Consider the following 92,371-nt stretch of genomic DNA (forward strand, 5'->3'; position numbering starts at 1 on the left):
GCATGCCGGCTTCCTCGTCGGCGGTGTAGCAGAGCACGATGTCGCGCGGGGGCACGTAGCCCGTCCGGGCCCAGTCGCGGACCACCGCGAGCATCATCGCGTCGAAGTCCTTCATGTCGATCGCGCCACGACCCCAGAGGTAGCCGTCCTTCTCCTCCCCCGAGAAAGGGTCGACCGACCATTCGCCGGCGTCGGCCGGAACCACGTCGAGGTGGCCGTGCACCAGCAGCGCGCCGCGGCTGCGGTCGGCCCCGGGGATGCGGGCGATCAGGTTGGCCCGCTTGGGCGCCGACTCGTGCAGCTCGACGTCGATGCCGGCCTCGCCGAGCTTGCCGGCGACGTACTCGGCCGCGACGCGCTCACCGACAGTGGTGCGCGGGTCGCCGGTGTTGGTGGTGTCGATGCGCAGCAGGTCGCGGCAGATGCCAACGACCTCGTCGGCGGCGGTGGTCTCCATCCGCCCTTCTTACCAGGAGGATGTGTCAGGTCTTCAGTCAGATCAAAGGCTGGCCGAAGAGGCGGGGTTTATCCGGAGCGCCACCCCGGGTAATGCGGCCGCCGTGTCTTCCTTGAATCTTCCCCCGCTGCCGCCGATGGGCGGCGAGACCACCGGCCGCAACGTGGTCGACGTGATCACCGAGGAGCACCGCGAGCTGCTCGAGCTGTGCGACCGCCTGCTGGCCGCGCCGGCCGACAAGAGACTGGCCGACGTGCTGATCGCCGAGCTGTCCCGCCACCTGAGCGCCGAGGAGCAGTATCTCTACCCCGCCGTGCGGCGGACCGTGCCCGGCGGCGAGGAGCTGACCGAGCGCGAGCTGGCCGAGGACCGCGAGCTGTTGATCACCCTGCAACAACTGCAGAAGAACCTGTCGGCCGAGCGTGTGCGGGAGGTCGCTGCGGCTGTACGCCGTCACGTGGACGCGGACGCGGAGGAGCTCCTGCCCGTGCTCGTGCAGATGGTGCCGATCGAGGACCTGATCCGGGTCGGCAACCGGTTCGAGACGGCCGAGGAGGCGGCGCCGACCCGCCCCCACCCCGGCACACCGTCGACGCCACCATGGAACAAAGTGGTGGATCCGGCCGTGGCCGTTGTGGACAAACTGCGCGATGCCGTCACCCGCCGGACAACGTACGCCAAGGATTTGTAGGCATTACACCGGATTGGTTAACCCATTTGTCACAAGTGCGGGATGTTTCACCGCGCCATAGGGCTAGCCTTCGATGTCTTCTTGGTCCTAACGTCACGTTATGAACCTGGAGCTCCGGCATCTCAAGGTGGTCTGCGCCATCGCGGAGACCGGCAGCGTCACCAAGGCGGCATCGCAGCTCGGGCTGGCCCAGCCGGCCCTGACCGCGCAGCTGCAGCGCATCGAACGCACCCTGGGCGGCCCGCTGTTCGAGCGGGACCGTCGCGGCGCCCGGCCCACGGCGCTGGGCGAGCTCGTGCTCGCCCGGGCCCGGGTGCTGCTGCCGGCGATGAAGGGCCTGCAGGACGAGGCGGCCCGGATGGCCGGCGCGACCGGGGCCGACACCATGAGCCGTTACCGGATCGGCGCGCTGGGCGGCCCGATCATCGGTGGCATGGTGTCCCGGCTGTCGCTGGCCCAGCCCGATGCCCAGATCACCACCCACGCGTCGTACTACGTCGACGACCTGGCCAACATGGTGCTGGCCGGCAAGCTCGACTACGCCCAGGTGGGCGTGTGCGGCGACGCCATCCCGTCCGCCGACTACGGCCTGGTCTGGCAGACCATCGCGGTCGACGGCATCTGCGTGCTGATGCCCGACGACCACCCGGGCGCGAAGGAGGCCGACGTCGATCTGGCCGAGCTGGCCTCGGAGTCGTGGGTGGCCTCGACGGGCGACGGGTGCTTCGGCGACTGTTTCGCCGCGGCCTGCGCGCGGGCCGGGTTCACGCCGCGGCGCATGCTCGAGAGCGACGTGCGCGGCTGCATAGACATGGTCGAGTCGGGGATGGCGCTCGCGCTCTGCCAGGGCACGTTCCGGCCGCCGCGGGGACTGACGTCCCGGCCGTTGCGGGGCGCACCGCTGCGCTGGCGGCTGGTGCTGGGCTGGCATCCCGACTCGCCCGCCTCCCTCGGCGCCGGCAAGCTCATGGAGATGGCGCAGGAGGCCTACCAGGAGGTCGTGGCGCGCAACCCCGACTTCGTCGACTGGATGACCGACCACCCGCACCTGGGCGTGGTCCGCAGCCTGACGGCAGCGCAGGAGAAGTAGAAAAGGGCCCGGCGCGATGCCGGGCCCTTTCCTCGGTGGATCGTCAGGCGTTGACGGGCGAGGCGACCTGGAAGGTCAGCTTGCCGTCGACCGCGTCCACCTTGACCGTCCGGCCGGGCGCCAGGTCGGCGCCGAGCAGCATGGTCGACAGCCGGTTGTCCAGCTCGCGCTGGATGACCCGGCGCAGCGGACGGGCGCCGAACTCGGGCTGGAAGCCCTTCTCGGCCAGCCAGTCGACCGCCGCCGTGGTGATCTCCAGGGTGACGTCCTGGTTGTGCAGCCGGCGCCGCGTCTCGTCGAGCATCAGCTCGGTGATCTGACGGACCTGCTCCTGCTCGAGCTGCCGGAAAACGATGATCTCGTCGATCCGGTTGATGAACTCGGGCCGCAGCTGCTCCTTGAGCCGCCGGTCCAGCCGCTCACGCAGCTCCTCGTCGGGCGAGGGGCCACCGGCTGCACCGAAGCCGACGCTGCGGCGGGTGCCGTTGATCAGGTCGGAGCCGATGTTGCTGGTCATGATCAGCACGGTGTTCTTGAAGCTCACCGTGTGGCCCTGGCTGTCGGTCAGCCGGCCGTCGTCCAGCACCTGCAGCAGGATGTTGAACACGTCCGGGTGGGCCTTCTCGATCTCGTCGAGCAGCACCACGCTGTACGGGCGGCGGCGAACCGCCTCGGTCAGCTGTCCCGCCTCGTCGTAGCCCACGTAGCCGGGAGGCGCCCCGACCAGCCGCGACACGGTGTGCCGCTCCTGGAACTCGCTCATGTCGAGCCGGATCATCCGGTCCGAGTCGCCGAACAGCGCCCCGGCCAGCGAACGGGCCAGCTCGGTCTTGCCGACACCGGTCGGGCCCAGGAACAGGAAGCTGCCCACGGGACGGTCCGGGTCGCCCAGGCCGGCACGCGAGCGGCGCACCGCCTCGGCCACAGCCTCGACCGCGTCGTCCTGGCCGACGACCCGCTCGTGCAGGTGCGTCTCCAGGCGCAGCAGACGCTCGCGCTCCTCCTCGGTGAGCTGCGCGACCGGGATGCCGGTGGCCCGCGACACGACCTCGGCAATGTCCGCCTCGGTCACGTTGGGCACGCCGCCGTCGTCGGCACCGCCCTGCTCGATCTCGGCCTTGAGCTGGTTGATCTCGTCGCGCAGGGCCGAGGCCTTCTCGTAGTTCTCGGCCGCCACCGCCTGGTCACGGTCGCGGGAGAGCTCGTCCAGCCGGCGCTCACGCTCGCGCACGCCGGCGTCGGGCGTCTTGACCCGCAGCCGCACCCGCGCCCCGGCCTGGTCGATCAGGTCGATCGCCTTGTCGGGCAGGAACCGGTCGGTGATGTAGCGGTCGGACAGCTCCGCCGCGGCGTCGAGCGCCTCGTCGGTGATCCGCACCTGGTGGTGCGCCTCGTAGTTGTCGCGCAGGCCGCGCAGGATCGCCACCGTGTCCTCGACCGAGGGCTCGCCCACCAGCACCGGCTGGAAGCGCCGGGCCAGAGCGGCGTCCTTCTCGATGTACTTGCGGTACTCGTCGAGCGTGGTCGCGCCGACCACCCGCAGCTGACCGCGGGCCAGCGCCGGCTTGAGCATGTTGCTCGCGTCCATGCCGCCGCCGTCGCCCCCGCCACCACCGGCGCCGACCAGGGTGTGGATCTCGTCGAGGAAGACGATCAGGCCGTCGCCCTCGTTCTGGATCTCGTCGATGACCTTGCGCAGGCGCTCCTCGAAGTCGCCGCGGTAGCGGGTGCCCGCGACCAGGCCGGCCAGGTCGAGCTGGATGACCCGCTTGCCCTCCAGGGTCAGCGGCACGTCACCGTCCACGATGCGCTGGGCCAGGCCCTCGACGATCGCGGTCTTGCCGACGCCGGCCTCACCGATCAGCACCGGGTTGTTCTTGGTGCGCCGGGACAGGATCTCGACGGCCTGCTCGATCTCGTCGGCGCGGCCGATCACCGGGTCGATCTCGCCGCGGCGGGCGAGCTCGGTGAGGTCCACACCGTACTGCTCGAGGGTGGGGGTGTTGCCGCTTCCGGTGTTGCCGCCACGGCCACCCGGGCCGCCCCGGCCGGGACCCGGCTCCTGCGAGCCCTGCTGCTGCAGCGCCTGCGGGTCGAGCTTGCCGGCGAGCAGGCGTCCGGCCGCGGAGTCGGGGTTGAGGCCGAGCGCCATCAGGATGTGCTCGGGACCGACGTACGACGAGCCCAGCGCCCGCGAGAGCTGCAGGCTGTCGAGCAGCGCGCGCTTCGCGGCGGGGGTCAGCGCGACCTGGGCCGGCAGCTCCTCGCGAACCCCGGCCGGGCGGCCGAGGGCGGCGAGCAGCGACTCGGGATCGGCGCCGGCGCGGCGCACAGTCTGCTTCATCGGCTCCAGCTGGAGCACGGACCACAGCAGGTGGTCGGTGTCCAGATCGGCGATCGGCCGGTCGGGGTCGGCCAGCTCGGCCGCGCGGCGGGCGGCGCCGGAGAGAACCTCACGGGCGTCGCCACTCATGTACTTCGTGATGTCGATGCGCGCCGAACGGCGCGGGTCCGCCGCACCGAAGAAGCGCGCGAAGAAGTCGTCCCACTGGCCGGGACCAGTCGGTCCGATCGGTCCGATGCTCATACGTCTTCTCTTCTCTTCTTTACGTAGCCTTCGTCCGTGGCGAGCTCGTACCCACCTCGCACGCCCCGTATCAGCGCTGTGTGCCGGCCCTCCATTCCCGATTTCCGCGAAAAGTTGACTCGAGTACGCTCAACTTCATGACCGTACCTCTGGTGATCGTCGACGGGGCCAACGTCGTCGGATCGGTGCCCGACGGGTGGTGGCGCGACCGCGCCGGGGCGGCCGTCCGCCTGCGCGACGCCCTGGCGCCGGTGCTCGCCACCGGTCTACCCGATCTTGCCGCCCCGATCGAGATCGCGCTGGTCGTCGAGGGTAAGGCCAGGAATATCGAGCAGTCCGGCAACGGCATCGCGGTCGTCCGGTCCGAGGGCTCGGGCGACGACACGATCGCCGAGCTGGTGCGCGACTCGGCGCCCGGCCGGCGGGTCGTGGTGATCACCGCCGACCGTGGGCTGCGCGACCGGGTCACCGCATTCGGGGCCGAAGTGAGGGGCCCCACAAGCGTCCCGCGCCGCTAGGATGTGAGCGTGATCGCACGCTCGGTGACCCGTTTCTGGGCTCCCGCTGGGAGCTGGATCACCCCCGCGCTGCCGCTGTACGGTGACGATCACGAGCGCCGCGACTTCGCCCCCGCTCGTTCACTCCGCGATCTGCCGCTCTGGGCGCCTCCGCCGCTCTGGCCCCCGTGGGCTTCCGCCCGCGCCGCCTGAACGCCCGCTGCGCCCGCCGCCTTTCCGGGCGGCATCCCGACCGCCCTTTCGGGGCGGCATTCCCGGCTGCCGGCGACGACCCGCCGCAGCCGGTCGGCCTCTCGATCTCCGGAGTGAACCGTCATGTCCGCACCCTCCGTGGAGCGCGCCGGTGCGCGCGCCGTCCTGCGCCAGCCGTACGTGCCTCTCGTCCTCACCGCCAGCCAGATCGGCCGCCTCCCGCTGGGCGCCTCGCCGCTGGCCCTGCTGCTCTTCGCCCGCGAGTCGGTCAGCCTCGTCGTGGCGGCGGCGCTAGTCGCCGTCTTCACCGCCGGGATGGCGATCGGGGCGCCCGTCCTGGCCCGCGCGGTCGACCGACGGCGACAGCCGCCGATTCTCTACGGCTCGGCCGTCGTGTCGGCCGTCGGCTACGTGATCGTCTCGCTCGCTCCCGGCCGCCCGCTGGTGATCGGCCTGGGCGCAGCGCTGGCCGGGCTGGGCACGCCGCCGCTCGAGGCCTGCCTGCGCGCCCTCTGGCCGGCTCTCGTGCCACCGAACACCGTGCACGCCGCGTACGCCCTGGACATCGCCCTGCAAGAGGTCATCTTCGTGGCCGGGCCACTGGTCACCCTGGCCGCCGTGGCCGTCGGCGGACCGTCCGCGGGCCTCTATGCCGCCGCCCTCTTCCAACTGGCCGGCGTGGTCGCTTTCGTGCGCGCCCCGGCCGTACGGCAGTGGCGCGGAACCCGCGCCCACCGCCACTGGCTGGGCCCGCTGCGCGAACGCAGGCTGGCCGTCATGGTCGCCGGCGTGGCCTTCGCGGGCGCCGCCGTCGGCAGCATCCCGGTGGTGCTGACCGGCTACGCCGAGACCGCCGGCGACCGCTCGCTGACCGGCTGGCTGCTGGCCGCCCAGGCCGCCGGCGCTCTGGCCGGCGGCCTGCTCTACACCCGGGCGACCCCCGGCACCCCGCGCCGGCTGCCGGTGCTGGCCGCCCTGTTCGCCGCCGGCTACCTGCCGCTGCTGCTGGTCCCCGGCACCGGGGCCATGACCGCCCTGCTGATCCTCAGCGGCGTCATGCTGCCCCCGCTGCTCACCGCGGTCTTCCTCAACGCCGACCGCCTGGCCCCGCCCGGCACGGCCGTCGAGGCCTTCGCCTGGATCATGACCGCGTTCAGCGTCGGCAGCGCCCTGGGCGCGGCCGCCGCCGGCCCCCTGACCGACGCGGGCGTCCGCACCGGCTTCGCCTTCGCCCCGCTGATCGCCCTGCCGGCCATCGCCGCCATGGCCGCCACCGTCCACATGCGTGCCCGCCCGCGGCCCGCGCCCGGCGACCAGCGCTCGGAGGGGTGAAAAGATCGCTCTTGAGCTGGGCTTACGGTTCCGCTCGGGACCAGTGGGCAGTAACTCTCAGGATTCATTCCTGTTCAGTCAGCGGTCGGATCCCGGACCTGCGGGCCGGCGCTGATCGGTACGGGTATGACCGCTTTCCAATAGGGACGATCGAGCCGTCGAAGCCGGGGCGGCCCGAACAGCCGGAAAAGGGCTGGCAGTAGTCTGGCGTGAAGAGTCGGGTTCCACTTAGCAGGAGGCACAACGGCGGTGGCGAGTGTCGCTGAGGTCAAAGCGGCTGTGGACGCTGCGCTGCAGCAGGTCTCCGAGGGCCAGCAGGCCATCCAGGCCGCCCGCGAGAAACTGGGCGAGGCGCAGCAGAGCCTGGCCGCCGCGCTCGACGGCAGCGGGAACGACGCGGTGAGCACCGCGCACGCCTCGCTGTCGCAGGCCGACCAGTCGCTCGAGGACTGCCTGAGCGCGACGCTGCAGGCGATCGATCAGGCGCAGACCTACACGGCGCAGCTCTGACGAGATGTCACTGATCCAGGACCTCGGCGCCCAGCTCCGCGCGACCTCGGAGGAACTGCCCACCGGTCAGCTCACCGTCGCGCTCGAGAAGCTGCGCAGCGCCACCGAGCTGCTGATGTGGGTGCGCGAGACCTCGGTCGACCCGGTCGGCGTGCCGCAGCTGGGCAACGCCACCGAGCACGCCGAGCGGGCCGCCGCCGCGTTGCGCCTGGCGCAGGATTCGATCGCCCGCTACCTGGCGAGCATCGGCCTGACCGGGGACGCCGCCGCACCGCCCGACCGGGACTGGAAGGCCGGCCTCGAGCAGCCCGACCGGGCCCAGCCGGAGGAGGCGGAGGCCCCTCCCCCGCCCGAGCAGCTGGGTCCGTGGTGGCAGAAGCGCGTCGCCCAGCTGACCGGGGAACCGGCGCCCGAGCAGCGCGACGGCGAGAAGGGCCCGGACACCGCCGAGTTGCTGCGGCGCGTCGCCTCGGGCGTACGAGCCGGCGACCGGGCCCGTCTCGGGCGGGAACTGCACGGGGTGAACGCCTCGACCGGCCTGGCTCTCTCGGCGGTCAGCTCGCCGGTGCTGAGCCGCCTCGCCGCCGACCTGCTCGGCCACGAGCCCCGGCCCGAGGATGTTCCCCGCCTGCGCTCGGCGGCCGAGGGCCGGGTCAAGTCGCTGCTGCCGGGCACCTCCCCGGCCGTCCTGGAAACGTTGATCGCCCGCATCTGCCGGGTCCCCACCCAGGGCGCGCCGAACACCCCGGCGACCCATCCGGCCGACAGCGCGGTCACCGCCGGCGTGCTCACCGGCGTGCTGCTGGCACGCCTCGGACGCGACGCCGGCACGCTCGACGCGTCCGCGCCCGACCCGGTGCGCCGCCCCACCGAGGCTCCCGACCAGCGATGAGGTCCCTGATCACGACTGCCGACGGGCCCCGCCATGCCTGACTCGACCTCGCAGCAGGTGATGGACATCCGAGCCGGGCTGTCGCACGCGCTCGGTGCGGCATCCACCGCCCTCGACGCGGCACGCGCCGGCTACACCCGTGCCGTCGACCGCCTGCGCCGGGTCACCGAGGCGGCCGAGGCGCGCCGGCACAAGGTGGCCGCGGCCCGCGACACGCGCCTGGCCGAGATCGACCAGCAACACAAGACCGACCTCGCGGCATACGCCGAGGCCGCTGCGGCCGCGGCCGACCGAGCGGCACCGGGCGCGGCCGGCGACCCCTGGGACGACTGGCAGCCCACTCCGCTCGACCGGGCGGCCGAGCTGCGGATCGGCCGGCTGCTGCTGCCGCACCCCGAGGACGTGCCGGCCCTGGTGCCGCTGCTCGACCGCGGTCACGTGGTGGTGCGTGGTGACCGTGCGGCCGGCGACGAGGTGGTGGCCGGGCTGCTGCTGCGGGCGCTCGGCACGGCGCCGCCGGGCGGGGTGCAGATCATCGGGTACGACCCCGAGCACCTCGGCGGCGGGCTGGCCCGGTTCGCCTCGCTGGCCCCGGTCAACGTGCTCACCTTCGTCGGGCCGGGCGGGCTGGGCTCGCTGCTCGACGACCTCACCGGCCAGGTGCGCCGGATCAACGAGACGGTGCTGGCGGGCGAGTACACGTCGCTGCGCGAGCTGAACGTCGCCACCCACCGGCGTCCCGAGCCGTGGCGCATCGCCGTGCTGCTCGGTGCCGGGGACCTCAGCCGGGCCGAGCAGGCGCAACTTCAGCGGCTGCTGCGCACCGGCGCGGCCTGCGGCGTCCACCTGGTGATCCAGGGGTTGCCGGTGCCGGCCACCGAGGGCGTCGAGTTCATCACGGCTGCCCCGGGCGACCGGGCCCACATGAGCAGTGCCGGGGCTCTGCCCGTACGGCTGGACGGGGGCCCGCCGCAGCCGGTGGTCGCCGCGACCTGTCGCCGGATCGCCGAGGCCGTCGCCGCCGGCCCCGCGCCGGTGGCCCTCGACAGCCTGTTGCCGCAGGTGGAATGGCAGGAGAACTCGGCCGCCGGGCTGACCGCGCCGCTCGGCGACAGCCCCCTGGGCGTACCCGTGCCGGTGACCTTGTCGGACTATCCGCCGCACGCCCTGATCGCCGGGCCCTCGGGCACGGGCAAGACCAACCTCATCTACGCCTGGATGGGCGCGCTGGCCGCCCGCTACTCCCCCGCCGAACTGGCCTTCTACCTGCTCGACTTCAAGGAGGGCGTGTCGTTCGCCCGGTTCGCGCCGGGCCGCCGCGACCAGACCTGGCTGCCGCACGTGCGGCTGGTCGGCGTCAACGTCAACACCGACCGCGAGTTCGGGCTGGCGCTGCTGCGCTTCCTGGGCGAAGAGCTGCGCCGCCGGGCCGACGCGGCCAAACGGTACGAGGTGACCAACCTGGCCGAGCTGCGCGCCGAGGACCCGGAGGGCTCGTGGCCCCGGATCGTCGCCGTCATCGACGAGTTCCAGGTGCTGCTCTCGGGCCGCGACGCGGTCGAGAAGGAAGCCGTCGACCTGCTCGAAGACCTCGCCCGCCGGGGCCGCTCGCAGGGCATCCACATGATCCTGGCCAGCCAGGACGTGTCCGGCATCGAGGCCCTGTGGGGGCGGCCGGCCCTGGTCGCGCAGTTCTCACTGCGCATCGCGCTGCCCCGGGCCCGCCGGGTGCTGGCCGAGCAGAACACGGCGGCGGAGTCGCTGCCCCGCTATCACGCGGTGGTCAACGCCGACTCGGGCGCGGTCGAGGCCAACCGGGTCGTCCGGGTGCCGGCGGCCGGCGACCGGGAGCGGTGGAACGCGTTGCAGCACCGGCTGTGGCGGCGGCGGCCGGACGACCAGCCGCCGCGGTTGTTCGACGGTGACGTCGTGCCGCGACTGGCCGACAGCCCCGACTTCCGGCGGCTGGCGCCGGCGGAACAGATGCCGGCCCCGGTGGTGCTGCTGGGCGAGACGATCGATGTGGAGGCCCGCTCGGCGCGTACGGTGTTGCGCCGCGCCCCCGGGCGCAACCTGGCCGTGCTGGGCACCCGCACCGAGGAGGCGTGCGCGGTGCTCGCCACGGCCGCGCTGTCGCTGGCCGCGCAGTTCCCGCCCGAGGGCGCCCGCTACTCGATCCTGTGCCTCGACCCCGACGCCCGGCCCGCCGCGGCCGCGCTCTGCGCCCAGCTGCCCGACTGCGGCTGGTACGAGCACGACAACGCCGACTGGGTGCTCGAGGACGCCGCGGCCGAGTCGGAGGCGTCGTGGCCGGCCGACCGTCCGCACTTCCTGCTGATCTATGCGGCCGACGGGCTGCCCGGGGGCAAGAGCGCGGCCGACCAGCTGCGGACGATCCTGCGGCAGGGGCCGGAACGGCGTATCCACGTGCTGGGCTGGTGGCGGGGCGCGGCCCTGCTGCGCGAGGCGCTGGGCGGCCCGGCGTCGCGCACCGACCCGATCGGCTCGTGGGTGGCGCTGGACGTGCACGGCAGCGAGCTGGCCCCGTTCTATCCGGGCACGAACACGCCGACCTGGTATCCACGGCCGTGGCGGGCCCTGCACTTCGACCGCTCGGTGCACCGCGGGGCCGCGGTCATCATTCCGTACGGAGTGACCTGATGAACGAGAGTGGACTGCAACCGGCTGACTTCGCCACCGCCGACTACCGCAGCGTGCTGCGGCGGCTGACCACTCTGGACGACGAGGCGGCCGCCCAGCGGGCCGAGGCCGTCCGCTGGCACGACGGCCGGCTCGCCGCGGCCGACCAGGCGGTCGAGGAGGCGGGGCAGGCCGTCCAGGAGGCGAAGCGAGCCGTCGCGGCCGCCCAGCGCACGGTCGAAGAGGTCGACGCCCGCGCGGCCGGGCTCTGGTCGGAGTACGTGCACAAGGTCGGGCCGGTCGCCGAGCGCTACGGGCGGATGATGCCGCCCGCCTCGATCCCCCGCCAGCGCAGCGACCGGGACGCCGCGGACTACCTCGACGAGGTGGCCACGAAGGTGAAGTACACCGCGCCGGCCCGGCCCATCACCGGCGGCGTGAAGCTGTTGTTCACGGTCTTCGGCTTCCTGGGCGGCGTGGCCGGAGCGATCCTCAACCACGTGCTGCGCCAGGCCGGCGACACCACCAAGGACGGCACCTGGCAGGACGCGCTGCCCGTGCTGGCCCTGCTGGCCCTGCTGGCCTGCCCGGTGCTGGCCGTTGTGGCCGCCAAGCGGGTGGCCGACCGCCGTGGCAGCGGGCTGGACGCCACGACGGTCGCCACCGTGCTGATCACCGGCCTGGTCACGGCCGGCGTGCTGGTCGCCGCCCTGCGCACCGTCTAGCGCGCCGGGACGACCAGGGCCTCGTTGAGCAGACGGCGGGCCAGCACCAGGCGGTCGGCGTCGTCGTCGAGGGGCAGGTCGCCGACCGGTAGCGGCTCGCCGGCCAGCGCGACACGCAGGGCCGGGGCACAGTAGGACGGGAAACGTATCGTGCGGCCGACCAGGCGCAGCACGACGTGTTCGGGGCCGTCGTCAGCCAGACTCCAGCGCAGGCCTTCGCGGACGCGGATCTCGTCGCCGGCGTCGAGGCCGGCCGCGAAGTCGAGCTGGGCCAGCGGGCTGACCGGCTCGGGACGGGCCGACGGCCAGTCGCGGGCACGCAGGCGGGCGGCCACCTCGGCCGGCTCCACGGTGGTCAGCCAGTCGCGCAGGGCCTCGACGGTCTCGGTCAGCTCGGGCTCGATCGCGTCGGGGTCGGCCACGTCCACCGCGTAGGGCAGGGTGGCCCGCAGCCGGGCGTCGTCCGCGGCCAAGGTCAGCAGCTCCTCGACCAGCGCGTAGCGGGTGAGGGCCCGCACCCCGATCGTCAGGTGCAGCGAGCGGGCGCCCAGCGCCTCGGCCGAGTGCAGCCAGCCGCGGGGCAGGTAGAGTGCGTCGCCCGGGGCGAGCACCACGTCCAGGTCGGGCTCGCCCTGCGCGGTCGCCGACACCTCGTCGGCCCGGCCGCCCCACGCCTGCTTCTCGAGCGGGTCGGGAAGGACGGGCGCGTGCAGGCGCCAGCGCTTGGTGCCGTCGACCTGCAGCACGAAGACGTCGTGGGTGTCGTAGTGGGTGCTGAAGCCCTGGCTGCCGGGCGGGGTCAGGTACGCGTTGACCTGCAACGGGCGGCGCAGCTCGGCGCCTAGGCGGCGGCTGTAGTCGATCAGGGGCGGCCAGAGGCGGTGCAGGCCCTGCAGCACGAGGGTCGCGCCCTGGGCGTACAGATGCATGACCTGGTCGTCGAGAACCTGGTCGGTGATCTCGGCGCCCGCCCCGCCACCGCCGGTGAAGCGCTCGGCCGGCAGCACCTTGCCCTGCTGGGCGACCCGCAGGAACGGGGTGCGCAGGCCGCGGCGGCTCAGCAGCTCGTCGACGGCGTCCGGGGAGAGAAGGTCGGCGAAGCCGTCGGACCCGGCCAGCTCGCCGGCGCGGGACAGCAGCGGCGCCTTGCCCCAGTACGCGGCGGCGAACTTGCCGGGCTCCACGGCCACAGCACGGGACAGCGCCGGGCGGTTCCCGCCCGGCGCCTCGTTCGTCGTGCCGGGCATTGTCAGGACGCGGTGCCGTCGGCGCCGCCGTCGGTCCCACCCGGGTTCGCGCCACCGTCAGCCGGGCCCTCGCCCGCGCTGCCGTCCGCTCCGCCGTCGTGGCCCTGCGGGTTCGCGCCGCCGTCGGCCGGGCCCTCGCCCGCGCTGCCGTCGGCGCCGCCGTCGTGCCCACCCGGGTTCGCGCCACCGTCGGCCGGACCCTCGCCGGCGCCGGGGCCCGAGGTCGAGGTGATGTCGTTGTCGCTCAGAGACATGGAAACTCCTTCTTCGGTGGAGGACAGCGACCGCGTGGTACCCGGTGATCAACCGGTCTAACCCGGTGTGACCGGGGTATCCCGGGGGGATGCTGCGGATCGGGACGTCGGGCTGGCAGTACCGCGACTGGCGGCCGGAGCGGGGCGGGGACGACACCGGCTACCTGTATCCGGACGGGCTGCCCCAGCGGCTGTGGCTGGAGCACTACGCCGAACGCTTCGCGACCGTGGAGGTCAACAACGCGTTCTACCGGCTGCCGGAGCGCTCGACCTTCGAGCAGTGGCGGCAGCGCACCCCGGACGACTTCTGTGTGGCGGTGAAGATGAGCCGCTACCTGACCCACATCAAGCGCCTGAAGGAGCCGCAGGAGCCGGTGGCCCGGTTCTTCGAGCGGGCGACCGCGCTCGGCGACAAGCTGGGGCCGGTGCTGCTGCAGCTGCCGCCGAACCTGAAGGCCGACCTGGGCGCGCTCGACGAGACGCTGAGCCTGTTCCCGGCCGGCGTCCGGGTCGCGGTGGAGCCCCGGCACGACACGTGGTGGACCGAGGACTGCCGGCGGCTGCTCGCGAAGCACGGGGCGGCGCTGTGCTGGGCCGACCGGCTGAGCCGGCCCGTCACTCCCCAGTGGGACACCGCCGACTTCGTCTACCTGCGGCTGCACGAGGGGCGGGCGCGACCGTGGCCCCGCTACGGACGGGCTGCGCTCCGGTCGTGGGTGGAGCGTCTGGCCTGCGTACGGGATGCTTTCGTGTTCTTCAACAACGACCCCGGCGGCGCGGCGGTCATCGACGCCGGCGTGCTGGCGGGCGCCGCCGAGCGGCGGGGCCTGGCGATCACCCGGGTGCCCCGCCTTAAGGTGAGACCGTGCGCAACATCGAGCTGAACGGCCGGACGCCCGACCTCGCCGAGATTCACCGGCTCGCCTCGGTCAACTACGGCCACTTCACGTCGATGCAGGTCCGCGACAGGTCCGTCCGCGGCCTGGGGCTGCACTTCGCCCGCCTGGCCGACGCCAACGAGGAGTTCTTCGGCTGGCGGGCCGAGCTCGATGACGAGCACCGGCTGCGCGAGCTGATCCTGCGGGCGCTGGGCGACGCCCGGGACGCCTCGGTACGGGTGTCCTACGTGCCCGGCGCCGACCCGGCCGGCCCGCCCGACGTGGTGGTGGCCGTGTCCGAGCCCGCCTCCGACGAGCCGGCCCCGCCGCTGCGGGTGCGCATCGACCCCGACTTCCGGCGCGAGTGGCCCGAGCACAAGCACTCCGCCACGATGAGCCTGTTCCGCGCGCAGCGGCTGGCCCGGTCGGCCGGCTACGACGACGCGCTGTCGGTCGGCCCCGACCGGCTGGTGCGCGAGGGCACGGTCTGGAACGTCGCGTTCTTCAACGGCGATCAGGTGATCTGGCCGCAGGCGCCCATGCTGCGGGGCGTCACCATGGTGCTGTTGCAGATCGCGCTGACCATGCGGGGCGTGCCGTGGACGATGCGCCCGGTGCCCATGTCGGAACTGCTGGACTTCACCGCGGCGGTCGCCGTCAACTCGCGCAGCGTCCGGCAGGAGATCGCCTCGATCGACGACCTGACCTACTCGGCCGGCGACAAACTGGCCGAGCTGCTGGGCGAGGCCTACGCGTCAGTCCCCTTCGACACCCTCTAGCAGCTCGATCATCTCGGTCGCGTTGCGCTGGGCGTAATCCCGGTAGCAGTTGTTGAAAAGTACGTGCGTCGTGTCGGCGTCGTCGGCCAGCGCGCGCAGGCGCGGCGCCCACTCGGACAGCTCGCGGCGCGAGTACTCGTACCCGAACTTCTCGTGGATGTCCTTGCTCGTCCACTTGTCGCTGTGGCCGTGGAAACGCACCACGGCCAGGCCCGAGGTGGCGGCCAGCACGGGCGGCACCGACGACTTGTGGCCCTGCGGCATGTCGACGCCCACGAAGCTGAGCTTGTGGGCGCGCAGGAAGTCGAGCGTCTCGGTCTGGTTGGCGCCGTCGAACCAGGAGGCGTTGCGGAACTCGAAGACTCCGACGATCGGCTTGCACCGGGCGGCCACCTCGAGCACGTAGTCCTTGTTGGAGCGGCGGATGCCGAACCACGGCGGGAACTGGAAGAGGACCGCGCCGAGCTTCCCGGCCTCGGCGAGCGGGTCGAGCGCCGCCAGGAAACGGCTCCAGACCTCCTCGTACGCCTGCGCGGGCAGGTCGCCGGGGTAGACGTTCTTCTTGTCGGTCTCGGGCCGCAGATCCTTGTAGATCGCCGACACCCGGGTCGGGTGGCCGGTCAGCAGGCTGAACGCCTTGATGTTGAACGTGAAGCCGGCCGGCGTCCGCTCGGCCCAGAGCCTGGTCGTCTGCTCGGCGGGCGGGCCGTAGTACGTCGAGTCGACCTCGACCACCCGGTACTGCCGGGCGTAGTAGGCCAGCCGCTTCTCGGGGTTGTCGGCGCTTGCCGGGTACCAGCCCGAGTCGAGCAGGGTCTTGTCGGTCCAGGACGCCGTGCCCACGTCGATCGTGCCCATGTATTGCACGCTAACCCCGATACGGCGGGTCCGCCGCACACCGGCGGCGGACCCGGACGTCTCGGGGTGGCGGGCGGATCAGCCGGCTCGGCGCTCGCGGTTCTGCTTGCAGTTGACGCACGTGGTGGCGGACGGGAAGATCTCGAGCCGCTCCCACGGGATCGGGTTGTGGCAGGCCTCGCAGTTGCCGTACGAGCCCTCGTCGAGACGCGCCATGGCGTGCTCAGCCTGGGTGCGCCGGTCGAGCAGAGTGCGCAGCAGCGAGGTCGCCGCGTCGCGCTCGGCCGTCTTGGAGCCGCTGTCGGCCTGGTCGTCGCCGGCGGAGTCGCCGATCTCGACCAGCCGGAGCTGCTGGTTCTCGGCCACAGCCGCCTCGTACTCGCTGTTCAGGTCGTTGAACCGGCTGCGCAGGACGGCCCGGATCTGGTCGATCTCCTCCGGCGTACGCCCCTTCGCGGCACTCTTGCCCGTGATGACCGCTTGATTGACGAGCATGCGCTCCCTGCCCTTCCTCTGCCCCTGCCGGTGGTGCCCCCGAAGCCGACGCCAACGCACCGTGGTGCCGCCTGATACCCACCGCCGAAGATCCCAAACGGGGCCTCCGCTGAAAAAGTAACCGGAGCATAACTGTCAGTGGTGGGTTCCGCTACAGACTCGCTTCATGAACGTTCGAGGACCATCGCCGGACGACGTGGATCATCGACGCGCAGGACCACGTCGGCGAACGAGGCGGGCCCGACCTCCTCGGCGTACCGGCTGAAAGCGGGCAGCGTCCAGGCGTCCTCGGCGGGGGTCCGGCGGAGCAGCGCGGCGGCCGACATCTCCAGGTGCACCGTGACGTCGAAGGCAAGCCCGCCACCGAGCAGGAGGGGGCCGCTGACCAGCAGAATCGTGCCCGCCGAAAGCTCGGTGTAGGACTCGCGGGCGGCTCGGTCGGCGGTGGCGTCCCAGAGCCGGGCGAGCACCCGCCCGGAGCCGCCGGGACCGGCCGGATCGAGTACCTCGCGGGCCAGCCCGGCCTCGTCGAACCAACCCTGGTAGTACGAGTCCGGGTCGTTGCGGCCGAACTCCAGGCGCAGTGACGCGGGTCGCAGGAAGTCGGCGGTGTCTATCCGCATGGCGGGACGGCCCCGGGCCCGCAGCGGGCCGACCAGGGCGTCGGCCAGCTCCCCCGGGCCGGCCGCCGGGGCGCCGTCGAAGGCGACCCGGAGGTAACTGTCGGATTCCCGACTTGTCAGCAGATCGGCGAGCTCCTCGACGAGGACGTCGGTGGAGATGGGGCGGACACGCACCCGTCGACGTTACTCGTTGGGCTTGATCACGACGTGGGCGTCGTCGGAGAGGCGGTAGCCGACACCGTAGACGGTGGTGATCAGTGGCGCCGTGCCGCCGAGCTTGAGGCGCAGGCGCCGCACGTGCACGTCGACGGTGCGCTCGCCGGTGTGGTCGTAGCCCCAGACTCCGGTCAGCAGCTGCGCGCGGGTGAAGACACGGCGCGGGCGCTCGGCCAGGAAGAGCAGCAGATCGAACTCGAGGCGGGTCAGCGGCAGCGGCTGACCGTCGACGATCACCTGACGGGTGCCGGTGAGCAGCCGCACCTCGGGACCGGCAGCCAGGTCGGCTTCGCGCGGCGCCAGGTCGCCCGCGGCCGCGTCGCCCGCGAACATCTCGCCCGGCGCGGCGGCAGCCTCCATGGTGACCGTGCCGTGGCTGACCTCGACCAGCTCGCGGACGGCCTCGATGAGCTTGTGGGCCTGCGGCGAGATGGAGTCACCGGTCAGCGGGATGGCGACCGTGACGGTCAGGGCGGGTTCCGACGGGCGACGGGCGGCGGCGGAGCCACGGCCCGGGCCGGTGGCATGTCGGGCGAGCCGTGGTGAAAGCGCACTGGCCGGCATTTAGTTGATCCCCCTGAAAGCTGGCGCACCTGAATAGGCGTGTCGGTAATCGAATACGTCCGATCACCCTCCGTAAAGCCGCGGATGATATTTCCGCCAGCGGAGTTGCGGGGTCAACCCGTCAACCACACTGTGGGAAAATCGTTCCACCGCGGAAAATGCATTCCGGTAACAGATTCTGTCAGACTGATTACGCGTTGCCGAACGCATGGCGCGCTGTTCATATGAGCCGCGGGGAGCGTTTCCGCTGCTCGGGGCCCCTATCACGACGCGATCACGGCGGCATTCTGAGACGAGAGACACACGATTCTTCGTTGCCGGTGCAAAAAGAATCCGGGCGTTCCCGAAGGAACGCCCGGACGACAGTTGCCCTTTGTTACTCGCTCCGGCCGACCAGCCGGCGACCGACGGCGGCGATGAGCCGATCGAGTTCCGAACCGAACGGGTTGTCGTGCACGAGGTACGTCCACGTGGCGCTGGGCCGGACGATCTTGGCGCGGTCGGGCTCCCAGCCCTCGCTGAAGTCGGTCTCCTCGAAGGTCTCGATGGTCCGCTTCTCGATCTCGAGCAGCACCTTCTGGAACGCCGGCACGGCGGCCCGGTGGAACTCGTCGAGCGGGTCGAGCTTGCCCAGCGCACGCAGGTGCACGCCCTCACGCACCTCGGACAGCTCGGCCAGGTGCTCGACCCACAGCCGGTCGAGGTGGAACAGCGCGATGGCCCGGGCCGCGTCGGACAGCACGTCCTCGTCGAGTTCCTTGGCCTTCTCGGGCGACCGCTCCAGCAGCATGATCGCGGCGACCTCGGAGGTGAGGAGACGCTCGCGGCGCTCGGCCATCGCCACCCGCTGCTGCTCGATCACCACGCTGTAGCGCCAGGTGTTGCGGTGGATCTCGTGGTTGACGCCCTCGGCCACCCGCTGAGCGTGCTCGACCGCGTAGTCGACCTGCTCGTCGTGGACGACGCCGTCCATGTCCATCCGCGGCGAGGCGGGCAGGATGTCGCCGGCGTGCCGGGTGACCAGCTCGTCCTCGAGGCTGACGAAGAAGACCGAGCCACCGGGGTCGCCCTGGCGACCGGCCCGGCCGCGCAGCTGGTCGTCGACGCGGCGGCTGTCGTGGCGACCCGCGCCGATGACGTAGAGGCCGCCGAGCTCGACCACCGCGTCCCGGTCGGCCTCGTCACTGCCGCCGAGGCGGATGTCGACGCCGCGGCCGGCCATCTGGGTCGAGACGGTCACCGCGGCCAGCGCGCCGGCCTCGGCGATGATCCGGGCCTCCTCGGCGTCGTTCTTGGCGTTCAGCACGTTCGACGGCACGCCGACCGCGGCCAGCTGCTTGGCCAGCAGCTCGGACGCCTTCACGTCGAGGGTGCCCACGAGCACCGGGCGGCCCTTCTCGTGCGCGATCTTGATTTCCTCGACCAGCGCCTCGTCGCGCGTCTCGTGCGCCGAGTAGATGCGGTCGGGCTCGTCGTCGCGGATGTTCTCGGCGTTCGACGGGATGACCGCGACCTCGAGCTTGAAGTATTCGCGCAGCTGCTCGCCGACGTGGACCGCGGTGGCGGTCATGCCGCAGACCGTCTTGTAGAGCGCGATGTAGGCCTGCACGGTGATCGTGTCGAGGACCTCGCCCTCGGCGGTGGCGGTCAGGCCCTCCTTCGCCTCCACGGCGGCCTGCAGGCCGTCGGGCCAGCGCCGCCGCTGGGCGACCCGGCCGCGCATCTCGTCGATCAGCTCGACCGAGCCGTTGCGCACGATGTAGTCGACGTCGCGCCGCAGCAGGGCCTCGGCGTGCAGGGCCACGTTGACCGCGGACAGCTGCTGCACCTGGTCGTCGGCGTAGAGGTCGATGCCGAGCTGCTCCTCCATCTTCTTGAGCCCGGCCTCGGTGAAGGCCACGCTGCGGCCGTCCTCGGCCACCTCGTAGTCCTTGCCCGCCTTGAGCTCGCGCACCAGCTCGGCCGCGTCGTGCACCGGGTCGGCCTCGGTGGCGATGCTGCCGGCCAGCACCATCGGCACGCGGGCCTCGTCGATCAGGATCGAGTCGGCCTCGTCGACGATCGCCGTGGCCAGCTCGCGCTGCACCCGGTCTTCCACGTCGGTGACCAGCTGGTCGCGCAGGTAGTCGAAGCCGGCCTCGCTGACCGAGACGTACGTGACGTCGGCCAGGTAGGCCTCGCGGCGCTCCTCGTGGGTCGACGTCTCGGTGACCCAGCCGACGCTGAGGCCGAGCAGCTTGTAGACCGGCTGCATCCACTCGGCGTCGCGGCGGGCCAGATAGTCGTTGACGGTCAGGACGTGCACCGGGCCGTTACCCAGGCGGACGTGCCCGTAGGCGGCGACGACCGCGGTGAGCGTCTTGCCCTCACCGGTGGCCATCTCGGCGACCTTGCCCGAGAGCAGGGCCATCGCGCCCAGCAGCTGGACGTCGTACGGCCGCTGCTCGAGGGCCCGCTGGGCCGCCTCCCGACCGACGGCGCAGATCTCGGTGAAGTCGGACGCCTCGCCGGCCGCCGCGGTCAGCGCCTCGTCGTCCAGCTCGCGCAGCGCTTCCTCACGCGCGTCGATGGCCGGCAGACGCTTACTGAACGGCGCGAGGTCGACCGTCGTGCCCGGACGCTGCAAAAACTTGCGGAACCGGCTCTTCAGCCGCTGCGACACACCCATGGCGCGCAACGGTACTTCATTTCCCTGAGTGGTTGGTCACGACTGCCGGGGCTCGACGCGTTTGTGTCGGTGTCCGGCCGGGCACGTTGAGCCGGCAGATCGTGTAGTGAAGGAGGCAGGGTGCCGAGTCAGCTCGTGTGCCGGCCGGAACGGGGCTTCCCGGTGGCCGCGCTGCGCGTCCGCGGCACCCTCGATCAGGTCACCGGGGACGCGCTCCAGCAGGCCGTGCGACTTCGCCTGGCCGAGCAGCCGACGGTGCTGCTGCTCGACGTGGCCGGGCTGCGCATCGGGGACCCGGTGGGGCTGTCCGCGCTGAGCGCGACCGTGTGCGAGGCCCACGAGTGGCCGGACGTGCCGGTCGTGCTGTGCGGCGCCGACCGGCGGACCCTGGCGATGATCACGGACGCGCCCGACTGCGCGGGGCTGCGGTACGCCGACGACTTCGCGGCCGCGGTGGCGTCGGCCCGCGCCGAGACCGTCCCGCCGCGCATCCGGGTGCGGATGCGGCCCGTGCCCGACGCCTGCCGCCAGGTGCGCCACCTGGTCACCCAGGCCTGCGCGGCCTGGCAGCGATCCGGGCTGACCGCGACCGCGACGCTGATCGCCACGGAACTGGTCGCCAACGTCGTGCGGCACGCGCACACCACCATGGACTTCACCCTGCGGCCGCTGCAGGGCGGCCGGCTGGGCATGACCGTGCGGGACCACAGCCGGCGGATGCCCAAGCCCAGCGACGCGGGCCTGTCCGACCCGGGTGGCCGCGGCCTGCGACTCGTGCGCGACCTGACCGACGCCTGGGGTGTGCTGCCGGTGACCGACGGCAAGGTCGTCTGGACCCGGATGTGCGCGGACGCCTTCTGACCCCTGGCGAACCGCCGGCGGCGGCACGCCACCAGGTGGGATAGCGTCTGCCTGTGCAGCCGACCGACCCGGAATTCGAAGCGCTCCTCGCGTATCTCAAAGAGGCGCGTGGCTTCGACTTCACCGGCTACAAGCGGTCGAGCCTCATCCGCCGGGTCAACCGGCGGATGAACCAGGTCGACATCGCCGACTACCAGGAGTACGCGGACTACCTGCAGGTCCACCCGGGCGAGTTCACCGCGCTGTTCAACACCATCCTGATCAACGTCACGGGTTTCTTCCGCGACCCCGAGGCCTGGGAGTACCTGAGCAAGGACGTGCTCGGGCCGATGATCGCGGCCAAGCCGACCGGCTCGCCGATCCGGGTCTGGTGCGCGGGCTGCGCGTCCGGCGAAGAGGCCTACACCCTGGCCATGGCGCTCTCCGAACTGCTCGGTTTCGAGGCCTTCAAGGACCGGGTCAAGATCTACGCCACCGACGTCGACGAGGAACAGCTCAACGAGGCGCGCCAGGCGACGTACGGTGAACGCGAGCTGGAGGCCGTGCCGCTCGAACTCGCCGAGCGCTACTTCGAGCCGTCGAACGGGCGGTTCGCGTTCCGCAAAGACATGCGCCGGTCGGTCATCTTCGGCCGCAACGACCTCGTGCAGGACGCGCCGATCTCCCGCATCGACCTGCTGACCTGCCGCAACACGCTGATGTACCTGAACGCCGAGACCCAGGCCACGATCCTCGGCCGGTTCCACTTCGCGCTGCGCGACGAGGGCGTCCTCTTCCTCGGCAAGGCCGAGATGCTGCTCAGCCACACCCACCTGTTCACGCCGATCGACCTCAAGCGCCGGGTCTTCCGCCGGGTCCCCCGCCTCTACTCCCGCCCCGGCGTGGCCTTCGCCGACACACCGCCGCCCGACGAGCCGCCGACGACCGGGCTCGACGAGCTGCGCAACGAGGCGTTCGCGTCGAGCCCGCTGGCGCAGCTGTCCCTCACCTCCGACGGACTGGTCGCGCTCTCGAACCGGCAGCTCGAGAAGTTGTTCGGGGTGTCGTCGCGCGACATCGGCCGGCCGTTCCGCGACCTCGAGCTGTCGTACCGCCCGGTCGAGCTGCGCCGCTACATCGAACAGGTGCAGCTGGAACGACGGACGATGCGCATCGCCGACATCGACATCCCGCACGGCGGCGACCGGCTCAATGTCGAGGTGCAGATCAGCCCCCTCGTGGGCGGCGACGGCAGCCTGCTCGGTGTCAACATCATCTTCCATGACGTGACCGCGGCCCGGCGGCTCAAGGACGAGCTCGAACAGGCCAACCAGCAACTCGAGGCCGCGTACGAGGAACTGCAGTCGACCAACGAGGAACTCGAGACGACCAACGAGGAACTGCAGTCGACTGTCGAGGAGCTGGAGACGACGAACGAGGAGCTCCAGTCCACCAACGAGGAACTCGAGACGATGAACGAGGAGCTCCAGTCGACCAACGACGAGCTCCAGAGCATCAACGACCAGCTGCGCATCTCGAGCACCCAGCTCGACGAGGCCAACGACTTCCTCGAGACGGTGCTGACCAGCATGGAGGCGGGCGTCGCGGTGGTCGACCCCGACCTGCAAATCCGCATGTGGAACCGCCGGGCCGAAGACCTGTGGGGCCTGCGCGCCGGCGAGGTGATCGGCCAGCACTTCCTCAACCTCGACGTCGGCCTGCCGATCGAACACCTGCAGCCGATCCTGCGGGCCGCGCTCGGTCCCGACGCGAGAGGCTCGGAGCTGCTGGTCGACGCGGTCAACCGGCGCGGGCGCACGATCTCGGTGCGGGTGGCGTGCACGCCGCTGCAGCACCGCGAGGGTGGCGCCCGGTCCGACGGAGCGATCATCGTGATGGAAGCCGGGGTGACCGAGACCGGCGCAGCGGAGCCGGTCTGACCCATCTGTTTGCCGGCTTGGTGAGCGGGTAAGCGGGCCGGGCGCGAGGGAAGCGAAAGGGGCGGTGCGAATGCCCATCACGTACGAGGTCAGTGCCGACAACGGCGGCCTGATCGGCTCCGTCGGCGGTTCGCTGAGCCTGGTCGACGTTCCGTCGCTGCACGTGAACCTGCTCAAATCGCTCGCCGAACAGCCCCCCGCACTGCTGCTGGACCTCACCGCGCTCGACGTCGTCGAGCCGCTGGCGCTCACGGTTTTCAACGCCGTCGCCCGGCAGGCGGCGCGCTGGCCCGGCACCCCCGTTCTGCTCTACGGCCTCGCGCCGCCCACCCGTGAGCTCTTCGCCCAGCCCGTCTTCCACCAGCTGAGCATCGTCGACAGCTTGGACGCCGCGCGGGTGCAGCTGGCCACGATTCCGGAAACCGGCCGGGTGTCGGTCTCCGACGAGCTGCTGCCGGTACGCGGCGCCGCCCGGCACGCCCGCGACCTGGCCACCGACGCCTGCCTGCGCTGGGACCTGCCGGGTCTGGCCGGGCCGGCCAGCCTGATCGCCAACGAGCTGGTCAGCAACGTCGTCGACCACGTGCACACGATGATGACCCTGCGGCTGTCATTGCGGCCGCGCTATCTCACTGTCGCGGTGCGGGACGGCTCTCCGGTGGAGGTGAAGCCGCCGGGAGAGGTGCCGTTGGACGCCCGGCGCGGCCGCGGGCTGTTGCTGGTCGACGCGACCGCGCACGCCTGGGGTTGCCTGCCCTCCGCTGACGGCAAAGTGGTGTGGGCCAGCCTGCGCCGCCCCTGACCCGCCGGGCGGGTCAGTTGTCGAGCAGGCGCGCCAGGCCGGTCACGGACAGGATGCTGGCCACGTAGGGCTGGGCCCGGGTGAGAGTCAGCGGGACCTCGGCCACGGCGGCAGCCGACGCCGCGTCGATCAGGACGGCCACACCGGCCGCATCCAGCAGCGGCACCCCGGACAGGTCGACCACGACCGGGTCGTTCCCGGCCAGGCCGATGGCGTGGCGCAGGCCGATCCGCATGCGCTCGGCGGTGTCCCGGTCGACCTCGCCGCGGACCCGGGCGACCACCACGTCGTCCTCGCGCACCGCCTCGACCACCATGGGGTGACGCTCGAAGCGGCCCTCGGGGCCCTCCCAGCGCGGCGGGGTGTCGCTCAGCATCGCCTCGCGCAGCCAGGACAGCGCCCGGCTGAGCAGGCGCGAAACGTGCATCTGGGAGATGCCCAGCTCGGTGGCGATCTCGGCCTGGGTGCGGTTGCCGTAGAAGCGCATCGCCAGCATGCGGCGCTCCCGGGGCGGCAGGCGAAGCAACAGGTCGCCCACGGTGACCTTGTCGTCGACCAGTTCCAGGTCGCTGTCGAGGCCGCCGATCAGCTCGCCGAACTCGACGGCGCCGTCGCTCCCGCCGACCGGCGCGTTGAGCGACGACGGCGAATAGCCGGCCGACGACTCCTGCGCCTCCAGCACGGCGGCGACGGGGACGCCCAGCCGCCCGGCGATCTCGGCGGCGGTCGGCGTACGCGAGAGGATGCTGGTCAGAACCATGGTGGCGTGCCCGACCTCGAGGCTGAGATCCTGCACCCGCCGCGGCACGTGGACGCCCCACGTCTTGTCGCGGAAGTGGCGCTTGATCTCGCCCGAGATGGTGATGACGGCGTACGCGGTGAAGGAGCCCCGCTCCGGGTCGTAGCGGTCGATCGCCTTGACCAGCCCGAGCCGCGCCACCTGCTCGATGTCCTCGAAGGTCTCGCCGCGCCCGCGGTAGCGCCGGGCCAGCCGCCCGGCGAACGGCAGGCAGAGCCGGGTCAGACCCTCACGCAGCGCGGCGCGCTCGGCCGGGTCGGACTGCAGGGAGCGCTCGGAATAGGCCAGCGCGGCAGCGTCGAGATCCTCGAGCCCGTCGTCTGCGGTCGTCGCGCACGGACGCTGCGCGGCCTGCAAGGCGCCGTGATCGGACATCGGCTCTCCCTTCAGCGACGCCGACCCGGACCTGGGAGAGCGCCACAAGCACCAGGGCGACCCGGGTTCATGACCCTGACCGCCCTTCGCCGACCGTACTGCCCTGTTCGACCGGCGCTCAAACATGTCGGGATGTCATTCTCAAAATTCACCGATCGGGGCGATCCTTGTCGTTGAGCGGCTTGTTGAGCTGGCCCATGTTGGGCGCCTCGAGCTTGGGCCGGGACGGGCGCGGACCGGCTTCAGCGGGACCCGCGTTGGCCGCCTGGGGCGGGGTGGTCTGCTGACCGGCCGCCGGCGGGCGATTCGCCTGGCCCGCACCGGGAGCCTCGAGCGGTGAGCGGCCCGGATTCATCATCGCCGCGCGGGGCGCCGAGTTCTGCTCGGGCGTGGTGGCGCCGAAATGGGCGGAGGCGTTACCCAGGCCGGGGAGTACGGCTGGGGCCTGGGCGGGGCGTCCGGGCAGGCCGGACGGCTCCTCCCCGGCCGGACCGGCCGGGCTGGGATGAGCGGCCGGCGCCTGCCCGGAGTATCCGGGAGCCTGCCCGAGACCGGACGGCTCGTGACCGTCGGCCGCCGATCCGCCTGCAGCCGGGTCGCCGGGTGCGCCCGCCGGCATGCCGGGCGCGGCCTGACCGCCCGGCGCGGTGAAGCCGCCCGGCGCGCCGGGGACTGCGCCGGTCCGCGAGAGGCCGGACGGTTCCTGGCCGGAGGACATGCCGGACAGGCCGGACGCCTCGCTCTCCGGAGCAGGCGGGGCCGGGGCCGGAGCCCCGAGGTGAGCGCCGAGGCCCGAGAGCTCCTCGCCCGCGGGAGCAGCAGGGTGAGTCGTTTCGCGGGCCGCGACGGGCTGCGGCATCGCGGGCTGCGGAACGGGCGGGTCGGCGACCGGTCGCGGCGTCATCGCCTCGGCAACCGGCTCGGGCGTCCTCGGTCCGGCCGCCGGGGTGGGCCGGGGCGGACCGGCGAACGGCCGGGCCGGCGACTGGGGCCGACCGGCGACCTCGGACGGCGGCGTGGCCGGGCCGCCGGGCATGCCGGGCGCTCGTGGGGCGACGGGGCGGGCCGGGACGAACTTGGGGGCGTCGAGCGGCCGGGTCTGGTGCCAGTTCGGCGGGAGGGGCGACGCGGCCGGCTTGCGCTGAGCCGGGGCCTCCTCGGCAACGGGCGCCGCCGGCGTCATCCCGGTGGGGTGAGCGGCGGTGTCCGGCCCGGTGTCCGGCATGCCGCCGACCGGGGGAACCCCAGCCTGCGACCCGGGAGCCCACGCGGCCGGCGGGCTGTCGGCGGAACCGGCAGCAACTACCGGCCCAGCAGCCCACGCACTACCGGCAGAGCCGGCGTCAGTTGTCGCCCCGGGAGCCCCCGCAGCCGACGCGCTTCCACCTGCGCCGGCACCAACCACCGGCCCGGCAGTGGGCGCAGCCGGCGCGCTCGCAGCCGAGCCGACATCAGCCACCGGTCCGGCAGCCGGCGCGGCCGGAGTGTTCCCCGCCGGGCCGGAGTCATCGACCGGCCCGACGGTTCGCGCGCTGCCCGTGGCCGGGGCGTCGTGCTGAAGGGAAGGCGGGCCGGTCTCGGGCAGCTCCTCCGCCGGGCTGGTGCGGAAGCTCATCGCCCGGCGGGGCCCGCTCGGATCCTCGGCGGAGGAGCGCAGCCCGCTCTCCTGGGCCAGGTCCACCGGCGCGGGCACAGCTTCGGGCGGCGTCAAAGACGTCAGGCGATGCTCCGGCGGTATGACGGGCGATCCGTTCTGCGGCAGCAGCGCAGGCAGCGAAACACGGTCGGACGGCTCGGCGGACCCTCGCCCGGGCTGCACCTCGGACACCGAGTCGGGCGTCAGTCGCACTACGGACGGCGGGCCGGGTTCCGACGACATCGCCGCGTCGTCCCCAGGCAGCCGCGTCGACGCTGAGCCCTGGTCGGATGGCAGCGCGACTACGGGCGCGACGAACGAGATGCCGACCGGCGTCTCGTGCCGGGCCTCCCGATAGCCGGAACCGGTCGACGGGCTGTCGTCGTCGGGCGCGGCGCGGCGGGCCACGTACTCGGACCGCGCCGGCTCGTCGTCGGAAGTCATCACGATGGGCGATCCGAACGCAGTGGGCGACCGCGGGCCGGCGGCCGACGCGAACGCGGATCCGGAGGCGTCCGGCGCCTCGAAGACGTCGGCGGAACCGAACGCGGTCACCGGCGCGTAGTCGTCGGCCGAGCCGAACGCGGTCGACGGCCCGTAGTCGTCCGCGGAGCCGAAGGTTGTGGGCGGGCCGAGCGGTGGCAGCGGGGCCGCCTCGCCGTACGGCTCCCCCAGACCACGCCGGGACGCGGCCACCAGTCCGGACTGCTCGGCCAGGCCGGCTGCCACCACGACCTCGGCCGCGGCCTGACCGGCGGCGCAGGGCAGGCGCTCGCCGCAGGCCGGGCACACGGTCAGCCCCTCGCCGGGGCCGTGTCCACCGGCGTGCGCCTCCAGCACCTCGCGCGCCGTACGGGCCAGGATGCTGTCCGGATCCACGAAGGCCCTCGTCGATGCCACGTCAGCCGCCCCCAAACTCCGCTGCGAGGCGAGCGCCTCGCCGACACCGAACCAGTTGACCGCCGATCGGTGGCGATTCGCGCGGTTTTCAGCATTTCGGCGACGCAGGTGGCAAACGAGCAAGATGCTCATCTTCGCCGCCTACCGTGCTCACGTATTCACTCACGGTGCTCGCCATTTGACTCTCCGTACGATATGAGAATCCCTCAGGAGGTGCCCCCATGGATGACCTCGACCTGCATCGTGAGCAGATCCTCCGGCATGTCGGACCCATCATCACCGGTCGCTTCGCCGGCTTCCTGACCTCGTACACCCGGGAAGTTCGCATCGGCCAGCCCCTGGTCATGGCCGTTTTTCTCGCCTCGAGCGTGTTCCACATGCTCGGCGCGGCCCTGCGCATGAAGCCCAGCCGCCGCAGCTTCAAGGAACTCAAGAAGGGCCCCGAGTTCCTGGTGACGCCCGTGCGGCTGCGCGACGACCTGGGCCAGACCTACGAGGTCGAGATGCACGGCCAGCTACCCCAGTCGGCCCTGCGGCGCGGCGACCTCGTGCAGGTCACCACGACCCCGCAGAAGGACCCGGCGCTTCCCGTGCGCCTCGTGCGGGTGGTCAACCTGACCACGATGCAGCCGCTGACCCCGCGCATCCCGACGATGTGGTCGCACCTGGGTCCGGCCCTGCTGCTCCAGGCCGTGCTCGGCATCGTGGTCGTTGCCGCGATCATGGCGTTCTGGATGCGTTAGAGCTCGTCCAGCGGCACCGCGTCGGCGAGGGCCCGCATACCGTCGTCGTTCGGGTGCAGGTGGTCGCCCCCGTCGTACTGCGGGTTCAGCCGCAGCGGCTGGAGCGGGTCCCGCAGCGCGCGGTCGAAATCGGCCACGCCGTCGAAGGCGCCACCGCCCCCGGCGCGGATCCACGCGTTGACGCGCTGGCGCACCCGGTCGGCGGCCGGCGTGTACGAGTGATAACCCTGCCACGGCGTGATCGTGCCCCCCACGACCCGCAGCCCCTCGGCCCGGGCGCGCGCCGCCAGCCCGGCCAGTCCGAGCGCGAGCCGCGCGGGGTCGGTCTGGCGCGGCTCCTGCATGATGTCGTTGATGCCGGCCAGCAGGATCACGGCGCGGGCGCCTGAGCGTTCCAGCACGTCCTCGGCGAAGCGGGCCTGCCCGGAACGGCCGGCCACAGCGGTGATCCGGTAGCGCGGGTAGCGCGCGTCCAGCAGGATCCGGTTGCCGCTGATGCCCGCGTTGGCCACGCCGTAATCCGGGTCGGGGGCTGCCGCCAGCCGGGCCGCCAGCAGGTCGGTCCAGCGCCGGTTGCGGCCCGGGGTGGAGGCGGCGCCGTTCGTGATCGAGTCGCCGAACGCCACGATCGTGCCGGGTGCGCCGGTCACCTCGACCGCGGTCACGTAGAACCAGGCCCAGACGCCCCGGGTGAACGCGGCGGCGGTCTCGTCGCCCGCGTGGTCGGCCGGGCCGGGACTGACCAGCGACCGTTGCTTGGGCTCGGCGTGCAGGGTGGCGGCGGCCGGCCGGCGCGGGGTCCAGACGCTCACGAGCAGGTCGGCGTCGGGCGGGACGGCGAGCGGCAGCGCGTCGCTGAGCACGTCGCCGCCCGGTGGCACGGTCACCTCGCCGCGGCCGCCGAACGCCGCCTCCCGCATCGAGCCCGGAACCGCCGTACCGTCGCTGGGGTCGGCGGAACCGTCGCGGCGGCCGCCGGTGTGGGCCGAGAGCGCCACCGTCACCCGCCCGAAGCGCACCGGCTCGACGCCGAACCGGTTGCTGAGCCGGACGCGCACCCGCGGGCCGCCGATCGTCGTGTGAACCACGTTGCGCACCGTGTGCCCGGGCAGCCTGGCCCGACTCGCCGACGACGGCGCGGCCGACCACGCGGTCGACCAGGACGCCAGGGAGGGCCGCGAGGGAGACGAAGCCGGCGCGGCCTGAGCCGACGCCTGCGGCGACGGCGCACCGGACCGCAGCGGACCGAGCGCCGTCCACGTGACCGTCAGGACCGTGGTCAGCACCGAGGCCACCACGACACCGATCAGCAACCGTCGCACGTTCAAGATCTTGCCCTCCCGAGGGTGCAGATCCGGATGAAATCCGCTGCGGAGGGGTACCGCATCGGACGTGCCCGCCGGTCTCACCCTCCACCGGATCGATGCCGTGGGAGAAGGACAGCGGGTGCGATCTCATGCTTTGGTGTCGCCTGGCGCGGCTGCCTGCCGTGTGTGACTGTGAGGGAAGTGCAGAGAGGTGGTGCGCCGTGGGCGAGGACGTCGATCAGGCCAACTTCACCCGTGAGGACCGCGCCAGGTACCGGCACAAGATCCGCCGCAGCCTGGATGTGTTCGCGGCCATGCTGCGCGAGTCCCGCTTCGATTTCGAGCGGCCGCTGACCGGCATGGAGATCGAGCTCAACCTGGTCGACGAGAACTGCGACCCGGCGATGCGCAATTCCGAGGTGCTGGGCGCGATCGCCGATCCCGACTTCCAGACCGAGCTCGGCCAGTTCAACATCGAGATCAATGTGCCCCCGCGGCGCCTGGCAGGCGACGAGAACGCCGATCTGGAACGTACGCTGCGGGCCAGTCTCAACAACGCCGAGAAGCATTCCCGTACGGTCGGCGCGCACACGGTGATGATCGGGATCCTGCCGACGTTGAAGCGCGAGCACATGACCGACGACGCGCTCTCCGCCAATCCCCGCTACAAGTTGCTGAACGAGCAGATCTTCGCGGCCCGCGGCGAGGACCTCGACATCCGGATCGACGGGGTCGACCGGCTGGCCGTCACCACCGACACGATCGCGCCCGAGTCGGCCTGCACCAGCACCCAGTTCCACCTGCAGGTCAGTCCGGCCCAGTTCGCCGCGTACTGGAACGCGGCCCAGGTCATCGCCGGCATTCAGGTGGCCCTGGGCGCGAACTCGCCCCTGCTGTTCGGCCGGGAGCTGTGGCGCGAGACGCGCATCCCCCTGTTCGAACAGGCCACCGACACCCGGTCGGAGGAGATCCGGGCCCAGGGCGTACGCCCGCGGGTGTGGTTCGGCGAACGCTGGATCACCAGCGTCTTCGACCTGTTCGAGGAGAACGTCCGCTACTTCCCGGCCCTGCTGCCGATCTGCGACGAGTTCGACCCGGCCGAGATCCTGGAACGGGGCGAGGTGCCCGAGCTGAGCGAGCTGCGGCTGCACAACGGCACCGTCTACCGCTGGAACCGGCCGATCTACGACGTCGTCAAGGGCCGTCCGCACCTGCGGGTCGAGAACCGGGTGCTGCCGGCCGGACCGACCGTTGTGGACACGATGGCCAACGCCGCCTTCTACTACGGCCTGATCCGCACCCTGGCCGAGGCCGAGCGTCCGCTGTGGACGCAGATGAGCTTCAGCGCGGCCGAGGAGAACTTCCACACCTGCGCGCGGCACGGCATCGACGCCACGGTGTTCTGGCCCGGTCTGGGCTACATCCAGGTCACCGAGCTGGTGCTGCGCCGCCTGCTGCCGATGGCCCGCCAGGGGCTCGAACGGTGGGGCGTCTCGCAGGGCGAACGCGACCGGTTGCTGGGCATCATCGAGCAGCGCTGCCTGACCCACCGCAACGGCGCCGCCTGGCAGGTGCGGACCCTGCACGCCCTGGAGGCCGACGGCGTCGACCGCCAGGACGCCCTGCACGAGATGCTGCGGCGCTACCTTCCCCTCATGCACGAGAACCTCCCCGTGCACGAGTGGCCCTACCCCGGCTGAGCGTCAGCCGGCACGACGAGTCCTCGCCGTTTCCGCAAGACAACGGCCGTCGATCAGCGACTCGACTTCTGTCACCGCCGCAGCGGCCGGGATCGGCGCCGCCTGCGCCCCGGGCGCCGCCGGGGACGTGCCGATCCTGCCGTTCGCCGGGCCGGTCGACTTCTCCCCGACCGCCGACACGAAGGACGCCAAGTACGCCTCGACGTTCACGCACGCCCAGGAGACCGCTACCCCCGGGCGATATGCGGTGACCCTCGACTCGGGTGTCCGGGCCGACCTCGCGGTCAGCACCCGGCCCGGCGTCGGTGATTTCACATGAGGGTGCACCGGGTCCGCGCGGGGCAGAAGGCGGTCTACGGCACGTTCTCCGGCTGGGACCAGTACCGGGCCCAGATTTAGCTGCTCGGGCTGCTGCGACCGGACGTCGCCGGGGACATGGCGACATCGATGGCCGACTTCGCCGCCCAGAACAACGGCGTCTGGGACAGATGGCTGCACCTGGGCGCGCCGACCCTTGTGATGACCGGCGACCCGGCCGCGCCCACCCTGGCCACCTGGTACGCCATGGGCGTCAGGAACTTCGATGCCCGCGCCGCCTTCGACTCGCTGTACCGGCAGGCGACCGTGCAGAACCCGGACGCCTTGTCGGATGCCGGCTGTCCCGGGTAGTGCACCGGCCAGCGGGCCACCCTCGACACGTACCTGGCCCTGCGATACGCCGCCAACGACATCTGCCACTGCTGGGGCGGAGCGGCCGAGACCCTGGAGAACTCGCTCGCCGACTTCTCGCTGGCGATGTGGGCCCAGCGGCTCGGCGCCTTCGGGGAAAGCCGGGAGCTCCGATCGCGCGGCGGCTACTGGAAGAACACGTACACGGCAACGGAGCCCGACTCACGAAATCCTGGCTCTCCGAATCCTTCACCCTGACCGGCGGCACCCTCGACCTCACCCTGGGCGCCACCCCGAACACCACCTGGGCCACCGCCCCGGCCGACCTGCCGAAGGACCACTGAAGCGGGGCCTGGTTCATCCCTCCGGAGCGGCGGGTCAGAGGCCGGCCAGGAACGTGTCGAGGGCTTTGTTGAAGGCGACCGGCTGCTCGAGGTTGGGGAGGTGGCCGGCGCCTTCGATCACCGCCAGGGCCGAACCGGGGATCAGGGCGTGCATCTGTTCGGCGTCGGCCACGGGGGTGAACTCGTCGTCCCGGCCCACGACGATCAGGGTGGCAACGGTGACCCCGGTCAGCAGATCGCGGTAGTCGGGGCGTTCGGCCCGGCCCCGCAGCGCGGCGGCAGCCCCGGCCGGAGGGGCGCCGAGCATCATCGTCATCACGTGGCCGGCCACGGCCGGCATCGCCTCGACGTTGTAGGGGGCGATCATTTTGGCCAGGTTCTGTTCGGCGTAGCCGGTCATGCCCTCGGCCTCGAGGCGGTCGGCTGTCGCCCGCCGGTGCGACCGGGCCTCGGGAGTGTCGGCCCGGGGGAAGGTGTCGGCCAGCAGCAGGGCCCGGATCCGCGACGGGAACTGGCGGTAGCACTCCATGACGATCTGGCCGCCCATCGACAGGCCGCCCAGCACCACGTCGTCCAGACTCAGGTGGTCGAGCAGGGCGGCGACGTCCCGGGCGAACACGGGCAGGGGCGTGCTGCCCTCGACGACCGTCGTCGTGCCGTAGCCGCGCAGGTCGGCTGTGATCACCCGCCACCCCGAGCCGGTCAGCGCCGCCACCTGCGGGGCCCACATCGAGCGGTCGAACGGATGCCCGTGCACCAGCACCAGGGGCCGGCCCGCGCCGGAGTCGTCGTAGCCGATCGTGATTCCGTTGACCTCCGCTGTGCCCATGGGATCGACGCTAGTGATGGCTCCCGATCAGGGAACGGGCCAATCTCACGTTCGCGGCCCGAGGCGGGCGATCGCCACGGTGATCCCGGCGTGCTTCTGCTTGGGCAGGATCAGCGAGCCGGTCGGGCCGACGGCACGGAGGGCGGCGGCCTCGGCGACACTCGGCGTGCCGACCGCCGCGGCAACGACTCCGCTCGGGTTCGGCACGTTCTGGCCGGCCAGCTCGGCGGCTCGCAGGGCGAGAAGGCGCCAGCCACGGTCAAGAGCCATTTCCTGTACGGCGGGTTCGGTGGCCCGGCGGTCGGCGGTGGCCAGCACGGTCACGTCGGCGACGGTCAGGCCCGCCGCCGACAGGGCCGCGTCCACCGCCACGCACAGATCGGCGGCCGCCACCCCCGCCCGGGCGCCAACCCCGACGACGACCATCAGGCGACGGCATCTACGGGGACGGTCACAACGCGGAGACCAACCGGGACGCGAAGCCTGGGTTACCCGCCCAGTGCAGGTGCAGGTAGGACGCGTGGATCGACGCCGTGGCGAAGCCCTCCGGGTCGGCGCCGCGCCAGGCCCAGGCCGCGCCACCGGCCGGGGAGAGCAACAAGCCCGAACGCGGATGCACGGTCGTCCGGTGGAACTCGTGACCCGTGACCCGGGTGCCGGCGGGGGCCAGCGGGCTGTCCGTCAGCGCCACCGCGTCGCGGTAGCCGAGCGTCAGGGTCGGGGTCATCGCGGCCTCGGCGTCGATCACCCCGCACATCGGGGCGCCGTCCAGGGTGTGGCACAGCCAGAGCAGGCCGGCGCACTCGGCCGCGATCGACCCGCCCGACGCGGCCAGGGCGGCCACCGACTTGCGCAGCGGCTCGTTGGCGCTCAGCTCCGACGCGTACACCTCGGGAAAGCCCCCGCCGACCACGAGACCGCGCGTGCCCTCGGGCAACGCTTCGTCGCGCAGGGGATCGACCGTGACGACCGAGGCGCCCGCGCCGGTCAGCAGCTCGGCTGTCTCGGCGTACGCGAACGAGAAGGCGGGCCCGCCCGCGAGCGCCACCACCGGCCGCCCGGGCGCCGGATCGGCGGCGACCGGCGACCAGGGCTCGGCGTCGAGCGGCGGGGCCGACCGGGCGATCGCCATGACCTCGGCCAGGTCGACCGACGACTCGATCAGCGCGGCCAGGGCGTCGACCGACTCGCGGGCCTCGGCGCGGCGCTCGGCCGCGGGCACCAGGCCGAGGTGGCGGGACGGCGCGGCCACGGCATCGGCCCGCCGCAGCGCGCCCAGCACCGGCGTGCCGACCTCCTCGCAGGCCTCGCGCAGGATCGCCTCGTGCCGGTCGGAGCCGACCCGGTTCAGGATCACGCCGGCCATCCGCACGCTGCCGAAGCTGCGGAACCCGTGCACCAGCGCGGCGATCGACCGGCCCTGCGCCGCCGCGTCGACGACCAGGATCACCGGCGCCTCGAGCAGCCCGGCCACCTGAGCCGTCGACCCGGTCTCGCCGGCGCCGGTACGCCCGTCGTACAGCCCCATCACGCCCTCGATCACGGCCAGCGACGCGCCCTGCGAGCCGTGGGCGAACAGCGGCCCGATCAGGTCCTCCCCCACCAGCACGGGATCGAGGTTGCGGCCCGGCCGCCCGGCGGCGAGCGCGTGATAGCCGGGGTCGATGTAGTCCGGCCCGACCTTGAACGGCGCCACCGGCAACCCCCGCCGGGCGAACGCGGCCAGCAGTCCGGTCGCCACCGTGGTCTTGCCGTGTCCGGAGGCGGGCGCGCCGATGACGACCCGCGGCATGGTCACCATTCGATGCCCTGCTGCCCCTTGCGGCCGGCGTCCATCGGGTGCTTCACCTTCGTCATCTCGGTGACCAGGTCGGCCGCCTCGAGCAGCGCCGGCGCCGCGTCCCGGCCGGTGATCACGACGTGCTGGTTGCCCGGCCGCTCGGCCAGCGTGGCCACGACCTCGTCCACGTCGACCCAGCCCCACTTCATCGGGTACGTGAACTCGTCGAGCACATAGAACCGGTGGGTCTCGGCGGCCAGGTCCCGCTTGATCTGGGCCCAGCCCTCAGCCGCCTCGGCCGCGTGGTCGCGTTCGGTGCCGGCGCGCTGGATCCACGACCAGCCCTCGCCCATCTTGTGCCAGGTGACCGGCGCTCCCCCGGTGGCGCCGAGCGCCTTGAGCGCGGATTCCTCGCCCACCCGCCACTTCTCCGACTTGACGAACTGGAAGACGCCGATCGGCCAGCCCGCGCTCCAGGCGCGCAGGGCCATCCCGAAGGCGGCGGTCGACTTGCCCTTGCCGTGTCCGGTGTGGACGGCCAGCAGGGCCTGGCGACGACGCTGGCGGGTCGTGAGGCCGTCATCCGGCACGGACGTGACTTTGCCCTGCGGCATCAGGCGGCCCGGCCCGTCTCGAGGCTCTCCAGCGGCATCAGGTCGGCGTCGAGCGCGGCGGCGAGCCGGGCCGCGAGCCGCAGCCGGATCGGCCCGGACTCGCAGTCGACCACCACAGTGGACACGCCTGCGAGCGCCGGCGCCACCGTGGCCGGATCGGGTCCGCTGGTGGCCCGCCCGTCGGTGACGACGATCAGCAACGGCCGCCGGCGCGGGTCACGGCGACGCTCGGTCGCGATGGTCGCGGCGGCCGTCCTGAGGCCTGCGGCCAATGGCGTACGGCCCCCCGTGCGCAAACTCGCCAACCGGAGCACCCCCACCTCGTGGCTGGACGTGGGCGGCAGCACTTGCTCGGCCTCGTGCCCCCGGAAGGTGATCATCCCCACCCGGTCCCGCCGCTGATAGGCGTCGCGCAACAGCGACAACACCGCCGTCTTGACCACCGTCATCCGCTTGCGGGCCGCCATCGACCCCGAGGCGTCGACCACGAAGAGCACCAGATTCGACTCGCGCCCGACGTGCACCGCCTCCCGCAGATCCCGGGGCAGCACCATCGGCCGCGAAACCGCATTCCCAGGCGCACCGCCCGCGCGGTGCGCCTGGCCCATCCGTGACCGCTCGGTGGCCGCACGGTGCAGAGCCGCGCGCAGGGTGGCCGGCAGGTGCGGCGCCCCGGCCAGCCGACCGGTCGGCACGCGAGAGCCGACAACGCGTCCACGCCGCGACAGCGACAGCGAACGACGACCGGCGTGGCCGCCCTCCCCACGACGCGCGATGCTCAGCGTCCTCGTTCGATAGGCAGACCCGGGCGCGACCGCCGCCGCTCCGCCCACCCGATTCCCGCCGCTCCCGCCGTCCTCGTCGGACGGCTGGTCCGCGCTCGATCCATCCGTCGTTTCAGGGCTGGGCGGTGAGGAGCTGGACGTCGGAGAAGCGCCGTCGTCTGAGGAGCCGCGCGTCCCTTGCGGGCCGCCCTCGATCGGTCCCCCGACGTCGCCGCCGTCCGGGCCACCGCCGTCCGGGCCGCTGCTGTCCGGCCCACCGTCCTCGGGGCCGCCTGCGGGCGGGGTGTCGTCCGGGTCGTCCTCCTCGAGCTGAGCGTCCGCTTCCTTCAGAGCTTCCTCGAGGCGCTGCTCGTCGGTGCCGGGCGGGTCGAGCGGATCCTTGCGGCGGCGGTGCGGCAGCGCCAGGCGCGCGGCATCGCGTACGTCATCGGCAGTGACCAGCTCGCGGCCGTGCCAGGCCGCCAGGGCGACCGCGCAGCGGGCCACCACGATGTCCGCCCGCATCCCGTCCACCCCGTACGCGAGACTGACCAGGGCGATCCGGTCGAGCTCCCGGTCCGGCAGCACGACGGCCGGCAGCAGGTCCCGGGCGGCCACGATCCGGGCCGCCAGCTCCCGCTCATCGGCCTCGAACCGCGCCGCGAACCGGTCCGGGTCGAGCTCGTAGGCCAGCCGCCGCCGCACCACCTCGGCCCTGTCCTTGGCGTCGCGCGGCGCGGACACATTGACCACCAGACCGAACCGGTCGACCAGCTGCGGCCGCGGCTCGCCCTCCTCCGGGTTCATCGTGCCGACCAGCAGGAACCGGGCCGCGTGCTTGACCGACACCCCGTCCCGCTCGACGTGGGCCCGGCCCATCGCCGCCGCGTCCAGCAGCAGGTCGACCAGGTGGTCGGGCAGCAGGTTGACCTCGTCGACGTAGAGCACGCCGCGGTGCGCCGCCGCCAGCAGCCCCGGCTCGTACGCCTTGACCCCGTCGGCCAGCGCCCGCTGCAGATCCAGCGTGCCCACCACCCTGTCCTCGGTCGCGCCGACCGGCAGCTCCACCAGCGTCGCGGGCCGGTACTGCACCGGACTGTCGGCGGCGTGCGGGCCGTCCGGGCAGAGCGGATCCATCTTCGCTGGGTCACAGGCGAAGCGGCAGCCGCGCACCACCGCCACCTCGGGCAGCAGCGCGGCCAGGGCGCGCACGACGGTGCTCTTGGCGGTGCCCTTCTCGCCACGCACCAGCACCCCGCCCACAGCGGGCGAGACGGCGGTCAGCAGCAGGGCGAGGCGCAGGTCGGCCAGGCCGACCACGGCCGAGAACGGGTACGGCGTCACGGGGATCCCTCTCTGCGCGGGTGTCCACGCCCGCGCGGCGGTTGTCACGAGCGGCCGGAGTCTCCTGACTCCCGGATCGTCGCTCCCCGCGCGCCTTCCGGCTGTAGGTGCCGTGGCCTCTGGTGGCGGGTCGCTCCCCGGTCACAGTGGCGGGACCGTCCCGGATTACGCACCGGGTTCCTCCGCTACCGCTCGCCCGCCATGCTTTCTCACGCCCGCCCGCCCCGTCAACGCGGGGTGACGTGAGCCCTAGCTCTTGACGGCTTTCTCGGTCGTGGGCAGCGGGGGCGGGGCGATCCGGTCGAGTTCCTTCACCACGTCGAGCACGGCCAGCGCCGACGACTCGATGAGCGGCCGCAGCCGGGCGTACAGCTGGGCGTTGGCCGGGTCGGGGTGGGTCGGCTCGCCGAGCGGCACGAGCGCCGCCGCCTCGTCGAGGTCGGGCAGCTCGCCGATGGCGTGCCGGGCCAGCAGGCAGGCGCCGAGCGCGGTGCCCTCCGGGGTCTCGGCCACCGCGACCGGCACGTCGAGCGCGGCCGCGAGCACGCCGACCCACAGCTCGGACGCGACCGCCCCGCCCGTGGCCCGCACCTCGGTGACCGCGATTCCCTCGGCCGTGAACGAGTCCCGGACGAGGGCAAGTTGCTGGCACACACCTTCGACGGCCGAGCGGACGAGGTGGGCGCGCCCGTGTTCCCGACGCAGTCCCAGGTACGCGCCGCGCAGACCGGGCTTCCACCAGGGCGCACGTTCCCCGAGCAGGTACGGCAGGCAGAGCAGCCCGTCGCTGCCGGCCGCCACCCCCTGGGCCTCCACGAGCAGGGCGGCGTCGCGTTCGTCGGCGTCCTCCCCCTCGGCGCCCGGCCGCTCGAACCCGGCCGCGAAGCTCTGCCCGGCCCAGCGCACCACCGAGCCGGCGTTGTTGACCGCCCCGCCGATCACCCAGCGGTCCTCGGTGAGCGCGTAGCAGAACAGCCGCCCCGCCTGGTCGGCTGTGGGCCGGTCGACCACCGTCCGGAGCGCGCCGCTGGTGCCCAGCGAGACCGCCGCCACCCCGGCCGGGGTGGCTCCGACGCCCAGGTTGGCCAGGGGTCCGTCGGCCGCGCCGATGACCAGCGGGGTGGCCGGGTCGAGCCCTGCCGCCCGGGCGATGCCGGGCCGCAGCTTGAGGACGGTGGTCGTCGGCAGCACCTCGGCCAGTTGCCCGGCGGTCACTCCCGCGATGTCCAGCGCCTCCGGGTCCCACCGCCGCTCGTGGATGTCGTAGAGCCCCGTGCCGCTGGCGATCGACAGATCCACCGCGTACGGGGCGTCGGCGAGCGCGGCCAGCACGAGCTCCTTCACGCCACCCCAGCGCGGGGTCTTGCGCAAGGTCTCGGGGTCGTTGTCGCGCCACCAGGCCAGCTTGGTCAGCGGCGACATCGGGTGGACCGGCGTTCCCGTACGCCCCTGCAGGCGCTTGCCCCGGCCCTCGGCCACGATCCGCTCGCTCTGTTCCCCGGCGCGGGCATCGGCCCAGGTGACCAGCGGCCCGAGCGGCGCGCCGTCACCGTCCATCGGCACGATCGCGTGCAGGAAGGCGCTGAGCCCGATGGCGATCACCCGGTCGCCGTTCGCGCGGCAGGCCTCGGCCACGTCGGCCAGCGCCTTGACCGCGGCGTCGCGCAGCGCGGTCGGGTCGAGCTCGGCCCGCCCCGGCCCGGGCACCGCGAGCGGGTAGTGGACGCTGGTCAGCGCACGGATCGTGCCGTCGGGCCCGGCGGCCACCCCCTTGGTGGCGGTGGTTCCGGTGTCGATCCCGATCACGACGTCCATGCGTGGCCTCCCAGCGTTCACCTGTCCCACAAACCTAGGGCAGGGCGATGCGCACCGCTCGGCCCTGCCGGGGGCGCACCTCCAGATGGGTGGCGGCGGCCGGGATCACGGCGGCCTGCCCGGCAACCGGCAGCCAGGCCCCGTCCCGTACGCGGTAGAGCAGTTGGCAGTTGAGCGCGGCCACCGCCACGCCCAGCTGCTGCGGCAGGCGGGCGTGCAGAATCGGGTAGGTCTGGCCGATGCTGTCGGTGCCGTCGCTGGACAGGCCGTCCTCGAGCCGGCCCAGATAGTTGACCCGGGGCTTCTCGCCCGCGCCAGCCGCCATCCAGAAGGCCCGGGCCCGGCCGTCCAGCGCGAGAGTCTGCACCACCAGGCGGCGCCCGTCGGCCGTCGCACCGCTCAGCCGCCACTGGGTCGGGCCGGTCCAGCTGTGGTAGCCGTACGGATCGAGGTAGGCCTGCTGCGCGCCGACGTCCCACCAGTCCTTCTCGGAGCCGGTCGGCTCGTTCGCCCAGGCCTTCTCGCGGCCGGGCAGCAGGTGGTCGATCCGCTCCGGCATCAGGTTCTGCGCGTTGCTGCCGTCGTCGGCCACGGCGTTCAGGTTGGCCAGCCAAACCTTGTCCGGCGTCTCCCCCGACCGCAACGCGAACGGAACGAACCGGCCCGGATCCGGGATCCGCCGGACGACGGCCCCGTCGACCTCGGACAGCGGCTCGAACGTCCGTTGGATCCGGCCTTCGGCGTCGATTCGGAACTTGTCGGAGAACATCACGTCGCTCCCGCCGGTGAACACCACGAGGACGTCGCGGTCGGGCCCGGCGATCATGGCCCCGGGCTGCACCGTGCCCTCGGGCACCAGCTCGGCGCTCTCGACGGTCTGCAGCTCCCCGTCGACGACCTCGATGAAGCTCTGCAGGTCGTACCCGTCCCGCATCCCGGACGGACCGGTGACCGCGGCGACCGGCCCGCCCGGGGTGCGCCCGATCCAGCGGACCTTCGTTCCCGGCCCGTACGCCTTCCGGACGCGCCGGACCAGCTCGAGGTCGCCCGCCAGGTCCCCGCGGACACGGTCGTCGGCGGGCTCGGGGCCGCGACTGCGCCGAGCCAGCGGAGCCAGCCCCGCGCCGGCGACGAGGGCGAGCGCCCCGCCGATGGCCGCCCGCCGCCGGATCAGCCGGCGGTGACCGCCCGCGCGCACCCGGTCGAGCAGGTCGGGCGCCGGGCTCACGTCGCCCGCGGCCCGGTTGAGCACGTCCCGGATGTCGGTGTCGGTCACAGCTCCACCCCTTCCGGGATCGAGGACGGCCCGAGCACCTGCCGGAGCCGGTCGAGCCCGCGGGACGCGTTGCTCTTGACCGTCCCCTCGCTGCACCCGAGCGCGGCGGCGACCTCGTGCACGGGAAGGTCGTCGAGATAACGCAGCACGACCGCGGCCCGTTGCTTCGCGGGCAGTTCGCGCAGCGCGCCGAGCACGGCCGAACGCACCGCCACGTCCTCGCCGTGGTCCGGCCCCGGCTGCTCGTGGTGCGCGTCCAGCGGCGTCTCGGGCCGGCGGGCACGCGACCGCCAGCGGTTCGTGGCCCGGTTGACGAGGGCCCGGCGGGCGTACGCCTCGGGGGCTCCGTGGATACGCCGCCAGCGCACGTACATCTGCTCCAGCACCTCCTGCAGCAGGTCTTCGGCGGCGTGCCGATCGCCGGTGAGCAGGTACGCGACCCGCAACAACCCCGTCGATCGACTTCGCACGAAGTCGTCGAACCCCATCCCGTCTCCCCCCGTCACCCATCAGGACAACGGAGGCCTCAGGAAGGTTGCATCAGGACCTTCGCGTACTCCTCCCGCAGCTCGTCGAAGCCGTGCTGCTTGGCTGCCATGCCCCGGACCACGCCGTGCGGATCGCCGTCCAGCAGGTGCTGCAGCACAACGACGCACACGTGCCACCCGGTGGCCACCGAGGCGTGGTCGGACGGCTCGACCAGCGTGTGCCGCAGCGTCAGCCGGGTGCCGCTGCCGGCTGCCTCCAGCTCCCACCGCAGCAGATCCGCACCCCACGAGTACTCCAGCACAGCCGGCGGCTCCACCACCCGGATCTCGGCCGGGGTGTCGAGCTTCTCGTCACCGTCCACCATGGTGAGCGTGGTCGCCCCGGGCTCATTGAGATTGCGGGCCGCGCTGAACGGCGCCCACTGGTCGAGCTCGGCCGGGTCGGTCAGCGCCTCCCACACCACAGCCGGCGGCTGCCGCAGCTCCCGGATGAAGACGAGCGTCCACGGTTCCCCCTGCCCTTCGAGGCGGGCGCCGCCGGCACTGCCCAGGTCCAGAGTCATGACTCCTCCTTGCGGTCGAGGTGACGTTCCAGTTCCGCCAGGTGGTGCGTCCACATGCGGCGGTAGGGCGCCAGCCAGGCGTCGAGCTCCCGGAACGGCCCCGGCTCGAGCCGGTAGACCCGCTGCTGGGCGCGGGTCTGCGCGGTGACGAGCCCGGCCTCGCGCAGCACCCGCAGATGCTTGGAGACGGCGGGCTGGCTCATGCCGACCGCGGCCACCAACTCGGAGACGGTGCACTCGCGCACCCGCAGCACATCGACGATGCGCCGCCGGGTCGGTTCGGCCAGCGCGGCCAAGGCGTCCATGACCCCAACATGCCACCCACGGCATATAACCGTCAAGGCATACGGCCGCCCGACCCTGTGGACAACGCGCTTGACGTCGATCCGGTCAACGCCCGCCTGTGGACAACCACCGCCGCGCCATTGAAGAAATGCACTAACTTCACCGTCCCTTGGGCGGGGGAGGCGGTGGCACCCCGGCGTCAAGATCAGCGAGCGGCCGGTGTGCAGCCGGGGCCTGCGGCTCGGCCGCGGACGATGCGGTACGCCGTGATATCGCCGTCCAGATAGCCGGCGATCTGGGCGACCGTCGTCGGCGCGTCGCCGTGGACGCCGACATAGGCCACGATCGCGGAGTCGACCGAGCGGCACGTGGCCTCGGCGGCGACAGTGCGCGCCTGCCGCTCGGCCTTCTTCGTGTCAAACTGTGAGTAACATACGGCGGAAACACTGAGAGTGACCGTCGCCGCCACTACCACGTGGGAAACATGCACCTCGGCAGCCTAGTCATCTTTACCGAGCGTGCTCATCTGGCCGAACGGACGAGGATCATGGCCGCCAGTGTCACTCCGGGTAGAGCACCTGAGGTCCGGCGAATCAGGCGACCGGGACGTTCGTGGCGAGGAAGGCGAGAATCAGGCCGGCCGCTCGTGGGTACTTCCCGTCACCGGGACGCAGGAACTCACCGTGACGGGCGCCGGGGATCGTCACGAACTGCTTGGGGAACGGCGCCAGCGCGTACGCCTGGCGACCGGCCCGGATCGGCACGACCCGGTCGCGGTCGCCGTGCAGGAACAGCAGCGGCGCGGCGGAACCGCCGAACTCGGCGGGCGGGCGCCGGCCACTGATCGAGACCCCGGCCCGCAGGTACGACGGATGCCCCGGCCCGAACAGGCCGAGCGTCGTGGTGCCGCCGGCCGAGAAGCCGACGGCGGCCACCCGGCCGATGTCGAGGTGCCCGGCCAGCACGTCCCCGGGCATCCCGTCCAGCGCCCGAACCGCCTCGATGACGAATGCCGCGTCGGCCGGCTGGCGGGGGATGTCCCGGCGGTCGACCCGCACCCGCGCGTTCGTGTGGGGATAGGCCGGCGCCGCCACCACGTAGCCCGCTTCGGCCCACCCGGCGACAAGCGGCGCGAACTGCTGCGGCAACCCGCCCAGGCCATGGCTGAAGAGAATGATCGGGTGACGCCCGGTGAGCGCCGACGGGTACCAGAGCGTGGTCGGCAGGGGACGGCCGGCGCCGCGCGTCAGCTGGAGCACCCGGCTCACCACCGACCCCTGCGCCGACGCCGGCCGGGCCGGCCCGAACCCGTCCAGCAGCAGCGCCACCACCAACAGCACCGCCCCGATTCTGCGCACGCCGGAAGCGTATGAACGTCACGCAATGCGGTCGATCGCCGTTGTGGGTGACGATGAGACGACGAACATTCCTGGCCCTCGGAGCAACCGCCGCCGGCGTCGCCGGAATGGTGGGATACCGCAGCCGATCGGGCCAACTGGAACCGGTCATCCCGCATGCCCCGGTGGGTGACGAGCGGCTCGAAAGGCGCGAGTCGGACGCCCGGGGGCGGCTGGTGGACTTCTACACCGCAGTGCCGGCGGGTCACGGCGCCGGACGGGGCCTGCCGGTCTGCATCATCCTGCACGGCGGCTCGAAGACGGCGGCCGACTTCGCGGCGCTCGGCTTCGGCCGGTTCCTGACCGACGCCGTACGGCGGGGAAAGCCCCCGTTCGTGCTGGCCGGCGCGACCGGCGACCGCCTCTGGTGGCGCCCGGACGGCGGCGACGACCCGCAACGCATGGTCCGCGAGGAGATCCCGCGCTGGTGCCGGCAGCGCGGCTTCGACCCGTCGCGCGTCGCCCTGCTCGGCTGGTCCATGGGCGGGTACGGGGCGTTGCTGCTCGCCGAGGCCTACCCCGGGTTCGCCCGCGCGGTGGTCGCGCTCTCCCCCGCCGTACGCCCCGGGGATGAGATCTTCACCGCCGCCGGGCAGTTGCGAGGCACGCCGGTGGGCCTGTGGTGCGGACGCCAGGACGGGCTCCTCGACAACGTCCAGGCGCTGGCCAAGGCCCTTCCGGAACCGCCCGCGGCGGGCAGTTTCACCGAGGGCCGGCACAACTTCGGCTACTGGTCGCGCTGCCTGCCCGCCGGGATGGACTTCGTGAGTGAAGCTTTACGGGGCTGAAGTCACGTCCGTACCGTGGTGACCCAGAGCAACGGTCCAAACACGCTGGAGGATCCCATGCGTCGTGCCGCCGCCGTACTCGCCCTCGTCCTCGCCGGTCTGTGGATCGCCACGCCCGCGCAGGCCTTCGCCCACAACGCCGTCCACCACTCCGCGCTGCACGCCCTGCTCGACGGACTCACCCTGGTCGTCGTCTCGGCCCCGGTCTGGACGGCGCTGCTGTGGAGCGGTGGCAGCCGCTGGTGGCTGGCCGCCCTCATCGCCGTCGTGCAGATCCCCGTCGCGATCATCGGCTTCGTGCCGATCCCCAACCCGTGGCTGCACCTGGCCCTGTTCGCGATCGCCATCGTCCTCACCGGCGTGTCGCTGCGCGTCGTCCGCGGGCAGGCCCGCGCGACCGCCGTGGCAGTCAAGCCCTGATCCCCTCGCCGTCCGGCGGCCGGCCTCCGCGCGGCCGCCGTGGCGGTCAAGCTTCGATCCGCTCACGGCCCGGTGCACGTCGTCCGCCCGGCCGCCGCGGCAGTCAAGGCCCCTGACCTCCTCGCCGTCCGGCGGCCGTCGTTCGCGCGGCCGCTGCGGCACTCAGGGCACGTGACCCCTCGCCGTCCGGCCGCCGTCGTCCGCGCGGCCGCTGCAGCACTCAGGGCACGTGACCCCCTCGCCGTCCGGCGGCCGTCGTCCGCCGTGGCGGTCAAGCTTTGATCCACTCGCCGCCCGGCGGCCGTCGTCCGCCGTGGCGGTCAAGCTTTGATCCACTCGCGGTCCGGCCGCCGTCGTCCGCCGTGGCGGCCACGCTCTGATTCACTCGCCGTCCCGCGGCCGTCGTCCGCCGTGGCGGTCAAGCTTTGATCCACTCGCCGTTCGGTGCGCGTACGGCCAGACCGACCACGGTGTGGCCGTCGCGCACGAGTTCGACGTCCGGGCAGCCGTCGGCAGGTGCATGCCAGCCGCCGTCGGGATCCCGCACAGCGTTGTGCCGGCAGTGGTCCTCGTCCACATAGCCCCACGCCATCAACAGCTCGCGGTCGCCGATCGAGTAGCAGCCGACGGTCGCCACCCGGTCGCCCTCGGCCCGGCGGAAGAAGTCGGCTTTCAAACCCGGCACGGGAATACCCTCGAAGGGAGCGTCAAGGACGGTTCGATGCGGCATATACCCGCTCAAATCAGGCAGCACGTGACCATCAAACCACGTCGCCACACAGAGTTTTAACCCGCGCGTCAAGTGTGATGTTTGACAATGAGCGGATGGTGACCGAGACGATGATGCCGGTCAACGGCATCGAGCTGTGTGTGGAGACGTTCGGCGAGCCCGGCGACCCCGCCCTGCTCCTCATCGCAGGAGCGGCCAGCTCGATGGACTGGTGGGACGACGAGTTCTGCCGCCGCCTGGCCGCCGGCGGCCGGTTCGTCATCCGCTACGACCACCGGGACACCGGCCGGTCGACGTCGTTCCCGGCCGGCGACCCGCCCTACTCCGATGTGGACCTGGCCCACGACGCGCTCGGTGTGCTCGACGCTCTCAGCGTCCACCGGGCCCACCTGGTCGGCCTGTCCATCGGCGGCATGCTGGCGCAGCGCATCGCGGTCGACCGCCCGCACCGCGTGCTGTCCCTGACGTTGATGTCGACGAGCACGTCCCCGCCGGCCTTCGAGTTGTCGTTCCCCTCGGACGACGCCGACGCGTCCGATTCCGGGGACAAGCCGACGGACTGGACCGACCGGCGGTCCGCCATCGACGGGCTGGTGTCGTCGGCGCGACGCCTGGGTGGACCGTTCACCGCCGACATCCTGCAGTTGCGTCGGCTAGCCCAGCGCGTCGTCGACCGCACACACGACATGACCGCATCGCAGACCAACCACTACATCTGCGCGGAGGGCCCGCCGGTCCGCGACCGCCTGCACGGCATAATCGCTCCCACGCTGATCCTGCACGGCACGCTGGACCCGTTCTTCACGCCGCCACACGCCGAGGCGCTGTGCGCCGAGATCCCGGGCGCCCGACTGGTCTGGCTGGAGGGCGTCGGGCACGAGTTCCCACCCACGGCAGTCTGGGCCCAGGTGATCGACGAGATCATGGGCCAGGCCGGCCGCCGCACACAGCCCGCCTAACCCATCAATGTTGACGTCAATATTGATGCAGTCAACATGAACGGCTGCGCCCCGCACGGCACCCACGCACCCAGGCAAGACGGCCCATGTGTCACCAACCCCGCAGGAACAGGCCGAACACGAGGCCCGCCTGGTGGCCCACATGCTCAGACACCGACCACCGCCGCCCTCAGATTCCCGCCGAGGTCTACTCCTCTGCGGTTGTTGCGCGCGAAACCTCGACCGAAACGGCGTCAGCACAGTGGCGTACGGAACCGCCGGCGTGACCCCACCGTCGTCGGCGCATCCGACGACCGGAGCCGGATCTGCTCGGCTGTGTGGCGCGTCCACAACCGGAACCGGACCTGGCGACCGTCTAGCGTGTCGGACAACCGGAGCCAGAGCTGCACGACCGTCCAACGCGTCGGACAACCGGAGCCAGACCTGCACGACCGCCCAACGCGTCGGACAACCGGAGCCAGACCTGCGCGACCGTCGAACGCCTCCGGCAAGCGGACCGGGCGTGCTCGTCCGCTCGATGCGTCCGACGACCAAGAGCCGGGCCAGCTCGGCCTCAGCGGCGTAGGCCGTCCATCAATCGCTTGCCGGCGAGCACCGAGCCGCCGACCGCGATCAGGTAGCAGAGGAAGAGCGCCGCGGCCTGTCCTGCGCCGGCCACCGCGAAGAAGAAGGCGGCCGCGAACGAGGCCGCCCCCGACCCCAGCACCAGGAACCAGCTGGCGGCCTTCTCGGCCGGTGTCCAGTGCGGCGAGGCGCTGGCCATGAGCATCCCGGCCACCGGCCCGACGCCCGGCAGCACGAACGCCCCGGCCGTGATCAGACCGATGGCCGTGTATTCAGCCGCTCCCCCACCGGTGGCGGCCGGCGGGGGAGGCGGGACCAGGGCGGGCAATCGGATGTGCGGCGGCAGATGCCCACGCCGCACCGCCGCCACGAGGGCTTCCGGTGGCCCTAACCGGCGCACGATCTCAGCCGGGTCCTCGATCGGCGAGGCCGGCGAGGTGCGCCGCATCGAGATGTAATCGGCCACGGTCGTCATCAGGTCATCGCGCAACTCGGGCGCGAGATCCTCACTCTGAGCCCAGAGCGCGGCCAGATAGTCGAGGACGATCACGTCCGTATGAGCGAGCGGTGCGGTCGTCATCCCTGTCTCCCCTGGCTGTTCGGCGCGGTAGAACCAGCATCGACAAGAGCCGCCCCCACAACATCAGCCCCCGGACCGGATCCCATCCCCCGCCTACGACTTTCGGCCGACCCATCACCCCGACCCACCACCACTCACCATGCCGCCACCGGCCAGCATCACGCGGTACGGGCGACCCGCCCCGCACGTCACCCAGCGAAAGAACGGAGACGACCAGCGGCGGGCGGCGGCGGCCGGTCGCGGCAGTCAACAGGCACCAGCGGCACCGAGCAGGCGGTAAGCGGTCGGCGGCGGCAACGGGCGGCGGCGGCACCGAGCAGCGGCGGCCGGTCGCGGCAGTCAACAGGCACCAGCGGCACCGAGCAGGCGGTAAGCGGTCGGCGGCGGGCAGCGGCACCAAGCAGGGCGGAAGCCGGCGGCGAGCAACAACGGCAGTCAGGGACAGCAACACCGAGCGGGCGATAGGCCGCTGGCGGCGGGCAACAACCGCAGACGGCGGGCAGCACTGAGCAGGCGGCGCGCGGCAGCAGGGCAGGATGGGGGCATGCGCCTCGTTTCGTTGCTGCCGTCGGCTACCGAGATCGTTTACGCCCTTGGGCTGGGCGACGACCTGGTCGGCGTGACCTTCGAGTGCGACGAGCCACCGGCCGCCCGCGTCGAGAAGGCCGTCGTGGTGGGTGGCAAGGACACGCGGGGGATGACGCCGGGACAGATCGACGCGTATGTGCGGGGGCGCCTCGCCGAGGGCGGCGACCTCTACACGCTCCACGCCGACGCGCTGGCCGGCCTCGCGCCCGATCTGATCCTCACCCAGGACCTGTGCCGGGTGTGTGCGCTGCCGTCGGGTCACGTCACTGACGCCCTCGACCACCTGGGGTGCCGCGCCGACGTGGTGTCGCTCGACCCGTACACCTTGGAGGAGGTGTTCGGCACGATCCGCGCGGTGGGCGAGGCCGCCTCGGTTCAGGACCGCGCCGAGAAGTTGATCACCAGCCTGCGCGCTCGTCTGGAGAGCGTCGCCCAGGCCGTGGCGGGGCGGGCCCGGCCGAGGGTGACGGTCGTCGAGTGGGTCGATCCGCCGTTCACCGCCGGCCACTGGGTGCCCGACCTGGTGACCGCGGCGGGTGGCGATCCGGTGGCGGCACGCGGCGGCAAGCGCTCGGTCGAAACCACCTTTGCCGAACTGGCCGCGCCCTCGCCGCAGATCGTGCTGGTCACCCCGTGCGGCTTCCACCTGGAGGGCGCCATCGAGCAGGCCCGCCGCGTGATCCCGCACTTCCCCGGCGCCCAGGTGTGGGCACTCGACGCCGACGGTCTGATCGTGCGCCCCGGCCCCCGCCTGGTCGACGGCGTCGAAGCGATCGCCGCGATCCTGCACCCCGCGGCAGTGCCGTCACCGCCGCCCGGAGCCATCGCCCGCGTGCACTGAGCCCCGCACAACCGAAACCCAGCGGGGCCGAGCGGCGAAATCACCCGCATGCACTGAGACCCGCACAACCGAAACCCGCCCGGCCGAGCGGCGAAGTTGCTGGGGACAGAGGGCGCCCGCCGCGCGGGAACCAAGCGCGGCGGGCGCGGGAAGCGGTCGGCTCAGTGCACGAGTGCGGGGCGGCGGTGCGGTGCCGCCCAGCGCTCACGAGCCGCCGCACGGATGCGGGATGCGCGGTAGAGCCAGATCGAGTCGCGGCCGAACGACCAGGTCAGCGAGGCCAGGGCCACCGTCAGGACGACCGTGGTCAGGGCGGCCGGCAGCAGGTCGGCGGTGACCAGGGCGAGCACGATGCCCTGGAGCGCGGCGACGACCTTGCGCGAGAACCGTGGGGGCAGCGCCGCGTTGAGCCACGGCAGCGCCCAGGCGGCGACCACGAAGGCGTACCGGAAGGCGCCGATCGCCACCCACCACCAGCCGAAGCGGTCGCCCGCGTAGACGCTGAGCACCAGGATCAGGAACGCGTCGACCTCCATGTCGAAGCGGGCGCCCAGAGCCGTCGTGGTGCCGGTGCGGCGGGCCACCTGGCCGTCGACGCCGTCGAGGGCCAAGGCGACCCCGGCGATCGCGACCAGGGCGGGGGTGCTGACCGGGTGGGCGAACGAGGTGACGACCATCGCGGTCACGCCGCCGACCAGGATCGCGCGGGAGAGGGTCACCGCGTTGGCGGCGCCGATCTGGTGCATCCGGGCCCGGTCGAGGCCGGCGCCGAGCAGTCCGCAGAGCACCAGGCCGTACGCGGCGCCGGCGATCAGGCCGGTGGCGGTGAGCCCGAGGGTGCTGCCGAGGAGTGCCAGCAGGCCGAGCTGGGCGGCCAGGCCGACCACCGGCGCCCGGGAGGAGTCGCTGGTGGGTGCGGTTACTGAAGTCACCGTGGCCTCCATGTCCAAGATCGGCCGCCGCGTATGGTTGCCGTCGTCAGCGCTTAACACGCGCCCGGGCGGCGTTCGGTTCAGCGGGCGGAGGGAACAACCATGTCGAGTGACGCGTACGCGTTCTGGATCACCGAGCCGGGGCGGGGCGAGATCCGCCCGGTGACGCTCGGTGAGCCGGGCCCGGACGAGGTGCTCGTCCGCACCTTGCACACGGGCGTGAGCAGGGGAACCGAGACCCTCGTGTTCTCCGGGCGGGTGCCGGAGAGCCAGTGGTCGGCGATGCGAGCCCCCTTCCAGGAGGGTGATTTCCCGGCCCCGGTGAAATACGGCTACCTCAACGTCGGCCGGGTCGAGCACGGCCCGCCCGAACTCCTCGGACGCACCGTCTTCAGTCTCTATACCCACCAATCCCGCTTTATCGCACCGAAAACCGCTGTCACTGTGGTGCCCGACGACGTGCCCGCCTCGCGGGCCGTGTTGGCCGGAACGGTGGAGACCGCCGTCAACGCCCTCTGGGACGCGCGGCCGATGGTGGGCGACCGGGTCGCGGTCGTGGGCGGGGGCATGGTCGGTGGGTGCGCGGCGGCGATTCTCGCGCGCTTTCCCGGCGTACGGCTGCAGCTCGTCGACGTCGATGCCGGGCGCGCCGATCTGGCCGCTCGCCTGGGCGCCGGCTTCGCCACCCCCGACGAGGCGCTCGGCGACTGCGACCTGGTGATCCACGCCAGCGCCACCTCGGCCGGCCTGACCCGCTCGCTCGAGCTGGTGGCGGCCGAGGGCACCGTGGTCGAGCTCAGCTGGTACGGGGACAAGCAGGTCAGCGTGCCGCTGGGTGAGTTCTTCCACTCCCGGCGGCTGACCATCCGGGGCAGTCAGGTGGGCGGCATCGTGCCCGGCCGCCGGCGCACGTACGCCGATCGGCTGGCGCTCTCGCTCGAGCTGCTGAAGGACGAACGGTTCGACGCGTTCGTCACCGGGCACTCGCCCTTCGCGGAGCTGCCCGAGGTGTTGCCGCGCCTCGCCGACGGTAGCCTTCGCGCCCTCTGCCACGTGATCGACTATCCCCAGGACCACCTGATCGACCATCCCGAGGAGTAGCCCTTGTTCAGCATCACCGTCCGCGACCACATCATGATTGCCCACAGCTTCTCCGGCGAGGTCTTCGGCCCGGCCCAGAAGCTGCACGGCGCGACCTTCGTGGTGGACGCGACGTTCCGCCGGCCCGAGCTGGACGACGACAACATCGTGGTCGACATCGGCCTGGCCTCGCAGGAGCTGCACGCGATCTGCGGCGGCCTGAGCTATCGCAACCTCGACGACGAGCCCGACTTCCTGGGCATCAACACGTCCACCGAGTTCCTGGCCAAGGTGATCGCCGACCGCCTGGCGGCCAGGATCGCCGCGGGCGACCTGGGCCCGGGCGCCGCCGGCCTGACCGGCCTCACGATCACCCTGCACGAGTCCCACATCGCCTGGGCCTCGTACGAGCGCGATCTGTGACCTCGGGCTCCCCCGCTCCCGACGCCGGCGCGCGCGACCCGTCCACTACGGACGGTGACGCCTCCCGCGGCAGTTCGCCGCTGTGGGTGGTGCTGCCGGGGGGCATCGACGATCCCACAGCGCCGAGCGGGGGCAATCGGTACGACCGGGCGGTGCTGTCGCTGCTGCCCGATGTGCACGAGATCGCGGTACCCGGTTCCTGGCCGAGCCCGGAGCCGGCGGCCCGCCGCGCCCTCTCGGCCGCCCTCGCCGACATTCCGGATAAGTCCGATGTGTTAGTCGACGGGCTGGTCGGGTGTGGCGTGCCGGAGATCCTCGCGCCGCACGCCCTCCGGCTCCGCCTGATCGTGCTCGTGCATCTGCCGCTCAGCGACGAGACAGGGCTCGCCCCCGAAATCGCCGAGGAGCTACGGGCGAAGGAGGGACGGTCTCTGCACCTGGCCACCACCGTCATCGCCACCAGCGAGGCCGCGGCCGAGCGGGTGGCGACCATGCACGGCCTGCCCCGTGTCGAGGTCGCGCCGCCCGGTGTCGACCGGGCCGAGCTGACCGAACCGCGGGCGGACGGCCGGCGGCTGCTGTGCGTCGCCTCGGTCAGCCCTCGCAAGGGGCAGGACCTGCTGGTCGCGGCCCTGCAGGACGACCTGGCGGAACTCGACTGGGAGTGCACGTTCGCGGGAGCCCTGGTCCGGCCCGTCCCGCACCACGACAGCCGGCTGCGATTCGTGGGAGCACTGCCCCCGGCTGAGCTCGATGGCGCGTACCGGAATTCCGATGTTTTGATCTTGCCGTCCCGGGCCGAGACGTACGGGATGGTGGTGACCGAGGCCCTCGCCCGCGGCCTGCCGGTGATCGCCACGGCCGTCGGCGGCGTGCCCGAAGCCCTCGGCACAGTGGCCGACACCACAGCATTCGACACTGCAGCACCCAGCGACCCGGTGGGCGGCGTCACGCAGCCCGGCACGCTGCCCGGCATTCTGATCCCACCTGACGACCGAGCCGCGCTGTCCGCCGCGATCCGCGCCTGGCTCACCGACGACGCGCTGCGCCAAAGCCTGCGCGCCGCCGCCCGGGCCCGGCGGGAAACCCTCCCGACCTGGGCCGGAACCGCACGCCTGCTGTCCGCCATCTGCACAGGAGAACCCCAATGACCGGAGAGTTCAGTGAGTCGTGGCTCGGCCTGCGCGAGCCCGCCGACGCCCAGGCCCGCGCCGCCGACCTGGTGGAGATGCTGCCGAAGCCCGTCCACGTGATCCGTGACCTGGGCTGCGGCACCGGTTCGATGGCGCGGTGGCTGGCGCCCCGGCTGGCCACACCGCAGCACTGGATCCTGGCCGACCTCGACCCGAAGCTGCTGCACTACGCCACCTCGCACGTGCGGCTGCCCGAGGTCAGCGTCGAGGGCGCGCTCAGCGACGTGACCGCGCTGACCGCGGCCGACCTGGACGGCACCGACCTGGTGACGTGTTCGGCGCTGCTCGACCTGCTGACCGAGGCGGAGATCGACTCGCTGGTCGCCACGCTGGCCTCGGCCCGGGTCACGGCCCTGTTCACGCTGTCCGTGGCCGGGGAGGTCAGCCTCGATCCGGCCCGGCCCGAGGACGCCGCGGTGGCCGGGGCGTTCGACGAGCACCAGCGACGGGTGGTGGACGGGCGCCGGCTGCTGGGGCCCGACGCTCCGGCGTACGCGGCTCGGGCCTTCGAGAAGGCGGGCGCGACGGTCGTCACCCGGCCGAGCGCGTGGCAGCTCGGGCCACAGCTGCCGGAGCTGACCGCGGAGTGGCTGCGGGGCTGGGTCTCCGCAGCTCAGGAGCAGCGTCCGGAGGTCGGCGGGGACGGCTACCTCGCCGCTCGTCTGGAGCAGTTGCCCAGCGCTTCGGTCGGACATGTCGATCTTTTGGCGACCTTCGGCTGAACCCTTTGTGCCCGCCCCGGCGTACTAGGGGAAAGACGGGCTACATGAAGGGAACGGCGACGTGGGGCGAATCTGGGCTTGGGCACGGATCCTGGGTGGGGTGGGGATCCTGGCCTTCCTGCTGTGGCGGCTCGGCACCGGCGCGTTCCTCGACGGCCTGCGGGTGATCTCGCTCCCCGCCCTGGGCCTGGCCTTCGGCATCGGGGCCGCCACCACCGTCTTCAGCGCCTGGCGCTGGTGCCTGGTGGCGCGCGGCCTCGGTCTGCGGCTCTCGTTCCCGGCGGCGATCGCCGACTACTACAAGGCGCTGTTCCTCAACGCCGCGCTGCCGGGCGGGGTGCTCGGCGACGTGGACCGCGCCGTTCAGCACGGCCGCGACGAGGGCGACGTCGCCAAGAGCGTCCGGGCCGTGGTGCTCGAGCGCACGGCCGGCCAGCTGGTGTTCCTCGTCATCGCCGTCACTGTGCTGCTGACCGTCCCCTCCCCCGTCCTGACCGTGATCGAGCGGCACGGCTTCGTTGTCGCGACCGTCCTGCTCGCCGTGGCACTGGCCGCCGTGATCCTGCTGCTGGCCTTCCGCAGGCTGCGGCAGGGCGGCTCGCGGGTGGCGGCCGGGATCCGCACCGGTCTGGCCGAGATCCGCACCGGCCTGCTGGCCCGCCGCAACTGGCCGGGCGTGACCCTGGCCTCGGTCGTCGTGGTGCTCGGCCACCTGGCCACGTTCGTGGTCGCGGCCCGCGCGGCCGGCTCGGCGGCGTCGCTGACCCGCCTGATCCCCCTGATGCTGCTGGCCCTGCTGGCGATGTCGCTGCCGCTGAACATCGGCGGCTGGGGCCCGCGCGAGGCCGTCACGGCGTGGGCGTTCGGCGCGGCCGGCCTCAGCGCCACCCAGGGCCTGACCACAGCGGTGGTGTACGGCGTCTTCGCCTTCGTCGCCGCCCTGCCGGGCGCAGCGGTCCTGATCGTCCGGGCCCTGAGCCGCCTGCGCACCGCCGCCGCCGTCCGCCTGGCCGCGCCGATCTCCCCGGTGCCCTACGGCCTCCCGGCCGGCCCGGCCCTGGTGGTCGAGCCCCTGCTGGCCGAGCCCGCGCTGGTCCCGGCCGCGCCGGTCGGCCGCGAACTGGTCCGTGCCGGCGCCTGACGCATGCTCAACAGCTCTCCCTCAGCGCCGGCCCTCAACCAAGGGCCGGCGCCTCTCCCCCTCCCGGCGCCCGGCCGGTCAATTCGGGTCGAAGCGGTCGGACAGGGCGTAACGCAGCAGGACGACGTCGCCGATCTGGCGCACCTCGGCCAGCGTGGCGCGCCGGCCCGGCCCCCACGGGAAGTCGCCGTCGCTGACGAAGCGCGGCGCCCGCGAGTCGCCCACGAAGAACGGCGCCACCACCAGCTGCAACTCGTCGGCCAGCCCGGCCGTGAGGAACTGGGTGTGCATGGAGCCGCCACCCTCGACCATCAGCCGGCGCACACCGCGCCCGGCCAGGTCGGCCGACACCCGGTGCAGGTCGAGAGGGTCGCCGCCGTCGATCACGGTGGCCACCGCGCCGAGCCGCTCGCGGGCCGACTCACACGTCGACGAGGCGCAGTACACCAGCTTGTCGACGTCCCCTACGGTGAAGAACCGTGCAGCGGGGTCGATGTCGCACCGGCCGGTCACGGTGACCTTCAGCGGGTTCGCCGGCTCGCCGCGGGCCACCCGGGCCGCGCGGCGCTCGGCCGAGCGCACCAGCAGGCGCGGATCGTCCTGCCGGATGGTCGCCGCGCCCACGAGGATCGCGTCACAACTGCTACGGACGGAATCAACGCGGTCGAAATCGGCTTCGTTGGAAAGCAGCAGCCGTTCCTGCGCCGCGTCGTCCAGATATCCGTCGATCGACATGCCGCAGCTCAGCAAGGTGTAAGGACGCAGGACCACTGATGACGCCTCCAGTAGAGCGACGATCGTCACCCGGGTCGAACAGTTGCGTCCAAGATAATCCGCGACACGATTACTGGCACGTTCGCGGTCTGTTGCGGTGCGGTGACTCCGTCGGCGGGTATAGCGGATCAACGGGGAACCAACGAGGAGGACCGATGTTAGAAGCCACGCTGCGGCAGCAGGTGACCGTTCCACTGCGTTTCGGCGACGGCTACGCCACGACCGCGCGGGTGATGACCTTCGACGGGCTCGTCGACGGCAAGGAGCATCTGGCCCTCGGGCTGGGCGACTGGCAGCGCGCGCTGAAGAAATCGGCGGCGGGCGGCCGAGCGCCCCTGGTGCGGCCGCACAGCGAATGCCTGACCGGCGACGTCTTCGGCAGCCAGCGCTGCGACTGTGGCCCGCAGCTGCGCGAGGCGGTCGAGCGGATCGCCGAGCAGGGCGGCTTCCTGCTCTATCTGCGGCAGGAGGGTCGCGGCATCGGCCTGTACGCCAAGCTCGACGCCTACGCCCTGCAGGACGCCGGCCTGGACACCTACGAGGCGAACGTGGCGCTGGGCCGGGGCGAGGACGAGCGCGACTACACCGCCGCCGCCCAGATGCTGCTCGCCTTGGGCGCCGACCGGATCCGGCTGCTGAGCAACAACCCCGACAAGGCGATCCAGCTGGAGAAGTGCGGCATCGAGGTCGACCAGCGGGTGCCGACCGGGGTGCACATGTCTGCCGCCAACGTGCGCTACCTGGCCACGAAGGCCTCGCACACGGCGCACACGATTGAGCTCCCCCTGGCCGAGTGACGGTCACGGCTCGGCGTCGGGCAGGATGAGCTGATGGTGGACGACCCCTCGCTGGTGCTGGCCGCGGTCGACCAGGTGCCCTTCATCCTCGCCGTGTGCGAGGGCCCCGACCTGCGGGTGCTGACGCTCAGCGCGGCCACCCGCTCGCTGCTGGCCGGCCGCGAGTTCAGCGGCCGGCCCATCGGCGAGGTGCTCAGCGACCTGGCCGGGCAGCAGTTCGTCGACGCCTACCACGACGTCTACCGCACCGGGGAGCCGATCAACGGCCGGGAGTGGCGGGCCCACATCACGGCGCCGGACGGATCGGTGCACGAGATGTTCGCGAACTTCACGATCACGCCGTGGAACGTCGGCGGTGAGCGGCGCGGCGTGATCGGGATCGGCTTCGACGTCACCGAGGCGGTGCGGCAGCGACAGGCCGCCGCCGAACGGACGGCCCATCTGGAACGGCGGTACGCCGAGAGCCGCGAGGTGATCACCGCCCTGCAGCGTGAGCTGCTGCCGGCGGGTCTGCCCGTGCTGCCGGGGGCACAGCTCGCGGCCAGCTATCTGGTCGCGGAGGCCGACACGGCTGCGGGCGGCGACTGGTTCGACGCGGTCGCCCAGCGGGACGGCCGTATCGCGCTGATCGTCGGCGACGTGGTGGGGCACGGGGTCACCGCCTCGGGCGTGATGGGCCAGCTGCGCGCGGTCTTGCAGGACAGGCTCGAGGAGGGCGCCGGGATCGTCGAGGCGCTGACCGCGGCCGACCGCTTCGCCGCCCGGGTGCCGGCCGCGCACGCGACGACGGTGGCGCTGGTCGTGCTCGACCCGGTGAGCGGGGAGGTCGCCTATTGCACGGCCGGGCACCCGGCGCCGCTGGTGGTCGGGCCGACGGGCGCGACGCGATACCTGCCGCCGACCGACGGGGCGCCGCTGGGGACGGGCGGCGCCTTCCCGGTGCGCCACGACAACCTCGGCCCCGGCGACCTGCTGCTGCTCTACAGCGACGGGATTCTCGAGCGGCCCGGACGCGACCACCCGTCGAGCGCCGCCGAGCTGGCCCAGGTGGCAGCCGACAGCGCGGCCGGGCGGGCCCTGCACGACCCGGCGGCAACCCCGGTCGAACGGGTCTGCTCGCAGACGGTCGAACTGCTGGTGCGGGCCGCCGGGCACACCGACGACATCACCCTGCTCGCGGTTCAGCGCGTTCCCGTCGTGGCCGACCTCGCCCTCGAACTGCCGGCGCAGCCGGGCGAGCTGCGGGCGGCCCGGCAGCGCCTGGGCGAGTGGCTCGGGCAGATCGGCGCGACCGCGGAGGACGCATTCGCTCTGCAGCACGCGGTGGGCGAGCTGCTGGCCAACGCCGTCGAGCACGCCGGCACGGCGCCGGAGGCGACCGTCACGCTCGACGCGACGCTGAACCCGGCCGGGGTGGTGCTGGTCTCGATCACCGACGGCGGCCAGTGGCGGGAGCCGCAGCAGCAGGTGAACCGCGGACGCGGGCTGGCTATGGCGGCCCAGCTGGTCTCGATGCTCAAGGTGGACCACGACGCGACGGGCACGGTGGCCCGGGTGGCGAAGCCGCTGAGCCGGCCGGCCCGGCTGCTCGACCTCTCGGCCGCGGGCCCGGTGGTGGCGGCGGACGGCGAACCCCCGTTCCGGATCGTCGAGCAGGCGGGCGGCGACGAGACCCGGGTGCGGGTGGAAGGGCCGCTCGACCTGTCGACGGCGGCCCTCGCCCGGCGGGAACTGCTGCGGCGCAGCCGGGGCGGCACGATACCGATGACGGTGGACCTGTCGGGGGTCACCCATCTGTCGAGCGCCGGGGTGTCGGCGCTGCACCACATCGCGGGTCAGCATGCGACTCAGGACGCTCCTCTCGTGCTCGATGCCGCGCCGGGCACGCCCGCACAGGTGATTCTGGCGTTGGTGGCCCTGCTGCCGGCACGCTGACAGCCTCCTCCGGCCGGCGTACCGCCTGCGGGTTATCCACAATTCGCCGTTGTCCACAGGGCTTCGCACGGGAGTCGCGTTTCTCTGTACTGTCGCGGGGTGACTTCGGCTTCCCAGGTTCCCGTCGGCGATTCGGCCGCCGTCGACGTCCTCAACCGCGTCTTCGGCTACCCGTCCTTCCGCGGGCAGCAACACGAGATCATCGAGCACGTGGCCGGCGGCGGCGACGCGCTCGTGCTCATGCCGACCGGCGGGGGCAAGTCGCTGTGCTACCAGATCCCGGCGCTGGTGCGCCCGGGCACCGGGGTGGTCGTGTCGCCGCTCATCGCCCTGATGCAGGACCAGGTCGACGCGCTGAGAACGCTCGGCGTCCGGGCCAACTTCATCAACTCCGCGCAGGACTACGACGAGCGCCGCCTGGTCGAGGCCGAGTTCGTCAACGGCGATCTCGACCTGCTCTACGTGGCGCCCGAGGGGCTGGGCGTCCCGGCCACCCAGCGGCTGCTCGACCGCGGCAAGATCTCGCTCTTCGCGATCGACGAGGCGCACTGCGTGTCGCAGTGGGGCCACGACTTCCGGCCCGACTACCTGGGCCTGTCGATGCTGCACGAGCGCTGGCCCGACGTGCCGCGCATCGCGCTCACGGCCACCGCGACGTCGGCCACCCGCGACGAGATCGCCACCCGGCTCCAGCTCACCGACGCCCGGCACTTCACGGCGAGCTTCGACCGGCCCAACATCCAATACCGCATCGTGCCGAAGAACGAGCCCCGCAAGCAGCTCCTCGAGCTGCTGCGCACCGAGCATCCGGGCGATGCGGGCATCGTCTACTGCCTGTCACGCGCGTCGGTCGAGCGCACCGCCGAGTTCCTGCAGCAGAACGGGATCAACGCGCTGCCCTACCACGCCGGGCTCGACAACCGCGTGCGCGCGGCCAACCAGTCCCGCTTCCTCCGGGAGGACGGTCTGGTCATGGTGGCGACGATCGCCTTCGGCATGGGCATCGACAAGCCCGACGTCCGCTTCGTGGCCCACCTCGACCTGCCGAAGTCCGTCGAGGGTTACTACCAGGAGACGGGCCGCGCCGGCCGCGACGGGCTGCCGTCGACGGCCTGGCTGGCCTACGGCCTGCAGGACGTCGTGCAGCAGCGCAAGATGATCGAGGGCTCCGACGGCGACCTGGCCCACCGCCGCAACGCGGGCCGGCATCTCGACGCCATGCTGGCGCTGTGCGAGACCGTGACGTGCCGGCGGTCGCAGCTGCTGAACTATTTCGGTCAGGTCGCCGCCGGCGAGAACTGCGGCAACTGCGACACCTGCCTGGTCCCACCGGAATCGTGGGACGGCACAGTCCCGGCCCAGAAGCTGTTGTCGACGGTGCTGCGGTTGCAGCGCGAGCGGGGGCAGAAGTTCGGCGCCGGGCAGTCCATCGACATCCTGCTCGGCAAGGAGACCGACAAGGTCCAGCGGTTCCGCCACCACGAGCTGTCGGTGTTCGGCATCGGCAAGGAGCTGCGCGACGCCGAGTGGCGCGGGGTCGTGCGCAAGCTGCTGGCCGAGGGGTTGCTGGCCGTCGAGGGCGAATACAGCACCCTGGTCCTCACCGACGCCAGCGCCGAGGTGCTGCGGGGCCAGACCAAGGTGATGATGCGCCGCGAGGCCCCGGCCAAGGTCAAGGCGCCGCGGCAGCGGGCCGCGGCCGGCGCTGCGGCACCCGCGGCCGACCTCTCCCCCGCGGCCGCCTCGACGTTCGAGAGCCTGCGGGCCTGGCGGGCGTCGGTGGCCAAGGAACAGGGCATGCCCGCCTACGTCATCTTCCACGACGCCACCCTGCGGGCGATCGCCGCGTTGAATCCGAAGACCCTGAGCGAGCTGGGCACGGTCAGCGGCGTGGGCCAGGGCAAGCTGACCAAGTTCGGCCAGCAGGTGCTCGACACCCTGCACGGCGGCTCAGGCGACGTCACCCCGCCGGCCCGCAAACCCGGCGACGGCTCCCCGCCGGCGCCACCCGCCCGCAAACCCGGCGTCGGCTCCCGCTTCGGCGACGACGAGCCCGCGCACACCATGGTCTTCGACGAGGAGCCGCCCGACTACGACGACGAGCCCCCGCCGCCCGACTACGAATGATCCCGGCCGGGCGAGCGCCACGAACCAGGCTCAGCGAGCCGGACAGGCCGACCTGGGCCGCCGGTCTGTCCGGTGCTGGCCGGTTGGCCGGGAAAGTCGGCCGGAGGTCGGTGGCCGGGGCTGGCGCGAGCCCCGTACCGTGCCTGCGGTACGGAGCGTGAAGATCGCTTCGGCGTGAACGAGGGGGACGCAACGTGGGGGCACGTCTTGCCGTGGTGGGCACCGTTCTGGTCGCTCTGACCGGGCTGGGGACACTGAGCGCCTGCTCGGACGACAAGTCGGACCAGGCGGCCTTCGTCGAGGCGGAGAAGCAGGCGGCCGAGGCGGGCCTGCCCAAGGGCGACGAACAGACATATCTCACGGCGCTGACGGCGGTGGACGCCAAGCTGACCGCCGACAAGAAGGCCGCGCTCGACAACGGCTACAACCTGTGCACCGACTTCACCAACGGCATGACGACGAGCGAGACCGTCATCGACGCGATCGACATGTTCCAGGTCGACGCCAAGAAGGGCCAGAAGATCGTGGCCATCGCCAAGACCAACCTCTGCAAGCCCTCCGCGTCCAAGGGCAGCTGACCAGCCGGCCGGCCGGGCGCCGTCGCGCCCGGCCGTGTGCCGTCACTGCGGGACCACGACGTCGATCATCCAGGGGACGCCGAACTTGTCGGTGAGCTGGCCGTAGAGGTCGCCCCACATCTGCTTCTCGAACGGCAACTGCACGGTGCCGCCGTCGGCCAGCTTCTCCCAGACCTCTTCCAGGCCCTCGCCGGGGTCGCCGCTCAGGCTGACCGTGATCGTGTTGCCCGGGTTGAAGGGCATGCCGGGGGCCGTGTCGGAGGCCATCAGCAGGTAACCCTTCTCGCTGGTCAGCATCGCGTGCATGACCTTGTCGGCGATCGCCGGGTCGGGCGCGCCGAACTCGCCGAACGTATTGACCCTGAGCTCGCCGCCGAGGATCGAGTGGTAGAACTCCATGGCCTCGCGGGCGTTGCCGTCGAAGGTCAGGTAGGGGTTGAGCTGAGACGCCATCACAGACTCCCTTGGCTGCTGGAACGACTGCTGAACGACCTCGACGCTAGACCCGCCCTCCGACAAAAATGAGCCTCCGGCCCGATCGGCACCCGAACAGTGGCCCGCATCCCGGGCGAAGCCGACGAAATGCGGGCCGTGAGTCCCGTCAGCGGTGGTCGGAGCCGGCCGACTCCACTGCTGCCCGGCCCGCCTCGAGGCGGGCGATCGGCACCCGGAACGGCGAGCACGACACGTAGTCGAGCCCGACCTCGTGGAAGAAGTGCACCGACTCCGGGTCGCCGCCGTGCTCGCCGCAGACGCCGAGCTTCAGGCCGGGGCGGGTGGCCCGGCCCTCCTCGCCGGCGATCCGGACCAGCCGCCCCACGCCGTCGCGGTCGATCGACTCGAACGGCGAGATGCCGAAGATGCCCAGTTCCAGGTAGCGCCAGAAGAACGCGCCCTCGACGTCGTCACGCGAGAAGCCCCACGCCATCTGAGTCAGGTCGTTCGTGCCGAACGAGAAGAACTCGGCCGCCTCGGCGATCTGCCCGGCGGTCAGCGCCGCCCGCGGCACCTCGATCATCGTGCCGATGAGCACCTCGACACCCGAGTCACCGACCACCTCAGCGATGATCTTCTCGGCCTCGGCCCGTACGGTCTCGAGCTCCTGCACCGCCCCGACCAGCGGGACCATGATCTCGGGTCGCGGCCGGCCGCCCTCGGCGGCCAGCGCGACCGCGGCCTCGGCGATCGCCCGCACCTGCATGGCGAACAGACCCGGGATGACCAGGCCCAGGCGTACGCCGCGCAGACCCAGCATCGGGTTCGACTCGTGCATGCGCCGCACGGCCGCCAGCATCCGCTCGTCGCGCTCCGCCTCCTCGGAGTCCTCGCCGCGCTCTTTGGCCACCGCCACCTGCACCGCCAGCTCCTCCAGGGACGGCAGGAACTCGTGCAGCGGCGGGTCGATCAGCCGGACGGTGACCGGCAGGCCGTTCATCTCCCGGAAGATCTCCAGGAAGTCGTTCCGCTGCAACGGCTGCAGCGCGGCCAGCGCGTCGTCGCGTTCGGTCTTGTTGTGGGCCAGGATCAGCCGTTCGACCAGCTCACGCCGGTCACCCAGGAACATGTGCTCGGTACGGCAGAGACCGATGCCGTGCGCCCCGAAGCGCCGGGCGCGCGCCGCGTCCGGACCGGTGTCGGCGTTCGTCCGCACCCGCAGCCGGGCCCGCTCGTCGGCGTGGGTCATCAGCTGGTGCACGGCGGCGACCAGCGGCTCGTTGGCCAGGGCGGGGTCGAGGTCGCCCTCGAAGTACTGCACCACCTCGGACGGCCGCACCGGCACCTCGCCCCGGTAGACCCGCCCGGTCGTGCCGTCGATCGAGATCACGTCACCCTCGCGCACGACCTCGCCGTGCACGGTGAACTGGTCACGGCCGACCTCCATCTGATCCGCGCCGCAGACACAGGTCTTGCCCATGCCGCGGGCCACGACGGCCGCGTGCGACGTCTTGCCGCCGCGCGCGGTGAGGATGCCCTGCGCCGCGATCATGCCGGGCAGGTCGTCGGGGTTCGTCTCCCGGCGTACGAGAATGACCTTCTCCCCCGCCGCCGCCAGCTCGACCGCCCGGGCCGAGGTGAAGACGACCGCCCCGTACGCCGCGCCGGGCGAAGCGCCGACGCCGCGAGTCAGGGACGTCGGGTCGCCGCCGAGGTCGAACCGCGGGAACATGAGCTGGGCCAATTGGGCGCCGCTGACCCGGGTGACCGCCTCGTCGAGGTCGATCATGCCCTCCTCGACCAGTTGCGCGGCGATCGTGAAGGCCGCCGCCGCGGTGCGCTTGCCGACCCGGGTCTGCAGCATCCAGAGCTTGCCGCGCTCGATCGTGAACTCGATGTCGCACAGGTCGTGATAATGCCCCTCGAGCGTCGCCATGATCTGCAGCAACTCGTCGTACGACTTCTTGTCGATCTTCTCGAGGTCGGCCAGGGGAAGCGTGTTCCGGATGCCCGCCACGACGTCCTCGCCCTGCGCGTTCTGCAGGTAGTCGCCGTAGATGCCGCTCTCGCCGGTGGCCGGGTCGCGGGTGAACGCGACGCCCGTGCCGGAATCGGGCCCGAGATTGCCGAACACCATCGCCACCACGTTGACGGCGGTGCCGAGGTCGGCCGGGATGCGTTCCTGCCGGCGGTAGAGCACGGCCCGGTCGGCGTTCCAGGATCGGAAAACCGCCTCGATCGCGAGGTCGAGCTGCTGCCGCGGATCCTGCGGGAAATCGTGGCCGACGTGCTTCACGAAGACATTTTTGTACGCCGAGACCAGCGATTTGAGATCGTCGGCGTCCAATTGCACGTCGTCCCGGACGCCCTTGGCCTGTTTCGCCTTGTGCAGCGCGTCCTCGAACTCCTCGCCCGGCACGTCGCACACGGTCTTGCCGTACATCTGAATGAGCCGGCGGTACGAATCCCAGGCGAAACGGTCGTTGCCCCCCGCCTGGCGCGAGAGCCCGGCCACCGACTCGTCGTTGAGACCGACGTTGAGAACGGTCTCCATCATGCCGGGCATCGAGAACTTCGCGCCCGACCGCACGCTGACCAGCAGCGGATCGGCCGGATCGCCGAGCCGGCGGCCCATCGCCGCCTCGAGCGCGGCCAGATGCCGGTCGATCTCGTCGTCGAGACCGTCGACATGCGAGCCCTCGGCCAGGAATCGCTGGCAGGCCTCGGTGGTGATGGTGAAGCCGGCCGGAACCGGCAGGCCGAGATTGGTCATCTCCGCGAGATTGGCGCCCTTGCCCCCGAGAAGGTCTTTGAGATCCTTGTTCCCCTCGGCGAAGTCGTAGACGAACTTTGCCATCGCCAGTCACCTCCGGTTTTGATTCCTCGGCCGAACTGGTTTCTGCCCCAAGGTTCGTAAGGCTATGCAGAGGTTGACCGAATAGTTAACAGTCCCGTGGGGTATTCCACAGGTGTTCGACACCCCCTGTTCGGTAAGCGCTTTCTCCGCGCAGTTCCGCGCAGCGGGACCGTCGAGTAGCGTGGCCGCGGTGGAGGGACTGCGACGGCGTTGCGAGGCGAAGCTGCGGGGCCTGCGCGTGCCCGACCCCTTCGACCTCGACGAATTCTGTGACGAGGTGGCCGCCCGCCGCGGTCGCCCGCTGATCCGGCGGCCGGTTCCCGGGCTCACCGCCGACGCGCCCTGCGGGCTGTGGATCGGCACCGAGCGGGCCGATCACGTCTTCTACGACCCCGGCACCTCGCCGCTGCACGCGGAGCACATCGTGCTGCACGAGTTGTCGCACATCCTCTGCGGACACTCGGGGGCCGACGCGGCGCTCGCGCGGCTCTTCCCCGACCTCGAGCCGGGCGCCGTGCGGCGCATGCTGGGCCGGGTCGCGTACACCGACGCGCAGGAACGCGAGGCCGAGATGATGGCGTCGCTGATCCGCGGCCGCTCCGCCCGCGGACCGTGCACCACGCTCGGCCGGGTGGCGGACGCGCTGGGCTTCGAATGATCCTCGACGTCGCGCTCCTGGCACTGCTGTGGGGCGCGACCGTCGTCCGGATCCCGACGCTCTGGCGTGACCAGCGGCAACGCGCGCTGTGGGCCGCCGTGTGCGCGATCGCGCTGGCCAAGACGGTGTCGTTCGCGCCGATCGCGGCCCAGCTCGACGTGCCGATCGTGCCGCATCTGCTCGGCGTCACCTCGGCCTACTTCCTGCTGCGCTTCATCGCGCTGGTGACCCACACCGGCGTCCGCGCCAGACAGCTGGCCCTGCTGGTTGTTGTGGTCGTTGCCCTGTGTGTCCTCGACCTGGTCGCCCACGGCATCGACACCGAGGCCGAGCTGCTGGCCACCGAGCAGGGCTGGGCCGTCGCGGCGTACTGGGTGGTGCTCGAGGCCTACCTGGGCACCGTGCTGGTGACCACCTCGATGCTGTTCTGGCAGATCAGCGGCGGGGCGCCGGCCGGGCTCCCCCGGGCCGGGCTGCGGGTGACATCGATCGGCACCGCCCTGGTGGCGTGCTATGCGGCGGTCAAGGGCAGCCTCGTGCTGGCTCACATCCTCGGCACGGACGTCGCCTTCTCGACCGTCGAGCCGATCGGCCGCACCGCGCAGACGAGCGGGCTCATCCTGACCATCGCCGGACTGCTGGTGCCGGCGACGAGGCGGGCCCGCGCCGCGTACGAGGCCTATCGCTCCCTGCTCGTGCTGCGCCCGCTCTGGAAGGCGATGCGCGACGCCTTTCCCGAGGTGATCCTTTTCACCCCGCGCCGCGCGGTGATCGAACTGGCCGGCGTCGACGACGTGCACCTGCGCCTCTACCGCCGGGTCATCGAGATCCGCGACGGCATGCTGGCCCTTCGCCCGTACGCGCCGCCGCACGGCTCGTCGCCGGCCGAGGAGGCGAGCGCGATCGTGGACGCCCTGCGCCACCGTGCGGCCGGCACCCCGCTGGCCGAGCCCGGCTCGTGGGCGCCGGTCGGCCCCGCGATGGCCGACGAGGTGGCCTGGCTCAGCCGGGTGAGCCGCGGTCTCGCAGCCCCTTCTCGGACTCCCACACCCTCTGAATCAGCTCGCTGATCGTGTCCCGGCCGCGCGGCGACACGTCGGCCGCCCGCAGGGCGAGCTCCGTGACCCCGGCGTCGCGGATGGTCCGCAGCAGGTCGAGCTGCGCATCGATGCGGGTCGTGTGGTCGTCGTCGATGAAGTACGCGACGGGCACGCCGAAGTAGGTTGCCAGCGCGGTCAGATGCTGGATCGTCGGGTTGTCGCGCCGCCCGGTGCGGAGCTGCCAGATGTAGGTGTGCGAGATCGACACACCCTGCTCGGACCGGACGGCCTCAGCCACGGCCATGTAACTCGGCTCAGGCCGCAGCTGTTTGAACAACCTGTCCAAGCGGCCGGCGATGGAGAAGGCGCCCACCCGCCCCCCTCCCCGTTGGTCACCCCGCAGCCTACGACGCCATGAGCAGGGACGCGAGCCTCTCGTCCATGCACATCCCCCGATGCCGGCGCCATAAACTGACGTTGACGGACCCGATGAAGCCTAGAACACGGAATCCCGCTGCTCAAGGGCTGTGCGAAGTCGCCTTGTACTGCTCGCAGCCGCGAACTTGTATCGTCCAAGCTGTGGCGAGCATTGTGGAAGGTCGCGAAGTTTCGGCCCTGTTGGACGAGCTCACCACCATGGTGGGGCGCGAGGACCCCTACGGCCACTACGCGCGGCTCCGTGAGCTGGGCCCCGTGCTGCGTGACGCCGACGGCACCCTGATCGTGACCCGGTTCGCCGAGTGCCAGTCCGTCTCCCGTGATCACAAGCTCGGCAAGATGCCGGTCGAGCTGCTGCCGCACCTGGGCCTGGCCGACTGGGCCGAGCACCCGGCCCTCTACGGCTACTTCACCAGCCTGCTCGGCATCAACCCGCCCGACCACACCCGGCTGCGGCGGCTGGTCAGCTCCGGGTTCACCGGCCGCCGGGTTCAGGAGCTGCGCCCGGCCACCACCCGCATGATCGACGACATGATCGAGGCGATGGCCGCCGCGGGCGCCGCCGACTTCGTCTCGGCGTTCGCCTTTCCCCTGCCCTGCAACGTGATCAGCGAGCTCCTGGGCGTGCCCGAGGCCGACCGCGCGCAGTTCCAGCATCTGGTGCAGGACTGGTCGGCGGTGCTCGACGAGATCACGCCCGAGGTGTTGCTGAAGGCCGACCCGGCAGCCCAGGCCGTCCGCGACTATCTGGGCGAGCTGGCCGCCGAGCGGCGCCGCCACCCGCGCGGCGACCTGATGAGTGCCATGGTCGAACACGAGGAGGCGGGCGACCGGCTCACCTCCGACGAGCTGCTGACGATGGCCGGGCTGCTGTTCGCGGCCGGCTTCGAGACCACCACCAACCTGCTCTCGAACGGGCTGGCGGCGCTGCTCGACCACCCGGGGCAGCGGGATGCGCTGCTCGCCGACCCGGCGGCCGCCGTCGAGGAACTGCTGCGCTTCGACTCGCCGGTGCAGAACATCGACCGTACGGTGCTGGAGCCGTCCGCTGTCGCCGGAGTGAGCCTGGAACCGGGGCAGCGGATCGTGGCGTACACGGGCGCCGCCAACCGCGACCCCCGCCGATTCACCGACCCCGACCGGCTCGATCTACGCCGGTCCGACAACGCGTCGCTCTCGTTCGGCGGGGGCATGCACTACTGCCTCGGGGCGCCGATGGCCCGGCTCGAGGCGCAGATCGCTTTCCCGCGGCTCCTCGAGCGTCTTCCGAGGTTGCGGCGGGCCGACGGGGCCGAGCGGCGCAACAGCCTGACGATCAGAGGCTTCGACGTGCTGCCGGTGACCACGGAGTAGACCGGCACCGAGATTGAATCGGCACAGATTGAATCGACACAGTAAGACGCCGCTGCGAATTCCACGGGGGAAGAACTCGCAACGGCGCACTCGGAACATTAGACGACAGCAGGCCGTCGTGTCTATCCCGCCCAGCTATCCGACACGTTGCACGACGGTGCCGACGAGCTTCTGCCAGTCGGCGTCGAAGCTCGAGGCGGCGCTGGAGACGCCGAGGCGGTAGAGCGCGTACTGGTCCACCAACACGACGTTTCGGCTGTTCAGGACGGCGACGGCGGTGTCCGCCGAGCCGGGGTGGGCCTTGTCGTACGTCTTGTGGCGGATCACCACGAAGCCCTTCCACCCGCCCTCGTCCAACGTTTTGATCTCGACGGTTTCGGTGTACGCCGGTTCCGCCTTGTTGTCGTTGACCGCGGCCGGCACCGACAGCTTGGGCTCACAGCCGTCGGCGACGGCCCGCAACGCCGTCTGCGCGGCCGCCGCCAGCGTCACGTCGCCGAAGACCAGCGCTGTCTGGTCGAGCGTCTGCGCGCCCTTCTGTCCCTCGTCCACGAAGGACGACGCCACCACGTCGCCGCCGGGCGGCACGCTCGGGGCGGCTGTCGTGCCGCCGCAGATGCTCACCAGCTTGGTGGGGTCGGGGGTCTGGGCCGGCGGTTGCCAGGCCGGCCCGATCTCGGCCGCCTGGAGCAGCGCGCCCCGCATCGTGGTGACGTCGATCAGCCCGGTCGGCTCCGGCGAGGGCTCGTCGTCCGACGAGCAGCCGGCCGCCGTGAGCAGGGCACACACCGTCATCGCGGCCAGTCGGGCGACTCTTCCGGTCACGAACATCGGGCCATCTTCCCAGACCGGTGAGCGGGGCCGGCGGCGATGCCGGAACTACTACCCACCGGCACAGGGCGGAAGACTCTCGGTGACGAATGTCGGACCCTCGGGATAGGTTGTCCCCGAGGTGAACGGCGAGGAGGGTCGCATGGCAGACATCGACGCGCTCGCCCGGCGGCTGCGTTCCGACCTGGGCCCCGAGCAGGTCGTGACCGACCGGCAGGAACTGCGCACCTACGAGTGCGACGGCCTCGCCCACTACAAGGTCATCCCCGCTCTGGTCGTGCTGCCGCACACCGCCGGCCAGGTCGCCACCGTGGTCCGGGCCTGCGCCGAGGCCGGGGTGCCGTTCGTCGCCCGCGGCTCGGGCACCGGGCTGTCCGGCGGCGCCCTGCCGCATGCTGAGGGCGTCCTGATCGTCACGGCCCAGATGCGCCGCATCGTCGAGATCGCGCCGGCCGACGAGCGGGCCGTGGTCGAGCCCGGCGTCATCAACCTCCAGGTCACCCGGGCCGCCACCCCGCACGGCTACTACTACGCGCCCGACCCCTCCAGCCAGCAGATCTGCTCGATCGGCGGCAACGTCGCCGAGAACTCGGGCGGCGCGCACTGCCTCAAGTACGGCTTCACCACCAACCACGTCACCGGCCTGCAGATCGTGACCCCCGACGGCGACCTGGTGCGGCTCGGCGGCCGGGCGCCCGACCCGCCGGGCTACGACCTGATCGGCGCGTTCGTCGGCTCCGAGGGCACCCTCGGCGTCGCCACCGAGGTGACCGTGCGGCTGACCAGGTTGCCCGAATCGGTGCGCACGCTGCTCGCGGCCTTCCCCAGCATCGACGCCGCCGGCGCGGCCACCTCGGCGATCATCGCGGCGGGCGTGGTGCCGGCCGCGATCGAGATGATGGACGCGCTCGCCATCGAGGCGGCCGAGGCGGCGGTTGCCTGCGGCTATCCGCCGGGCGCGGCGGCCGTGCTGATCGTCGAGCTCGACGGGCCGTCGGCCGAGGTCGAGGCCCAGTTCACCGAGGTCACTTCGTTGTGTCGCGGTGAGGGTGCGTTCGAGATCCGCATCGCGGCCGACGACGCCGAGCGGGCCCTCTTCTGGCGGGGCCGCAAATCCGCCTTCGCGGCCGTTGGCCGCATCAGCCCCGACTACATCGTGCAGGACGGCGTGATCCCGCGGACGGCGTTGCCCGAGGTGCTGCGACGCATCGGCGAGGTGGCTTCCGCCCACGGCGTACGAGTGGCGAACGTCTTCCACGCGGGCGACGGCAACCTGCACCCGCTGGTGCTGTTCGACGCCCGGGTCGACGGCGAGGCCGAGCGGGCCGACACGGTCTCGGGCGCGATCATCGACCTCTGCATCGAGTACGGCGGCTCGATCACCGGCGAGCACGGCGTCGGCATGGACAAGGCGAAATACATGCCCCGCATGTACGGCGACGACGACCTCGACACGATGCAGCTGGTGCGCTGCGCGTTCGACCCGGCCCACCTGGCCAACCCCGGCAAGATCTTCCCCACGCCGCGGCTGTGCGGCGAGCGACCGGGCGGCGACATCGCCGCGCGGTTCCCGGGCGTGGAGGTCTTCTGATGGGTGCGCTCGCTTTCTCTCTTTTCCGGGTTGTGGTCCGCTGATGGGCGCGCTCGATGAGCTGACTCGGCCTGCCGGCGAGGACGACCACGTCGGCGGGGTGCCGGCCCGCCTCGTCGCCGCACCCGGCTCGACCGCCGAAGCGGCGGCGGTGGTGGCCGCTTCCCGGGGCCTGGCAGTAGTGGTGCGGGGCGGCGGCACCAAGGTGCACTGGGGCCCGCCCCCGCGCTCGCTCGACCTGATCATCGACACGCGGCGGCTGGCCGGCGTCGTCGAGCACGCGGCCGGCGACCTGATCACGGTGCTCCGGGCGGGCACCCCGCTCGACGATCTCGCGCTCGGCGACCAGCAGCTGGCACTGGACGCGGCGGCCGGGGCGACGGTCGGCGGGGTGGTGGCGACCGCGGCCGGCGGCCCACGGCGGCTGCAGTACGGCACGGCACGCGACCTGCTGATCGGCATCACGGTCGTCCGGCCCGACGGGGTGGTGGCCAAGGCGGGTGGCAAGGTGGTCAAGAACGTCGCCGGCTACGACCTCGGCAAGCTCTACACCGGGTCGTACGGCACGCTCGGGCTGATCACCGAGTGCGTGTTCCGCCTGCATCCGCGGCCGGCGGCTTCCGTGTACGTGCGCTCGACCGCCCCGGCCCAGGCCGTGCCCGCGATCCTCGCCGCGCAGGTCGCGCCGACCGCGATCGAGCTCGACACCGCCACGGGCGAGCTGACCGTGCTGCTCGAGGGCACGCCCGCCGGCGTACGGGAAAGGTCGGCCCTGATCGAGAAGTTGCTGGCCGGCGAGGTGAGCGAGGCCGCGCCCGGGTGGTGGGGCCGCGACCCGTGGGCGGCCGACGAGATCGGGATGAAGCTGTCGGTGCCGCTCTCGAAGGTGCCGGCGCTGGTCGGGCTGGGGTCGGCGCTGCGCGGGTCGGCCGGCGCCGGGGTGCTCTATGCCGCGGCGCGCGACATCACCGAGGTCGAACGGCTGCGGGCCCAGTGCGTGCGCGGCGGCGGGCATGCCGTCGTGCTGACCGCGCCGGCCGAGGTGCGCGACATCCTCGACATGTGGGGTCCGGTGCCGGGGCTGGCGGTCATGCGCCGGATCAAGGATCAGTTCGATCCGGAGCACCGGTTCGCGCCGGGACGCTTCGTGGGAGGCATCTGATGGTCGACGCGACCTGGGGCACCGGCGAGCCGCCGCGTGACGTGCTCGGGCCGGTTCATGACGGGCCGGCCTTCGACGATCATCATCCGCCCCGGGCCGACCTGATCGCCGACTGTGTGCACTGCGGCTTCTGTCTGCCGGCCTGCCCGACATACGTGTTGTGGGGCGCCGAGGCCGACTCGCCGCGCGGCCGCATCTATCTGATGAACGAGGGCGTCAACGGGGAGCCGCTGAGCGGTTCGATGGTCGAACACTTCGACAAGTGCCTGGGCTGCATGTCGTGTGTGACCGCGTGCCCCTCGGGCGTGCAGTACGACCGCCTCATCGAGGACACGCGGGCCCAGGTCGAGCGGCGCTTCACCCGCGACCGCGGCGACGCCCTGCTGCGGCGGGCCATCTTCGCGCTCTTCCCGCACCCGCGCCGGCTCCGCCTGCTGCGGGGCCCCCTGCGGGCGTACCAGAAATCGGGTCTGCAGCGGTTCGTGGCTCGCAGCGGCCTGCTCGAGAGGCTGGGTCCGACGCTGACCACTCTCGAATCGCTCGCGCCGCGCCTGCACAAGGTCCCGCGCCCGCCACGCCGGGTACCCGCCCGCGGCGCCCGGCGCGCGGTCGTCGGCATGCTGACCGGATGTGTGCAGGGCGCCTTCTTCCCCGAGGTCAACTCCGCGACCGTACGCATCCTCGCCGCGGAGGGCTGCGAGGTCGTGATCCCGCCCAGCCAGGGCTGTTGCGGCGCCTTGAGCGTCCACAACGGACGCCGCGAGGAGGCGCTCGGCTTCGCCCGCCGCCTGATCGACACGTTCGAGCACACCGGGATGGACTACTTCGTGGTCAACGCGGCCGGCTGCGGCTCCTCGCTGAAGGAGTACGGCGAGCTGCTGGCCGACGACCCTTTGTACCAAGCGCGGGCCGCAGCCTTCGCCGCGAAGGTGCGCGACCTCGCCGAACTGCTGGACGCCCTGGGCCCGGTCGCCCCGCGCCACCCGCTGCCGCTGACGGTGGCCTACCACGACGCCTGCCACCTCGGTCACGCCCAGGGCATCCGCGCCCAGCCGCGAGCGCTGCTGCGCGGCATCCCCGAGCTGAGGCTGCGCGAGATCGCCGACCCCGAGCTGTGCTGCGGCTCGGCCGGCATCTGGAACATCCTCAACCCCGTCCCCGCGGCCGAACTCGGCGACCGCAAGGCCGCCAACGTCCTCGCCACCGGCGCCGACCTGCTGGTCACGGCCAACCCCGGCTGCATGATGCAGGTGACCGCCGCCCTCAACCGCCAGGGCGCCACGATGGCGATGGCCCACACCGCCCAGGTCCTGGACGCCTCGATCCGCAACCTCGGCGCTGCCGCCCTGCGCCCCTGACCGAACGCCGGCGCCCGGCGCTGCTCAGGCGTTGCGTTCGATGGTGCTGCGTTCGATGCAGAACTCGTTGCCCTCGGGGTCCTGCATGGTCACCCAGCCCATGCCGTCGGGGGTCCGGTGGTCCTCGAAGAGCTTGGCGCCCAGGGCGGTGAGCCGGTCGACCTCCTCGTCGCGGGTGCGCTCGTCGGGCACCCAGTCGATGTGCAGGCGATTCTTCACGGACTTGGCCTCAGGCACGCGGATGAACAGCAGGCCGGGCACCGGCGACGGCGCCTCGACCAGCACCTCGTCGTCGCCGGGCTTGTCCTCGTCGCTCAGTGGCCAGCCGGTGACCTCGCTCCAGAAGCGAGCCAGCTCGTACGGCTCGGAACTGTCGACCGTCACGTGTCGCAGAATCATGGTCCAAACCTTAATGGGAGGCACGCCTTGACGTTCGGGCTGCCGGTGATCGGGCTGGAGTCGCGCACCCGGTCCCGCGGGCTGTGACGGGACCAGGCACGCGACGGGTCAGCCGATGGCGAAGCTCGGGTGGGGCGGCTGGTTGTAGGCGGTGTTCTGCCAGGCCAGGGCCTCGCGGTACTGGATGTCGTGCAGCAGCGTGAGCACGCGGCGGTCGGTCTGGATCGGGGTGGAGTAGATGCGCAGGGCGGTGTTGTCGGCGGTGGGCCAGATGACCTCCTCGCGCCAGTCGCCGAGCAGGTCGCCGCTCAGGGACGGGGTTGCCTTGGTGCCGTTGTTGGAGTGGACGCCGCTCGCGGTGAGCAGGCGCGTGTCCGACGATGTGTCGTACTTGTCGATGCGGGTCTGGTCGAGCAGTTCGCGCTGGGGGTCGCGGTCCCACCAGATCACGAAGTTGGCCGAGCTCGGCTTGCGGCTCGACACCACCGAGCCGGACGGGCCACGCACGCCGTCGACCGCGGACGACCAGCTCTCCGCGCCGGGGCTGCCGGCCCAGATGTCGGCCGAGACGCCGCGTCCGTTGTCGCCGGCAGCCGGGGTGCTCCACAGGATCTGGCCCGTACGGGCGTCGGCGAACCACGACGACGGCTTGCTGGCGTCCTCGTCGACCTTGAAGACCTCGAGGCCGGTACGGGACGGGTCGAGATCACCGACGTGCAGGGCGTCGCCGTGGCCGTGCCCGGTGTTCCAGAGCTTCGCGCCGTTGTCGTCGATCGCGAGGGAGCCGTACACGATCTCGTCGCGGCCGTCCCGGTCGACGTCGGCCACCGAGAGCTGGTGGTTGCCCTGTCCGGCGGTGCCGCTGTTGGTCGAGCTGTTGCTGTCGAACGTCCAGCGACGGGTCAGCGCGCCGTTGCGGAAGTCCCAGGCGACGATCACGCTGCGGGTGTAATAGCCGCGCGCCATGATCAGGCTGGGCCGGCTGCCGTCGAGGTAGGCGGTGCCGGCCAGGAAGCGGTCGACCCGGTTGCCGTACGAGTCGCCCCAGTTGCTGACCGTGCCGCGGGCCGGCTCGTAGTTCACCGTGGACAGCGCAGCGCCGGTGCGGCCGTCGAACATCGTCAGGTATTCGGGGCCGCTGAGCACGTAGCCCGAGGAGTTGCGGTGGTCGGCGCTCGAGGCGCCGATCACCTGGCCGGTGCCGGACACGGTGGCATCGGCCGTCTTCATGGCCACCTCGGCCCGGCCGTCGCCGTCGTAGTCGTACACCTGGAACTGGGTGTAATGCGCCCCGGCCCGGATGTTACGGCCGAGGTTGACGCGCCAGAGCCGGGTCCCGTCGAGTTTGTACGCGTCGACGTAGACCGGATCGGTGACGCCGGACTGCGAGTTGTCCTTGGCGTTCAACGGCTCCCACTTGAGCACCAGGTCGAGCCGGCCGTCGCCGTCGAGGTCGCCGGTGGAGGCGTCGTTCGCGGCGTACAGGGAGCTGTTGGGATTCTGGATCGGGACGTCGAGATAACCGTTGCCGAAGGTCAGGGACGGGCCCTCGGCCGCCTGCTCAACCCCATTCAGTACGGCGCGTACGGTGTACGCGGCGTTGGCGGCCGCGCCGGCGTCCAGGTAGTTGGTCGAGGTCGTCAGCGGCGACCCGTTGACCTTGGTGGCGCCGCGGTAGACGTTGAAGCCGACGCCGGCCGGGTCGGTGGCCAGCCAGCGCCAGCTGACCAGGTTGGCCGAGCCCGAACGGACGCTGATCACGCCGCGGTCGAGGCGTTCGCGCTGCTTGCCGTCGGCCGGCGCTGTCGTGGTCGGCGGCGGCGTGGTCGGCGGCGGCGTAGTGGGCGGTGGCGCCGTGGTCGGGGGCGGCGGTGTCGTGGTGGGCGGCGGCGTGGTCGGCTGTGTCGCTCCCGTGCACGCGACGCCGTTCAAAGTGAACGTTCCCGGTGTGGTGGCGTCGCCGTTGGCGTTGAAGCCGAATCCGGCCGTGCCGTTCGTGGCGAGTGCGCCGTTCCAGCCGGCGTCGCGCACCGTCACGGCCGTACCGGACTGGGTGACCGCCCCGTTCCACAACGACGTGATCGTCTGACCGCCGGGCAGGGCGAAGCCCAGCGTCCAGCCGTTGAGCGGGTCGCCCAGGTTGGTGACGTCGACGGTGGCGCCGAAGCCCCCGGGCCAGGAGTTCGTGACGGCGTAGCGCACCTGGCAGCCGGCGGCGGCATCGGCCCGGGTCGCCACCATGACGCCCGCACCGGCAGTGACGACGGCGAGGACGGCCGCGATCTTTCCTCTTCTGGCCACGAGCGGTCCTTAGATCGAGGGACATGAATGGGAGCGTTCCCAGGGTGGAGTATCGCGACGTTTCGGTCAAGGTTGGATTGGGAGCGCTCCCATGTCATAGTGCCCTCTATCCACTGTCATCGATCTCTGCTGGAGCGCCCGATGCCCAGACGAAGGTTGACCGTCCTCGTTACCGCGACTGCTCTGGCGGCCGGGTCCATCGCCGTCGCCGCCGCGGGCCCGGCTTCAGCCGCCGCCGGCTGCCAGGTCCGCTACGCCGTCTCGAGTTCCTGGCCGGGTGGCTTCGGCGCCGCCGTCGACATCACCAACCTCGGCGACCCGCTGACCGCGTGGACCCTGACGTTCTCGTTCGGTGCGGGCCAGACGGTCACCCAGCTCTGGAACGGCGCGGCAACCCAGTCCGGGGCGGCGGTCACCGTACGCAATGCCTCGTGGAACGGCGCGCTCGCGACCAACGGGACGGTGTCCTTCGGCTTCAACGGCTCCTCGACCGGCAGCAACCCGATCCCCACAGCGTTCGCCCTCAACGGCGCCGTGTGCAACGGCCCGACGCCGAGCACGCCCCCGCCGCCGAGCACCACACCACCGACCACCACTCCCCCAACGACCCCTCCCACCACGCCGCCGGCCGGCTCACCCGTCAAGATCATGGCGCTGGGTGACTCGATCACCGGCTCCCCCGGCTGCTGGCGGGCCCTGCTCTGGCAGAAACTGCCCGCCACCCGCGTCGACTTCGTGGGCACCCTGCCCGGCCAGGGCTGCGGTTTCCCGTACGACGGGGAGAACGAGGGCCACGGCGGCTTCCTCGCCACGAACGTCGCCAACCAGAACCAGCTCGTCGGCTGGCTCGCGGCCACCGACCCCGACGTCGTCCTCATGCACTTCGGCACGAACGACGTCTGGAACAACCTGCCCCCGTCGACGATCCTGGCCGCGTTCACCCGCATGGTCGGCCAGATGCGAGCGTCCAACCCGGCCATGAAGATCCTGGTCGCCCAGATCATCCCCATGAACGCCTCGAACTGCGCCGACTGCGCCCAGCGCGTGGTCAACCTGAACGCGGCCATCCCGGCGTGGGCCGCCGGCCTCTCGACAGCCACCTCCCCGATCACAGTCGTCGACCAGTTCACCGGCTTCGTCCCCGCCACCGACACCTACGACGGAGTCCACCCCAACGACGCCGGCAACGCGAAGATCGCCAACCGCTGGTACCCGGCTCTTTCCGCCGCCCTCGGCTGACCGCAGCCACGTCCCAGCCACCCGCCTGCCCCGGCACAGCCCCGCCTCCTTCACGCAAACAACCGAGGCGTTCCATCGCTCCGACGCCGGACAAACCGGACCGTCTCCGTCACGCTCACAGGAGACGGTCCGGACCGGCTCCCGACGCACACACGAGACGAACCGTCTCGTCTCGCCGGGGCCGCGGGACGCAAACCGGACCGTTCCACCCACCCACCCACCCGAGACGAGACGGTTCGTCTCACCTCGCCCGAGCAAGACGAACCGTCTCGTCTCGCACCGCCGCACGAGACGAAAGGACCGTTCCAGCACTTCGTCCAGGCGAGAGCCGACCCGGCTTACATCGCCGCCAACGCGCGAGCCGAGCCCGACCCGCAACGCCGCCAACGCGCGAGCCGAACCCGGCCCACATCGCCGCCAACGCCCGAACCGAACCGGCCTCAACGCCGCCAACGCGCGAGCTGAAGCAGGCCCATTTCGCCGATGGCGCCGAGTCGGGGCGCCGGCCGGGTCGCGGTCGATGTTGGACTGCATCACGCGATCCGGCCGCGCAAGCGACACCGCAGGCCCGCGTGCCGATCATGCGGGACTGTTAGAAGAACGGCACCTCTCCGTGTCAAGCCGCCAGGAGGAGAGAGGTCTCCAACCTGACAGACCCGATCATGCGAGCTGCGGCGCGGCACCCTGACGCGTGTCACGCGGACGTGACCCGGACGACGTCGTCGCACGGCCGCCGCGACCGGATGATCAACGCCGTCGTTACACCCCGGCGCCGTGTGGATGGACACCGGCTGCAAGGCTCTGACCAGGCCCAACGTGAGCTTCGCGGGGCCGCCGGGACGTGGCGGGCAGTGGAGTCACGGCGGAGCTTGAGGAGTGTCGACATAGGAGACGGAGAGGTCACGCGAAACCTGAAGGGCATGGCAGATCTCGACTTCAGGGCGTGGAACGGAGCGGACCGGGACGGGTTGTTCGCCGATCTGCACACCGATGATGTGAGCGTTTGTCTTCATGGGCAGGCTCCGACTTCATGGCCTCGAGGAACACGTCGAAGCCATGAAGTCGCTCGTCCGGACCATGGGCGGGACGCCGGCGCAGGTTCGGTCCCATCCGATCACGTTCGGGTCGGGTGACTGGACGTGCGTGGTCGGCGAGTTCGAGAACGGCAGCCGTACGGTCATGCCGGCCCGGTGGCGTGACCGGGTTAGCGCCTAGGAACACAGACCAGTTCATCGGCGTCGGCCGACCACCAGCTGGATCTCGAGCGGCGCGGCTACCTCGCCTTCCGGGGTCACGAAGGGCGCCAGGGCGAGCCGGCTGTCGGCGACGATGCGCCGGCGGGCCTCGTCGTCGAGGTGGCCGGCCAGGGGAAGAAGCTCGGCCTTGATGAACGCGTCCATGGTGGGCAGGCGGGTGGCGCTCGTCCACGTGGTGAGGCGGTCGATCTGCCAGCCTGCCTCCTCGCACTGTGCGGACAGCCGGTCGGGGTCGCCGGCGGCGAAGTAGCCCGCGATCACCTCGCTCGCCGACGGGACGGCGTGCCGGGCGACCAGCTCGGCCAGGGCCACGTAGCCCGGGCTCGCTGCGAGCCGGCCCGGCACCTGCAGTCCCAGTCGCCCGCCGACCCGGGTCATTTCGCGCAGCGCGGCCACCCGGTCGGCGAAGTACATCAATGCCGCCTGCGACACCACCACATCGAACGCGTTGTCGGCGAAGGGCAGGGCTGTGGCATCGCCCACGCACCAGTTCAGGGCGGGCTGCGCGCGCCGGGCCACCGCCAGCATCGCGGGATTGCGGTCGAGCCCGGTCACCCGCCCGGCTGTCGAGGCACGCGCCACGACGCCGGTGCCGCAGGCCACGTCCAGCATCGACTCCTCGACGTCCGGCGCGACCGCCTCGATCAGGCGACGGGCCAGACCGGCGAACAGCGCGGGAACGAAAGTGCTCTCGTAGAACTCGGCGGCATCCGCCGGGAGGGCGTACGTGTGCTCGCTCATCACCTCAGCACACACCGCCGAACCGCCGTGCGGCAGTCCGATGGCGGACCCGCCGACCCGCCGGTTTGTGCGAATCGCCGCAAGAAGCCGACGCCCGGGCGAAAGCGGCGCCCAGGCGAAAGCGGCGCCCACGTGAAGGCAGCACCCAGGCGAAGGCAGCGCCCAGGCGAAGGCAGCGTCAGGTGAAGGTGTTGTGTTGCACGTTGCCGTCGCCGATCATCAGGCCGCGCACGTCGCGGGCATGGACGACGTGCCCGCCCGCCGGTGGAGCGTGGCGCGGCTCGGCGCGGGCGGCGAGCCGATCGAGCAGGGCGAACAGCACCTCCGCGGACGCCCGGGCGGCGAACCGCCGGTAGCGGTCGTCCTTGTCGGCGTCGGCGTGGTCCACGACGCCCTTGACGACCAGCCACTGCGGCACCTTCTGGGCCTCGGCCACGGTGGCGATGGTGGCCGCCTCCATGTCGAGGCCGGCCACCGTGCGTACACCTGACGCCTTCAGCCTGGACCAGGTCGCGCCGTCACCGATGACGGCGCTGCCGCTGGCGACCGGCCCGGCCACCACCGCGTACGGCAGTGTGCCGGGCCCGTCCACGTCGTCGTAGAGCGCCCGGGTGATGACCGACCGGCCCTGCTCCGTGAGGGCCAGGCTGTCCTGGGCCCATCCGACCAGTCCCTCCGACTCCATCGCCGACAGGCGGGCCGGCCAGGCGCCGGGCGGGAAGTAGCGGCCGCGCGCCGGGTGCTCCCTCGGATTCTGCCCGGCCATCAGCCGCTCGAGGAACCAGAGCCGGGACTCCTGCTCGGTGGCCACGCCGTGGCTCGGCAGCCCGGCCGGGTCGAATTCCTGCGCCGCCCGGAACCAGTCGGCGTCCAGCCGGTACTGCCGGTGATCGGGCGTGAAGCCCGCCGGCGTCTGCTTGCCCTCGTCGTGCTCGTACGCCACTTCGGCGACGACCACGTCGCCCAGCGCCACCACGGACGGGTTGCCGGCGCACACCCCGGGCATCGCCAGACAGCCCGGCCGCAGTTCACGGGTCAGGCTGGTCGCGAGCGGCCCGGCGCTGCGGCCGCCCATGCGGACGGGCCGGGCCAGCGCAACCGACAGGACCCGTCCGTCGGCGCAGCGGTGATCGCCACGAATGTACGGATCACCGCCGTCCGCCTCGTGCGGAGTCCATGCGGAACCGGCCGCAGCCCGTGCGGCTTCGAACTCTTCCCTCAGCGCCGCAATGATCAGCACATCGACGTACGCCATGCCGCCAAGATACCGGCGGGCCGCGATCATGCCTCGGCGAGGAGCTCCTTCACGCGGGGAATGACCTTCGTGCCGTACAGCTCGATCGCGGTCAGCATCTTGTCGTGCGGCAGGGTGCCGGCGCTGTACTTCAGGTCGAAGCGCTGGATGCCGAGGTGCTTGATGGTGTGCGCGACCTTCTGGGCCACCGTCTCGGGCGAGCCGACATGCCACGCGCCGTCGCGGATGTCGTTCTCGAAGCGGTCGCGGCTCAGCGGCGGCCAACCCCGTTCGCGGCCGATACGGTTGAGCATCGTGCGGGCGTGCGGCCAGAGCGTCTCGACCGCTTCCTCGTCGGTCTCGGCGACGAATCCGGGGCAATGCGCGGCCACCGGCTGCGACGGCTGCTCGAACTCCTCGAGGGCGCGTTGGTAGAGCTCCACGTACGGGGCGAAGCGCACCGGCTCGCCGCCGATGATCGCGAGGACCAGCGGCAGGCCGTGGCGCGCGGCCCGGACCACCGACTCGGGGCTGCCGCCGACGCCGATCCAGGTGCGGATGCGCCCGGACTCGGTCTTCGGGTAGACCTGTTGGCCGTTCAGCGGCGGGCGGACCGTTCCTTCCCAGCTCACCGGGCCCTCGTCGAGCAGCTTGACCATGAGGTCGGCCTTCTCCTCGAACAGCCGCTCGTAGTCGTGCAGGTCGAAGCCGAACAGCGGGAACGACTCGGTGAACGAGCCCCGGCCCAGGATGATCTCGGCGCGGCCGTGCGAGACGGCGTCGAGCGTGGCGAAACGCTCGAAGACGCGCACGGGGTCGTCGGAGCTGAGCACGGTGACCGCGGTGCCCAGCCGGATGCGCTCGGTGCGGGCGGCGATGGCGGCGAGCACGATCTCGGGTGCGGAGACCGCGAAGTCGTCGCGGTGGTGCTCGCCGAGGCCGAACCCGTCGACGCCGACCCGCTCGGCCAGCACGGCCTGCTCGACGACGTTGCGGATCACCTGCGCGTACGGAAGCTTCTGGCCGTGTTCGTCGACGGTGACGTCGCCGAAGGTGTCGAGTCCGAATTCCACCATGATCACTCTACCGAGCCGGCCGGCCCTTCAACCGGCGGCCCATCTCGCGCGCGATCTCGTTCCGGGCGTCGCGCTCGGCCAGCACCTGCCTCTTGTCGTACGACTTGAGACCGCGCGCCAGCCCGAGCTCGACCTTGGCCCAGCCCTCGTTGAAGTACATCGAGAGCGGCACCAGGGTGAGCCCGTTGCCGTCGCGCAGCTGGGCCAGGATCTTCAGGATCTCGGACTTGTGCAGCAGGAGCTTGCGGGTGCGGCGCGGCGCGTGGTTGGTCCAGCTGCCGTAGCCGTACTCCGCGATGTGCAGCCCGTAGAGCATGATCTCGCCCTCGTGCTCGCCGGCGAACGCGTCGACGAGCGACGCGCGGCCCTCGCGCAGCGACTTCACCTCGGTGCCGGCCAGCACGAGACCCGCCTCGTACGTGCGGAGGATCGCGTAGTCGTGCCGCGCCTTCTTGTTCGAGGCGATCATCTTGCGTCCGGTCTCCCTGCTCACGCAGGAACGATAGCTTTACGGCACCGGCCGCCGCATCGAATAAGTGACGCTGCTCAGCCGGTGGGGCTCGTTGTGGACGTGCATGGCGGCGCGGTCGAACGCCTGCCAGCCCGCCGCGCCGGCCCGGTTGAGGTGGCGCAGATCGTCGAAGCGCTCGTCGGTGCCCCAGCGCAGGGTGCCGCCGGGGTGGTGGAAGGTGGCCGTCCAGTCCATGAACCGGTCGGCGCCGAGCGTGCCGGCGGCGCGGTACTCGAGCCGCGCGTATTCCCAATTGGTCACCAGTGGATTATGCCGAAATGACCTTGGCCGCCGCGACCGGAGCGGCCAAGGGACGTTCCCTGCCATCCTCGGCCATTGTGGACGGAACGTGTCAGGGGTCACCCTGAAATCACCCTGAGTAGGATTCAGCTGACCTCGCGTCCGGGCTTACGCTCCGCCAGTCTGACACCACGTTTCGGGGGGAACGCATGGCTACGGGTGGGGTGGCGAGGCTGGTCTGCGGCCGCTGGTCGAAGTGGGTCGTGCTCGCGTTGTGGATCGTCGTGCTGGGCCTGGCCGGGCCGCTGGCCGGCAAGCTGGGCGAGGTGCAGGAGAACGACAACTCGGCCTGGCTGCCCGGCGGCGCCGAGTCGACCCAGGTGGCCGAGCTGCAACGGCAGTTCCAGCCGGACGACATCGCGCCGGCCATCGTCGTCTACGAGCGTGCGGGCGGCCTCACCGACGCCGACCGTGCCGCGGCCGCCGACGACGCGCGGGCCCTGGCCGGCACCGAGGGGGTCAGCGGGCAGATCGCCGGTCCGATCGAGTCGCCCGACAAGGCGGCCCTGGAGATCATCGTCCCCATCCGGATCGACAGCGACGGCTGGGAGGCCCTGCCCGACATCGCCGAGGGTGTCAAGAACACCGCCGAGGAGGGCGCGCCCGCCGGCCTCGACGTCTACCTGGCCGGCCCGGTCGCCGTCGCGGCCGACTCGGCCGGCGCCTTCGCCGGCATCGACGGCACCCTGCTCTACACGACGCTCGTCGTCGTCGCGATCATCCTGCTCATCACGTATCGCAGCCCGGTGCTGTGGCTGCTGCCGATCCTGACCGCGGGCGTGGCCCTGGCCGGCTCCCAGGCGCTGATCTATCTGCTGGCCAAGCACGCCGGGCTGACGGTCAACGCCCAGAGCGCGGGCATCCTCACCGTGCTCGTCTTCGGCGCCGGCACCGACTATGCCCTGCTGCTGGTCGCGCGCTATCGCGAGGAACTGCGCCGCCACGAGGACAGACACGAGGCTATGCAGTTCGCCCTGCACCGCGCGGGTCCGGCCATCATCGCGAGCGCGGCCACCGTGGCGATCGGCATGACCTGCCTGACCCTGGCCGAGCTCAACTCGACCGCCGGCCTGGGCCCGGTCGCCGCGCTCGGCATCGTGGTCGGGCTGGCCGCGATGGTCACCCTGCTGCCGGCGTTGCTGGTCATCTTCGGCCGCTGGCTGTTCTGGCCGGTGCGTCCCCGATTCGGCACGCCCGAGCCCACCGCCACCGGCGTGTGGGCCCGGCTCGGCGGCCGCATCGCCCGCCGTCCGCGGCGGGTGTGGATCACCACGTCGCTCGTGCTCGGCGCGATGGCGCTGGGGCTGTTGCAACTCAACGCGACCGGACTCAGCCAGGCCGACCAGTTCACCACCGAGCAGCCCTCGACGGTCGCCGAAGAGGCCCTGGCCCGGCACTTCCCGGCCGGCGGCGGTCAGCCCGTGACGGTGATCGCCAACGCGGCGAGCGCGGCCGAGGTCAGCCGGGGCCTGGCCGCGGTGCCCGGCATCAGCGAGGTCGCCGAACCGGTCGTACGCGGGAATCTGGCGCTCATCGACGGCACCCTGGCCAGTGCGCCCGACAGCAAGGCGGCGCAGCAGACGGTCGAGCGGGCCCGGGACGCTCTGCACGCCATCCCGGGCGCGGACGCGAAGGTCGGCGGCGGCTCGGCGATCCTGCTCGACATCAACACGGCCAACGACCACGACAACCGGCTCATCATTCCGCTCGTCCTGCTGGTCGTGCTGGTGATCCTCGGCCTGTTGCTGCGGGCGGTGGTGGCGCCTCTGATCCTCATCGGCACGGTCGTGCTCTCCTTCGCGGCGGCGCTGGGCGTCAGCGTGCTCGTCTTCCGGCACCTGCTCGACTTCCCGGCCGAGGACACGTCGTTCCCGCTGTTCGTCTTCGTGTTCCTGGTCGCCCTGGGCATCGACTACAACATCTTCCTGATGACCCGGGTACGGGAGGAGGCAGCGGCCCACGGCACCCGGCGCGGCGCCGTGATCGGCCTGGCCGCGACCGGCGGCGTCATCACGTCGGCCGGCATCGTGCTCGCCGGCACGTTCGCCGCGCTGGCCAGCCTGCCGCTGGTCGCCTTCGTCCAGATCGGGTTCACGGTGGCGTTCGGCGTCCTGCTCGACACGCTGATCGTCCGCTCGGTGCTGGTGACCGCGCTCAACCTCGACGTCGGCCGCTGGATGTGGTGGCCGAGCCGGCTCAGCCACAAGCTCGACGAGCCGGGCGACCGGACCGGAACGCCGTTGTCATCATCTGAACCCGAACTTACGCACTGAGCCTCCGGCCGCGCATCCTCGTCACGTCCGAACTGAGGAGGCGTGGCCGATGAAGGCTGTCCGTGTTCACTCCTATGGCAAGCGACCCTCGATCGACGACGTTCCGGAGCCGCGGATCAGCGGCCCGCTGGACGTGCTGGTGCAGGTCGGCGCGGCCGGACTGTGCCGCACCGACCTGCACATCATCGAGGGGCAGTGGGCCGGGAAGTCCGGCGTGCCACTGCCGTACACGATCGGTCACGAGAACGCCGGCTGGGTGCGCGAGGTCGGCAGCGCGGTCACCAACGTGTCGCCCGGCGACGCGGTCATCCTGCACCCGCTGGTGACCTGCGGGCTGTGCCGGGCGTGCCGCTCCGGCGACGACGTGCACTGCGAGAACTCCCGATTCCCGGGCATCGACACCGATGGCGGCATGGCCGACTACCTGCTGACCAGCGCGCGCTCGGTGGTCAAACTGGCGGACGGCCTGGAACCGGCGGCCGTGGCCGCGCTCGCCGACGCCGGGCTGACCGCCTATCACGCCGTACGGAAGGCCGTGCCCCTGCTGTACCCGGGCCGGACCTGTGTGGTGATCGGAGCCGGCGGGCTCGGCCACATCGGCATCCAGTGCCTGCTCGCGATGACCGCGGCCCGGGTCGTGGTGATCGACCCCAACCCGAAGGCCCGCGAGCTCGCCACCGAACTGGGCGCCCACGAGGTCGTGGCGAACGGCGACGACCTGACCGACAGCGCCCACGTGGTGCTCGACTTCGTCGGTGAGCAGGGCGCCGAGGCGCTCGGCCTGACGATGACCCGGCGGGCCGGCAGCTACTACGTGATCGGCTACGGCGGCGCCGTGAACATCCCGACGATCGATCTGATCTCGACCGAGCGCAACATCATCGGCAACCTGGTCGGTTCCTACAACGACCTCGACGAGCTGATGACGCTCGCCGCCCAGGGCAAGGCCACGCTGCACACCCGGCAGTACCCGCTGGCCGCGGTCAACGAGGCGATGGACGACCTCGAAGCCGGCCGGCTACAGGGACGCGGCATCCTCGTGCCCTGAGCAAGCGCTACCTGGCGCAACCGGTGCGGGCGGCCGTGGTGAGGGCGATGGCCCGTGTGGCACGCACGGCGCCCAGCCGCACGGCCCGCTCCACCGACCATCTGTCCTCGTGGAACCGCCGGGTCGGCATCGAGACGGCGACCGCGCCGACGAAGCGCCCGGCGGCGTCGGTGACCGGGGCGGCCATGCAGCTCAGGCCGTCCTGGAACTCGTCGACCTCGACCGCCAGACCGGTGCCGCGCACCTGCCTCAGCTGCCGGGCGAGCAGGCCCCGGTCGGTGACGGTGGCCGGGGTGACGGCCGGGGTGCCGGTGTGTTCGAGCAGGGTCTCGCGGTCGTCGGCGGGCAGGCGGGCAAGCATCAGTTTGCCGAAGGCAGTGGCGTGCGGGGCCTGATGGAAGCCGATGGCCCGCACCGGGCCCGGCGCCGCGGCGATGTGGTCGAGCACGCGCATGGCCCGTTCGACGGACTGCAGAACCCCGGTGCCCTTGTTCATCACCCCAGCCTGCGGCCCTGATAGAGATGGTGGAAGACCGTTGACTGATCGCGCGAAGGGACTCCCGACATGATCTTCATTACCGCCAAGTTCCCGATCAGGCCCGAGTTCGCGGACCGCTGGCCCGAGCTCGCCGGCCCGTTCACCACGGCGACGCGGGGCGAGCAGGGCTGCCTGTGGTTCGACTGGTCCCGCAGCCTCGACGACCCGACCGAGTACGTGCTGGTGGAGGCGTTCCGGGACGGTGACGCGGGCGCCGCCCACGTCGGGTCGGCCCACTTCCAGCAGGCCCAGCGGGACCTGCCACAGTACCTGCGAGCCACTCCCAAGATCGTGAGTCAGACCGTTGATCAGGATGATTGGTCCGAACTGGGGGAGCTCGCCGTCAAATAGGCGCACGGTCGTGCCCGACCGGAGGTTCACCGCAGTTGAGCGTTCTTCCTACCGTGGGTCCCCCGGGACCCAGGAGGAGATTCGTGCGCGTGGCCCTGGCCGCGGTGGTGGCGGCCGTGCTGCTGGCGGTCGGCGGCGTCGTTGTGTGGACGCTCCGCTCGCCGGTGACGGCCGTCCAGGTCAGCGCGACGCGCGGCGGCACGGTCACCACCGACGAGGGTGTCTCCGTGCGGTTCGCTCCCGGCGCGTTGAGCGAGGACACCCAGGTCCGCGTCGTCCCCCGGCCCAGCATCGCGGCGCCGCACGGGCTCACCTGGCTCACCGAGCCGGTCGACATCGAACTCGGCGACGCCCGCCTGCTGACGTCGGCCACCCTCCGGCTCCCGCTGCGCGAACCCGTGGGCGACGGGCTGACCACGGTGGTGTCGCGCGGCGAGGACGGGGTGTGGAGCGGTCAGGGCGGCATGATCGACCCGGCGAACAGCACGATCACCACGATCGTCGGGCGCCTCTCGATCCTGTCGGCCGGCCGGACGAAGGTCCCGGGGCCCGGCCTGTCGGCGGGCGCCGGCGCGTACGACGCCGCTGACCCCGAGTGCGGCACCACCCGCTCCGACCGCTGGACGGCCCGGGCCGAGGGCGGCGCCGTGAAGACGTGCGTGGCCGCGGGCGCTGCCGACCGGCCGGCCCTGCTGCGGGTGGCGAGCAACCGCGCGTCCGGCCAGTTCGCCGAGCTCGGGGACTACCCGCCGATGACGATCGCTCAGCCGGGCGGACCGAGCCTGGCCGGCGCGGTCTGGCGCGGGGTGGCCGAGGTCGACCGCGACCACACATTCCTGCCCGGCAAGGGCACGCTCGACCTGTCGCTGCCGGGCAGCTACCGCACGATCGACTTCGTCACCCGCACCGGCCTCGACGTCACCGTCGCCGAGTACGTCGTCGAGGTCATGAGCCGCGCGTTCGTCCCGGCCGCGGTGACGGTGCAGGCCGTACGGTGCGTGCTCGCCCTGCCCGCGGCCGCCCTGACCCGCGAGAACCAGGTGCTCGCGTGCGTGGCCGGGGCGCTGGCGACCGAGCGGATCCTGCCCGGCGCGGTGGCCGGCACCGACGAGAAGCTGGCCCGGCAGAACCGTGACGGCAGGAACCAGGCCGTGCTGACAGCGATCCGCGGCCTGCCCGCCGTGGTCGCCGGGCGCGGGGACGACGGCGACGACGCCGGCTGGCGCGTCGTCGCCGAGCGCAGCCCGGTGATCCCCCGCAAGGCCCTCAACGAGCCCGGGGGCGCCATTCCGGCCTCGGTGGTGGCGACCCAGGAGAGGCTGTACGCGACCGCGCTGCGGGACGCCCTGCCGGAGGCGTTGCCCCCGGCCGGCCTCGTGTGGTCGAACACGACGCTGTCCGGCCGGCGGGTCACCGGAGCCGTGGCCGCCCTGGTCACCACGCCGCCGCTGCGCTGGCCGTGCGACGAGACCGCCCGCGACGGCTACGTCTACGGCCTGGCCGACCCCAACCTGCTCACCTATCCGGCCCGGCTGATCGATCTGGGCCTGCCGCCCGAGGACGTCGGCATCGTGCGGCAGACTGCCGCGGGTGGCCGGGACTACCGGCTGTGCATCGCCCTGGACGGAACCTGGACGTCACTCACCCACGGCCTGCCGGTCGGCGGCTTCCCGTCGGACGAGGCGACGCGGGTGGGCGCGATGGGACCGGGCGAGTGCCGGCCCGACCTGGGCGGCGCGTTCGTCCCGGCCGACGCCGGGTGCCGCAGCTCGGCGCGGGCCGACCTCGACGGCGACGGCCGGACGGACACCCTGCTGGTCTATCAGCGGGCCGGGAGCTGGACGGCGCGGGCGGTTCTCGCGGCCGGCCGGGTCTTCGACCTCGCGCTGCCGTACGGGCGGGACGAGAAGCCGGTTCCGGCGGGCGAGCTCGACCTCGACGGTCAGACGGGCGAGGAGGTGGTGCTCCGAACCGGAACGGCGTTGCGGCTGCTCTCGCTCGAGGCAGCGGGCCTGGTGCTGGTCGACAAGGAGTTCGCCACCGCGTCCTCGCTGGTCCGCACGGCCGGCCTCGGCTGCTCGGACGTCAACCACGACGGCCGCCCCGAGCTGGTCGAGGCGGGCTCGGTCTTCGACCGGGATCCGGCCACCGGCGCGATCGTCGGCGCGCGGACCACCGAGACCCGCTGGACGTGGGCGGGCAAGACGCTGAACCGCGGCGAGACGATCCGGCGCAGCCTCACCGGGGGCCAGGCGATCGCGGTGGCCGCTCCGCCGTACCGGGACGTCACCTGCTCCTGGCGCTGAGCGCCAGGAGCAGATCGCCGGCTAGTTGTCCTCGTCCTCGTCGGCCTTGACGAACGTGCCGACCTCGTGCTGCTTGCAGAGCGCCAGGTACTTGCCCTTGCACAGGCTGGCCTGCGGGATGTACTTGTCCTCGGCGACGACCTTGTTGATGTTCTCGAGGGTGATCGCCTCGGGCGGCAGGCTCACGAACGGCACGTACGCGCCCGACTCGGGGTCCTTCAGGGTGTTCGAGACCGTCGGCTTCTCGTTGTTGAAGAGCTTGACGGCGAGGTTGGCCGCGTTGACCGCCTCGAGCTTGGTGGCCTTGTAGACCGTCATGCACTGCTCACCGGTCAGCAGGTTCTGCAGCCCCTCGAGGGTCGCGTCCTGCCCGGTGACCGGCACGATGCCGTTCAGCTTCTTCTTGCGCAGCACCTTGATCACGGCGTCGCCGATGCCGTCGTTGGCCGCCAGCACACCGCGGATGTTCGGCGCCTGCGAGAGCATCTGCTCGAAGATCTTGGTGGCGTTGTCCGGGTCCCAGTCCTCCACCCACTGGTCGGGGCCCTTGGTGAACTCGGCCGCGTCGTACTTCTCGTTCAGCGGCACGTCGTAGCCCTCCTTGAACAGGTGGGCGTTGTTGTCCGACGGCGAACCGTTGAGCTGCGCGATGACCGGGTTCTGGACGCCCTTGGTCTCCAGGCACTTGATCAGGCCGTACGCCTGGAGACTGCCCACCTTGTTGTTGTCGAAGCTGACGTAGTAGTCGGCCCCGCCGTTCAGGGTGAGGCGGTCGTAGTCGATCGTCGGGATCTTCTTGGCCCGGGCCTTCTCGAGGACCGCCTTGCCGCTGATCGAGTCGAGGTTGGCGATGATCAGCACCTTGACGCCACTGTTGATCATCGACTCGCCGATCTGGACGAACTTGGCCCGGTCGCCCTGGGCGTTCACGATCTCGACCGGCACCTTCGCCTCGTCGAACGCGGCCTTGAGGTACTTCGGGTCCTCGTTCTTCCAGCGGACCGAGCTCTCGGTGTCGGGCAGGATCACGCCGACGCGGGCCTTGCCGTTGCCCGACGAGGTGTTGCCGCTGCCACTACCCGTGTCACCCGAATCACCGGAGTCATCACACGCAGTCATGGTGGCCGTCGCCATCAGGCCGACGGCGGCGATAGCCAACAGTTTCTTGCGCATTTGGTGGGTCGTCCTCTCCGATGAAACTCGACCTGTCCGGCCCTGGCGAAGGGCCGACCAAGTATCAGGCAGACCGGGCGCGCCCGACAGGGGGTACGGCACCGGGAAGAAAAATAGTTCATTTCCCGTCCGTGAGCACACTGGCATCACAGACTGTGCACAACCTGGCGATCTTGCCTGGTCAACCTTCGTCGGCGAGGGTACCCGCCGGCCCGGCCCGCGCCGACCGGCGGCGAAACAGATGATCCGGATCTGTACGGAAGGACGACCGGATCCCTCACCTGGCCGCGCGAAGGGGTCCGATCGTCGCCACCACGGCGCCCACCACCCGGCGGAGCAGGTCAGTTGTAGTTCAGCTCGCCGGTGCGGGTCCGCTTCAGCTCGAAGAAGTCGGGGTAGCCGGCCAGCGCGACGGCGCCGTCGAAGATCTTCGCTGCCTGGTCGCCGCGCGGAATGCTGCTGAGCACCGGGCCGAAGAACGCGACCCCGTCGATGTGGATGGTCGGGGTGCCGACGTCGTCGCCGACCGGGTCCATGCCCTCGTGGTGGCTCTTGCGCAGCGCCTCGTCGTACTCGGTGCTCGCCGCCGCCTCGGCCAGGCTCGCCGGCAGGCCCACCTCGGCCAGAGCCTCGCGTACGACCTGCTCGAAGTCCTTGTTGTCGTGGTTGTGGATGCGGGTGCCGAGGGCGGTGTAGAGGTCGCGCAGCACCCCGTCGCCGTGCTGCTGGGCGGCGGCGGTGACCACCCGGACCGTGCCCAGGGAACGGTCGACCAGGTCGCGGTACCACTCGGGCAGGTCGCGGCCCTCGTTCAGGACGTACAGGCTCATCACGTGGAAGCGCAGATCGATGTCGCGCTGCTTCTCGACCTCGAGGATCCAGCGGGAACTGATCCAGGCGAACGGGCAGGCGGGATCGAAATAGAAATCAACTCTCGTCACGTCTCCACGGTACGAGGCGATCGGCCCGAACCGGAGAGCAATCACGGGCGATCCGAGTGGGCCGATCTGCGAGCCAGGACGAGTCCCGGAACGGTGCTCACGGTGAAGCCGGCCGCCGTCAGGTCGGCGACGACCGCGGGCAGCGGGCTGGCCCGGTAGTACATGACGAACGGCGGGCGCCACACCGCGTTCCGCACCCGCATGGCCAGGTCGAAGCCGACCGTGGCCCAGTGCGAGACCGACAGCACCGGCGGCGGCTCCCCGACGGCCAGCGCGAACAACCCGCCCGGCCGCAGCGCGCGCCACACCCCCGCGAAGAGGGCGGGCCGCTCGGCCGGCAGGAAGTGGCCCAGCGCGCCGAAGGAGACGGCGAGGTCGAAGCCCTCGGCGAACGGGAGCGCCCGCGCGTCGGCCCGCACAAAGGTGGCCCCCGGATGCGCCGCCCGGGCCTGCGCGAGCATGCCGGCGCTGAAGTCGACGCCGGTGATCCGCTCACACCGGGACGCGAGCACTGACATGCCGGCGCCGGTGCCGCAGCAGACGTCCAGTCCCGCGTCGAACGGGCCGAGGCCCGACAGCGCCTCGGCCGTGGCGTCGAGGATGCTGTCGGGCGTACGGAACGGGGTGTGGTCGAACTTGGGGGCGAGCAGGTCGTAGCCGCGCTCGACCGACGACAGCGCCTGCACGCACAGCTCGCGCAGCGAGGGACCCCGGGGCGAGAACAAGGTCGTCACCAGTTGACGGCGATGTACTTCGACTCCAGGTATTCGAGCAGGCCCTCGTGCCCGCCCTCCCGGCCGATGCCGCTCTGCTTCACCCCGCCGAACGGCGCGGCCGGGTCGCTGACCAGCCCCCGGTTGAGGCCCACCATGCCGGCCTCGATCGCCTCGCTGACCCGCAGCCCGCGGGCCAGGTCGCCGGTGTAGACGTACGCCACCAGCCCGTACTCGGTGTCGTTGGCCAGCCGCACGGCCTCGTCCTCACCGGTGAACGTGACGATCGGGGCGACCGGGCCGAAGATCTCCTCCCGGAGGATGGCCGAGTCGGGCGCGACGCCGGTCAGCACCGTCGGCGGGTAGTAGAAGCCGGCCCCGTCGGGACGGCTGCCACCGGTCTCGGCCTTGGCTCCCGCCTCGAGCGCGCCCTTGACGAGCGAGTCGACCTTGGCCACGGTGTCCTCGTTGACCAGCGGGCCGACCTGCGTCGATTCCTCGGTGCCGGGACCCACCCGCAGCTGCGACATGCGCGCGGCGAGCCGCTGCGAGAAGTCGGCCGCGACCGGCGCCTCGACGTAGAACCGGTTGGCCGCCGTGCAGGCCTCGCCGCCGTTGCGCATCTTGGCGATCATCGCGCCCTCGATGGCCGCGTCCAGGTCGGCGTCCGCGAAGACCAGGAACGGCGCGTTGCCGCCGAGCTCCATCGACGTGTTCACGACGCCCTCGGCGGCCTGGGCGAGCAGCAGCCGGCCGACCTCGGTGGAGCCGGTGAACGACAGCTTGCGTACCCGCGGGTCCTTCAGCATCCGCCCGACGACCTTGCCCGAGCTGCGCGACGGCAGCACGTTGACGACACCCGAGGGCACCCCGGCCTCGGCCAGGATCGCCGCCATGGCCAGGGCGGTCAGCGGGGTGTCGCTGGCCGGCTTGAGCACAACCGTGCAGCCGGCGGCCAGCGCCGGGCCGATCTTGCGGGTGGCCATCGCGGCCGGGAAGTTCCACGGCGTGACCAGCACACAGACGCCGACCGGCTGTCGCGTGACCAGGATGCGGTTGGCGCCCGAGGGAGCGGTCGCGAGCTCACCGGCGCCGCGGACAGCTTCCTCGGCGAACCAGCGGAAGAACTCGGCCGCGTACGTCACCTCGCCCTTGGCGTCGACCAGGGCCTTGCCGTTCTCCAGGCTGATCAGCTCGGCCAGCTCGCCGGCCCGCTCGGTCATCAGCTCCCAGGCCCGGCGCAGGGCTTCCCCCCGTACGCGGGGAGGGGTGGCGGCCCAGGCCGGGCCGGCCTCCGCCGCCGCGTCCACCGCCGCGACGGCGTCGCTCTCACCGCCGTCCGCGACCGAGGCGATCACCTCGCCGCTCGCGGGGTCGAGCACGTCGAAACGGTTCCCGGACGACGCGGGAACCCACTTACCGCCGATGAAGAGTTCAGTTTCCACGGTTCCAGCATGGTCCAGGTCGCTTTTCGGCGCCACGGTTGCGAGTAAGCGACGCGGCATGACCGCCAGCCCCCGACCCCGGTGAAGTTCGCCGCCGGCACCGCCGTCATGGGGGTAGCGTTCCTGCTGTTCCTGCTGTTCCTGCTGTTCCTGCTGTTCCTGCTGTTCCTGCTGTTCCTGCTGTTCCTGCTGTTCCTGCTGTTCC

85 protein-coding genes, 2 pseudogenes and 1 riboswitch (1 of these 88 only partly in view) are annotated in these 92,371 nt (G+C 71.9%); of the genes and pseudogenes, 43 read left to right on the forward strand and 44 right to left on the reverse strand.

Annotation, left to right across the window (positions count from 1 at the left end; translation table 11 throughout):
• Positions 1 to 457, reverse strand: partial view of a M20/M25/M40 family metallo-hydrolase gene (locus KXC43_RS29335; RefSeq protein ID WP_221379407.1) — the beginning only. 851 nt of this gene lie to the left of the window's left edge; 457 of the gene's 1,308 nt are visible here — the first part of the coding sequence; its start codon is at positions 455 to 457; the stop codon falls past the left edge of the window.
• A 112-nt stretch (positions 458 to 569) separates the two neighbouring features.
• On the opposite strand from KXC43_RS29335, the gene KXC43_RS29340 reads away from it, so the two are divergent.
• Together KXC43_RS29340 and KXC43_RS29345 are read left to right on the forward strand one after the other, a co-directional pair.
• A complete protein-coding gene (locus tag KXC43_RS29340; protein ID WP_255645048.1) occupies positions 570 to 1,148 on the forward strand; it encodes a hemerythrin domain-containing protein in 579 nt (192 codons plus the stop codon).
• Between the two features lie 100 nt (positions 1,149 to 1,248).
• A complete protein-coding gene (locus KXC43_RS29345; protein ID WP_221379408.1) occupies positions 1,249 to 2,238 on the forward strand; it encodes a LysR family transcriptional regulator in 990 nt (329 codons plus the stop codon).
• Positions 2,239 to 2,281: 43 nt separating this feature from the next.
• Here KXC43_RS29345 and KXC43_RS29350 read toward each other — a convergent pair whose 3' ends face one another.
• Entirely contained in the window at positions 2,282 to 4,825 is a 2,544-nt protein-coding gene (locus KXC43_RS29350) for an ATP-dependent Clp protease ATP-binding subunit (RefSeq protein ID WP_221379409.1), read from the reverse strand.
• Between the two features lie 137 nt (positions 4,826 to 4,962).
• Between KXC43_RS29350 and KXC43_RS29355 the strand changes: the two genes are divergently transcribed.
• The 7 genes from KXC43_RS29355 (at position 4,963) to KXC43_RS29385 (ending at position 11,634) form a co-directional block, all read left to right on the forward strand.
• Positions 4,963 to 5,343 (forward strand): NYN domain-containing protein, encoded by a 381-nt coding sequence (locus tag KXC43_RS29355; RefSeq protein ID WP_221379410.1) that lies wholly within the window; start codon positions 4,963 to 4,965, stop codon positions 5,341 to 5,343.
• A 9-nt stretch (positions 5,344 to 5,352) separates the two neighbouring features.
• Positions 5,353 to 5,535 carry a hypothetical protein gene (locus KXC43_RS29360; protein WP_221379411.1) on the forward strand — a complete coding sequence of 61 codons (183 nt, stop codon included), beginning with the start codon at positions 5,353 to 5,355 and terminating at the stop codon, positions 5,533 to 5,535.
• A 123-nt stretch (positions 5,536 to 5,658) separates the two neighbouring features.
• Positions 5,659 to 6,867, forward strand: a complete 1,209-nt coding sequence (locus KXC43_RS29365) for an MFS transporter (RefSeq protein ID WP_221379412.1) — start codon at positions 5,659 to 5,661, stop codon at positions 6,865 to 6,867.
• Positions 6,868 to 7,116: 249 nt separating this feature from the next.
• The gene (locus tag KXC43_RS29370; RefSeq protein ID WP_221379413.1) at positions 7,117 to 7,377 is read left to right on the forward strand and encodes a hypothetical protein; all 261 of its coding nucleotides are present in this window, start codon (positions 7,117 to 7,119) and stop codon (positions 7,375 to 7,377) included.
• A 4-nt stretch (positions 7,378 to 7,381) separates the two neighbouring features.
• Complete coding sequence (locus KXC43_RS29375) at positions 7,382 to 8,269, forward strand: hypothetical protein (RefSeq protein ID WP_221379414.1); 888 nt, start codon at positions 7,382 to 7,384, stop codon at positions 8,267 to 8,269.
• A gap of 33 nt (positions 8,270 to 8,302) precedes the next feature.
• Positions 8,303 to 10,930 (forward strand): FtsK/SpoIIIE domain-containing protein, encoded by a 2,628-nt coding sequence (locus KXC43_RS29380; RefSeq protein ID WP_221379415.1) that lies wholly within the window; start codon positions 8,303 to 8,305, stop codon positions 10,928 to 10,930.
• Complete coding sequence (locus tag KXC43_RS29385; RefSeq protein ID WP_221379416.1) at positions 10,930 to 11,634, forward strand: hypothetical protein; 705 nt, start codon at positions 10,930 to 10,932, stop codon at positions 11,632 to 11,634. The genes KXC43_RS29380 and KXC43_RS29385 overlap by 1 nt, the downstream gene beginning before the upstream one ends.
• On the opposite strand, the gene KXC43_RS29390 is transcribed toward KXC43_RS29385, so the two are convergent.
• Both KXC43_RS29390 and KXC43_RS29395 read right to left on the reverse strand, forming a co-directional pair.
• Positions 11,631 to 12,881 carry a cupin domain-containing protein gene (locus KXC43_RS29390; RefSeq protein ID WP_221379417.1) on the reverse strand — a complete coding sequence of 417 codons (1,251 nt, stop codon included), beginning with the start codon at positions 12,879 to 12,881 and terminating at the stop codon, positions 11,631 to 11,633. The two genes, KXC43_RS29385 and KXC43_RS29390, sit on opposite strands and share 4 nt — an antisense overlap.
• A 2-nt stretch (positions 12,882 to 12,883) precedes the next feature.
• Positions 12,884 to 13,135: a BatC protein gene (locus KXC43_RS29395; RefSeq protein ID WP_221379418.1), complete on the reverse strand. Its 252-nt coding sequence runs from the start codon at positions 13,133 to 13,135 to the stop codon at positions 12,884 to 12,886.
• Between the two features lie 89 nt (positions 13,136 to 13,224).
• Here KXC43_RS29395 and KXC43_RS29400 point away from each other — a divergent pair, with 89 nt between their 5' ends.
• Both KXC43_RS29400 and KXC43_RS29405 read left to right on the forward strand, forming a co-directional pair.
• The gene (locus KXC43_RS29400) at positions 13,225 to 14,019 is read left to right on the forward strand and encodes a DUF72 domain-containing protein (protein WP_221379419.1); all 795 of its coding nucleotides are present in this window, start codon (positions 13,225 to 13,227) and stop codon (positions 14,017 to 14,019) included.
• Entirely contained in the window at positions 14,001 to 14,792 is a 792-nt protein-coding gene (locus KXC43_RS29405) for an aminotransferase class IV (RefSeq protein ID WP_221379420.1), read from the forward strand. The genes KXC43_RS29400 and KXC43_RS29405 overlap by 19 nt, the downstream gene beginning before the upstream one ends.
• Here the strand turns inward: KXC43_RS29405 and KXC43_RS29410 are convergent.
• The 5 genes from KXC43_RS29410 to secA2 all read right to left on the reverse strand — a co-directional run bounded on the left by KXC43_RS29410 (position 14,769) and on the right by secA2 (position 20,216).
• Positions 14,769 to 15,650 (reverse strand): DUF72 domain-containing protein, encoded by an 882-nt coding sequence (locus KXC43_RS29410; protein WP_221379421.1) that lies wholly within the window; start codon positions 15,648 to 15,650, stop codon positions 14,769 to 14,771. The two genes, KXC43_RS29405 and KXC43_RS29410, sit on opposite strands and share 24 nt — an antisense overlap.
• 78 nt (positions 15,651 to 15,728) lie before the next feature.
• A complete protein-coding gene (locus tag KXC43_RS29415) occupies positions 15,729 to 16,145 on the reverse strand; it encodes a TraR/DksA family transcriptional regulator (RefSeq protein ID WP_221379422.1) in 417 nt (138 codons plus the stop codon).
• 164 nt (positions 16,146 to 16,309) lie between these two features.
• Positions 16,310 to 16,942 carry a nucleoside/nucleotide kinase family protein gene (locus KXC43_RS29420; protein ID WP_221379423.1) on the reverse strand — a complete coding sequence of 211 codons (633 nt, stop codon included), beginning with the start codon at positions 16,940 to 16,942 and terminating at the stop codon, positions 16,310 to 16,312.
• 9 nt (positions 16,943 to 16,951) lie between these two features.
• The gene (locus tag KXC43_RS29425; protein WP_221379424.1) at positions 16,952 to 17,548 is read right to left on the reverse strand and encodes a winged helix-turn-helix domain-containing protein; all 597 of its coding nucleotides are present in this window, start codon (positions 17,546 to 17,548) and stop codon (positions 16,952 to 16,954) included.
• A 376-nt stretch (positions 17,549 to 17,924) separates the two neighbouring features.
• Positions 17,925 to 20,216, reverse strand: coding sequence for an accessory Sec system translocase SecA2 (gene secA2 / locus KXC43_RS29430; RefSeq protein ID WP_221379425.1), 2,292 nt, complete (start codon positions 20,214 to 20,216; stop codon positions 17,925 to 17,927).
• 120 nt (positions 20,217 to 20,336) lie between these two features.
• Here secA2 and KXC43_RS29435 point away from each other — a divergent pair, with 120 nt between their 5' ends.
• The 3 genes from KXC43_RS29435 (at position 20,337) to KXC43_RS29445 (ending at position 23,798) form a co-directional block, all read left to right on the forward strand.
• Positions 20,337 to 21,077 carry an ATP-binding protein gene (locus tag KXC43_RS29435; RefSeq protein WP_221379426.1) on the forward strand — a complete coding sequence of 247 codons (741 nt, stop codon included), beginning with the start codon at positions 20,337 to 20,339 and terminating at the stop codon, positions 21,075 to 21,077.
• A 53-nt stretch (positions 21,078 to 21,130) separates the two neighbouring features.
• The gene (locus KXC43_RS29440) at positions 21,131 to 22,996 is read left to right on the forward strand and encodes a CheR family methyltransferase (RefSeq protein WP_221379427.1); all 1,866 of its coding nucleotides are present in this window, start codon (positions 21,131 to 21,133) and stop codon (positions 22,994 to 22,996) included.
• Positions 22,997 to 23,066: 70 nt separating this feature from the next.
• Positions 23,067 to 23,798: an ATP-binding protein gene (locus KXC43_RS29445; RefSeq protein ID WP_221379428.1), complete on the forward strand. Its 732-nt coding sequence runs from the start codon at positions 23,067 to 23,069 to the stop codon at positions 23,796 to 23,798.
• A gap of 13 nt (positions 23,799 to 23,811) precedes the next feature.
• On the opposite strand, the gene KXC43_RS29450 is transcribed toward KXC43_RS29445, so the two are convergent.
• Together KXC43_RS29450 and KXC43_RS29455 are read right to left on the reverse strand one after the other, a co-directional pair.
• Positions 23,812 to 24,972, reverse strand: coding sequence for a SigB/SigF/SigG family RNA polymerase sigma factor (locus KXC43_RS29450; protein WP_221379429.1), 1,161 nt, complete (start codon positions 24,970 to 24,972; stop codon positions 23,812 to 23,814).
• A 148-nt stretch (positions 24,973 to 25,120) separates the two neighbouring features.
• Positions 25,121 to 27,508, reverse strand: coding sequence for a hypothetical protein (locus KXC43_RS29455; RefSeq protein ID WP_221379430.1), 2,388 nt, complete (start codon positions 27,506 to 27,508; stop codon positions 25,121 to 25,123).
• A gap of 221 nt (positions 27,509 to 27,729) precedes the next feature.
• Here KXC43_RS29455 and KXC43_RS29460 point away from each other — a divergent pair, with 221 nt between their 5' ends.
• Positions 27,730 to 28,251 carry a hypothetical protein gene (locus tag KXC43_RS29460; protein ID WP_221379431.1) on the forward strand — a complete coding sequence of 174 codons (522 nt, stop codon included), beginning with the start codon at positions 27,730 to 27,732 and terminating at the stop codon, positions 28,249 to 28,251.
• Here KXC43_RS29460 and KXC43_RS29465 read toward each other — a convergent pair.
• Entirely contained in the window at positions 28,248 to 29,573 is a 1,326-nt protein-coding gene (locus KXC43_RS29465) for a GDSL-type esterase/lipase family protein (protein WP_221379432.1), read from the reverse strand. The two genes, KXC43_RS29460 and KXC43_RS29465, sit on opposite strands and share 4 nt — an antisense overlap.
• 206 nt (positions 29,574 to 29,779) lie before the next feature.
• Between KXC43_RS29465 and KXC43_RS29470 the strand changes: the two genes are divergently transcribed.
• From KXC43_RS29470 to KXC43_RS51395, 3 genes and pseudogenes are all read left to right on the forward strand, one after another.
• The gene (locus tag KXC43_RS29470) at positions 29,780 to 31,258 is read left to right on the forward strand and encodes a glutamate-cysteine ligase family protein (protein WP_221379433.1); all 1,479 of its coding nucleotides are present in this window, start codon (positions 29,780 to 29,782) and stop codon (positions 31,256 to 31,258) included.
• Between the two features lie 127 nt (positions 31,259 to 31,385).
• Complete coding sequence (locus tag KXC43_RS29475) at positions 31,386 to 31,577, forward strand: hypothetical protein (RefSeq protein ID WP_221379434.1); 192 nt, start codon at positions 31,386 to 31,388, stop codon at positions 31,575 to 31,577.
• 92 nt (positions 31,578 to 31,669) lie between these two features.
• Positions 31,670 to 32,185 (forward strand): annotated as a pseudogene (locus KXC43_RS51395) (glycoside hydrolase domain-containing protein).
• Positions 32,186 to 32,305: 120 nt separating this feature from the next.
• Here KXC43_RS51395 and KXC43_RS29490 read toward each other — a convergent pair.
• From KXC43_RS29490 to KXC43_RS29545, 12 genes are all read right to left on the reverse strand, one after another.
• Positions 32,306 to 33,100 (reverse strand): alpha/beta fold hydrolase, encoded by a 795-nt coding sequence (locus KXC43_RS29490; RefSeq protein WP_221379436.1) that lies wholly within the window; start codon positions 33,098 to 33,100, stop codon positions 32,306 to 32,308.
• Between the two features lie 45 nt (positions 33,101 to 33,145).
• Entirely contained in the window at positions 33,146 to 33,526 is a 381-nt protein-coding gene (locus KXC43_RS29495; RefSeq protein WP_221379437.1) for a cobalamin biosynthesis protein, read from the reverse strand.
• A gap of 25 nt (positions 33,527 to 33,551) precedes the next feature.
• Positions 33,552 to 34,901: a cobyrinic acid a,c-diamide synthase CobB gene (locus KXC43_RS29500; RefSeq protein ID WP_221379438.1), complete on the reverse strand. Its 1,350-nt coding sequence runs from the start codon at positions 34,899 to 34,901 to the stop codon at positions 33,552 to 33,554.
• Entirely contained in the window at positions 34,895 to 35,494 is a 600-nt protein-coding gene (gene cobO, locus KXC43_RS29505) for a cob(I)yrinic acid a,c-diamide adenosyltransferase (protein ID WP_221379439.1), read from the reverse strand. Before cobO ends, KXC43_RS29500 begins: the two co-directional genes overlap by 7 nt.
• On the reverse strand, positions 35,494 to 37,650 hold the full coding sequence (locus KXC43_RS29510) for a VWA domain-containing protein (protein WP_438870918.1): 2,157 nt from the start codon (positions 37,648 to 37,650) through the stop codon (positions 35,494 to 35,496). Before KXC43_RS29510 ends, cobO begins: the two co-directional genes overlap by 1 nt.
• A gap of 9 nt (positions 37,651 to 37,659) precedes the next feature.
• A riboswitch (cobalamin riboswitch) is annotated at positions 37,660 to 37,785 on the reverse strand.
• 66 nt (positions 37,786 to 37,851) lie between these two features.
• A complete protein-coding gene (locus tag KXC43_RS29515; protein WP_221379441.1) occupies positions 37,852 to 39,417 on the reverse strand; it encodes a gluconokinase in 1,566 nt (521 codons plus the stop codon).
• A 34-nt stretch (positions 39,418 to 39,451) separates the two neighbouring features.
• Entirely contained in the window at positions 39,452 to 40,693 is a 1,242-nt protein-coding gene (locus KXC43_RS29520; RefSeq protein WP_221379442.1) for a hypothetical protein, read from the reverse strand.
• On the reverse strand, positions 40,690 to 41,181 hold the full coding sequence (locus tag KXC43_RS29525) for a SigE family RNA polymerase sigma factor (protein WP_221379443.1): 492 nt from the start codon (positions 41,179 to 41,181) through the stop codon (positions 40,690 to 40,692). Before KXC43_RS29525 ends, KXC43_RS29520 begins: the two co-directional genes overlap by 4 nt.
• A gap of 38 nt (positions 41,182 to 41,219) precedes the next feature.
• Positions 41,220 to 41,744 (reverse strand): SRPBCC family protein, encoded by a 525-nt coding sequence (locus tag KXC43_RS29530; protein ID WP_221379444.1) that lies wholly within the window; start codon positions 41,742 to 41,744, stop codon positions 41,220 to 41,222.
• A complete protein-coding gene (locus KXC43_RS29535; RefSeq protein WP_221379445.1) occupies positions 41,741 to 42,049 on the reverse strand; it encodes an ArsR/SmtB family transcription factor in 309 nt (102 codons plus the stop codon). Before KXC43_RS29535 ends, KXC43_RS29530 begins: the two co-directional genes overlap by 4 nt.
• A 185-nt stretch (positions 42,050 to 42,234) precedes the next feature.
• Positions 42,235 to 42,519, reverse strand: a complete 285-nt coding sequence (locus KXC43_RS29540) for a hypothetical protein (protein WP_221379446.1) — start codon at positions 42,517 to 42,519, stop codon at positions 42,235 to 42,237.
• 103 nt (positions 42,520 to 42,622) lie between these two features.
• Positions 42,623 to 43,387: an alpha/beta hydrolase family protein gene (locus KXC43_RS29545; protein ID WP_221379447.1), complete on the reverse strand. Its 765-nt coding sequence runs from the start codon at positions 43,385 to 43,387 to the stop codon at positions 42,623 to 42,625.
• A 53-nt stretch (positions 43,388 to 43,440) separates the two neighbouring features.
• Here KXC43_RS29545 and KXC43_RS29550 point away from each other — a divergent pair, with 53 nt between their 5' ends.
• Together KXC43_RS29550 and KXC43_RS29555 are read left to right on the forward strand one after the other, a co-directional pair.
• Complete coding sequence (locus KXC43_RS29550; RefSeq protein WP_221379448.1) at positions 43,441 to 44,214, forward strand: alpha/beta hydrolase; 774 nt, start codon at positions 43,441 to 43,443, stop codon at positions 44,212 to 44,214.
• A gap of 57 nt (positions 44,215 to 44,271) precedes the next feature.
• Positions 44,272 to 44,634 carry a hypothetical protein gene (locus KXC43_RS29555; RefSeq protein ID WP_221379449.1) on the forward strand — a complete coding sequence of 121 codons (363 nt, stop codon included), beginning with the start codon at positions 44,272 to 44,274 and terminating at the stop codon, positions 44,632 to 44,634.
• A gap of 418 nt (positions 44,635 to 45,052) precedes the next feature.
• On the opposite strand, the gene KXC43_RS29560 is transcribed toward KXC43_RS29555, so the two are convergent.
• Entirely contained in the window at positions 45,053 to 45,319 is a 267-nt protein-coding gene (locus tag KXC43_RS29560; protein ID WP_221379450.1) for a hypothetical protein, read from the reverse strand.
• 140 nt (positions 45,320 to 45,459) lie between these two features.
• On the opposite strand from KXC43_RS29560, the gene KXC43_RS29565 reads away from it, so the two are divergent.
• Positions 45,460 to 46,323, forward strand: a complete 864-nt coding sequence (locus KXC43_RS29565) for an alpha/beta fold hydrolase (protein WP_255645022.1) — start codon at positions 45,460 to 45,462, stop codon at positions 46,321 to 46,323.
• A 553-nt stretch (positions 46,324 to 46,876) separates the two neighbouring features.
• On the opposite strand, the gene KXC43_RS29570 is transcribed toward KXC43_RS29565, so the two are convergent.
• A complete protein-coding gene (locus KXC43_RS29570; RefSeq protein WP_221379452.1) occupies positions 46,877 to 47,467 on the reverse strand; it encodes an HAAS signaling domain-containing protein in 591 nt (196 codons plus the stop codon).
• Between the two features lie 544 nt (positions 47,468 to 48,011).
• Here KXC43_RS29570 and KXC43_RS29575 point away from each other — a divergent pair.
• Entirely contained in the window at positions 48,012 to 48,896 is an 885-nt protein-coding gene (locus KXC43_RS29575) for an ABC transporter substrate-binding protein (protein ID WP_221379453.1), read from the forward strand.
• Between the two features lie 161 nt (positions 48,897 to 49,057).
• Here the strand turns inward: KXC43_RS29575 and KXC43_RS29580 are convergent, their stop codons facing one another.
• Positions 49,058 to 49,828, reverse strand: coding sequence for a CDP-alcohol phosphatidyltransferase family protein (locus tag KXC43_RS29580; protein ID WP_251797539.1), 771 nt, complete (start codon positions 49,826 to 49,828; stop codon positions 49,058 to 49,060).
• A gap of 102 nt (positions 49,829 to 49,930) precedes the next feature.
• Between KXC43_RS29580 and KXC43_RS29585 the strand changes: the two genes are divergently transcribed.
• The 5 genes from KXC43_RS29585 to KXC43_RS29605 all read left to right on the forward strand — a co-directional run bounded on the left by KXC43_RS29585 (position 49,931) and on the right by KXC43_RS29605 (position 54,387).
• A complete protein-coding gene (locus tag KXC43_RS29585) occupies positions 49,931 to 50,929 on the forward strand; it encodes a zinc-dependent alcohol dehydrogenase (RefSeq protein WP_221379455.1) in 999 nt (332 codons plus the stop codon).
• A gap of 3 nt (positions 50,930 to 50,932) precedes the next feature.
• On the forward strand, positions 50,933 to 51,331 hold the full coding sequence (locus tag KXC43_RS29590; RefSeq protein ID WP_221379456.1) for a 6-pyruvoyl trahydropterin synthase family protein: 399 nt from the start codon (positions 50,933 to 50,935) through the stop codon (positions 51,329 to 51,331).
• Positions 51,332 to 51,411: 80 nt separating this feature from the next.
• Complete coding sequence (locus KXC43_RS29595) at positions 51,412 to 52,482, forward strand: glycosyltransferase family 4 protein (RefSeq protein WP_221379504.1); 1,071 nt, start codon at positions 51,412 to 51,414, stop codon at positions 52,480 to 52,482.
• Positions 52,479 to 53,246 carry a class I SAM-dependent methyltransferase gene (locus tag KXC43_RS29600; RefSeq protein ID WP_221379457.1) on the forward strand — a complete coding sequence of 256 codons (768 nt, stop codon included), beginning with the start codon at positions 52,479 to 52,481 and terminating at the stop codon, positions 53,244 to 53,246. Before KXC43_RS29595 ends, KXC43_RS29600 begins: the two co-directional genes overlap by 4 nt.
• Positions 53,247 to 53,307: 61 nt before the next feature.
• Positions 53,308 to 54,387, forward strand: coding sequence for a lysylphosphatidylglycerol synthase transmembrane domain-containing protein (locus tag KXC43_RS29605; protein ID WP_308129306.1), 1,080 nt, complete (start codon positions 53,308 to 53,310; stop codon positions 54,385 to 54,387).
• 78 nt (positions 54,388 to 54,465) lie between these two features.
• On the opposite strand, the gene KXC43_RS29610 is transcribed toward KXC43_RS29605, so the two are convergent.
• Positions 54,466 to 55,158 carry a RibD family protein gene (locus KXC43_RS29610; protein WP_221379458.1) on the reverse strand — a complete coding sequence of 231 codons (693 nt, stop codon included), beginning with the start codon at positions 55,156 to 55,158 and terminating at the stop codon, positions 54,466 to 54,468.
• 158 nt (positions 55,159 to 55,316) lie between these two features.
• Here KXC43_RS29610 and KXC43_RS29615 point away from each other — a divergent pair, with 158 nt between their 5' ends.
• From KXC43_RS29615 to KXC43_RS52850, 4 genes and pseudogenes are all read left to right on the forward strand, one after another.
• Positions 55,317 to 55,958, forward strand: coding sequence for a GTP cyclohydrolase II (locus KXC43_RS29615; RefSeq protein WP_221379459.1), 642 nt, complete (start codon positions 55,317 to 55,319; stop codon positions 55,956 to 55,958).
• Positions 55,959 to 55,991: 33 nt separating this feature from the next.
• Positions 55,992 to 57,893 carry a SpoIIE family protein phosphatase gene (locus tag KXC43_RS29620; protein WP_221379460.1) on the forward strand — a complete coding sequence of 634 codons (1,902 nt, stop codon included), beginning with the start codon at positions 55,992 to 55,994 and terminating at the stop codon, positions 57,891 to 57,893.
• A 99-nt stretch (positions 57,894 to 57,992) separates the two neighbouring features.
• A pseudogene (gene recQ / locus KXC43_RS29625) lies at positions 57,993 to 59,852 on the forward strand (DNA helicase RecQ); the annotation flags it as partial.
• A 362-nt stretch (positions 59,853 to 60,214) separates the two neighbouring features.
• Positions 60,215 to 60,598, forward strand: a complete 384-nt coding sequence (locus tag KXC43_RS52850) for a DUF732 domain-containing protein (protein WP_221379462.1) — start codon at positions 60,215 to 60,217, stop codon at positions 60,596 to 60,598.
• Positions 60,599 to 60,640: 42 nt separating this feature from the next.
• Here the strand turns inward: KXC43_RS52850 and KXC43_RS29635 are convergent, their stop codons facing one another.
• Positions 60,641 to 61,051, reverse strand: a complete 411-nt coding sequence (locus KXC43_RS29635; protein WP_221379463.1) for a VOC family protein — start codon at positions 61,049 to 61,051, stop codon at positions 60,641 to 60,643.
• A gap of 148 nt (positions 61,052 to 61,199) precedes the next feature.
• Positions 61,200 to 63,890 (reverse strand): pyruvate, phosphate dikinase, encoded by a 2,691-nt coding sequence (gene ppdK, locus KXC43_RS29640; protein WP_221379464.1) that lies wholly within the window; start codon positions 63,888 to 63,890, stop codon positions 61,200 to 61,202.
• 190 nt (positions 63,891 to 64,080) lie between these two features.
• Here ppdK and KXC43_RS29645 point away from each other — a divergent pair, with 190 nt between their 5' ends.
• Complete coding sequence (locus tag KXC43_RS29645; RefSeq protein WP_308129307.1) at positions 64,081 to 64,548, forward strand: hypothetical protein; 468 nt, start codon at positions 64,081 to 64,083, stop codon at positions 64,546 to 64,548.
• Complete coding sequence (locus KXC43_RS29650; protein ID WP_221379465.1) at positions 64,545 to 65,618, forward strand: MAB_1171c family putative transporter; 1,074 nt, start codon at positions 64,545 to 64,547, stop codon at positions 65,616 to 65,618. Before KXC43_RS29645 ends, KXC43_RS29650 begins: the two co-directional genes overlap by 4 nt.
• On the opposite strand, the gene KXC43_RS29655 is transcribed toward KXC43_RS29650, so the two are convergent.
• Positions 65,551 to 65,961 carry a helix-turn-helix domain-containing protein gene (locus tag KXC43_RS29655; RefSeq protein ID WP_221379466.1) on the reverse strand — a complete coding sequence of 137 codons (411 nt, stop codon included), beginning with the start codon at positions 65,959 to 65,961 and terminating at the stop codon, positions 65,551 to 65,553. The two genes, KXC43_RS29650 and KXC43_RS29655, sit on opposite strands and share 68 nt — an antisense overlap.
• Before the next feature lie 263 nt (positions 65,962 to 66,224).
• On the opposite strand from KXC43_RS29655, the gene KXC43_RS29660 reads away from it, so the two are divergent.
• Entirely contained in the window at positions 66,225 to 67,379 is a 1,155-nt protein-coding gene (locus KXC43_RS29660) for a cytochrome P450 (protein WP_221379507.1), read from the forward strand.
• A 135-nt stretch (positions 67,380 to 67,514) separates the two neighbouring features.
• Here KXC43_RS29660 and KXC43_RS29665 read toward each other — a convergent pair whose 3' ends face one another.
• Positions 67,515 to 68,210, reverse strand: a complete 696-nt coding sequence (locus tag KXC43_RS29665; RefSeq protein WP_221379467.1) for a hypothetical protein — start codon at positions 68,208 to 68,210, stop codon at positions 67,515 to 67,517.
• 142 nt (positions 68,211 to 68,352) lie between these two features.
• Here KXC43_RS29665 and KXC43_RS29670 point away from each other — a divergent pair, with 142 nt between their 5' ends.
• Genes KXC43_RS29670 through KXC43_RS29680 form a run of 3 tightly spaced genes read left to right on the forward strand, consistent with a single transcriptional unit; the run spans position 68,353 to position 72,321 of the window.
• Complete coding sequence (locus tag KXC43_RS29670) at positions 68,353 to 69,801, forward strand: FAD-linked oxidase C-terminal domain-containing protein (protein WP_221379468.1); 1,449 nt, start codon at positions 68,353 to 68,355, stop codon at positions 69,799 to 69,801.
• 43 nt (positions 69,802 to 69,844) lie between these two features.
• A complete protein-coding gene (locus KXC43_RS29675) occupies positions 69,845 to 70,963 on the forward strand; it encodes an FAD-binding oxidoreductase (RefSeq protein ID WP_221379469.1) in 1,119 nt (372 codons plus the stop codon).
• The gene (locus KXC43_RS29680; RefSeq protein WP_221379470.1) at positions 70,963 to 72,321 is read left to right on the forward strand and encodes a (Fe-S)-binding protein; all 1,359 of its coding nucleotides are present in this window, start codon (positions 70,963 to 70,965) and stop codon (positions 72,319 to 72,321) included. Before KXC43_RS29675 ends, KXC43_RS29680 begins: the two co-directional genes overlap by 1 nt.
• A 24-nt stretch (positions 72,322 to 72,345) precedes the next feature.
• Here KXC43_RS29680 and KXC43_RS29685 read toward each other — a convergent pair whose 3' ends face one another.
• Entirely contained in the window at positions 72,346 to 72,720 is a 375-nt protein-coding gene (locus KXC43_RS29685; RefSeq protein ID WP_221379471.1) for a VOC family protein, read from the reverse strand.
• A gap of 108 nt (positions 72,721 to 72,828) precedes the next feature.
• Positions 72,829 to 74,961, reverse strand: a complete 2,133-nt coding sequence (locus KXC43_RS29690) for a rhamnogalacturonan lyase family protein (protein ID WP_221379508.1) — start codon at positions 74,959 to 74,961, stop codon at positions 72,829 to 72,831.
• A 201-nt stretch (positions 74,962 to 75,162) separates the two neighbouring features.
• Between KXC43_RS29690 and KXC43_RS29695 the strand changes: the two genes are divergently transcribed.
• The gene (locus KXC43_RS29695; RefSeq protein WP_221379472.1) at positions 75,163 to 76,260 is read left to right on the forward strand and encodes a cellulose binding domain-containing protein; all 1,098 of its coding nucleotides are present in this window, start codon (positions 75,163 to 75,165) and stop codon (positions 76,258 to 76,260) included.
• Positions 76,261 to 77,271: 1,011 nt separating this feature from the next.
• Entirely contained in the window at positions 77,272 to 77,475 is a 204-nt protein-coding gene (locus KXC43_RS29700) for a hypothetical protein (RefSeq protein WP_221379473.1), read from the forward strand.
• A gap of 14 nt (positions 77,476 to 77,489) precedes the next feature.
• Here KXC43_RS29700 and KXC43_RS29705 read toward each other — a convergent pair whose 3' ends face one another.
• The 5 genes from KXC43_RS29705 to KXC43_RS29725 form a co-directional block, all read right to left on the reverse strand.
• On the reverse strand, positions 77,490 to 78,257 hold the full coding sequence (locus tag KXC43_RS29705; protein WP_221379474.1) for a class I SAM-dependent methyltransferase: 768 nt from the start codon (positions 78,255 to 78,257) through the stop codon (positions 77,490 to 77,492).
• Between the two features lie 178 nt (positions 78,258 to 78,435).
• Positions 78,436 to 79,512: a 5'-methylthioadenosine/S-adenosylhomocysteine nucleosidase family protein gene (locus KXC43_RS29710; protein ID WP_221379475.1), complete on the reverse strand. Its 1,077-nt coding sequence runs from the start codon at positions 79,510 to 79,512 to the stop codon at positions 78,436 to 78,438.
• 26 nt (positions 79,513 to 79,538) lie between these two features.
• Entirely contained in the window at positions 79,539 to 80,567 is a 1,029-nt protein-coding gene (locus KXC43_RS29715; RefSeq protein ID WP_255645023.1) for an LLM class flavin-dependent oxidoreductase, read from the reverse strand.
• A gap of 7 nt (positions 80,568 to 80,574) precedes the next feature.
• The gene (gene smpB / locus KXC43_RS29720; RefSeq protein ID WP_221379477.1) at positions 80,575 to 81,060 is read right to left on the reverse strand and encodes an SsrA-binding protein SmpB; all 486 of its coding nucleotides are present in this window, start codon (positions 81,058 to 81,060) and stop codon (positions 80,575 to 80,577) included.
• Positions 81,061 to 81,075: 15 nt separating this feature from the next.
• Positions 81,076 to 81,339 carry a hypothetical protein gene (locus KXC43_RS29725; protein ID WP_221379478.1) on the reverse strand — a complete coding sequence of 88 codons (264 nt, stop codon included), beginning with the start codon at positions 81,337 to 81,339 and terminating at the stop codon, positions 81,076 to 81,078.
• 188 nt (positions 81,340 to 81,527) lie between these two features.
• On the opposite strand from KXC43_RS29725, the gene KXC43_RS29730 reads away from it, so the two are divergent.
• Both KXC43_RS29730 and KXC43_RS29735 read left to right on the forward strand, forming a co-directional pair.
• Positions 81,528 to 83,651, forward strand: coding sequence for an MMPL family transporter (locus KXC43_RS29730; RefSeq protein ID WP_221379479.1), 2,124 nt, complete (start codon positions 81,528 to 81,530; stop codon positions 83,649 to 83,651).
• Positions 83,652 to 83,700: 49 nt separating this feature from the next.
• Positions 83,701 to 84,699, forward strand: coding sequence for an NAD(P)-dependent alcohol dehydrogenase (locus tag KXC43_RS29735; RefSeq protein WP_221379480.1), 999 nt, complete (start codon positions 83,701 to 83,703; stop codon positions 84,697 to 84,699).
• 7 nt (positions 84,700 to 84,706) lie between these two features.
• On the opposite strand, the gene KXC43_RS29740 is transcribed toward KXC43_RS29735, so the two are convergent.
• Positions 84,707 to 85,195 carry an IclR family transcriptional regulator domain-containing protein gene (locus tag KXC43_RS29740; RefSeq protein WP_221379481.1) on the reverse strand — a complete coding sequence of 163 codons (489 nt, stop codon included), beginning with the start codon at positions 85,193 to 85,195 and terminating at the stop codon, positions 84,707 to 84,709.
• Between the two features lie 69 nt (positions 85,196 to 85,264).
• On the opposite strand from KXC43_RS29740, the gene KXC43_RS29745 reads away from it, so the two are divergent.
• Both KXC43_RS29745 and KXC43_RS29750 read left to right on the forward strand, forming a co-directional pair.
• Positions 85,265 to 85,588: a putative quinol monooxygenase gene (locus tag KXC43_RS29745; protein ID WP_221379482.1), complete on the forward strand. Its 324-nt coding sequence runs from the start codon at positions 85,265 to 85,267 to the stop codon at positions 85,586 to 85,588.
• 83 nt (positions 85,589 to 85,671) lie between these two features.
• Positions 85,672 to 87,894 carry a hypothetical protein gene (locus KXC43_RS29750; protein ID WP_221379483.1) on the forward strand — a complete coding sequence of 741 codons (2,223 nt, stop codon included), beginning with the start codon at positions 85,672 to 85,674 and terminating at the stop codon, positions 87,892 to 87,894.
• Between the two features lie 21 nt (positions 87,895 to 87,915).
• Here KXC43_RS29750 and KXC43_RS29755 read toward each other — a convergent pair whose 3' ends face one another.
• The 4 genes from KXC43_RS29755 to KXC43_RS29770 all read right to left on the reverse strand — a co-directional run bounded on the left by KXC43_RS29755 (position 87,916) and on the right by KXC43_RS29770 (position 92,166).
• Positions 87,916 to 89,067, reverse strand: coding sequence for a sugar ABC transporter substrate-binding protein (locus KXC43_RS29755; protein ID WP_221379484.1), 1,152 nt, complete (start codon positions 89,065 to 89,067; stop codon positions 87,916 to 87,918).
• A gap of 341 nt (positions 89,068 to 89,408) precedes the next feature.
• The gene (locus KXC43_RS29760) at positions 89,409 to 90,008 is read right to left on the reverse strand and encodes a mycothiol-dependent nitroreductase Rv2466c family protein (RefSeq protein ID WP_221379485.1); all 600 of its coding nucleotides are present in this window, start codon (positions 90,006 to 90,008) and stop codon (positions 89,409 to 89,411) included.
• 41 nt (positions 90,009 to 90,049) lie between these two features.
• Entirely contained in the window at positions 90,050 to 90,742 is a 693-nt protein-coding gene (locus KXC43_RS29765; RefSeq protein WP_308129308.1) for a class I SAM-dependent methyltransferase, read from the reverse strand.
• Positions 90,739 to 92,166, reverse strand: a complete 1,428-nt coding sequence (locus tag KXC43_RS29770) for an NAD-dependent succinate-semialdehyde dehydrogenase (RefSeq protein WP_308129309.1) — start codon at positions 92,164 to 92,166, stop codon at positions 90,739 to 90,741. Before KXC43_RS29770 ends, KXC43_RS29765 begins: the two co-directional genes overlap by 4 nt.
• Positions 92,167 to 92,371: the final 205 nt, after the last annotated feature.

It is taken from the genome of Paractinoplanes polyasparticus, from assembly GCF_019710575.1.
In the GTDB taxonomy this organism is placed as follows: domain Bacteria; phylum Actinomycetota; class Actinomycetes; order Mycobacteriales; family Micromonosporaceae; genus Actinoplanes; species Actinoplanes polyasparticus.

Excerpts from the sequence above, each read along its gene's own strand:
- KXC43_RS29730 (WP_221379479.1), top strand. The coding sequence starts at position 81,528 with ATGGCTACGGGTGGGGTGGCGAGGCTGGTCTGCGGCCGCTGGTCGAAG.
- KXC43_RS29735 (WP_221379480.1), top strand. The coding sequence starts at position 83,701 with ATGAAGGCTGTCCGTGTTCACTCCTATGGCAAGCGACCCTCGATCGAC.
- KXC43_RS29425 (WP_221379424.1), bottom strand. The coding sequence starts at position 17,548 with ATGCCGGCCAGTGCGCTTTCACCACGGCTCGCCCGACATGCCACCGGC.
- KXC43_RS29400 (WP_221379419.1), top strand. The coding sequence starts at position 13,225 with ATGCTGCGGATCGGGACGTCGGGCTGGCAGTACCGCGACTGGCGGCCG.
- KXC43_RS29600 (WP_221379457.1), top strand. The coding sequence starts at position 52,479 with ATGACCGGAGAGTTCAGTGAGTCGTGGCTCGGCCTGCGCGAGCCCGCC.
- KXC43_RS29535 (WP_221379445.1), bottom strand. The coding sequence starts at position 42,049 with ATGGACGCCTTGGCCGCGCTGGCCGAACCGACCCGGCGGCGCATCGTC.
- KXC43_RS29565 (WP_255645022.1), top strand. The coding sequence starts at position 45,460 with ATGGTGACCGAGACGATGATGCCGGTCAACGGCATCGAGCTGTGTGTG.
- KXC43_RS29575 (WP_221379453.1), top strand. The coding sequence starts at position 48,012 with ATGCGCCTCGTTTCGTTGCTGCCGTCGGCTACCGAGATCGTTTACGCC.
- KXC43_RS29525 (WP_221379443.1), bottom strand. The coding sequence starts at position 41,181 with ATGGGGTTCGACGACTTCGTGCGAAGTCGATCGACGGGGTTGTTGCGG.
- KXC43_RS29410 (WP_221379421.1), bottom strand. The coding sequence starts at position 15,650 with ATGGGCACGATCGACGTGGGCACGGCGTCCTGGACCGACAAGACCCTG.
- KXC43_RS29495 (WP_221379437.1), bottom strand. The coding sequence starts at position 33,526 with ATGGTCGTCGTCGGGGTTGGCGCCCGGGCGGGGGTGGCGGCCGCCGAT.
- KXC43_RS29675 (WP_221379469.1), top strand. The coding sequence starts at position 69,845 with ATGGGCGCGCTCGATGAGCTGACTCGGCCTGCCGGCGAGGACGACCAC.
- KXC43_RS29745 (WP_221379482.1), top strand. The coding sequence starts at position 85,265 with ATGATCTTCATTACCGCCAAGTTCCCGATCAGGCCCGAGTTCGCGGAC.
- KXC43_RS29555 (WP_221379449.1), top strand. The coding sequence starts at position 44,272 with ATGCGTCGTGCCGCCGCCGTACTCGCCCTCGTCCTCGCCGGTCTGTGG.
- KXC43_RS29345 (WP_221379408.1), top strand. The coding sequence starts at position 1,249 with ATGAACCTGGAGCTCCGGCATCTCAAGGTGGTCTGCGCCATCGCGGAG.
- KXC43_RS29490 (WP_221379436.1), bottom strand. The coding sequence starts at position 33,100 with ATGGGCACAGCGGAGGTCAACGGAATCACGATCGGCTACGACGACTCC.
- KXC43_RS29620 (WP_221379460.1), top strand. The coding sequence starts at position 55,992 with ATGGTGGACGACCCCTCGCTGGTGCTGGCCGCGGTCGACCAGGTGCCC.
- KXC43_RS29570 (WP_221379452.1), bottom strand. The coding sequence starts at position 47,467 with ATGACGACCGCACCGCTCGCTCATACGGACGTGATCGTCCTCGACTAT.
- secA2 (WP_221379425.1), bottom strand. The coding sequence starts at position 20,216 with ATGGGTGTGTCGCAGCGGCTGAAGAGCCGGTTCCGCAAGTTTTTGCAG.
- KXC43_RS29650 (WP_221379465.1), top strand. The coding sequence starts at position 64,545 with ATGATCCTCGACGTCGCGCTCCTGGCACTGCTGTGGGGCGCGACCGTC.
- KXC43_RS29585 (WP_221379455.1), top strand. The coding sequence starts at position 49,931 with ATGTCGAGTGACGCGTACGCGTTCTGGATCACCGAGCCGGGGCGGGGC.
- KXC43_RS29365 (WP_221379412.1), top strand. The coding sequence starts at position 5,659 with ATGTCCGCACCCTCCGTGGAGCGCGCCGGTGCGCGCGCCGTCCTGCGC.
- KXC43_RS29460 (WP_221379431.1), top strand. The coding sequence starts at position 27,730 with ATGGATGACCTCGACCTGCATCGTGAGCAGATCCTCCGGCATGTCGGA.
- KXC43_RS29615 (WP_221379459.1), top strand. The coding sequence starts at position 55,317 with ATGTTAGAAGCCACGCTGCGGCAGCAGGTGACCGTTCCACTGCGTTTC.
- KXC43_RS29350 (WP_221379409.1), bottom strand. The coding sequence starts at position 4,825 with ATGAGCATCGGACCGATCGGACCGACTGGTCCCGGCCAGTGGGACGAC.
- KXC43_RS29710 (WP_221379475.1), bottom strand. The coding sequence starts at position 79,512 with ATGGCGTACGTCGATGTGCTGATCATTGCGGCGCTGAGGGAAGAGTTC.
- KXC43_RS29670 (WP_221379468.1), top strand. The coding sequence starts at position 68,353 with ATGGCAGACATCGACGCGCTCGCCCGGCGGCTGCGTTCCGACCTGGGC.
- KXC43_RS29530 (WP_221379444.1), bottom strand. The coding sequence starts at position 41,744 with ATGACTCTGGACCTGGGCAGTGCCGGCGGCGCCCGCCTCGAAGGGCAG.
- KXC43_RS29660 (WP_221379507.1), top strand. The coding sequence starts at position 66,225 with ATGGTGGGGCGCGAGGACCCCTACGGCCACTACGCGCGGCTCCGTGAG.
- KXC43_RS29500 (WP_221379438.1), bottom strand. The coding sequence starts at position 34,901 with ATGGTGACCATGCCGCGGGTCGTCATCGGCGCGCCCGCCTCCGGACAC.
- KXC43_RS29395 (WP_221379418.1), bottom strand. The coding sequence starts at position 13,135 with ATGTCTCTGAGCGACAACGACATCACCTCGACCTCGGGCCCCGGCGCC.
- KXC43_RS29700 (WP_221379473.1), top strand. The coding sequence starts at position 77,272 with ATGGGCAGGCTCCGACTTCATGGCCTCGAGGAACACGTCGAAGCCATG.
- KXC43_RS29695 (WP_221379472.1), top strand. The coding sequence starts at position 75,163 with ATGCCCAGACGAAGGTTGACCGTCCTCGTTACCGCGACTGCTCTGGCG.
- KXC43_RS29665 (WP_221379467.1), bottom strand. The coding sequence starts at position 68,210 with ATGTTCGTGACCGGAAGAGTCGCCCGACTGGCCGCGATGACGGTGTGT.
- KXC43_RS29515 (WP_221379441.1), bottom strand. The coding sequence starts at position 39,417 with ATGGACGTCGTGATCGGGATCGACACCGGAACCACCGCCACCAAGGGG.
- KXC43_RS29705 (WP_221379474.1), bottom strand. The coding sequence starts at position 78,257 with ATGAGCGAGCACACGTACGCCCTCCCGGCGGATGCCGCCGAGTTCTAC.
- KXC43_RS29740 (WP_221379481.1), bottom strand. The coding sequence starts at position 85,195 with ATGAACAAGGGCACCGGGGTTCTGCAGTCCGTCGAACGGGCCATGCGC.
- cobO (WP_221379439.1), bottom strand. The coding sequence starts at position 35,494 with ATGCCGCAGGGCAAAGTCACGTCCGTGCCGGATGACGGCCTCACGACC.
- KXC43_RS29375 (WP_221379414.1), top strand. The coding sequence starts at position 7,382 with ATGTCACTGATCCAGGACCTCGGCGCCCAGCTCCGCGCGACCTCGGAG.
- KXC43_RS29715 (WP_255645023.1), bottom strand. The coding sequence starts at position 80,567 with ATGGTGGAATTCGGACTCGACACCTTCGGCGACGTCACCGTCGACGAA.
- KXC43_RS29445 (WP_221379428.1), top strand. The coding sequence starts at position 23,067 with ATGCCCATCACGTACGAGGTCAGTGCCGACAACGGCGGCCTGATCGGC.
- KXC43_RS29680 (WP_221379470.1), top strand. The coding sequence starts at position 70,963 with ATGGTCGACGCGACCTGGGGCACCGGCGAGCCGCCGCGTGACGTGCTC.
- KXC43_RS29380 (WP_221379415.1), top strand. The coding sequence starts at position 8,303 with ATGCCTGACTCGACCTCGCAGCAGGTGATGGACATCCGAGCCGGGCTG.
- KXC43_RS29550 (WP_221379448.1), top strand. The coding sequence starts at position 43,441 with ATGAGACGACGAACATTCCTGGCCCTCGGAGCAACCGCCGCCGGCGTC.
- KXC43_RS29390 (WP_221379417.1), bottom strand. The coding sequence starts at position 12,881 with ATGCCCGGCACGACGAACGAGGCGCCGGGCGGGAACCGCCCGGCGCTG.
- KXC43_RS29755 (WP_221379484.1), bottom strand. The coding sequence starts at position 89,067 with ATGCGCAAGAAACTGTTGGCTATCGCCGCCGTCGGCCTGATGGCGACG.
- KXC43_RS29450 (WP_221379429.1), bottom strand. The coding sequence starts at position 24,972 with ATGTCCGATCACGGCGCCTTGCAGGCCGCGCAGCGTCCGTGCGCGACG.
- KXC43_RS29690 (WP_221379508.1), bottom strand. The coding sequence starts at position 74,961 with ATGGTGGCGACCCGGGCCGATGCCGCCGCCGGCTGCCAGGTGCGCTAC.
- KXC43_RS29355 (WP_221379410.1), top strand. The coding sequence starts at position 4,963 with ATGACCGTACCTCTGGTGATCGTCGACGGGGCCAACGTCGTCGGATCG.
- KXC43_RS29635 (WP_221379463.1), bottom strand. The coding sequence starts at position 61,051 with ATGGCGTCTCAGCTCAACCCCTACCTGACCTTCGACGGCAACGCCCGC.
- ppdK (WP_221379464.1), bottom strand. The coding sequence starts at position 63,890 with ATGGCAAAGTTCGTCTACGACTTCGCCGAGGGGAACAAGGATCTCAAA.
- KXC43_RS29415 (WP_221379422.1), bottom strand. The coding sequence starts at position 16,145 with ATGCTCGTCAATCAAGCGGTCATCACGGGCAAGAGTGCCGCGAAGGGG.
- KXC43_RS29385 (WP_221379416.1), top strand. The coding sequence starts at position 10,930 with ATGAACGAGAGTGGACTGCAACCGGCTGACTTCGCCACCGCCGACTAC.
- KXC43_RS29685 (WP_221379471.1), bottom strand. The coding sequence starts at position 72,720 with ATGATTCTGCGACACGTGACGGTCGACAGTTCCGAGCCGTACGAGCTG.